Below are 112,788 nucleotides of genomic sequence, written 5' to 3' on the forward strand. Positions count from 1 at the left end.
CGCCAGCTGGAATGCACCCTGGCCGGCGGAGACGATTACGAACTCTGCTTTACCGCGCCCGTGGGTGAGCGCGACCACATTGCCGCCATCGGCGCGCGGCTCGGCCTGGCCCTGACGCGCGTCGGCGCGATCACGTCCGAGGCTGGCCTGCGCCTGGTTGACCGCGACGGTAATCCGAGCGCTTACAACGGCACCAGCTTCGACCACTTCGCTTCCCCCTGACAAGCTTGCGTGCGCCGTGTCATCATGCAGCCATGCGGGGCGCCAGACCCTGCCCGGACACGCCGTCCGGCACAATCCCATCCGAACCAGACGAGCCAATCCCTGATGTCCGCCTACCCGCCCGGGCCTACCGCGCACGATCCCGCCCTGACCCTGGAAGCTGGCCAGGCCGCCAGGGTCACGCGCCCTACGGCGCGTTTCATGCTCTCGCACCCTGCTCACCTGATCGCGCTGGGCTTCGGCTCGGGACTATCGCCAGTCGGGCCTGGCACGGTCGGCACGCTGTACGCATGGCTGTCCTACCTGGTGATCTCGATGTGGGTGCAGCCGGAAACCTGGCTGTGGCTGATCGTCGGCGGCTTCGTGCTGGGGCTCTGGGCCTGCGCGCGCACCGCGCGCGACATGGGCGTGTTTGACCACGGCAGCATGGTCTGGGACGAGATCGTGGCGTTCTGGCTGGTCATGGCCTTCGTCATGCCGACCGGTTTCTGGGGCCAGCTTGCGGCGTTCCTGTGGTTCCGCCTGTTCGATATCGTCAAGCCAGCGCCCATCGGGCATCTCGACCGTACGCTCAAGGGACCCGGCCTGCGCGGCGGCTTCGGCGTGATGTTCGACGACATCATGGCCGCCTTCTACACGCTGCTGGTGTTCGCCCTGTGGCGTTCGCTGTGATCGGCGACTCCCCCCCAACCTATCTACTGAATCCGCCATCATGCCCGTCAGCCGCTTGCTCGACCAACTCGCCGTCCAGGTCGGAATCTCCCTGAACGAGAAGTCGCTGTTGCTCGCCACCGCGGAATCCTGCACGGGCGGCCTGGTGGCCGCCGCCATTACCGATGTATCGGGTTCGTCAGGGTGGTTCGAGCGGGGCTTCGTCACGTACTCGAACGAGGCCAAGTCGACCATGCTGGGCGTGCCAGCCAAGCTGATTCGCGATCATGGCGCGGTCAGCGAGGAAGTGGCGCGCGCCATGGCCGAAGGGGCCCTGCTCAACAGCCGCGCCCAGGTGGCGCTGTCGATCACCGGCGTGGCCGGGCCAACCGGCGGTACGCCGGAAAAGCCCGTGGGCATGGTGTGCTTCGGCTGGAGCAACCGCATCACCACCAAGGTGGAAACGCAGCGCTATCGCGGCGACCGGCAGCAAATCCGCCGCCAGGCTGCGGAATACGCGATTCGCGGCCTGCTCGAGCTGGTCCGCAACGAGGCCTGAGGGCTCAGGCACGCGCGGCGGCCAGCAATCCGCCGGCAATGCGGCGGTTCAGCCCTGGCGGAAGCGATTGATGGTTTCGCGCGTCTGCAACGCGACGTTGCGCGCGGCCGCCGCGAAATCCTTCTCGCGGCTGGCGTAGAGGATGGCGCGCGACGAATTGATCATCATGCCGGCGCCAGCGCCGGTGCGCCCCGCGCGGACGGTGGCCTCGATATCTCCGCCCTGGGCGCCGATGCCGGGGATCAGCAGCGGCATGTCGCCCACGATCTCGCGCACCTTGGCAATCTCCGCGGGGAAGGTCGCCCCCACCACCAGCGCCATCTGTCCATTGGTATTCCAGCGCGTGGCGGCCGCCTCGGCCACCACCTGGTACACCGGCTTGCCATCCACCGGCAGGAATTGCACGTCGGAGCCGCCCGGGTTGGAGGTGCGGCACAGCACGATCACGCCGCGATCCGCATAGGCCAGGTACGGCTCCAGCGAATCCAGGCCCATATAGGGATTGACCGTGACAGCGTCCGCCCGGTAACGCTCGAAGGCTTCGATGGCGTACTGCTGCGCGGTCGAGCCGATGTCGCCGCGCTTGGCGTCCAGGATCACGGGAATCCCGGGGTGGGCGTCATGGATATAGGCGATCAACTGCTCGAGCTGGTCTTCGGCGCGCTGCGCCGCGAAATAGGCGATCTGCGGCTTGAAGGCGCAGACCAGGTCGGCGGTGGCGTCGACGATCTCGCGGCAAAAAGAGAAGATCGCACCGCCCGTGCCCGTCATGGACAGGGGCAGCTTGCCCGGGTCAGGGTCTAGCCCGACGCAGAGGAGGGAATCGTTGCGCTGCCAGGCTGCAGCCAGCTGCTCGGTGAAGGTCATGGGATGCTCGCTAATCTGGGTCGGCCGCGTCGGCTGCGCGCCGGGCTTGTCAAGCCGGGTCGGCGCTCCCCCGCGGCAACAGTCGTTCCTGCGATTTTACCCGCTGCGTGCTCTCTTCTGCCGTTCTTCCTCGATACAAAGAGCGGCGTCGCACACAGCGGCCGGCCGGGGCCTGCGCACGCAAATGATGAAATGCAGCCAGATCGAGATGCCGATCGGCGTGCCGAGCTTCCGGATGCTGGTGGCCACGCTGCCCTTCCTGCTGCTCGTGCCCCTATTGCGGCGCTGGCGCCAAAGCGCGCGGGCGGCATAACAACGCACTGCGCGCCGGCGCCTCCCATTCACCCACATTTCACTTAACAATCCCCCCCTCGTTGGGCTACACTCGCGGCCATCATAATCCCGGAGAAACTACGTGGGCAGTAGCATCGGGTGTTCGTGTTGCCGCAGCCAGATTGCGATCGCACCGAATGCCATGTCACTGCGGGCTGCGTAACGACGACCGCCGGAGCCGGCTTTATCCCGCTCCACCGCCTCGTCGGACTCGCCCGCAGCACATACTGCGGGTGAGTGTTCTTCCGTGTCCCTGACGGCCGCCGCCGCGCGCCGCTTCGTCCCGGACTAATCCCTCCCCCGGCTTGCCAGCCATGAACGGCAAACGCCATCGCCTTGCGCGCCCTTCGAGCGCACAGCGCGATCACGCTTGCCAGCGGCCCTGTGCTTCGCCGTTTTCGCGCGAAGCATGGGCTCGCCCCATGGCCGGCGAGCCAAGCCTGCGCGTTTCTTCGCCAAACGCAACAAGGAAGCCCTGGGATGATCAACCTGTTCGTCCTGCAGAAAGGCCGGCTCGCACAGGAGCAGGTCGACGATCGCAATGAACTTCTGCAGCACAAGCCAATCTGGATCGATGTCATCAGCCCCGATGACGAGGAACTCGCCTGGATCAAGGAAGCCTACGGCGTAGCCTTGCCCGAGCTGGAAGACCTGGGTGACCTGGAAGCCTCGGCCCGCTACTTCGAGGGCGAGGACGAGAACATCCATATCCGCACCGACTTCCTGCTCGACGAGGAAGACATCTCGCGCAACGTGCGCGTGGCGTTCGTGCTCACGCGCGACGTGCTGTTCTCCATTCACGACGAGGACCTGCCGGTGTTCCGGCTGGTGCGGTTGCGCGCCCGCATGCGCCCGGGCTCGGTGCGCAACGCCAAGGACGTGCTGATGGACCTGTACGCCACCGATGCGGAATATTCGGCAGACTCCATCGAGGAAGTCTACGAGCGGCTGGAGGAAGCCAGCAAGCGCGTGCTGGCGGAGAACGTGACCGATGCCGCGGCGGCCGACGTGCTGGAAACCATCGCCCGCGAAGAAGACTTGAACGGCCGCATCCGCCGCAACGTGATGGACACGCGCCGCGCGGTCTCCTTCCTGATGCGCAGCCAGCTGCTGTCGGCCGAGCAGCAGGACGAAGCCCGCCAGATCCTGCGCGACATCGACTCCATCGAGAACCACACCGCGTTCCTGTTCGACAAGATCAACTTCCTGATGGACGCCACGGTCGGTTTCATCAACATCAACCAGAACAAGATCATCAAGCTGTTCTCGGTGGTCTCGGTGGCGCTGATGCCGCCCACGCTGATCGCCAGCATCTACGGCATGAACTTCAAGTTCATGCCGGAGCTGGACTGGGCCGCGGGTTATCCTTGGGCCATCGGGCTGATGGCCGTGTCGGCGGCGATCCCGCTGGTGTACTTCAAGCGCAAGGGCTGGCTAAGCTGAACGGTACCTGATCGGCGCCTGAACTGCGCTGCCCCGGACTCAGTCGGGCAGCGTGGCCGCGCCCATGCGGCGCGCGATGATGTTGGCCTTGACCTTGAAGTTCACGCGCACATTGGCGCAGTACTCCTTCTTGTCGAAGCACTTTGGCGCCGGCAGCGCCGCGGCCAGGCGTGCAGCCTGGCCCACACTCAGCCTGGCGGCGCTGGTCTTGAAATAATGCTGGGCCGCGGCCTCCACGCCGAACACGCCCTCGCCCCACTCCACCGAATTCAAATAGATCTCGTAGATACGCTGCTTGTCGAGCCAGAACTCGAGCATCCAGGTAACGGCCAGCTCCTGGCCTTTGCGCAGGTAGTGCTGCTCGGACGAAAGGAAGAGGTTCTTGGCCAGTTGCTGCGTGATGGTGGAGCCGCCACGCACGATATGCCCGCGCTTCTTGTTGCGCTCCCAGGCATCGAGCATGGAATCGAGTTCGTAGCCGGGATGGTTGACGAAGTCGGCGTCCTCGCTGGCGATCACCGCGCGCTTGAGGTTGCGGGAGATATCGTCATAGCCGACCCAGCGGCGGTCCACCTGGCAGCTCCAGAACCTGAAGCCGCACAGACGCCACTGCTCGGCCCGCATGAACGCCGTGGATGACGGGTTCACGGTTTGCCAGGCAGCGATCTGCAGGAAGAAATACACCTGCATGGCCAGCACGCCGGCGATCAGCGTGCCAAGCAGGTAGGCGAGCCAGCGCAGCGGGTTGAGGCCGCCGCCCCTGCCGCCTTGAGCCGCCCCGGGACGGGCGGTGTGCTTGCGCTCAGCCATGTTCGAGCCAGCCGGCCTGCGCTTTAGCGCGCGGCTTCGGCCTGCAGCGCCGCGCGCAGCGTTGCCAGCACGGGCGCGGTGGCGGGCCGCACACCCCGCCAGTTGTAAAAGGCCTCGGCGGCCTGCTCGACCAGCATGCCCAGCCCGTCACTGGTGCGCGCGCCACATTGGGCGGCGAACTTCAGGAATACGGTGGGCGCCGCGCCGTACATCATGTCGTAGGCGAGCACGTCCTTGCCCAGCAGTTCCGCCGGCACCGGCGGCAACTCGCCCTGCAGGCTGCTGCTGGTGGCGTTGATGACCACGTCGCAGGCGTCTTCATCGGTCAAACCCGCCAGGGCGTCAAAACCACCGCCCCACAGTTCCACGCCGTACTCGTCCGCTTGCTGGGCCACGTTTTCCAGGATATCGCTGGCGCGCTGCGGCGTGCGGTTGGCCACCACGATGCGATCCGGCCGGCAGGCGATCAGCGGCAGCATGGCGCCCATGGCGGCGCCGCCCGCGCCCAGCAACAGGATGCGCTTGCCTTCAAGCAAGGTATCGAGGTTGACCTCGATGTCGCGCGTGAGGCCGACACCGTCGGTGTTGTCGCCGTGGATCACGCCGTCCTCGATCCACATGGTGTTGACCGCGCCCGCGCTCTCGGCGCGCGGCGTCAGGCGCTCGGCGAGGTCGTAGGCTTCGAGCTTGAACGGCACGGTCACGTTCAGGCCGTGGCCGCCGCCGTCGAAGAAGGCGCGCACGGTGGCGACGAACCCATCGAGCGGCGCCAGCAGGCGCTCGTACTCGACGGCCTCGCCGGTCTGCTGCGCAAATGCGGCATGGATGGCGGGAGAGCGGCTGTGCGCGACGGGGTTGCCGATCACGACGTAACGGTCGGCGGGAGTCTGGGATTGCATAGTGTCAGGTGATGGCGTCATCGGGACTGCAGGCGAGTTTCCAGCCCACTGCGCGAAAACTTGAATGTGGAGATCACTTCGAGAATATCCTGGCGCGCCTGCATCTGCGCCGTGAACCCGCCGAACGGCGCCGCCGCCCGCACGATGGCAACCGCCTGGCGGTCCAGCACGGGATCGCCCGAGCTCTTGACCACGTCAATGGCGTCGATGTTGTAGCCATCGCGGTTATAGCCAAGCCGGCCCTGCCGGTTGACGTTGATCACCAGGATCAGTTGCCCGTAGATCGGCTTGCCATTGCGCTGGGGGAAATCGGTGGTGCCGCGCGCTTCGATCTTCTGGCGCAGGCGGTCGTAGTACTGCGCGTATTCCACTTCCTGCGCGCTGGTGGCGGTGAGCTGGTAGCGCTTGGGCCGCTTGGCGTATTGCTCGAGGTTGCGGCCGATCTCGGCTTCGAGCTTGGCCATCTCGTCGAGCGAGGTGCGTTCGTCCTGGCCGCGCAGCGGGTTTTCCACGCGCTGCTGGCCTGGCTTGAGCGGCTGGCTGTGCACGGACGGCGCGGCTTCGCGCGACTGCGTCATCAGGCGCTGCTGCTCCTGCTCCATCCGCTCCACGCGGCGCTGCATCTGGCGCACCAGGTCGCCGTCCTTGGTGACGGTCTGTGCCGGCAGCGGCGTGGTGGCGCGCTGCTGGTCGTGCTCGCCACCGCCGTCGAGGTTGGCCTGGGCCAGCACGGTGGGGTTCTGCGGGCGCTGCGCCGATTTGGAATTGACCAGCACCACATCGAGCGCGGCGTCGGTGCGCTTGATCTCGAACGCCTCCGGCGCCACGACGCGCACGGTCAGCAGCAAGGCATGGGCCAGCAACGAGACGACCAGCGCCTTGGCCATCGTGCTGCTGGCGTTCCACCACTGGCGGGGAGAAAAAGCGGCTTTCACGATGGGCGGGACGTTGGCTGGGAAGCGTCGATCGGGCGAGACTGGGGCCGGGGTCCGTGGGACCCCGGGGTCAGACTGCGATTGTAAGGGAGCGCCTCGTTTTTTCCGAGGAACTCAGCCTGCGCCGCCGGTGCCGGTGTCGCGTGTGTCCGACGCAGCGCCTTCGCTTGTGGCAGCTGCAGCACTCGCGGCTTCGTCATCGCCGGCTTCCCCGGCCGCAGCGTCAACCTCACCTTCGGTTGCCCCTTCAGTTGCCCCTTCGGCCGCACCCTCGGCAGCGGCTTCGGCAGCCTCCTCGGCCGCGGCTTCAGCGGCGGCTTGCGCCGACACTTCACCGGCTTCGTCGTCCCGCTCCATCTCCTCCTGCGGCAGCTCGCCTTCGCCGGCAAACACCTCCAGGACCCGGCATGACACTTCCAGCGAGATCTCGTCGATCGCGCCGATCTCCAGCAGCACCTGGGTGCCGCGCGACGCCTGCATCAACTCCGGCACGCGCGTGACCAGCGGGATCTCGGCAAAGCGCACCGCGCCTTCCTTGAGCACCGAGCCCATCAGGCGCTCGCGCTTTTCCTGCTGCAGCCAGCGCAGGCACCAGTAGCGCTCCATGGTCGACTGGTGGTCGGCATAGGCAGCGTAGGTGCCTTCGAAATCGGCCACCGCGGCCAGCAGGTCCGAATCCTTGGGCTTGAACGGCGCCACCAGCTTGGCCGTGATGCCATGCTGGGCGACTGCCAGGATCTGCCACTGGTTGACCAGGTCGACATAGCGGCGCAGCGGCGAGGTGCTCCACGCGTATTGCGCCACGCCCAGCCCCTCATGGGGCGCCGGGTAGGTCTGCATGCGGGTGCGGTTCATGCCCCAGGCCTTCTGCGTGCGGTAGATGCCCGGCACACCGTTGTCGGCAAGCAGCTTGCCCCAGGTGCTGTTGGCCAGGATCATCAGCTCGGCGACGATCTTGTCGAGCGGGGAGCCGCGGCGGCGCTGCTCGATGCGCACGCGTTCGCCGCCATCTTCCAGCAGGTCGATGTAGAAGCTGTAGTCGGCGCGGTTGTGCGACTCGGGACGCAGCCCGCTGGCCAGACGCGCCTTCTGGCGTTCGTCGTGCAGCCAGCCGGAGAAATGGAACAGCTGGGTCAGCGCGTCGCGGAACAGGTAGTCGCCGGTGCCGGCAGCCAGCGCGGCCTCGGTCACCACATCCTCAAGCAGGTTGTGGCGCAGGTTGGCCGCGATCTTGACCAGCTCGGCGCGGGTCTCGCTGCTGACGATCATCTGCAGGGCCGGGTCGTAGACCACGTACAGCGACAGGGCCGGGCACTCGCGCCCTTCCTGCAGCGTGTAGCGCTCCACCACCGAATCCGGCAGCATGGTGATCTTGTCGCCGGGGAAATAGACTGTCGACAAGCGATGGCGCGCCACGGCGTCGAGCGGCTCGCCACGGCGGATGCCCAGGCCGGGCGCCGCGATATGGATGCCCACGCGGATCTTGCCACCGTCCAGCGGCGTGACCGACAGCGCATCATCGATCTCCGTGGTGGTGACGTCATCGATGGAGAACGCCTCCACATCCGCGCGCGGCAGTTCGCCGGCGGGTTCCGGCACGGCCACGTCGGGAAAGCCGGTGCCCTTGGGGAAGCACTCGGAGAGGAACTTGGCCTCATGCAGCGCGCGCGGGCTGGCAATGCCGCCCACCGCCACCATCAGCCGCATCGGCGACATGCCTAGCGCGGTGCAAGCGGCGTCCATCGCCTTGTATTCGAGGCTGTTCTTGTCGGGCTTGAACAGCAGTTGCAGTGCCTTGCCGCGGAACGCATCGGGCAGAGTCAGGGCCTTGAGCTGGTTTTCGTACTCGGCCTGCACCAGGGCTTGCTGCTTCTTGCGCTCGAGCGCGGCGAGCGCAGCCTTCAACTGGTCTTCCGGCGCACGCTGGTAGCGCCCGCGGCCCTTGCGGCGGAAATAGACCGGATTGCCGTGCAGCGTCTGCGCCAGCGCGGCTTGCTGCACCACGCTCGCACCCGCGCCGTAGTACTCGGCCGCCAGGTCGACAAAGCCGAACTCGTCCTCCGATGCGCATTCCCACAGGAATTCCAGGTCGACCTCGCCGACCAGGTCGGCGGTCTGGCGCAACAGCTCGATCGCCGACGGCTGCGCGAACTGCAGCAATACGTCGCGCGACTTGACCTTGGTGCGCTTGCCCGCGGGCAGCTCCACCTGGTACGACTCGCCCTGCTGGGTCAGCACGGTGCCGGCGCGAATCTCGCCGCCTTCTTCGAACAGCAACTGCATGGATCGGTACTTTCAGAAATGCCGGGAACCGCACTTGGCAAACCAAGCACCCTGGCGCTTTGTCACGCCTGCGGGAACGGCCCGGTGAGAGAAATGGTGCAAGGCCGCCTTCAGGCAAGGCGGCAACCGGACCTGAGATGATACCGCACCGCGCCGGCGGCAAGCCCGGCGCAGGGCGGGCTGTTACAGCGACATGCCGCCGCTGGCCTCGATCGCCACGCCATTGACGTAGCTGGCATCGTCGCTGGCAAGGAAGGTGTAGATGCTGGCGATTTCGGCCGGCTCTGCCAGACGGCGCAGCCAGCAAGACGATTTCATGCCGTCCAGCACCTTCTCCGGCACGGTCCGCAGGATCTCGGTGGCGACGAAACCCGGGCACACCGCGTTGACGCGCACGCCCTTGGGGCCCAGCTCGCGCGCCCACGTCTTGGTGAAGCCGATCACACCGAACTTGCTCGCCGCATAGTTGGTCTGGCCGAAGTTACCGTACAGGCCAACCACGCTGGAGGCATTGAGAATCACACCTTTGCCCTGCTCGGCCATGATGTCGGCCACGGCCTGGGCGCAGTTGAAGACGCCCTTGAGATTGACGTCGATCACCGCGTCGAACTGGACTTCGGTCATCTTGGTCAGGCGTGCATCCTTGGTGATGCCTGCGTTATTGACGAGGATGTCGATGCGGCCGTGCTTGGCCAGCGTGGCCGCCACCATGGCGTCGACCTCGTCGCGGCGCGTCACGTCGACCTTGTGGGCGCTCACGGTGGCGCCAGAAGCGGCGAGCGTCTCGGCGGCAGCGCGCACGCGCTCCTCCTGCACGTCGCAAAGCACCACCAGCGCACCTTCCGCGGCAAAGCGCTGCGCGGTGGCAAAACCGATCCCGGCGGCAGCGCCGGTGATGATGGCAACACGTCCCTGCAATTTCATGGTGGTCGTCTCTTGTTCTTGGTCGCGATTATCGATTTGGGGAAAATTCTTGCTCTGGATGGCTACCTGGCGGCTTCTGCCTGGAGCCGCTCAGTTCCGGCGCGGGCCGCGCCAGCAGGTCGGGCAGGAATACCTCGGTCACCAGCATGACGCCGTCGCCACGCCGGAAGGCCGAACGCCGCGCAGGCAACACCGATGACGCAGCGAGCTCCCGCATGGCCGGCACGGCTAGTTCCAGCCGGCGCCGCAGCGGGTGATGCGCAAGCAGGCGCGCAAAGGCAAACGGCTCGCGCCGCACGCGGGGATCGACGAACAGCGCGCCGCCCAGCGGGCGCTCGCCCAGGCCGCGCAGGAATGGCCAGTCGCGCCGGGCATGGTCGGGCTTCACCACGGTATGGGCAAAGATGGCCGGCACCCCGTCACAGATCAGCAGCACCTCGCGCGCCAGCGCGCGGCGGCGGGCAGGCAGCCCCAGCGCCTGCCATTCATCGGCAAGGGCGAGTTCAATGCGCTGCGCCAGGCGGCGCACCCGGAAAGCGTCCGACGCTGCCACCAGCCGGGCGGTGAGCGAGCCATCACCGGTCACCCAGCGGCGCAGGTTGGCGCTGATGGCGGGATCTTCGGGTAAATGGGCGTGCCAACCACTGCGGCGCAGATGCGCCCCGTTCATGCCGCGCTCATGCCCGTGGCTCCGGATCGATGGGGTCGATGGCGTCGCCCTGGCTGAGCTGGCCATCGGGTCCATAGCCGCAGAAAGCGAGGACTTCGTCGACGTAGTCGGCAAATTCACTGATGCCGTGGTCGCTGCCCTCGATGACGCGCGTGTGCGCGCCGGGGAAGGCCGCCAGCATCTCGCGATAGTCCAGCACCTCGTCGCCGGTCGCAGCCATCAGGAAATAGCGCTGCGGCCGGGTGATGGGCTCGACCCGCAGCGCCAGCAGTTCATCCAGATGGTGGCGCTCCACCCGCACCGAGCCGCCACCGTGCCAGAGCGGCTGGTCGCCCAGGTGGCGCTCCAGGTCGGTCCAGGGATGCACCGCCGGGTTGAGGAGCACAGCGCGGCAGCCGTGGCGCTCGGCCAGCCAGCGCGCATAGAAGCCACCCAGCGAGGAGCCGATGATGGTGAGCGGCTGCGCGCCACCGGCTTGCGAGGCCGCGATGGCCGCTTCGGCCTGGGCGATGGCCTGGGCCGGCGACACATTCAGCACCGGGCAAGCGTAATAGCGTCCCACGCCCCATTCACGCATGCGCTCCTGGACCAGGCGCGCCTTGAAGGACTGTGGAGATGAGCGGAAACCGTGCAGGTATAGCAGCATGCCAGGCCCCGCTCAGGCGCAAGCACCTGCGGCAAAGGCGTCCAGCAGCTTCTGGTGGACGCCGCCGAAGCCGCCGTTGCTCATGACCAGCACATGGTCGCCCGGGCGCGCGGTGGCTCGCACCGCGCGGACAAGCTCGGGAAGGTCGCTGAAGGCGGCCGCGCGCTCGCCCAGCGGCGCCAGCGATTCGGCCAGGTCCCAGCCCAGGGCATCCTTGCCGCTGGCCGCGCCATACCCGAACACCAGGTCTGCCGCCTCGAGGCTGGCCGGGAGTTGCGCCTTCATCACGCCCAGCTTCATGGTGTTGGAGCGCGGCTCCAGCACCGCCAGGATGCGCGCCGCGCCAACCCGCTTGCGCAGGCCGTCGAGCGTGGTCTGGATCGCAGTGGGATGGTGGGCAAAGTCGTCATAGACCGTGATGCCATCGACCACGCCACGCACTTCCATGCGGCGCTTCACATTCGCGAAGCGCGACAAGGAATCGATGGCTTGCGGCGCTGGCACGCCCACATGGCGGGCGGCCGCAATCGCAGCCAGCGCATTCATCCGGTTGTGCGTGCCTTGCAAGGCCCAGCGGAGCCGGCCTTGCAGCACGTTGCCGAACCAGACATCGAAACTGTCCTGGGTCGTGCCGTCGCCGGTGGCATCGCCTTCGGCGGGCTCGCCCGCACGCCAGTCGCCGATGCCAAATTGCTCGGTCTCGCTCCAGCAGCCCCGCTCCAGCACGCGCGCCAGGCTTTCCTCATAGCCGTTGACGATCAGCCGGCCCTGCTCCGGCACGGTGCGCACCAGATGATGGAACTGGGTCTCGATGGCGGCAAGATCAGGGAAGATGTCGGCGTGATCGTATTCCAGGTTGTTCAGGATGGCGGTGCGTGGACGGTAGTGGACAAACTTGCTGCGCTTGTCGAAGAACGCCGTATCGTACTCATCGGCCTCGATCACGAAGAAGTCGGACTCGGTCACCCGCGCCGACACGCCAAAATTCTGCGGCACGCCGCCCACCAGGAAGCCCGGCTGGTAGCCGGCATCTTCCAGGATCCAGGCCAGCATGGAGGTGGTGGTGGTCTTGCCGTGGGTGCCCGCCACCGCCAGCGTCCATTTGCCGCGCAGCACATGCTCGCCGAGCCACTGCGGGCCGGAGACATAAGGCAGGTTGCGGTTGAGGATGGCCTCCATCAGCGGATTGCCGCGCGACACCACATTGCCGATGACGAACAGGTCCGGCTCCAGCGCTAGCTGGCCGGGATCGAAGCCCTCGATCAGTTCAATGCCCTGCGCCTCGAGCTGCGTGCTCATCGGCGGGTAGACATTGGCATCGCATCCGGTGACGCGGTGGCCAGCCTGCTTGGCAAGCACGGCGAGGCCGCCCATGAATGTGCCGCAGATACCAAGGATGTGAATATGCATGGGATTTAGGATTGGGCGGGCCAGGGCGGCCGGGCCGGGTTGCTTCTGGATGGAAAGAATTGTACCTGAGGGGGTGACGGCGACGCCGTGCGGGAAAGGCCCGCGGCCGGGCACGGCAGATTTCCGGGCCGGCGCCTTCTCTCCGAGGAATCTCCCCATCACCAGCCACTCTAAAAAGCAAAACCCGACCCTAGCGCGCAGGCCGCGATCCCTCCGGTATCATCCCCCCATGCCCCGCCGCCCCACCCTCGACCCCATCCGCCTGCGCGAGGAAATCGCCCAGGCCGCCGCCCGCATGATCGCGGAAGATGGCACCGACTACGCCACGGCCAAGCGCAAGGCCGCGCGGCAACTGCTGGGTGACGTGCGCGTGGCGGGCGAGTGGCTCCCCGACAACGAGGCCGTGGAGGCGGAGGTCCGTCTCTATCAGGCACTGTTCCACTCGGAGAGCCAGCCCCGCGTCCTGGCGCTGCTGCGCCGGCTGGCCGTGCTTGCCATGCGCGACCTTGCCGCATTCCGCCCGTACCTGGCCGGGGCCGTGCTCAACGGCACCGCCACCGAGCATTCCGACGTCTATCTGCAGTGCTTCTGCGATAGCCCCAAGGATCTCACCCTGCACCTGCTCAACGCTGGCGTGGACTTCGACACCAGCGAGACCCGGCACTTCGCCGGCCGCGGCGAGGTCGAGACCCTGAGTTTCCTCTGGAAGGGACAATGGCCAGCCATGCGCGACGCGCGCCTGCTGGCTGGAGAGATCCGTGCGGAACTTGGCCAGCCCGTCGGCATTCATATAGCGCTGTATGATGCGGATGACGAACGCGGCGCAGTCCGGGCCGCGGCTGGCGGCCGGGTTGCCCGTGCCGATGTGGATGCGGTACTGGCGCTGCTGGCGGCCGCCGAAGCGGCGGCACCCCAGGTGCCCGACGCGCCCGCAGCGGCCTGAGCGCCAGCCTTGACCCGGAGCGTGAGCGAGGCCAGCCACAGGCCATGTGCACCTTCCCTATCGAGCCATCCGGGTTCTTACCTCTTCCATCAGCCGCTATCTTTCTTGCTGCCATGACCTCTTCCACCAGCACTCCTGTCCGCCGCAGCCGCCTCTGGGCCTGGCTTGCCGTTGCCGTCGTGGCCGCCGCCGCGGGCGCGCTGGCCGGGCACTATGTGTTTTCGCCCAAGCCGGCATCCGACGAGGCAGTCGAGACGTTCCTGCGCACGCAACTGCCAGATCCGGACGGCGCCCAGATCAACTTCGCGCAACTTCGTGGAAAAACGGTGGTTGTGAACTTTTGGGCACCCTGGTGCGGCCCCTGCGTGGAAGAAATGCCCGACCTGAATGCGTTGCATAAGGAATACACGGGACGAAAAGTGGAATTTGTCGGCATCGGCATCGATTCCGCCAACAATATCCAGCAGTTCATCAAGAAGATCCCCGTCTCCTACCCGCTGGCCGTGGCCGGCTTTGCCGGCACGGAGCTCTCGCGCAACTTTGGCAACGCGGCCGGCGGCCTGCCCTATACAGTGATCATTGCGCCAGATGGCACGGTCAGCTACCGCAAAATGGGCAGGGTTTCCCCTGACGAGCTGCGCGCCGCGCTGCCTCGCAGCTAGCCATAAGATTCTTGATTTGGGGCGATTTTCTCCTAATCTTGTTCGATCATCACGCAATTTGATCGAAACGCGATTTCGCGACTCCAAAGTGCGGAATCGAGCCTGAAAACTCGCCTGCTTCGAAGCTGCCTATGTCTACGCTGCTAGACAAATCACTCTAAGCTACGGTAATCTCCGCGCAATTTCGTTGAAATGGTCGAGCCGCCGTGATCGATACACCTCCCGAACGCCGCTCTCCCCGCTACCGCAAGGTGCTGGTCCTGCACGGACCGAACCTGAATTTGCTGGGCACGCGGGAGCCGGAAACTTATGGGTACACGAAACTAGCCGATATCGACCTGGCCCTCGCGCAGCGAGCCCGCCAGACCGGCATCGCCCTGGCTACGTTTCAGTCCAACCATGAGGGCGCGCTGGTGGATCGTATCCATGCCGCGCGCGACGAGGGCGTGGATTTCATCATCATCAACCCGGCCGCCTATACGCATACCAGCGTAGCGCTGCGCGATGCGCTGGCCGGGGTGGCGATTCCGTTTGTGGAAGTCCACTTGTCGAACGTGCATCGGCGCGAGAACTTCCGTCATCACTCTTACTTCTCCGATGTGGCGATCGGAGTGATCTGCGGACTTGGCTGGCAGGGGTATCTGCTGGCGCTGGACTATGCCCTCGGGCAGGAGCTGGAACAGGCGCTGCCCGAGGCCTGATCCGCCCATTGATTTCTTAAACCGTTACCGCGCCCCCGGCGCCTGCCCCACCGCCATGTTCGCGGCGGACCAAGGCAGCCCGCCGGAGGCGTCAGTTTTTCCCGGACGCAGCCACCAGAGCGGTGGCCGCCGGACAACCCGATTCAGGAGGATAGAAGATGGACCTGCGCAAGCTGAAGACGCTGATCGACCTGGTGGCCGAGTCCGGCATCTCCGAGCTGGAAGTCACCGAAGGCGAAGGCAAGGTGCGGATCGTCAAGGCGCCGCCGCAGGTCATCGCCGCGCCGATGGCCATGCAGCCGATGCAGGCACTGCCTCCGGCCGCCGCGCCGGCCGCGATGCCCGCCGTCGGCACCGAGCCGGCCGCGCCGCAACTGCCGGTGGGCCATGTCGTGACCTCGCCGATGGTCGGTACCTTCTATCGCGCACCGTCGCCGGGCGCGGCGTCGTTCGTCAATGTGGGCGATACCGTCAAGGAAGGCCAGACGGTCTGCATCATCGAAGCGATGAAGCTGCTCAACGAGATCGAGTCGGACAAGGCTGGCGTCATCAAGGAAATCCTGGTCGAGAATGGCCAGGCGGTGGAATACGGCCAGCCGCTGTTCATCATCGGCTGAAACTGACCGGCATGCCGCGCCGCCCGCAGCCTGCGCCGGAATTCTCCGGCCAGCTACGGCGGCGACGGCCACCGGGCGTTCCTCGTCCCGGTGCCAGCACCCCCGCCCGCACTCCGGCGGCTGCCCTCGCCGGGGGCGCCACGATCCGCCGCGGTGGGACCGCCTTTCTCCTCGCAGAGAGTGACTATGTTTGAAAAAATTCTGATCGCGAATCGCGGTGAAATCGCCCTTCGCATCCAGCGCGCCTGCCGCGAGCTCGGCATCAAGACTGTGGTGGTGTATTCGGAAGCCGACAAGGAAGCCAAGTACGTCAAGCTGGCAGACGAAGCCGTCTGTATCGGCCCGGCACCCTCGCCGCTGTCGTACCTCAACATGCCGGCCATCATCTCGGCCGCCGAGGTGACCGACGCGCAAGCCATCCACCCGGGCTACGGCTTCTTGTCGGAAAACGCCGACTTCGCCGAGCGCGTGGAAAAGTCCGGTTTCGTCTTCATCGGCCCGACCTCCGAGAGCATTCGCCTGATGGGCGACAAGGTCTCGGCCAAGCAGGCCATGATCAAGTCCGGCGTGCCGTGCGTGCCGGGCTCCGAAGGCGCCCTGCCCGACGACCCCAAGGAAATCCTGGCCACGGCGCGTGCCGTGGGCTATCCGGTCATCATCAAGGCGGCTGGCGGCGGCGGTGGCCGCGGCATGCGCGTGGTGCACACCGAGGCAGCCCTGGTCAATGCGGTCAACATGACGCGCGAGGAAGCCGGCCGTGCCTTTGGCAACCCGGAGGTCTACATGGAGAAATTCCTGGAGAACCCCCGGCACGTCGAGATCCAGATCCTGGCCGACCAGCATCGCCAGGCCATCTGGCTGGGCGAGCGCGACTGCTCGATGCAGCGCCGCCACCAGAAGGTCATCGAAGAAGCACCTGCGCCGCACATCCCGCGCCGCCTGATCGAGCGCATCGGCGACCGCTGCGCCGAGGCCTGCAAGAAGATCGGCTACCGTGGCGCCGGCACCTTCGAATTCCTGTACGAGAACAACGAGTTCTACTTCATCGAGATGAACACGCGCGTGCAGGTTGAGCATCCGGTCACCGAGATGATCACCGGCATCGACATCGTGCAGGAGCAGATCCGCATCGCCTTTGGCGAGAAGCTGCGCTGGCGCCAGAAGGACGTGCAGCTGCGCGGCCACTCGATCGAATGCCGCATCAACGCCGAGGACCCGTTCAAGTTCACGCCGTCGCCCGGGCGCATCACCGCGTGGCACATGCCCGGCGGTCCCGGCGTGCGGGTCGACTCGCACGCGTATGATGGCTACTTCGTGCCGCCCAACTACGATTCGATGATCGGCAAGATCATCACCTATGGCGCCACCCGCGAGCAGGCCATCGCCCGCATGCGGATCGCGCTGTCGGAAATGGTGGTGGACGGCATCCAGACCAACGTACCGCTGCACCGTGAGCTGATGCTCGATGCCAACTTCGTCGAAGGCGGCACCAGCATTCACTATCTCGAGCACCGCCTGGCCCAGAAGAACGTGGCCAAGGGCGGCAAGATCTGAAGCCCCGGCGCGGCCAGTCATAACTGATCGACAAGGATCGCCTGTGGCATTTCAGGAATGTGTGATCGAAATCGCACAAGACCAGGCCGAAGCCTGGTCTGACGCGCTGTTCGACCTCGGCGCGCTGTCGGTCTCGGTGGAAGACGCCGATGCCGATACGCCCGACGAGCAGCCGCTGTTTGGCGAGCCCGGCATGGAGCCGACCCGCCTGGCATGGAACCGCTCACGCGTGGTGGCGCTGTTTGACGACAGCGCCGACCCCGTGCTGGTGGTGGCCGCTGCCGCCAATGCGCTGGGCATCGACCCGGTGCCGGCTTACCAGCTGCGCCCCGTCGAAGACCAGGACTGGGTGCGCCTGACGCAATCCCAGTTCGCGCCGATCCGCATCGGCGAGCGCATCTGGGTGGTGCCGTCGTGGCACGATGCGCCGGAGCCCGACGCGGTGGTGCTGGAGCTGGACCCGGGCCTAGCCTTCGGTACCGGCAGCCATCCCACCACGCGGCTGTGCATGCAGTGGCTGGAACAGAACATCAAGGCCGGCGAAACGGTGCTCGACTACGGCTGTGGCTCGGGCATCCTCGCCATCGTGGCGCGCAAGCTGGGCGCCGGCGACACGCTCGGCATCGATATCGACCCCAACGCGGTGGAAGCCTCGCGCTATAACGCCGAGCGCAATCGCGTGCAGGCCACCTTCGCGCTGCCCGAAACCGTCTCCGAGGCCAGCTACGACCTCGTCGTCGCCAATATCCTGTCCAACCCGCTGAAGCTGATGGCGGCCATGCTGAGCGCGCGGGTTCGCCCCGGCGGCCGGCTGGTGCTGTCGGGCGTGCTGGAGCGGCAGGCTGACGAAGTCGCCGCGGCCTACGCGCCCTGGCTGCCCATGTCGGTCTGGCGCAGCGAGGAAGGCTGGGTCTGCCTGCATGGCACCCGCGGTGAAGGCCCCGGCACCCAGAGCTGAGCCCAGCCCATGGCCGCAGCCAAGCTCGTCACGCGTTGCCCGGCCTGTCGCACTGCCTTTCGGCTGGTGGCGGACCAGCTGCGGCTGCGCCAGGGGTTGGTCCGCTGCGGCCAGTGCGACACCGTCTTCGATGCACGCGAGCACCTGATCGAGTTGCCGGCGCCCGAGCCGGCAGCCGGCCCTGAGACCGTCGCGCAGGCAGGAGAAGGCATTGCCGCCCCTGCCCCCGCCACGCCCCCGGCACAGGAGGCGCCCGCCGAGCACGCGCACGAAGAAACACATGAAGAAGTACACAAGGCTGCCCGCGCACCGCGCGCCCCGCGCAAGCGGGCGCATGCCGTGGCGCACCCGGACACGGAAGCGCACCCAGCCGAAGCCACCGCCGTGCCGCACGAAGCAGCGCACGTCGACACGCCCCTCCAACACGACGCCGACGACAGCCGCCCCGCCGCGGCGCCCTTCGACCCCGGTTACGACCCTGGCTATGACGTGCCGGCGCTCGACGCGCCCACCGTCATGCTGTACCAGACGCAGGCGGAAGCAGACGAGGCAGTGCAGGCCGGCAACCATCGGACGGAGCCAGAAGCTGGCAACGCTGACGAGGACAAGGACAAGGACGAGGACGAGCCTTCCGCGGTGTTCGTGCCCGGCATCGTCGAGAGCGAGGAAGCTAGCCTTACCGCCGCCGCCGAGGCAGAGGCACCGCAGGCAAGCGAAGCACCCGCCTCCGCGGCGGAAGCAGCACCCTGGCCGCAACTCGACCCCAGCACGCTAGGCGACGACGATGCCACGCACACCGCGGACATCGCCGATACGGAAAAGGAAAGTGCTGCCGACATGGCGAAAGCGGCGAACGCAGCATCCGCCACCAGCCATGCCGCCACGAGCGCCGCCGCCAGCACCGAGGCCGACGCAGCGGCCATCCCGAGCGCAAGCGGCTACCTGCGCGCCGAAGCGCAGGACGATCTCCCCGAGATTCCCGAAGCGATCTCACGCGAGCAGGCGGAGCGGCCGTGGATGCGCAGCGACACGCCCGCCACCCCGTCCTTCGCGCCCGACTTCCTGCGCCACGCGCGTGAGCGCGATCCTGGCCCGGCCAGGCGCAAGCGCATGCTGCAAAAGGTGGCGACCGGGTTCCTGGTGATCGCGGGACTGCTGCAAGGCACCTACCTGGCGCGCAGCCAGCTGTCCGGCCGCTTCCCCGTATTGCGGCCCGCCTTCGAGGCGGCCTGCGCGCCGCTGGGCTGCGAGGTGGCGCCGTGGCGCGACATCGACGCCTTGCGCATCGAGAGCTCGCTGCTGCAAAAGCAGGATGACGAATCCGACGCCTACCTGCTTGCCGTGACGCTGCGCAACCAGGGCCGCGCCACCGTGGCGCTGCCGGCTATCGAGCTGGTCATGACGGACCTCCAGGACCAGCTCCTGCTGCGCAAGGTGCTCCAACCCGCCGACTACCTCGAAACCGAGCAGCAGGCCTTTGCCACGCATGGCCTGCGGGCAGGCACGGAGCTGCCGGTTCGGGTACGATTCCGATCGCAGCAAGCGGCGGCAAACTACCGCGTGCTGATCTTCTATCCCTGAATTCCATCTGGGCTCGCCGCCAATCCCGAGCGCCCCCGATTTGCGAGCCCACATTTCACACAGGAGCACATATGAGCAACGTCACCCTCGGCGGCAACGCCATCGAAGTCGGCGGCAAGTTTCCGCAAGCCGGCGACAAGGCCCCCGCATTCACGCTGGTCGGCAAGGACCTGAAGGATGTCACGCTTGCCGACTTCGCCGGCAAGCGCAAGGTGCTCAATATCGTCCCCAGCCTGGACACCCCGGTGTGCCAGGCTTCGGCCCGCAAGTTCAACGAAGCCGCCAGCGGCCTGGCCAACACCGTTGTGCTGACCGTCTCGGCCGACCTGCCGTTCGCCATGGGCCGCTTCTGCACCGCTGAAGGCCTGGCCAACGTGGTGCCGCTGTCGCTGATGCGCGGCGCCGACTTCAAGGGCAATTACGGCGTGGACATCAAGACCGGCCCGCTGGCCGGCGTGACCGCGCGCGCCGTGGTGGTGCTCGATGAGAACGACACCGTGAAGTACAGCGAACTGGTCTCGGAAATCAAGAACGAGCCGAACTACGACGCCGCACTGGCCGCGCTGAAGTAAGCGCGCCACCTGCCAGGCGCGGCCACCCGGCAAAACGGGTGGCCGTTTTTGCATTCAGGGGCACCGGCATGACCCGGTGGCCCCGTCAGCCCGCATTACGAGTACGAGAATTGGAGAGAGCATGTCCAGCCTGATCTGTGGCTCCGTTGCCTACGACACCATCATGACGTTCGAGGGACATTTCCGCGAACATATCCTGCCCGACCAGATCCACATGCTGAACGTGTCCTTCCTGGTCCCGTCCATGCGCCGCGAGTTCGGCGGCTGCGCCGGCAATATCGCCTACACGCTGAAGCTGCTTGGCGGCGACCCGGTGATCATGGCCACCGTCGGCGTCGACGCCGAGCCCTACCTGCAACACCTGCGCGCGCTCGATATCAGCACCGAGCACATCCGCACCCTGCCTGACACATTCACGGCGCAAGCGATGATCACGACCGACCTGGAGAACAACCAGATCACGGCGTTCCACCCCGGCGCGATGAACCAGTCGCAGCTCTCGCAGGTGCAGGACGCGCTCGGCGGCAGCAACGCGCCCGGCCTGGGCATCGTCGCCCCCGACAGCCGCGAAGGCATGCTGCACCACGCGCGCCAGTTCGCCGACGCCGGCGTGCCGTTCATCTTCGACCTGGGCCAGGCCATGCCGCTGTTCAACGGCGACGATCTGCGCCAGTTCGTTGAACTCGCCAGCTACGTGACGGTCAATGACTACGAAGCCCAGGTTCTGCTGTCGCGTACCGGCTGGACCAGCGATGAAGTCGCCGCGCAGGTCAAGGCGTTCATCGTGACCCACGGCGAAAAGGGCGCCACCGTCTTCGCCGACAAGCAGAAGTACAATATCGCCTCCGTGAAAGCGGATCGCGTCGTCGATCCGACCGGCTGCGGCGATGCCTTCCGCGGCGGCCTGCTTTACGGCATCGAACGGGGCTTCGACTGGGAAACAACGGGCCGGCTTGCCAGCCTGATGGGTTCCATCAAGATCGCGCACCAGGGTCCGCAGAACCACAAACCGTCGCGCGACGAAATCGGTGAACGCTTCCAGTCCGCTTTTGGCTACCGCTACGAGTAACACCTTTTCCGGGATTGATCCTATGCACACCCTGATTCGCACCAGCGCCATCGCGCTCGCCGCCGCAGCCACCTTGGTGGCTGGCTGCGCCGCGCAGTCGAATTCCGCCAGCATCTATACGCCGGGCCAGGCGCAGCGCGAGCAGACCTTGCGCTACGGCGTGGTCGAGACGGTTCGCGAGGTGCTGATCCAGGGCGACCAGACCGGCGCCGGCACGATCGCCGGTGGCGCCATCGGCGGCATCGCCGCCGGCAGCACCATCGGCAACGGCGGCGGCTCGGTGGCGGCCGGCGTGCTGGGCGCCGTGCTCGGCGGCATCGCTGGCAGCATGGCGGAGAACAAGATCAGCCAGCGCCGCGGCCTGGAAATCACCGTGCGCCTGGACAACGGCGATATGCGCGCCATCGTCCAGGACGCCGACGAAGCCTTCCGTCCGGGCGAGCGCGTGCGCTTGCTGTCGTCGGGCGGCACGACCCGCGTCACGCACTAAGCGCGGTACGCGGGACGGCATAGGGCGGCCCTGGGTGGCCGCGCAGCGGGGGTGGCAGCCTAGGTTGCCACCCCCGCTGCTCGATAGCTCCTGGCACGTCTGGATCGGTCTCCGGGGCCGCGCTCCACACACCGCAATACGATCCTGGCAAAGCGCTGCCTCCTTCACCGGAGCGGCGCTTTTTCTTTGCAGCGTTCCCGGCCCGGGTTCCCGTGTCCCGCGTTCCGTGCTCCGCTTGCCGTTCTTCGATCGCCCATGAAAAAACCCGCCGGGCTTGCACCATCGGCGGGTTGGCAAGACTAGCGTCTTGCGGACCGGATACGCAGTATCCGGTCAGTGCGGCACGCCCTGCGTGCCTTGGCAATTCCCAGCGGTAGCCGTTGCCGGCACGCTTACGGACGGGTGCCCGTGGGGAAAGGCCATGCCGCAGCCGGGTTCAGCGCGGTCTTGGCAGCTGCAGCGGGTGCAACAGCAGGTGCAGCGGCAGGCTTGGCAGGCGCGGCCTTCTTGGCAGCAGCCTTCTTGGCCGGTGCCTTCTTGGCAGCAGGCGCCTTCTTGGCCGGAGCAGCCTTCTTGGCAGCAGCCGCCTTCTTGGCGGGCGCGGCCTTCTTGGCTGCCGGCGCAGCCTTCTTGGCCGGTGCGGCCTTCTTGGCGGCGACCTTCTTGGCCGGTGCGGCCTTCTTCGCTACGACCTTCTTGGCGGCAGCTTTCTTGGCCGGTGCGGCCTTCTTGGCTACAACCTTCTTGGCGGCGGCCTTCTTTGCCGGTGCAGCTGCTTTCTTGGCCGGCGCTGCCTTCTTCGCTACGACCTTCTTGGCGGCGACCTTCTTCACTGCAGCCTTCTTGGCCGGTGCAGCTTTCTTGGCCGGTGCTGCCTTCTTGGCGGCGACCTTCTTCACAGCGGCTTTCTTGGCCGGGGCGGCTGCCTTCTTGGCGGCCGGCTTGGCGGCGACCTTCTTAGCCGCCGGTTTCTTCTTTGCAGTCGTTGCCATGGATAACTCCTTCACTAGAGAGTGAATATCGAATGACCTAAGTTGGCGACCCGACCGACCCGAGGCGCGATACTGCGGTGCGACCCCAATCGAGCGAGCGATTCATCGGCGCACGGCGCGCGTTGTGGCCGCACGCTAATGAATTCGGTGGCAGGGGCACCGCGGCGCGCGGTGCGAATGTGGCCAAGCGGAGCCCACAGCCGGGCTTCTGACGCTTGCCGCGCCCTGGAATATTCGATCTGCCCGCGCCATCCGCCGGATCGGCGCGCGACATGAAAAGAGAGATATCGGCCGGCATTTCCGTGATGCGGGCCAGGCCACGCACACCACGTACGGCATTTTTTCGGGGGTAGTTCGCCCATCCCGTTACTGGGCCAAAGGAGACTGCACGCGTTTTAGAAAACCAGTACGGCTTGGTCTGCGTCAAAGTTCTAGTGCTCCTGAGCTACCTGTTTCATTGCATCGAAGTGGGTGGCGCTCATCGTTGCGCATCACGTCCAACCTCATCGTTGCATCTTGCTGTCTTGCCTGCCACGCAGCCATGCAATGAAGTGAGACTCTTGTCAAGGCGAATCATAATTCGTTTGTTGGGCGATGTTAAGAAAAAAGTGCAAAAAAACTTGCGCGCGAGCATGACAACTTCATCGTCTTCGTCGTTGCGCTGCGCTGACCTCGTCTTTGCTTGCGCGCGCCGCGCTCTCATCGCGTCTCTCGCACCCTCGCGACGCTGCTCGCGACCATGCTCGATGCAGCTTCGACACAGCATCGCGCGAGCGCGAAGACGTCGCTGGCGTGCTCCGGAATTCCGGCGTGCGCATCGCAGCCGGCGCGTCTTCCATGCCCTTCAGCAATGCCGATTTCCGCTCATTGTGTAAAGCCGGAAACCCGCATGCACAAAGGCTTTTGGGGAAGCAGAAAAATTCTGCGCGACAACCGTCGGCACGCGTTGCGCGAGCGCCGGGACGCGTGATGCCCGGATGCGATCGAGCGCTGCGAGGACATCGGCAACGCTACCGCGAAGACGCGCATCCGCAACGCGGCGCGCAGCGCGGACAGTGCGCGTCGCCTCAACCCGGCACGCACGCTCACGCACAGCGCGCGCAGTGATGCGCCGACGCAACGGTTTGAGAATCGTCACCGCGACACGCGCTCTCCAACGATGCTCGAACGATGTCGACCACCATCTCGCACTCGCATCGCGCAGGCGTCATCGACACGTGAGATGCCCTTCCGAATCTCGCTTCGCTGGTGGTCTCGCCGGTGGTCTCACGGCAGTGTCGGCATGCGTCCGACAGCGGATGACTTCGCGCGTCGACCAGGGCGGCAGATCGCGTGGCGAGGCATCGGCTCGCGCACCATCCGAATGGTCTACTGCCAAAGGAGCAGGTCGCCGGTGCACGCAAGGAACGAGAGCGTGGATGGCCGCACGCGCCGGCGCCCCTGAGGCAGCAAGCACGCCGTGGCGCCCCCACTTGAAACGCATCGCTAGAGGATTGCTTCGAGTGCCGGGCAGCGGACAATTTGCTGCATGACAGAATCCGCCTGCTTCCAGACGCCAGGCCGGTCTGCGGCAGTTGCCAGGGGGGCTTTGGTGCGTACGCAAAGGCGGGCTGGCGATTGCAGCGAGAGCGCATCGCCAGTAGATTGGCGTACGCGCGCCGCCGGGCTGGCCCTGTGCTGGCATCATGGCGCGCACCAACTCGAAGAGGAGATCACGATGCACTTTACTGCCCCCCGCTGCGTCGCACGCGCCGCCGCCATCGCGGCACGCACCGCCGTGCTCGCCGGCGCGCTGCTGGGTAGCGCCGCTGCGCTGGCCCAGGCCACCCCCGCCGGCTCATGGAAGACCATCGACGACGCCACCGGCAAGCCGCGCGGCCTGGTGGAAATCAGCGAACAGAACGGCGTCTACAGCGGCAAGCTGGTCAAGAGCTTCACCGAGAACGACGGCAAGGCCAAGGTGTGCGACAAGTGCACCGACGCGCGCCGCGACCAGCCCATCATGGGGATGACCATCATCACCGGCCTGCGCAAGACCGGCGACAACGAGTGGAGCGGCGGCGAGATCCTCGACCCCGAAAGCGGCAAGCTCTACAAGACCAAGATGTCGCTGGCGGATGATGGCAAGAAGCTCAACGTGCGCGGCTTCATCGGCATCAGCCTGCTGGGCCGCACCCAGACCTGGGAGCGCGAACGCTAGCCTGCCACGACCGGCAATGCCGGTGCCACCGACGGCACCGGCATCATCGCCAGCTTGCCTGCGCGCATCGCCGCCGCGCCACCTCCGCCACACCCTCCCCCGCCCGCCCCACCACCCATGCCGCCCGCGCTCCGTTGCGCGGCATGCGGCCCGTTGCCTGCCATGCGCTGCCCGCATGACGACATGCGCAGAATTCGTTTTCGGCCCGGCGGCGCTGCTCCTACCATCGGACTACCTGCCGTGCGCCGATTGATCCCCGACCGCACCGGGCGGCGCTGCCACGCCGACCCGGCATCGACGCGGTGCGCGCAACGGGCCCGCCAACCCAGGAGGATGTCATGCACGCAAGCGCCCACCCAGAAGCGCCATCGAAGCCACCAAGCGTCAGCGGCGCGCAACGCCGCCGCGCCATCGTCGCCACCGTGATCGGCAACGGTCTCGAGTGGTTCGACTTCACCGTCTACAGTTTCTTCGCCGTCATCATCGCGAAGCTTTTCTTTCCCACCGGCAATGACCTGTCTTCACTGCTGCTCGCGGTTGCCACGTTTGGCGTGGGATTCTTCATGCGGCCGGTCGGCGGCATCATCCTCGGGGTATACGCCGACCGCGTGGGCCGCAAAGCCGCGCTGTCGCTGACCATCCTGCTGATGGCGCTGGGCACCACCATGATCGGCCTGGCGCCCACCTATGATCAGATCGGTGTCTTCGCACCGCTGCTGATCGTGGTGGCACGGCTGCTGCAGGGCTTCTCCGCCGGCGGCGAGATGGGCGGCGCCACCGCCTTCCTGACCGAGTACGCCCCGGTGGAGCGCCGCGCCTACTACTCCAGCTGGATCCAGGCGAGCATCGGCGTGGCCGTGCTGCTGGGCGCTGCGGTCGGCACCTTCGTCACCTCCGCGCTGAGCACCGAGGCGCTCAATAGCTGGGGCTGGCGCCTGCCATTCCTGCTCGGCATCGTGATCGGGCCGGTTGGCTACTACATCCGCCATCACCTCGACGAGACGCCGACCTTCCGCGATGCCACCGACAAGTCGGACTCGCCGCTGACCGAAGTGCTGCGCGACTACCCGCGCCAGACCGCGGCCAGCTTCTCGATGGTGATCTTGTGGACGGTCTGCACCTATGTGCTGCTGTTCTATATGCCGACGTACTCGGTCAAAGTGCTCCATGTGCCGCAGTCGACTGGCTTCATCGCCGGCATGGTGGGCGGACTGGCGATCATGGTGTGTTCGCCGCTGGTCGGGCTGCTGGCCGATCGCATCGGGCGCCGCGTGCTGCTATCGGGTTCCGCGCTGCTGATCCTGGTGCTGGCTTACCCGATGTTCGCCTACATCAACCAGGCCCCGGGGCTGGCTTCGCTGGTGGTCTTCCAGCTGGTGTTCGGTATCTTGATCGCCACCTACACCGGCCCGATCCTGGCGGCGTTCTCCGAGCTCTTCCCGGCCAAGGTGCTGTCGACCGGATTGTCGGTGGCCTACAACCTGGCGGTCACCATCTTCGGCGGCTTCGCGTCGTTCATCATCACCTGGCTGATCGCCAGCACGGGCAGCACCATGGCGCCTGCGTTCTACGTGATGTTCGCCGCCGCCATCAGCCTGGCCGGCACGCGCCTGGTGCGCGAGCCCGCCTACCTGTGCCCGGCGCAGGCTACCCGAGCCGCTCAACCCGTCTAATGACTGTCCCGCGCATGAAACAGATCCTACTCAAGGGCGGCAACGTCCTCGACCCTGCCCATGGCAGCCTCCTGCAACGCCACGATGTGCTGATCGAAGGCGAGCGCATCGCCGACGTTTCGGCCGCGCCGATCCACGCGCCCGGCGCGCAGGTGATCGACCTCCGCGGCAAGACCGTGATGCCCGGGCTGATCGACTGTCACGTGCACGTGCTGGCGTCGCTGGCCAACCTCGGCCTGAATGCGGTGCAGCCTAATGTACTGGTGGCGTTGCGCGCCGTGCCAATCATGAAAGCCATGCTCGAGCGCGGCTTCACCACCGTACGCGATGCGGGCGGCGCCGACTGGGGCCTGTCGCAGGCCATCGAGACCGGCCTGGTACCGGGCCCGCGCATCTTCCCGTCCGGCAAGGCACTGTCGCAAACCGGCGGGCACGGCGACTTCCGCCCGCGCGCCGATGTGCTGGAGCCATGCTCGTGCGCCTTCCGTGCCGGCGCCATCGCACGTGTGGCCGATGGCGTGGATGCGGTGCGTCTGGCGGTGCGCGAAGAGATCCAGAAGGGCGCCACGCAGATCAAGATCATGGCATCCGGCGGCGTGGCGTCGCCCACCGACCCGATCGGCAACACGCAATACAGTGAAGACGAGATCCGCGCCATCGTGGCCGAGGCCGAGGCGGCCCAGACGTATGTGATGGCGCACGCCTATACCGGCCGCGCCATCGCGCGCGCGGTGCGCTGCGGCGTGCGCACCATCGAGCACGGCAACCTTGTCGACCGCGCAGCCGCGCGCGTGATGCGCGAGCATGGCGCGTTCGTGGTGCCTACCCTGGTCACCTACGAAGCGCTCGCGCGCGACGGCGCGCGCCTGGGCTTGCCGGCGGAATCGGTGGCCAAGATCGAATCCGTGCGCCAGGCCGGCCGCGACTCCCTCGCCATCTACGCGGAAGCCGGCGTGCCGATGGGCTTTGGCTCCGACCTGCTGGGCGAGATGCACCAGGACCAGTCGGATGAGTTCCGCATCCGCGCGGAGCTGCTCGGCAACCTGGAGGCGATCCGCAGCGCCACCTCGATCGCCGCCGCGATCCTGCAGCGCGAAGGCGAGCTCGGCACCGTGCGCGCCGGCGCGCTGGCCGACCTGATCGCGGTTGATGGCAACCCGCTGGCGGACATCAGTGTGCTGTGCGGCCAGGGCAAGCACCTGGCGTTGGTAATGCAGGCAGGACGGCTGCATCGGCAGCCCGCCTGAAAGCCAAGACGCCGAACGAAGCCAGCAGGACAGGCCAAAGCCGTCTGCCATTACGACGGCTGTCTCTCCCTCTCCCCTCACGGGGAGAGGGCCGGGGAGAGGGGTGGCTTAGCTAGGAGCCACTTGAAGCGGAGCCGGCTGTTTATTCCAGCATGGCGGCGTAACGAACGCCCGCCCTCTCCCCGCACTATCATGGCGGCTAAACCGTTCCACTCGCCACCATGCGTATCTCCCCCCTTCCGCCGCTGCCCTGCCTGGTCGCCTTCGAGTCGGCCATGCGGCATGGCAGCTTCACCCGCGCCGCCAGCGAACTGCACCTGACGCAGAGCGCCATCAGCCGCCAGGTGGCGCAGCTCGAACACTTCCTTGGCAAGAAACTCTTCATCCGCGAGCCGCGCGCACTGCGCCTGACCGTGAGCGGCCAGGCTTATGCCGAAGAGGTGCAGCGCCTGCTGTCGGCCTGCGCCGAAGCGACCGAGGATGTGATGAAGCGCAAGGGCCATGCCGAGCTGACGGTGGCCTGCTCCTGCGGCGTCGCGGTGCTCTGGCTCACGCCCAGGCTGGCAGCCTTTCGCACCGCGCACCCCGACATCCACCTGCGCCTGCTGGTCAACGACAGCCTGGCCTCGCTCTCGCCCGCCGAGTTCGACGTGGGCATGTATTACCTGCGCGAGGGGCCGCCCGCGGGACTGGCATCGCGCCGGCTTTACGACGAAGACGTGTTTCCCGTCTGCGCGCCGCACTACCTGGCCGGCCGCCGGCTGGAGCCTGCGGACCTCCCCGGCGAGACCTTGCTGATGCTCGAAGACGGACAGCGCCAATGGATGTCGTGGCAGACCTGGCTGGCGCACAACGGCCTTGCGGACGCACGGCCACCGCACAAGCTGGTGGCCAACCAGTATCCGATCCTGCTGCAGCTCGCCATCGAAGGCCAGGGCATCGCCCTGGGGTGGCGCCACATGATCGACCGCTGCCTGCAGGAAGGGCTGCTGGTGCGCGCCTGCGAGGCGAGCGCGAGCCTGGGCGGTGGCTACTACGCGGTGTGGCCGCAAGACCGCGCGGAGGCCGCGGCAGCACGGACGTTCCGCAACTGGCTGGCACAGCAGAGCGCGGAAAGCCAGTAACGGGGGCGCATGCGGATTCAGCGAATTGACAGGTTCGCTGGTTATGATCCGTCGCAGCAGCACCTGAGGACCTAGCACTTAGCACCTAGCACCCGTGCAGCCGTGCACCCAAAACAGCCAATGGAGACAACCATGCGTATTCCCGCCACCAGCCGCGCGCTGGCCCTCGCCGTTCCCGCCCTGTTCGCCGCCGCCGGCTTCGCCACGCCCGCGCAGGCCACCGATGCCTGGCCGACTCACGTGATCAAGTTCGTCGTGCCGTTTACCGCCGGTGGCGCCAATGACCTGGTGGCGCGCGCTGCCGCCGACGCGGTTGGCAAGCGCCTGGGCCAGACCGTGATGATCGAGAACCGCCCGGGCGCTGGCGGCGTGGTGGGTGCGGACTACGTGGCCAAGGCCAAGCCGGATGGCTACACCTTCCTGATCGGCGCCGTAGGCACGGTCACCAACAGCCTGATCCGCACCAAGATGCCCTACGCGGCCGACGACCTGGTGCCGGTCTCGCTGGTCGCGGTGAGCCCATCCGTGATCGTGGTTTCGCCGTCCCTGCCGGTGAACAACCTGAAGGAACTGGTCGAGTATTCCAAGAAGCAGGCTTCGGGCGCCAACTTCGCCACCGCCGGCAGCGGCAGCACGCCGCACTTTGTCGAAGAGATGCTCAAGGAGAAAGGCGCGGTGCTGACCGTGGTGCCTTACAAGAGCGGCTCGGAGAGCATTACCGCAGTGATCGGCAACCAGGTCACGGCTACCTCCGAGGCCAGCGTGGTGGTGCTGCCCAACATCAAGGCCGGCAAGCTCAAGGCGCTGGGCGCGACCTGGGACAAGCGCATGAGCGCGGCGCCGAACATCGCAACCACCGCCGAGCAAGGCATGCCGGACGTGCGTATTGGCCACTGGGCCGGCGTGTTCGCGCCCAAGGGCACCGACCCCGCCATCCTCAAGAAGATGAACGCCGAAATGAGCGCCGCCATGCAAACGCAGGAAACGCGCGACCGGCTGATTCCCAACGGCATCGAACCCGCCGGCGGCACGCAGGAGAGCTTCATTGCCTTCATCAAGTCGGAGCGCGAGCGCCTTGGCCGTCTCGCAAAAAACGCCAACATGACGGCGGAATAAGAAATATTTTCAGCCGCCCCGACGACAAGGGCGGTGAATGTCTGTATCGGGCTCGTTACGTACGGGCCCGTTTCATTTGATAGATGTGCTCGATACAAATCTTTAAACAGCCAACGCACGTAGCATGATCCACAAATGCCAATTAATGTTGCTACATTAGAACATTAGAAGTGCAATCACATTGTCTGTGATAAAAAGACAACGCGAATTGCAACGCAAATCATTCGCATTTATATTCCGGCTCGCCCAACCATGATTGCCTTCCGCCGTTGGCCGAACCGATCCAGGCGCGCACCTTCTTGCCGCTGCCGGCCGGCTCGTGCCCGCGGCCGCACCGGAACCGAGAAACGACATGAATCGCCGCACGCCGATCGCGACTGCCCTGCTCGCGCTGTTCGCCACGCCCGTTGCCACCCTGGCCCAGACGGCCGCCACGGCCCCCGCGACACAGCCCACGACGACGCTGCATGAGGTGGTGGTGCAAGGCAGCAGCGCCAATGACGACTACAGCGCGGTGAAGAGTTCAATCAGCAAGCTGCCCGCGGAACTGCGCGACATTCCGCAATCGGTCACGGTGGTCAACAAAGCGCTGATCGACGCGCAGGGCGGCACCTCGCTGGCCGATGCGCTGCGCAATGTCCCGGGCATCACCATCGGCGGCGCGGAGGGTGGCCAGATCGGCAACAACATCAACCTCAACGGTTTCTCCGCGCGCACCGACATCTACCTGGATGGCTTCCGAGACCGCGGCCAGTACTATCGCGACGTCTTCGCGCTGGATTCGGTGGAAGTGCTGATGGGTCCCTCGTCGATGCTGTTCGGGCGTGGATCAACCGGGGGCGTGATCAACCAGGTCACCAAGAAACCGTCGCTGAAGGCTGCCACCGAAGTCACCGGCTCGGTCACCACCAACGGCCTGGTGCGCGCCACCGCGGACTACAACACGCCCACGGGCGAGACCTCGGCCTTTCGCATCGCGGCGATGGCCCAGGACGGCTCGGCTAGCACGCGCGACCAGACCAAGGTGAAGGACTTCGGCCTGGCGCCGTCGTGGCGCCTGGGCATTGGCACCCCCACCGAGATCACGCTGTCGGCGCTGCTGCAGCATAACGAGGACCAGCCCGACTACGGCCTGCCGGCCATCAACGGGCACCCGGTCAACGTCGACCGAAAGACGGCCTATGGCTTCAACGACGACCGCACCATCCAGGACGTGGCCTCGCTGGGCGCCACCGTGGATCACAAGTTCTCGCCCAACCTGCGCCTGCGCAACCAGACCCAGTTCAACTACGTCAACACCAACGCGCGCGAAACCGCGCCGAACGCCGTCGGCACGGTCAGCGGCGGCATCTTCACCCCGCTGACCACCACTACACTCCCGCTTGGTTCGCTGTTTGTGCGCCAGCAAAGCCATGACCGCCACATCCGCGACTACTCGATCTTCAACCAGACCGAGCTGACCGCCAAGTTCGACACCGGCCCGGTCAAGCACACCGTGCTGGTGGGCGCGGAAATCGGCCACGATGGCTATGACAACCAGAACTACTATCGCAATGGCACCTGCAACGGACAGCCTCTGGTTAGAGGCTCCACAGCCGTCACCACGGGCTACGTAGCCTGCGAACCGGTGATCAATCCTACATATAGCAACTCGCCAACCACTGCACCAAGCGCAGATGGTAATCGGCAGGGCGCGTCAGCCAATACGCTGGCGACGTATGTCAATGACTCGGTGGAGTTCAGCAAGCAATGGAAGCTAGTGGCAGGGCTACGCTATGACCGCTATATCGCCAGCATCTCCAACTCGATCAACTCTACAAATACCGCAAACAACACCGCTCTCGCAAACGCCGATCAGACCGTCAACTTCACCAGCGTGCGCGTGGGCGGCATCTGGCAGCCGACCGAGGCGCAGTCCTACTACCTGTCGTACGGCACGTCGTTCAACCCGTCGCTGGAGCAACTGGTGGGCACCGTGGGCCAGCAGAACCTGGACCCGGAAAAGAACAAGTCCTATGAAGTGGGCGGCAAGTGGGATCTGCTGGGCGGCGACCTGTCGCTGAATTCGGCGCTGTTCCAGATCACCAAGGACAACGCCCGCAGCCAGATCGACGCCACCACGTACTCGCTGGCCGGCAAGATCCGCGTGCGCGGCTTCCGCGCCGGCGCCACCGGCCGCATCACCAGCAAGTGGCAGGTCTTCGCGGGATACACCTATCTGGACGGCGAGATCGTCAACGGCATCGCCGCCGGCACCCAAGGCATGGTCCCCACCAATACGCCCAAGCACACCGCGACGGCGTGGACCAGCTACCGCGTGCTGCAGGACTGGGAAGTGGGCGGCGGCGCCTTCTATATGTCGCAGCGCTACGCCAACAACACCAACACCGTGCAGGTGGGTGGCTACGTGCGCTGGGACGGCATGATTGCCTACCATCAGCCGAAGTACGACGTGCGCCTGAACCTGTTCAACGTGTTCGACAAGAAGTACTACGATGCGCTGATCCAGTCGGACGGCGGACGCTCGGTGCCCGGCACCGGCCGCACCGCGATGCTGTCCTTCATCTACCGTATGTAAGCTGAGGTAAAGTGGCGCGATGCCATGTCACGCCACGCGGCAGGGCCGGAAACCTCCCGCCGCGCGCTGCCGCCGAACCCTGTCGAGATCGTCATGCTTGTCTGCATTCCCAAGGTCCTCAACGCGGAGCAGCTTGCCGTGCTGCGCCAGCATCTCGACCAGGCCGGCACGGCCTGGGTGGATGGCCGCGTATCGGCCGGCTACTCCGGCGCGCCGGTCAAGTTCAACCAGCAGATCGACGAGCGCGCCGAAGTGGCGCAGCAGTGCCAGCACCTGATCCTTGGCATGCTCGAGCGCAATCCGCTGTTCATCAGCGCGGCGCTGCCCAATATCGTCTACCCGCCGATGTTCAACCGCTACAGCGAGGGCATGACCTTCGGCGCCCATGTGGACGGCGGCGTGCGCATTCATCCGCACAATGGCCGCAAGCTGCGCACCGATATCTCGGCCACGCTGTTCCTCAGCGACCCCGCCAGCTATGACGGCGGCGAGCTGCAGGTGGAAGACACCTACGGCACCCACAGCGTCAAGCTGGAAGCCGGCGACATGGTGATCTATCCCGCCACCAGCCTGCACCAGGTCACGCCGATCACGCGCGGCACGCGCGTGGCGAGCTTTTTCTGGATCCAGAGCTTGGTGCGCGACGACGCGCAGCGCGCGCTGCTGTTCGACCTCGACAACGCGATCCAGAAACTCAACCAGACCGGCGCCGACGATGGTGCGCGGCGCTCGCTGGTGGGTTGCTACCACAACCTGCTGCGGCAGTGGACCGAGACCTGAAAAGGGACGAGTCAATCCACTGCGCGGCTATGCAAACTGCTCCGCCAGCGCCGCCCTGACCTTCCCGACCAGCTCTGCCTCCCCGGCCCGTGCCGGCAGCAGGAAAAACTCCGCCGTGGGCAAGGCCGGCAGCTTGAGCCTGGCCAGCGTAGCCGCATCGATCCGCGCCACGCCCGGCCCGATCGCCGACTCGTTCAGGCACGAGACACCAAGCCCGGCAGCCAGCGCCAGATGCAGGCCAGCAACGCCCGAGGCGGAATGGGCAATCGCGTGGTCCAGGCGCCGTCGCCGCAGCGTCTGCACCACGAACTGATGCAGCGAGCAGGTATCGGGCAGCAGCACCAGCGGCAGCGGGCCGCGCACGCGCTCCGCCTCGCCTTGCGCCGCGACCCAGGCCAGCGCCTCGCGGCGCAGCACGGTGCCGCGCGCGCCCTTGGCGCCAGCCTGCTGGCCTCCCCCCTTGCCCGGCAACCGCATCGACAAGCCGATATCGAAATCATCGGTGTGCATTCCCGCATCGATGACGCTGCTTTTCGTCACCTGTACATGCAGCCGCAGGTAGGGATAGCGCTCGCGCAGCCCGCGCAGCATGCCGGCGATCTCGCCTGGCCGGAAGTAGTCCGTCACCGCGAGCCGCAACTCGCCATCCAGCGTGTGGCCGCGCAGGTCTTGCAGCGCCAGCTCGGACAGCGCGAGGATGCGCCGCGCATGCTCGAGCAAACGCGTGCCGGCGGGTGTCGGCGCCGCGCCCTGCTTGCCGCGCGTGAGCAGCGGCACGCCGGCGCGCTCCTCCAGCTTACGCAGTTGCTCGCTGACCGAGGACTGCGACAGGAACAGCCGAGGCGCCGCGGCGGACAGGCTGCCGGCGTCCGCCACGGTCACGAACGTGCGTAGCTGGTCGAGTTCAAGTGCGCGCATGGCGGGCCCCCAATCTTATTTCGGTATTGACGATGGATAGTATCGTAAATTCCCGTTTTTCCGATGGAAGGCAAACACCTAAACTGGCATCACTTACCCGCTGAGCCAAACCCAGCCAACCCAGTGAAACCGCAAGAACAAAGGAGTCCGTCATGCCCCACATCAACCTGCAGATCTCCGGCAAACCCAACGCATCGCTGACCCGCCGCAGCGCCGCCGCCGTAGCCGAGCTGACCCAGCGCGTGCTCGGCAAGAAGCCGGAGGTCACCGTCGTTTCCGTGCAGTACATCGACCACGACGCCTGGATCATTGGCGGCGACCCGCTCTCGGAGCTTGGCCGCAACGCCTTTCACCTCGACATCAGCGTAACGGACGAAACCAACACCAAAGCGGAGAAAGCGCAGTACCTGAAGGCCGTGTTCGAGGCCCTCTCGGAGCTGATCGGCAACGTGCATCCGGTGTCATACATCCACGTAGTGGATGCGCGCGCCGCCACCTACGGCTACGGCGGCCTGTCGCAGGAATACCGCTACCACCACGGCTGAAGCCCTGGCCACGGACGAGGGCAAAGAGGCGAGCCTTTGAGGCAGGACATTGTCGCAGTGCAGCAAGCTGTGGCAAAGTCGGCACCTGATCTGCCGCGCACGGCGCCACGAGCGCCGCGCGCGCGGAAGAACCACAAGGAGAACCGATGTCCTTCCTGATAGTCCTGGCCGCCCTGGCCTTCCTGATGTTTGCGGCCTACCGTGGCTACAGCGTCATCCTGTTCGCCCCGGTGGCCGCGCTCGGCGCCGTCCTGCTGACCGAGCCTGCCGCCGTGGCGCCGGTCTTCTCCGGCATCTTCATGGAGAAAATGGTCGGCTTCGTCAAACTGTATTTCCCGGTGTTCCTGCTGGGCGCCGTGTTCGGCAAGGTGATCGAGCTGTCGGGCTTCTCGGAGTCCATCGTGGCCGCCGCCATCCGCTACATAGGCCGCTCGCGTGCCAATGCGGTGATCGTCGCCGTTTGCGCGCTGCTGACCTATGGCGGCGTCTCGCTGTTCGTGGTGGTGTTCGCCGTCTATCCGTTCGCGGCGGAGCTTTACCGGCAGAGCAATATCCCCAAGCGGCTGATGCCCGGCGCCATTGCGCTGGGCGCGTTCTCGTTCACCATGGATTCGCTGCCGGGCACGCCGCAGATCCAGAACATCATCCCCACCACCTTCTTCAAGACCACGACCTGGGCAGCGCCGGTGCTAGGCCTGCTCGGCTCGCTGTTCATCATCGGGGTGGGCCTGGGCTACCTGGAGTGGCGCCGCCGCGCGGCCATGGCACGCGGCGAGGGCTATGGGACAGCGTTGCGCAATGAGCCGGAGCGCAGCCAGACCGGCCACCTGCCGCATCCGGCACTGGCGCTGCTGCCGCTGGTGGTGGTGGGCGTGGCCAACTTCGTCTTCACGCGCATGATTCCGCAGTGGTACGGCAGCAGCTACAGCGTGTCGCTGCCCGGGCTGGCCAAGCCCGTGGAGACGCAGATCGCCACCGTGACCGCGATCTGGGCGGTGGAGGCGGCGCTGCTGCTGGGCATCGTGGTGGTGGTGGCGACGGCGTTCGGCGCGGTGCGCGAGCGCTTTGCCGAGGGCAGCAAGAGCGCCATCGGCGGCGCGCTGCTGGCCGCCATGAACACGGCCTCGGAGTATGGCTTCGGCGGCGTGATCGCCGCGCTGCCCGGCTTCCTGGTCGTCAGCGATGCGCTCAAGAGCATCCCCAACCCGCTGGTCAATGCCGCCGTGTCTGTCAGCACGCTGGCGGGCATCACCGGCTCGGCGTCGGGCGGCATGAGCATCGCGCTGGCCGCCATGTCGGACACCTTCATCCACGGCGCGCAGGCCGCCGGCATTCCGCTCGAGGTGCTGCACCGCGTGGTGTCCATGGCCAGCGGCGGCATGGATACGCTGCCGCACAACGGCGCCGTGATCACCCTGCTGGCGGTGACGGGCCTGACGCACCGGGAGTCCTACCGCGACATTTTCGCGGTGACCGTCATCAAGACGCTGGCCGTGTTCTTCGTGATCACGGTCTACTACGTGACCGGCCTGGCCTGAACGCGGCGGCGCGCGCCGCGCCTTGTGGATCGCGCCATCCTTACCTAGTGTGAGTGGGTAGCCGGCCGTGCGCGCGTGCTTTGCACGCCACATGTCAGCGGCTCCACCCTGCACTTCCCACCGGAACACCGCATGAAAACCGTGAGTCTGCCCGGCGGCGAAAGCGTTGCCGCGCTCGGCATGGGCACCTGGAACATGGGCGATCAGCCGGCTGCGCGCGCGGAAGAGCTTGCCACGCTGCGTCTCGGGCTGGACCTGGGCCTGACCCTGATCGACACCGCCGAGATGTACGGCGATGGCCGCTCCGAGGAACTGGTCGGCGAAGCCATCGCCGGCCGGCGCGACGAGGTCTTCCTGGTCAGCAAGGTGTACCCGCACAACGCCGGGCGCACCGGCGCGGTGGCCGCCTGCGAGCGCAGCCTGCGCCGCCTGGGCACCGACCGCCTCGACCTGTACCTGCTGCACTGGCGTGGCGGCGTGCCGCTGGCGGAGACCATGGAGGCCTTCATGGCGCTGCGCAAGGCGGGCAAGATCCGTCACTTCGGCGTCAGCAACCTCGACCTGGACGACATGCGCGCGCTGTGGCGCGTGCCCGGCGGCAAGGAGGTCGCGGCCAACCAGTTGCTCTACAACCTCACGCGGCGCGGCATCGAGTGGGACTTGCTGCCCTGGCTGCGCGAGCATGGCGTTGCCCTGATGGCTTACTCGCCGATCGAGCAAGCCACGCTGCTGCGCAACCCGCGGCTTGCGCGCTTTGCCCAGAAGCATGGCATCAGCCCGGTGCAGGCGGCGCTGGGCTGGCTGCTGGCGCAGCAGGGCGTCATCGCGATTCCCAAGACCAGCCATCGCGAGCGCCTGCGCGAGAACCATGGCGCGCTCGCGCTGACACTCTCCACGCAGCAACTGGCCGAGCTGGACGCGGCCTTCCAGCCACCGGACGGCCCGCACCCGCTGGCGATGCTGTGATGTGATGCCCAGGAGCCCCCGCCATGACACTCGACTACGACGCCATCATCATCGGCACCGGCCAGGCCGGCCCCCCGCTGGCGGCGCGCCTGAGCGCAGCCGGCCAGAGGGTGGCCGTGATCGAGCGCCAGTCGTTCGGCGGGACCTGCGTCAACACCGGCTGCATCCCCACCAAGACCATGGTGGCGAGCGCCTACGCGGCTAACCTGGCACGGCGCGGCGCCGAGTACGGCGTGGTGCCCACCGGGCCTGTGACGGTGGATATGGCTCGCGTCAAGGCGCGCAAGGACGGCGTCGTCGGCAAGTCCACGCACGGCGTGGAAACGTGGGTGCGCACGCTGGAGCACGGCACCGTCCATCTCGGCCACGCGCGCTTCGAGGGCCCAGACACCGTGCGCGTAAACGACACCCTGCTGCGGGCCGGCAAGATCTTCATCAACGTCGGTGGGCGCGCCGCCGCGCCGCCGATGCCTGGGCTGGAGCAGGTGGACTACCTGACCAACGCCGGAATGATGCGCGTGGACACCTTGCCGCGGCACCTGCTGGTGGTGGGCGGCAGCTACATCGGTCTGGAGTTCGGCCAGATGTTTCGCCGCTTCGGCAGCGAGGTCACCATCGTGCAGCGCGGCCCGCGCCTGATCGAGCGGGAGGATCCCGACGTGTCCGACGCCGTGCGCGGCATCCTCGCCACCGAGGGCATCGGGCTGCGTCTCGACGCCGAGTGCATCGCGCTGGAGCAGCGCGGCGCCGAGGTCGTGGTGAAGATGGATTGCGCGCACGGCGCGCCCGAGATCGTCGGCTCGCACGTGCTGCTGGCGGTGGGGCGGCGGCCCAATACCGACGACCTTGGCCTGGACCGCGCCGGCGTTGCCGTGGATGCGCGCGGCTACATCCAGGTGGACGAACAGTTGCGCACCAATGTGCCCGGGATCTGGGCCATGGGCGACTGCAACGGGCGCGGCGCCTTTACCCATACCGCCTACAACGACTTCGAGATCGTCGCCGCCAACCTGCTGGACGCGGCATCCGGCGAGCCGCCCCGCACGCTCGGCGACCGCATCCCCGCCTATGCGCTCTACACCGACCCACCGCTGGGGCGCGTCGGCATGAACGAGGCCGAGGCGCGCCAGTCCGGGCGCAAGGTGCTGGTTGGCATGCGGCCGATGACGCGGGTTGGCCGCGCGGTGGAAAAAGGCGAAACGCAAGGCTTCATGAAGATCCTGGTGGATGCCGACAGCCGCGAGATCCTTGGCGCGGCGGTGCTGGGCGTGGGCGGCGACGAGGTGATCCATTGCATCCTCGACGCGATGTATGCGTGCGCGCCGTACACGGTGGTCCAGCGCGCCATGCATATCCACCCCACGGTGTCCGAGCTGATCCCGACCATGCTGGGCGAGCTGCATCCGCTGGAGCCGGTTGGCCCGGCGGCAGCATGACAGGCCCACACAGCAAGCGCTGAACATGCCCACCACGCCGCTGGCCCAGAGCCCGTGCGACGACGCAACGCTGCGGACCGCCCCTGGCGGGCCACCCTGCGCCAGGGCCGACGAACCTTGGGTGCTGGCCGCCACCATCCTGGCGTCCAGCATGGCCTTTATCGATGGCACCGTGGTCAACGTGGCCCTGCCCGCGCTGCAAAAGGATTTCGATGCGAGCCTGAGCGGCATGCAGTGGGCGGTGGAGGCCTATGCGTTGCTGCTGGCAGCCTTGCTGCTGGTGGGCGGCGCCTGCGGTGACCGCTTCGGGCGCCGTCGCGTGTTTGCGCTGGGCGTGGCGATCTTTGCAGCCAGCTCGGCCTGGTGCGGCCTGGCCGGCAACATTGGCCACCTGGTCGCCGCGCGGGCCGCGCAGGGCTTGGGCGCGGCGCTGCTGGTGCCGGGCAGCCTGGCGTTGCTGTCGGCCTCGTTCGACGCGAGCCGGCGCGGCAAGGCCATCGGCACCTGGTCCGGCGCCACCGCGATGACCACCGCGCTCGGGCCCGTGGTGGGCGGCTGGCTGATCGAGCATCTGTCGTGGCGCGCGGCCTTCCTGGTCAACCTGCCGCTGGCGGCGGCGGTGCTGGCCATCGTGTTCTGGCGCGTGCCGGAAAGCCGCGCACCGCAGCATCCCGGTGGACTCGACTGGCCCGGCAGCCTGCTTGCAGCGTTTGGGCTGGGGGGCGTGGTCTACGGCCTGATCGAGTCGCCGGCGCAGGGCTGGGGCCACCCAGCCGTGTGGATGCCGTTTGCGGCCGGCCTCGTTGCGCTCGGGCTGTTCGTGCTGGCGGAGACCCGCGTGGCCAACCCGGTGATGCCACCCGCGCTGTTCCGCTCGCGCGCTTTCCTGGGTGCCAACCTGCTCACCTTGCTGCTTTACGCGGCGCTGGGCGGCGGCCTGTTCTTCTTCCCGCTCAACCTGATCCAGGTGCAGGGCTATTCGTCGACGCAGGCCGGTGCCGCCTTGCTGCCGTTCATCCTGCTGATGTTCCTGCTGTCCGGCTGGGCCGGCGGGCTGGTGGACCGGCATGGCGCGCGCAAGCCGCTGATCGTCGGCCCGCTGGTAGCGGCCGCGGGCTTCGCGCTGTTTGCATTGCCCGATGCCGCCGCCAGCGGCGGCAGCTACTGGCTGGCCTACTTTCCCGCGGTGCTGGTGCTCGGCGCGGGCATGACGATCAGCGTGGCGCCGCTGACCACCACCGTCATGAACGCGGTGCCGCTGGGCTCGGCCGGCACGGCGTCTGGCATCAACAATGCGGCGGCACGCGTGGCCACGCTGCTGGCGATTGCCATGCTGGGGATCGTGATGGTGCGCGTGTTCGACTACCGGCTGGACCGCTCGCTTGGCCAGTCGGTGGCCAGCGGCGCGGTGTCGGCGCAGGTGGCTCGGTCCGTGCAGGCGCAACGCGCGAAGCTCGCCGCCATCACGCTGCCGGCGGCCACGGCCCCGCAGGTAAAGGCGGCCGTTCGGCGTGCGGTGGACGGCGCCTTCGTGGCCGGCTTTCGCTGGGTCATGCTGCTGTCGGCGCTGCTGGCTGCCGGAGGGGCAGCATGCGCCTGGGCGTTCCTGAGCCCGGCGCGCGGCAAGACCGGCACCGGGAAGGCCGGCGGCTAGCGCATCTAACGCCGCGGCGCCGGCGCCGCGCGCTCGCCCAGGTACACCAGCAGCAGCTCCTCGACGGTGAGGCGCCGGAGCCTGGCTTCGCGGCCGATGGCGCGCTCCAGCTCCGAGAGCTGGAAGGCCTCCACGCTCATGCCGACAGCGCGCGCGTGGCGCGGGGTGATGACCTTGAGCAGCGCCACCACTTCGGGGTTGTCGGCGAGAAAACGCTCATGGGCAAGTTGCAAGCGTTCGGGGGAAAGAGTCATCGGGAAGGGACCGCAATAAGGTGGGTGCAAGGTGGGTGGGGCGCGACGGCCTGGCGCCTGGCGAGCAGGTACGAGGCAGGAATGCACGCCGGCGCCCGCGCATTACACCACAGCCGTGCCGGAGCCCCCAACCGCAGTGCAATCCGCAGTGCAATCGGAACGCAAGCGCAGGCCTCGTGCGTTATTGCGCCTTGGCGGTATAGCGCTCCCGCTCGACGTAGCGGACCAGGTAGTTGCGGGTCTTGGCTTCGGTATCCTGGCTCACCCGCTCAGCGGCCTGGCGCGCGCCATCGCGCCCATGCGAGGACACCATCTGCGCATCCAGGTAATCGCGAAACGCCGTGTGCATGGCGTCGAGCCGAGGCCGGCAGGCCTTGAGCGCAGCACTGGCGAGATCCTGCGCGGAGGCGCCGCCGGCCATGCCGGCATCGGCCTGGCCCTTGGCGCACGTGGTGTAAGCGGCACGCAGCGATTGCCATTGCTCGTTGGCTTCGGATGAGGCTTGCGGATTGGCGGGCACTTGCGAAGCGCAAGCCGCTGCCAGCAAGGTGACGGGGATGAGGGCGAGAACGGATTTCATGTGTCATGGACTTATCCAGCCCGGCCGGGTTCCTGTCCAGATGAAACAGGTTGTTGCGAGGCGCCCGTGCTTGTAGGACGCCGCGCGCCAAAATGCAGCCTCCGTCCTACAGCCATTCGCAAGAATGCTTGGTATATTTCTACAGAAACGGTGAGAGTACGCCGGCTTTTCGGAAAAACCCGAGAATCAAGTTTGCGGCGAGATTTCAAGTTTCTACAAGTGCTGATTACGCCTATCCTTTATGTGGGGTGCGCAAAGTGGCTCCGGGGTATCCGGTGCCGTGAGAGGTAAAACAATCAGGAGAGTGAGCATGGAACGCAGATCGTTTCTGACGGTAGGGGCTGGACTAGTGGTGGCAAGTTCGGGCCTGCTGGGCGCGTGTACGACCACGCCCGATGCACCCACCGACAAGGCCGCCAAGCGCCGCGAGATCGATGGCGGCGTGGATGGTACGCTCAACAAGCTGTATGAGACGGCGAAAGGTTCACGCGAACTCGCCAACCGCGCGCGCGGCATCCTGGTCTTCCCCAATGTCCTCTCGGCCGGCTTCGTCGTGGGTGGCGAATATGGCGATGGCGCGCTGCGCGCGGGCGGCGCCAACCGTGGCTATTACCGCATCATCTCGGGCTCGGTCGGCTGGCAGATCGGTGCGCAATCCAAGGCCATCATCCTGATGTTCATGACCCAGGAAGCGCTCGACAAGTTCGTCGCCAGCAGCGGCTGGACTGCCGGCGTGGACGCTACCGTGGCGCTGGCCAAGATTGGCGCCAATGGCACCCTGGACACCAATACCGCCCAGCAGCCCGTCGTTGGCTTCGTGGTCACCAATGCGGGCCTGATGGCCGGCGTGAGCCTGGAAGGCTCGAAGATCAGCAAGCTCGACATCTGAGGCCACGCAGCGTGCCGGCCTGGCGCCGGCCTGTATGCGGGGGGCCGGGTTGCGAAGGCGACCCGGCCCCTGACTTTTTCCGGCCCTGCTGCCACGGCACCGCCACACCAGCCAGACTCCCTCACGCATTGTTACCGCATGCGCCACGCTAACCGGCTAGAATCCGTCCCTTTGGCCGAATTCACATGTGGTTCAAGAATCTCCAGCTGCACCGTCTGTCCGCACCGTGGTCCCTCGCCGCCGAAGAGGTCGAGGAATGCCTGGCGCGCCACGCATTTTTCCCTGGCACCAGCCTGGAGATGCAAACCCAGGGCTGGGCCTCGCCGCGTGACAACGGCGCGCTCGTCCACCAGGTCGGCAAGCAGTTGCTGCTGACCATGCGCACCGAAAAGAAGCTGCTGCCGTCCACCGTGGTCAACCAGGTCACCAAGGCCCGCGCTGTGGAGCTGGAAGAACAGCAAGGCTTCAAGCCGGGCCGCAAGCAGATGCGCGAACTCAAGGAGCAGGTCACCGAAGAGCTGCTGCCGCGCGCGTTCAGCATCCGGCGCGACACCCGCGTGTGGATCGACCCGGTCAACGGCTGGCTCGCCATCGACGCGGCCGCCCCGGCCAAGGCCGATGAAGTGCGCGGCCTGCTGTTCAAGGCCATCGACCCGCTGCCGCTGGACAACCTGCATGTGAACCAGTCGCCGGTCACCGCCATGACCGACTGGCTGGCCACCGACACGGCCCCGGCCGGCTTCACCCTCGACCAGGAAATGGAGCTGCAATCCAGCGCCGAGAGCAAGGCCACGGTGCGCTATGTGCGCCATCCGCTGGATGCCGAGGACCTGCGCCGCCACATTGCCGCCGGCAAGCGCTGCACGCGCCTGGCGATGACCTGGAATGACCGCGTGTCCTTCGTGCTCACCGAGTCGCTGACCATCAAGCGCGTGGCCCCGCTGGACGTGATCAAGGAGCAGGCAGACCCGAGCGCCCGCGACGACGAAGAACGCTTCGACGGCGACTTCACCATGATGGCCGGCGAACTGGCCAACCTGCTGTCGGACCTGACCGCCGCGCTCGGCGGCGAACGCAAGCTGTAAGCCAGCGCGTCAGCGGGCCGGCCAGGCCGGTTCAAGCTGGATTCAGGCGCCGCCGCCCGGCGGCGCCGCGCCGTAGCCCAGCAACCCGCTGGCGACCCGCGCCTCATGGCGCACGGCCACGGCGATGGGTCCGTCCATCGACGCATCGAAGCCGCCGGTGGCACCCAGCGCGGTGAGCACCGCGCAAATGCGGCCCGTGTAGTCGTACAGCGGCGCCGCCACGGCGCTGATGCCCTTCAGGTTGGTATCGCGCACTACCGCGCACCCGGCGGCCAGCACTTCGCGCCGCAGCACGCCGATGGGATCATCGCGATCCAGCTGCGCGCGCAGGTCCGCCGGCGCCGCCGCGAGCTCTTCTTCCGCCATCGCCCGCACACGCGGCTCGTCCAGCAAGCCCAGCAGCGCGCGGCCCGTGGCCGACCACAGCATCGGCATCACCGAGCCCACCCGCACATTGACCGTCACCGGTAGCCCCGGCTCCTCGAAGCGCACGATGGTCGGGCCCTTGTTGCCCATCACCGCCACAAAGCAGGTCACGTCCAGGCTCTCGCGCAGGCGGACCAGCGACGGCTCGGCGATCCGGATCGGATCAACCTGCCGCATCGCTGCCAGGCCGATCAGCATGGCCTCCACGCCCAGGAAATACTGCTGCGATGCCGACGCCTGCGCCACCAGCCCCTCGTCGATCAGGCTGGCCAGGTAGCGGTGCACCTTGGCCGGACTCTCGCCAATATGCGCGGCCAGCGCGGTCAGGCTGGCGCGCCCGCCGAGGTTGGCCAGGCCCTTGAGCACCGTCATGCCGGTCTGCGCCGATTGCACGCGCTGGCGGCGCTCGCGCGCCGGCGGCTCAGCGGGCATGGCGGCTTCGACCGGGTCAGCGGGATCGCCTGAGGTGCTCGATGCGCGTGAGGTGCGTGCGGCGCTTGGGTCGTTTCTTGTCTTCATGGGCGGAGATTCTAGTGCCGTGCATTGCGCGGCGGCATCAAACCCACGTTAACCCGCATCGCCATATTACGCAATGCGTATATCATTTACGCATAACAACGCCGGACCGCGCTACGCCTCAACCGGCACCCAAACGGGAACAGGAGACAAGATGATCACCATCCGCAAATGCATCGCCGCAGGCCTTGGCCTGGCCGCCATCCCCATGCTGGCGGCCACCGCTGCCGCCGAGCCGGCCTACCCCGCCAAGCCGGTGCGCTGGATCGTGCCGTACGCCGCCGGCGGCGGCTCGGACTTCCTGGCGCGCTCCATCGGCCAGGCCCTCTCGACCCGGCTTGGCCAGCCCGTGCTGGTGGACAACAAGCCGGGTGGCAATACCGCGATCGGCGCGGCGGAAACCGCGCGCGCGCCGGCGGACGGCTACACGGTGCTCTCGGCGGACAACGGCACGCTGGTGTTCAACCCGGCGCTGTACAAAACGCTTTCCTACAACCCGGTCAAGGACCTGGCGCCAGTCACCTTGCTGGGCCGCTTCCCGATGATCCTGGTGGTGGGCCCGGGCATGAACGTCAACACGGTGCAGGAGTTCGTCGCCCGCGCCAAATCCAAGCCGGGCGGCATCGACTACGCCTCTGCCGGCGCCGGCAGCCCGCACCATCTCGCCATGGAACTGCTCAAGGTGGAGGCCGGGCTGAACATGGTCCACGCGCCCTATCGCGGCGCCGCGCCCGCGCTGGCCGACGTGGCCGGCGGCCAGGTCCCGGCCATGATGGTCGACCTGGCCGCGGGCGCGGGGTTCATCAAGGGCGGCAAGGTCAAGGCGCTGGCCGTGGCCAACCCGACCCGCCTGCCCCAGTTGCCGGACGTGCCGACCTTTGCCGAGGCAGGTTACAAGAACGTGGAGGCCGCCGCTCTGGTGGGCATGGTGGTTCCCGCCGCCACGCCGCCGGAGATCGTCGCCACGCTGAACAAGCAGGTGGTGGCCGCGATCAAGGACCCGGCCGTCAACAAGCGACTGGTGGACTTCGGCGTGGAACCCGTCGGCAACACGCCGGCGCAGTACGCCGAACTGCTGCGCAGCGAGACCACGCGCTGGCACAAGCTGATCCGCGACCTGAAGATCACGCTGGAGTAACCGCGGCGCACCGCAGCCGCCCCCCGCAAACGAGAACACGGAGCAACAAGCATGGCCAACGCTACCCCCAATCCACACGCCTCGGGATGTCCCGTTGACCATCGCTTGCTGACAGCGCAGCGCTCGCCCACCGGCTGCCCGGTCAGCCCAGGCGCGGCCAGCTTCGATCCCTTCGAGGATGGCTACCAGCAGGACCCGCCCGAGTACGTGCGCTGGGCGCGCGAGCAGGAGCCGGTCTTCTACAGCCCCAAGCTGGGCTACTGGGTGGTGACGCGCTACGACGACATCAAGGCGATCTTCCGCGACAACCTCACCTTCAGCCCCTCCATTGCGCTGGAGAAGATCACGCCGACGGGGCCGCAAGCCAACGCCGTGCTGGCGTCCTACGGCTACGCCATGAACCGCACGCTGGTCAACGAAGACGAGCCAGCGCACATGCCGCGCCGCCGGGTGCTGATGGCGCCGTTTACGCCAGAGGAACTCAAGCATCACGAGCCCATGGTGCGCAAGCTCGCGCGCGAGTATGTCGACCGCTTTGTCAACGACGGCCGCGCCGACCTGGTCGACCAGATGCTGTGGGAAGTGCCGCTGACGGTGGCGCTGCATTTTCTCGGCGTGCCCGAGGAAGACATGGACCTGCTGCGCAAATACTCCATCGCGCATACCGTCAATACCTGGGGCCGGCCCAGGCCGGAGGAACAGGTCGAAGTCGCGCATGCCGTGGGCAACTTCTGGCAGCTGGCAGGCAAGATCCTCGACAAGATGCGGCAGGACCCGTCCGGCCCGGGCTGGATGCGCTATGGCATCCGCAAGCAGGTGGAGTATCCGGAGATCGTCACCGACTCCTACCTGCACTCGATGATGATGGCCGGCATTGTCGCCGCGCATGAAACCACCGCCAACGCCACGGCCAATGCCATGAAGCTGCTGCTGCAGCATCCGCGCGCCTGGCAGGAGATCTGCGAAGACCCGGGCCTGATCCCGAACGCGGTAGAGGAATGCCTGCGGCACAACGGCTCGGTGGCGGCCTGGCGGCGCCTGGCCACGCGCGACGTGCAGGTAGGCGGCGTCGACATTCCCGCCGGCGCCAAGCTGCTGATCGTGACGTCCTCGGCCAACCACGACGAGCGGCACTTCGCCGATGCGGATCTCTTCGACATCCGCCGCGAGAACGCCAGCGACCAGCTCACCTTCGGCTACGGCTCGCACCAGTGCATGGGCAAGAACCTGGCGCGCATGGAGATGCAGGTCTTCCTGGAGGAACTCACGCGGCGCCTGCCCCATATGCGCCTGGCAGAGCAGCGATTCAGCTACGTGCCGAACACCTCGTTCCGCGGGCCCGAGCACGTGTGGGTGGAATGGGACCCGACGCAAAACCCCGAGCGCGCCAACCCCGCGTTGCTGCAGGTACAAGTGCCGGTGCGCATTGGCGAGCCGTTGGGGCATGCAATCAGCCGGCCGGTGGTGGTGGCCAGCGCGACCCGGGCGGCCGAGGGCATTGTGCGGCTGCGGCTGGTATCGCCCGATGGCAAGCCGATGCCGCGCTGGGCGCCGGGCTCGCACATCGACGTGGAATGCGGCGGCACCGGTCTGTCGCGGCAATACTCTCTATGCGGCGACCCGGACGACAGCGGTGCGCTGGAGATCGCCGTGCTGCGCGAAGCGCAAGGCCGTGGCGGATCCGCTTGGGTGCATGACAGCGTCAAGGCCGGCGACCGGCTGAAGATCCGCGGCCCGCGCAACCACTTCCGGCTGGATGAGGCCGCGGGCAAGCTGATCCTGATCGCCGGGGGCATCGGCATCACGCCCGTCAGCGCCATGGCGCGGCGCGCGAAGGCGCTCGGCATGGACTACGCTTTGCACTACAGCGGGCGCTCGCGTGCGTCCATGGCGCTGCTCGGCGAGCTCATCGCGCTGCACGGCGATCGCCTGCATGTCTACGCCAAGGATGAAGGCCAGCGCAACGATCTCACCAGCCTGCTCGGGCAGCCCCAGGCGGATACGCAGATCTACGCCTGCGGCCCCGCGCGCATGCTTGCAGCGTTGCAGGAACAGTGCGCCGGCTGGCCCGGCGATGCGCTGCGCATCGAGCATTTCGAGTCGGCGCTCGCCACGCTGGATCCCGGCCAGGAGCAAGCGTTCGAAGCCGAGCTGAAGGACTCCGGCATCGTCGTCGCGGTCGCCCCGGGCCAGACGCTGCTGGCCGCGCTGCGCGCCGCCAACATCGACATGCAGAGCGATTGCGAGGAAGGCCTGTGCGGCTCCTGCGAGGTGCGCGTGCTGGCCGGCGAAATCGACCACCGCGACGTGGTGCTCACGCGCGCGGAGCGCGAAGCCAACACCAAGATGATGGCCTGCTGCTCGCGCGCGAAATGCCAGCGCATCGTGCTGGAGCTATAAGCGCGGCGCTCGCTCAGCCGCCCTGCTCTGTTGCCAGCTTCGCATCGATGCCACGCGCCCGCGCCACCGCCGGGCGCGCGTTGATGCGGTCGATATAGGCCTGCACCACCGGCGTCGCTTCGACCAGCTTGAACATCGTGGTCCAGGTCAGCGCGGTGCCCCACAGCACGTCGGCCGCGGTGAAGGTGTCGCCCAGCAGGTAGGGGCCCTTTTCCAGCTGGCCCAGCAGCGTGCTGATGGTGGTGTCGTAATCCCCGTAGGGGCACATCGCGCGCGGCGTCTCGCGCTGTTGCGAGCGGTCCACCAGCGCCGGCTCGAAGCAGGAACCGTAGAACGCCATCCAGCGCAGGTAAGGCCCGCGCAGCGGATCGGTCAGCGCGGGCGCCAGCCTGGCCTGCGGGAACAGGTCGGCCAGGAAGATGAACACGGCCACCTGCTCCGTCACCAGCGCATCGCCATAGCGGATGGCCGGCACCTTGCCCATCGGATTGATGGCCAGGTAAGCCGGCTCGCGCTGCTCGCCGGCCTTCATATTGAGCGGGTGGAGACGATACGGCACGCCGAGTTCCTCAAGCAGGGTCAGCGCGCCGGTGGAACGTGTGTTGGGCGAATGGAACAGGGTCAGTTCGGGCTGGAACATGGCATTGGCTCCGGGGGAAAAATCATGCAACTCGGGGCGAGGGGCGCTGTGAAGCGCGCCATCGCGGATCAAGCGCTGGCGCCGTCGACCTTCTTAGGTTGGAGCTGCGCCAGGTCGACGCCATCGAGGCACCGCACATTGATCGCCGCCACGGCCGAGCCATCCGGCATGCTGCCCAGCGCGTAGGCCTCCACGCCGCAGGTTTCGCAAAAGCGATGGTCGATCACATGCTTGTTGAACTTGTAGGTGCGCGTGGCCTGCGCACCTTCGGTCAGCGTGAATCTGTCTGCCGGTGTGAACGACCAGATGAAGCCGCGCTTGCTGCACAGCGAGCAATTGCACTCGATGGCGCCGGCCAGGTCGACATCCACTGCGTAGCGCACGGCGCCGCAATGGCAGCCGCCGGTGTAATGGGTTACGGTCATGGTGGTCTCCGATAGAATTTCGTTCATCTTGCGCATCTTGCGTGCCTGCCGCAGCCCGTAGTTTTACACCGCTATCCCCATGCCCCGATTGGAAAAACGCGACACGCACGCGCCCGTCACCGCTGCGCCCAAAGGCATTGTCGACCCGCTCGGCACGCAACAGCGCATCCGCCTCGGCCGTTATCTGCCGTCGGCGGCGCTGGCACCCTTTGTCGAACATTACTGGATCGTCGAATGGGACCTGGCGGGACACCCACCGCAGGTGCAGCGCGTGCTGCCCTATCCGAACGCCAACCTGGTATTCGACCGCGGCCAGACAGCGCTCTTCGGCGTGGTGCGCGGCGTGTTCGACCGCACGCTGGAAGGCGCCGGCCACGTGCTCGGCGTGCGCTTTCGCGTAGGTGGCCTGCGCCCCTTGCTGGACGAGCCCGTCTGCGCGCTGACCGACACCACGCGTGCGGCGCGCGCGCTGCTGTCATGCGACGCACACCGGGCCGAAATGCTGGTGCTGGATGCCGGCGGCGACGAAGCCATGGTGCGCGCCGCCGAAGCGCTGTTGGGCGGCGCCCTGCCGCCGCCTGACCCCGTCGTGGATCAACTGCAGGCCATCGTCGCGCATGCCGCCAGCGCCGAAGGCCCCGCCAGCGTGGAGTCGCTGGCGCAGCATGCCGGCATGGGCGTGCGCGCTTTGCAACGGCTGTTCCAGGACTACGTGGGCGTATCGCCCAAGTGGGTGCTGCGCCGCTACCGCCTGCAAGAGGCCGCATGGCGGCTCGCGCGCGGCGAGCCGGTCGGGCTGGCGCAGCTCGCCGCCGAGCTCGGCTACTTCGACCAGGCCCACCTGACGCGAGATTTCACCAGGCTGGTGGGCGTATCCCCGGGCGACTACCAGCGCTCGCAGCAGGGGCCGGCCGGCGCACGCTGAGCGGCAAGTCAGCCCGCGCTGCCGATGTGCGCGGCCAGGTAATCGATCAACGCCCGCACCTTGGGCGGCAGGAAGCGGTTGGGCGGATAGAGCAGCCACACCGTCCCCACGTAGGCGCGTGCCTGCAATTCCCAGTCTGGCAACACCCGCACCAGTTCGCCGGCCTGCAAGGCAAGGGCCGCGGTGAACTCGGGCAGGCTGGCGATGCCAAGATCCTGCTGCGCCGCCTCCAGCCGCGCGCCGGCGTGGTTGGCGACATAGCGCCCGCTCACCGTCACGGTCTGCGTCTCGCTGTCGCGACGCAAGCGCCAGCGGTTGTCGTCGGCGGTTTCCCCCAGGTACAGGCAATCGTGCTGCGCGAGATCACGCGGCTGCGCCGGCGTGCCGCGCGCGCGCAGATAGGCGGGCGAGGCGCACAGCACCCAGCGCACCGCGCCCAGGCGGCGCCCGGCCAGGCCGGGCGGCGGGTGCTCGGTCAGCCGGATCACCAGGTCGAGGTCGTCGGCAAGGGGATCGGCCTCGTGGTCGGTAAACAGCAACTGCAGGTCCACTTCCGGATAAGCCTGCAGGAAAGCCGGTACCAGCGGATGGATCACCGTCTTGGCAAATGCGGTCGGCGCGCTGACGCTGACCCTGCCCTGCGGCCGGCCCACCACATGGCCGGCGGCGTCCATCGCCCCCGCCGCGGCGCTCACCACGTCGCGGCAATAGCGGTACACCTCGGCGCCCGATTCCGTCATGCGCACCTTGCGGGTCGAGCGCTCCAGCAAGCGCGTGGCCAATGCCTCCTCCAGACGCTTGATCTGGCGGCTGACAGTGGACGGTGTGCTGCCAAGCTGGCGCGCGGCAACAGAAAAATTGCCCGCGTCGACCACGCGCGCGAACACCGCCATGTCGGGCAGCAAGGCAAAGAGATCAGCTTGGTTCATGAGGCGGCTCGCGGCGGGCAGAGGCGGATTAATGCATATGCGGCATAAAGGCTTTGCATTCCGACCCGATTATCGCCGTGGATGCAAAGCGGCACAATGCAGGACCGAATGCACAAGGTCCACCATGCCCGCGCCAAAAAAACTGTTACTGCTGTCCGACCTGATGCTGCTCGCGGTCGCCGTGGTCTGGGGCAGCAGCTACGGCATCGTCAAGAGCGCACTGGTCTTCTACCCGGTACTCGGCCTGCTGACGCTACGCTTTGGCATCACCTTCGTGGTGCTCTCTCCCACGCTGGCCGGGTTGCGCCGCACCGACGCCGCCACCCTGCGCGGGGTGCTGGGCACCGGTGTGCTGCTGCTCGGCATCTTCCTGTGCGAAACCTTCGGCGTGCTGCTAACGCGCGCCTCCAACGCCGCCTTCCTGATCAGCCTGTGCGTGGTGCTGACGCCGCTGGCGGAGTGGCTGCTGCTCAAGCGCCGTCCAAGCCGCATCGAATGGGTGGCGGTGGCGCTCTCCCTGCTAGGCGCGTGGCTGCTGGCGGGCCACGGCGAACTGGGGTTCAACCTTGGCGACGGGCTGATCCTGGCCGCCGCCGTACTGCGCGCGCTGATGGTCTGCGCGACCAAGCGGCTGGTGCGGGGCCAGTCCATGCCGGCGCTGACGATGACGGCGGTGCAATCCGGCGTGGTCGCCGTCGGCAGCGCGGCCGTGGCACTGGCGCTGGTGCCCGCGCAGTGGCAGCCCCTGCCGTCGTTCTCTGGCCACGCTGCGTTCTGGGGCTGCGTGCTGTGGCTGGTGGCCGCCTGCACGCTGTTCGCCTTCTTCGCCCAGAACTACGCCATCCGGCGCAGCAGCCCCACGCGGGTGGCGCTGCTGATGGGCAGCGAGCCCGCCTTCGGCGCGTTGTTCGCCAGCCTGTGGCTGGCAGAGAGCATCTCCACCACGGCGTGGATCGGCGGCGGGCTGATCGTGGCGGCATCGCTGTTGGCCACAGTGCGCTGGGGCAAGCCTGCAGCCCCCGAGATAGCGCAGGGCTCGCAGGCCTGAAACAGGATCCGTTGCAGCCAGCCGCGGTCATACAATCCGTGCATGCCCATTTGGACAGGCGAGAGGATTCCCATGACGATGACCGATGTGTATGGCCTGCGCGAGCCGGCCCGGGCCGAAATCGACGCCATCAAAGGCCCGGCCGTGATCGAGTTCGGCGCGCCCTGGTGCGGCTACTGCATGCGGGCGCAGCCCCACCTGGCCGGCGCCATGGCCAGCCATCCGGAGGTTGCCCACATCAAGGTCGAGGACGGCAGCGGCAAGCCGCTCGGCCGCTCGTTCCGGGTCAAGCTATGGCCCACGCTGGTGTTCATGCGCGACGGCGTGGAGGTGGCGCGGTTGGTGCGGCCGAGCGAGACACGGGCGATCGAGGAAGCGTTAAGACGGATTGCGGGCTGATGCTGGCCCGCACTGCTGATCGCTGATCGCTTATGCAAGTGCAAAGAAAAAAGCTCCCGAGGGAGCTTTTTTCTTTCTGCGTGGCGGCATTCACCGCTCGGCGGAAACTCAATCCCAGGACAACGCCCCACCGGTCTGATACTCGATGACGCGCGTCTCGAAGAAGTTGCGTTCCTTCTTCAGGTCGATCATCTCGCTCATCCACGGGAACGGGTTTTCCTCGTTCGGGAACAGCTGCTCCAGGCCGATCTGCTGGCAGCGGCGGTTGCAGATAAAGCGCAGGTAGCCCTTGAACATTGGTGCGTTCAGGCCCAGCACGCCGCGCGGCATGGTGTCCTCGGCATAGCGGTATTCGAGGTCCACGGCCTTCTTGAACAGCGCGGTGATCTCTTCCTTGAACTCGGCGGTCCACAGGTGCGGATTCTCGAGCTTGATCTGGTTGATCAGGTCGATGCCGAAATTGCAGTGCAGGGACTCGTCGCGCAGGATGTACTGGTACTGCTCGGCGGCGCCGGTCATCTTGTTCTGGCGGCCCATGGCCAGGATCTGCGTGAAGCCCACGTAGAAGAACAGGCCTTCCATGATGCAGGCGAACACGATCAGCGACTTGAGCAGCTTCTGGTCGTTCTCCGGCGTGCCGGTCTTGAAGGCCGGGTCGGTCAGCGTGTCGATGAACGGGATCAGGAACTCATCCTTGTCGCGGATCGACTGCACTTCGTGGTACGCATTGAAGATCTCGGCTTCATTGAGGCCGAGCGACTCCACGATGTACTGGTAGGCGTGCGTGTGGATCGCTTCTTCGAAAGCCTGGCGCAGCAGGTACTGGCGGCATTCCGGCGCGGTGATCTGGCGGTAGGTGCCCAGCACGATGTTGTTGGCGGCCAGCGAGTCGGCGGTCACGAAGAAGCCGAGGTTGCGCTTGATCACGCGGCGCTCGTCTTCGGTCAGGCCGTTCGGGTCCTTCCACAGCGCGATGTCGCGCGACATGTTGATTTCCTGCGGCATCCAGTGGTTGGCGCAGCCGGCCAGGTATTTTTCCCAGGCCCACTTGTACTTGAACGGCACCAGCTGGTTGACGTCGGTCGAGCCATTGATGACGCGCTTGTCGGCGGCGTTCACGCGGCGGTCCGTCGGCGCGTCGGACGCCGGCAGGTTGCCGAGGATACCCGTGCCTGCCGGCTGCGTGGCGGCCGGCGGCAGCACGCCGTGCTGGTCGACAGAGCGTGCGGCAGCAGGCGTGGCGGTGGGATTCGGCGCGGGCTGCGGGGCAGCCTGCGGGGTGGCTTGAACGTCGTCGTCCCAGCTCAGCATGGTGTGGTTCTCCGTGGAATGCTTTGGTTTGCCGCCGTCCTCGCCGCGCAAGCGGCGCGGCGAGGATCAGGGCAGGTAATGACTTACTGGCAGGCGACTTACTGGCAGGCTTCGCACTCGTCGAAACCGGCGTCGCCCGGGCGCATCGTGCAGACCGCGCCTTCGGCTTCCGGCATGGCCGGCGCGGAGGCGGCGGCCTGGTCGATGCCGGCGGCGCTGATGCCGCCGTCGCTACCCGACGACACGGCGTTGAGCGAGCCGCGCGACACGGTGGACTTCTCCACGTGGGTGGCTGCCATCGTGCGCAGGTAGTACGTGGTCTTCAGGCCGCGCAGCCAGGCCAGCTTGTAGGTGTCGTCCAGCTTCTTGCCCGAGGCGCCGGCCATGTAGATGTTGAGCGACTGGGCCTGGTCGATCCACTTCTGGCGGCGGCTGGCGGCTTCCACCAGCCAGCTCGGCTCGACTTCGAAGGCCGTCGCGTAGATGTCGCGCAGGTCTTGCGGAATGCGGTCGATGCGCGCCAGCTTGCCGTCGAAGTACTTCAGGTCGGCGACCATCACTTCATCCCACAGGCCGCGTGCCTTCAGGTCGCGCACCAGGTAGTCGTTGACCACCGTGAATTCGCCCGACAGGTTGGACTTGACGTACAGGTTCTGGAAGGTCGGTTCGATGCAGGCCGACACGCCGATGATGTTCGAGATCGTTGCCGTCGGCGCGATCGCGATGCAGTTCGAGTTGCGCATGCCGTGCTGCTTGATGCGCGCGCGCAGGCTGTCCCAGTCCATGGTCGAGGAGTGATCCACTTCCAGGTAGCCGCCGCGTTCTTCGGCCAGCAGCTTGAGCGAGTCCTGCGGCAGGATGCCACGATCCCACAGCGAGCCTTCATAGGTGCTGTAGCGCCCGCGTTCTTCCGCCAGCTCGCTCGAGGCGCGGTAGGCGTAGTAGCACACCGCTTCCATCGAGGTATCGGCGAACTGCACCGCGGCGTCGCTGGCGTACGGCAGGCGCAGCATGTGCAGGCAGTCCTGGAAGCCCATGATGCCCATGCCGACCGGGCGATGGCGCAGGTTGGAGTTGCGTGCCTTCTCGACCGCGTAATAGTTGATGTCGATCACGTTGTCGAGCATGCGCATCGCGGTGCGGATGGTCTTCTCGAGCTTGGCGTGATCGAGCACCTGGGTGCCGTCGGCCTGTTGCTTCAGGTGGGCGACCAGGTTCACCGAACCCAGGTTGCAAACGGCGATCTCGCTGTCGTTGGTGTTGAGCGTGATTTCCGTGCACAGGTTGGAGCTGTGCACCACGCCCACGTGCTGCTGCGGGCTGCGGATGTTGCACGGATCCTTGAAGGTGATCCAGGGATGGCCGGTCTCGAACAGCATGCCCAGCATCTTGCGCCACAGCTGCATGGCGGGGATCTTCTTGAACAGCTTGAGCTCGCCGCGGGCGGCCTTGGCTTCGTAGCCCAGGTAGGCTTCTTCGAATGCCTTGCCGACCAGGTCATGCAGGTCCGGGCAGGTGGCGGGCGAGAACAGGGTCCATTCGCCGGCTTCCATCACACGCTTCATGAACAGGTCGGGAATCCAGTTCGCCGTGTTCATGTCGTGGGTGCGGCGGCGATCGTCGCCGGTATTCTTGCGCAGCTCGAGGAATTCCTCGATGTCCAGGTGCCAGGTTTCCAGGTAGGCGCAGACCGCGCCCTTGCGCTTGCCGCCCTGGTTGACCGCCACGGCGGTGTCGTTCACCACCTTCAGGAACGGCACCACGCCTTGCGACTTGCCGTTGGTGCCCTTGATGTGCGAGCCGAGGGCGCGCACATTGGTCCAGTCGTTGCCGAGACCGCCGGCGAACTTCGACAGCAGCGCGTTTTCCTTCAGCGCCTCGTAGATGCCTTCCAGGTCGTCCGACACGGTGGTCAGGTAGCACGACGACAGCTGCGAGCGGCGGGTGCCCGAGTTGAACAGGGTCGGCGTGGACGACATGAAGTCGAACGACGACAGCAGCTGGTAGAACTCGATGGCACGGGCTTCGCGGTCCTTCTCGCCCAGCGCCAGGCCCATCGCCACGCGCATGAAGAATGCCTGCGGCATTTCAATGCGGGTCTCGTCGATGTGCAGGAAGTAGCGGTCGTACAGGGTCTGCAGGCCCAGGTAGTTGAACTGGAAGTCGCGCTGGGCGTCCAGCGCCGCGCCCAGGCGGGCCAGGTCATAGGTGGCCAGCTTCTCGTCCAGCAGCTCGGCTTCGATGCCGCGCGCGATGAACTTGGGGAAGTAGTCGGCGTAGCGCGACACCATCTCGGTCTGGGTCACTTCGGCGCCCAGGATTTCCTTGCGGATGGTGTGCAGCAGGATACGCGCGGTGACCTGGCTGTAGGCCGGGTCCTTCTCGATCAGGGTACGCGCGGCCAGGATGGCGGAGTCGTAGACCTGGGTCATCGGCACGCCGTCGTACAGGTTCTTCAGCGTTTCCTTGAGGATCGGCTCGGCGCTGACGGCATCGCCAAGGCCCGAGCAGGCGTTGTCGATCAGGCCATGCAGCGCGCCCAGGTCCAGCACGCGGGCCACGCCCGCATCGGTCACGTTGAACGTGGCGCCGCCTTCCTGCACGCGGGCCACCGCCTGGGCGTTTGCCTGGGCGCGTTCCTGGGTGCGCTTTTCGCGGTACAGCACGTAGGCGCGGGCCACTTCATGCTCGCCCGAGCGCATCAGCGCAAGCTCGACGTGATCCTGCACGTCTTCGATATGGAAGGTGCCGCCGTTAGGGCGGCTGCGCAGCAGCGCGCGGACCACGTTCTGGGTCACTTGCTCGACCACTTCGCGCACGCGCGCCGAAGCGGCGCCCTGCCCGCCGTTGACGGCGAGAAAGGCCTTGGTCACCGCTACCGAGATCTTGCTCGGCTCGAACGCCACGACGGCGCCGTTACGTCGGATGATCTTGTAGTCCTGGTAGCTGCCAGCGGCGGCAGTAGCGGGGCTCGACTGCGCGTTCGCTGCTGCACCGGCGGCGGCGGCGCCGGTGGAAAGTTCGTTCTGGGCTGTCTGCATGAGGAACTCCTGTTCTGACCCGTGTTTTATGAGTGACAAAGAGTCCCGGGCAAAATGCGCAAAAAGGCTCTGACACGCCGGCCGGTCTTACCCGGGAGGGCGCGCTGCTATTGCTGGATTCTGCTGGAACTCTTGTGATGCGCCGGCCCTTCGGTGGACCGCAGTCATTGCTGCGGCGGTAACTGCACACCTAGGCCGGCTCCCCGAAAGCACCACTAGATCTAGTGGTCGATGCGAAAAACTGGACTAAGTATAGTGAAACGGGGCGGATTCACCAGTCTTGACAAGCGCCTTTTTGGCGCGAATTCCAGTGCCGGCATGGCATGCGGCGCTGCGCCATACCCGCTAGCCCAAGAGACGCAAGGGAATCCGCCCGACGGTTCGTTACCGCACCGTGACGCGAAATTTTTTTGATTGACCTGACCTCTTCGATAGGCGCGGACTTTATCAGGGTTTTCCCCAGATTGCGGCTATCCCCTAGACCTCGCTTGCAGCCCTTGCCTCAGGGCTGTTCTTTGCGGTAAGGCAGTTGTGCGGGCGCCACGCCGGCTGCGGCGGCAAAACCCGCCCAGTCGAAATGTGGTCCCGGATCCGTCTTGCGCCCTGGCGCGATATCGCTATGCCCCGCCACGGCCCGCACCGGATAAGCGCCTAGCAGGGCACGCACCAGCGCTGCGGTGGTGTGGTATTGGGCCAACGTGAACGGCTGGTCGTCGCTGCCTTCGACCTCGATGCCGATGGAGAAGTCGTTGCAACGGGGCCGGCCGAAGAATTCGGACTGGCCTGCGTGCCAGGCGCGGTCCAGGCAAGACACGAACTGGACCAGCTCGCCCCCTCGCGTCACCAAAAAATGCGCCGACACCCGCACTTGATGGATCGTCTCGAAAAACGGATGGCGGGACGGGTCGAGACGGTTCAGGAAAAAGGCTTCGATATCGCCGCTGCCGAACTGCCCGGGCGGCAGGCTGATGTTGTGGATCACCACCAGGTCCACCGGCGTGTGCGCGGGCCGGGCGTCGAAATTGGGGGACGGCACGTGGCGCGCGGCGGGCACCCAGCCCGCCGGGTCGGGGACGAATGGCGAGTTGGGCGCGAACTTGGCGGCCGGGTCGTGGTCAGGCATCGCGATCTCCATCCGCCGCCAACAGCCCGTCGCGCAGCGCTTCTCTGGTTTCGGCGGCACCGTCGGCCGGGTCGTCGCGGCCCTCGCGGATGCCAAGCTGCTGGATGCGGTAGCGCAGCTGGCGAAAGCTCAGGCCCAGCAGCGGCGCGGCGGCTGTCCGGTTGAAGCCGGTCTGCTGCAGCGCCTGTAGGATCAGGTCGCGCTCGAGCGCTTCGAGCCGGCCGGGCAGGTCGATCGGGAAGGTGGCACGGCAAGCGTCTGCGGCCGCCTCCGCGGCGCGAGACGCCGCAGGTTGCGCAAACAGATCGGGCTGCGCGCCGCCCCGGGAGTCGGCCCGCGCATCGTACGCAAGCTCCTGCATGGTGTCGGGCCGCAAGCCGGACGCCGCCGGCGCGCCAGCCGGCGCAGCCGCCGAAGCCAGGTAGGCGTGCGGCGCGGGCGGGCGTGGCATGGCCGTATGGCCCATGCCCGCGTCCAACTGGCCCAGGTCGTCCACCTCGATGGTATTGCCCTCGGCGAAGGCATAGGCGCGCTCGAGCAGGTTCTCCAGCTCGCGTACATTGCCCGGGAACGCATAGTCGGACAGCCGCTGCAGCGCGGCCACCGCCAGCCGCTTGGGATGGGGATCGCCATAGCGCACCGCCAGGTGTTCCAGGATGGCGCTGGCCAGCACCGGGATATCCTCGCGCCGCTCGCGCAGCGTGGGCATGCGCAGCGCCAGCACGTTGAGGCGGTAGAACAGGTCCTGGCGGAACTGGCCGGAGGCGACCATCGCGGAAAGATCCTTGTGGCTGGCACACAGCACCCGCACGTCCACGCTCTCCTCGCGGCTCGCGCCGATCTTGCGCACGCGCCGTTCCTGCAGCACGCGTAGCAGCTTGACCTGCATCGCCAGCGGCAGGTCCGCCACCTCGTCGAGCAGCAGCGTGCCGCCATTGGCAGCCTGGAAAAAGCCGCCGCGCTCGGCGTCGGCCCCGGTGAAGGCGCCTTTCACATGGCCAAAGAACTCCGACTCCATCAGGGTCTCGGGGATGGCGCCGCAATTGACCGCGATAAAGGGATGCGCCGCGCGCGCGCTGACTGCGTGGATGGCACGCGCCGCGCGCTCCTTGCCACTGCCGGACTCGCCGCTGATGACGATCGGCGCCATGCTGCGCGCCAGCCGCGAGAGCGAGCGCCGCACCTCATGCATGGCCGGAGAATGGCCGGGCAGCAGGTTGACGGCGCGGTCCACGGTTTCGTGCGCCCCGCTGCCGCCGTCACCGCCCTCCACACCCTCGGCGCCATCACGCTGCTGGCGCCCCAGCGCATTCAGGATCAAGCTGCGCAGCTGGTCCAGCGAGACCGGCTTGGCGATGTAGTCGAAGGCGCCCGCCTTGAGCGCCTCCACGGCGTTGTCCGCGCTGCCGTAGGCGGTGATCACGGCCACCGGCACCCGCTCCGGCGCGCTCGATAGCTGGCGCACGATATCGATGCCCAGCCCGTCGCCCAGCCGCATGTCGGTCAGCACCAGGCTATAGCGGCGCGCGGCGAGCTGCTGGCGCGCCTCGGCCAGCGAGCCGGCCAGCACGACATCGTGGCCCATGCGGCGGATCGAGATATCGAGCAGTTCTCGCAGGTCGGCCTCGTCGTCGATGACGAGAATCGGGTCGGGGCCTGGCGTCTTGATTGGCATGGGTCTGCGTCTGGCGATCTGGCGAAGTGAAATCGGGGCGGCTAAACGAGAGACTGGCCGCGTGGCCGGTCAAACCAGCGCGGCTCAGCCACCCGCGCTGTCCGGCGCTTCGATGCGCAAGGTCAGGACAAAAGCCTTGGCCGGCAGTGTATCGCGTGCGGCGGGCGCCAGCATGCCGGTCTGCGCCAGCAGCGCATCGATCGAAATCGTGCCATAGCGCACCTGGGCGTCGTTGGCGCCGCAAAGCTCGCGTGCCATGAACAATCCGAGGCCGGTGCCCTGGGCGTTGCTGGTAAAGAAGGGCTCGAACAAGGTGCGCTGGTGCTCGCGCGACACCTCGACGCCATCGTTCCAGACGATCAGCTCGGCATGGTGCTGGTCCAGCGCATGGGCCAGCAGGCGGATCGCCCCGGGCAGGCGGCTGCAATAGCGCCAGGCATTGTCGAGCAGGTTGCCAAGCACCTGTTGCAACTGGGAGGCATCGAAGATGACCGGGCGCGCCACGTCCACCGTGAGTCGGATGGCATTGGCGTTGATCTCGGCCGGACGCGGCACGCGCCGCGCGCCGACCGGGTCGTGGTCGGCGGAGCGGGCGCGCATCTCCAGCCGCCAGCGGCCGACGATCTCCGGCAGCGCCTGGTTCAGGTCCACCGTGGTGCGCTCGGTGCGCGGGCGGCGCGACATCTGCAGCACGTCCGACACCACCTGGTCGAGCCGGCGCACATTATCGTGAATGATGCGCAGCAGCCGCGCATCCACGTCGCCCTCCGCGCGGCCCGCCTCGCCCGGGCGCGCGGCCCGGCGACTGGTTTCGGCCAGCAGCTCGCTGGCCTGGCTGATGGCCGCCAGCGGATTGCGGATCTGGTGTGCCACGCTGGCCACCAGGCGCCCCATGGCTGCCAGCTTCTCCTGTTGTACCTGCTCGGCGATGCGCTCCCAGCTTTCGATATGGACCAGCACCGTGTCGCGCATCTCGCTGCGCAGCAACGCCTCGTCCTCCGGGCGCCACGCCATGGCCTCGCTCTGGGCGATGGCCAGGCGCAGCCGCGCCGCCGCCTCGGGCGACAGCTCGTTCCAGGTGCCGGTGTTCATGGCGTTCTGCGCACTGAGCGAGACCGACATCGAGGACGCGAAGGTGGAGCGCAGGCTGGCCAGCCCCGGCAGCAAGAAACGCAGCCGCAGCCGCGTATGCAGGATGGGGCCGCGCCCCGAGGATGGCCGCGACGGCAGCGGCAGCAATTGCAGGATGCGGGGCGCATCGTCCTTGCTGCGCACCCAGTCGCGCAGCATTTCCATCAACGGCTGCAGGCGGGGGATCTGGCGCAGGTCGAACAGCGCATCGCGCCCATTGGCGGGCGTGTCCGTGGGCTTGCCCCGTTCGGCAGGCTGCACGCCCAGCAGCACCACCGCGGCCGGGTTGGCCGCCACCACCGCGCCGTTGGCGCGCAGCAGCATCACGCCGTCCTGCATGTCGTTGACCATCAGGCGGTTGACCAGTTGCTGCAGGCGCAGCTCCTGCTCGCGCGCCAGCGCCAGCCGCTCCTGTGCAAGCTGGCGGTTGGCCAGCAGGTACATCAGCGAGGCCGCGATCATGAAGACCAGCCCGTACAGCCCCGAGCCCAGCAAACCCGTGTCGGCCTGGCGCAACAGCAAGGTCTGCGCGAAGGGGGTACTCATCACCAGCAGCGCCGAAGCTGCCGCGGTGAACAGCGCGAACAGCAGGCTGGTAAGCGCGCCGGCCTGCAGCGCGGGCAACAAGAAGATCATGGCGAGCCCCTCGCCGCGATGGCCCTGCGCGTGAAAGATCAGGCCCAGCAGGGCGAGGTCGGCCAGCACCTGGAAGCGCACCCGCAGGTGAAAGCCGCGGCGCCACCAGAGCGTGGCGACCACCATCCCCAGCGCCACCACGGCATAGGGCACGGCCAGCGGCAGCGCGGCCAGGCCGCTGCCGAACCCGCCGCCCAGTCCGCTGCCCAGCGCCTGCGCGGCCCGCTCGGCCTCGGCGCGCTGGGCCGGCAGCCAGGCGTAGCCCAGCAGCAGCGCGGCTACGGCAAGCCGGGTCCAGCAGAAATAGCGCAGCAAGCGCCAGTGGAATTCAGGAGGTTCGGGCTGGCGCCACATCGCCGCGAGGGCGCGCCAGGCATTCAGGCGGGACCAGAACGAGGCCGGCCCGTTCATGCGGCAGGGCTGTCCGGATCGCTATCGGCCGGCAGGTGGGCGCGCCGGCAGTAGTGCAAGCCACGGTAGACGATAGCTTCGCCCTGCGGCAGATGCACCCCGCAGCGCGCGCATTGCACCATGGCTTCCTGCGGGGGGGCAGGCTGGTTGCGCACCGGCGAGCCTTGCGCGGGACCGTGCCGGGCGGCGCGGTCCTCCCGCAGGCGCGCCTGGGCGCGCTGGCGAAGCCACCAGAAACAACCCAGCACGACAGCCAGGACAAGGAAGATGCGTGCCATGCCGGCCTCAGATTCGGTGCAGTATGACTTCGATGACGAAGCGGCTGCCGACATAAGCCAGCAGCAGGATGCCGAAGGACGCAATCACCCAGCGCAGCGCGGTGCGCCCGCGCCAGCCGTAGAAGGTGCGCCCGGCCAGGATGCCCGCGAACATCGCCCACGACAGCAGCGCGAACACGGTCTTGTGGTCGAGCCGGAAGGCCCGGCCGAACAGTTGCTCGGAGAACAGCAGGCCCGACAGGATCGTCAGCGTCAGCAGCACGAAGCCGGCGCCGATCAGGCGGAACAGCAGCTTCTCCAGTGTCAGCAGCGGCGGCAGCAGGTCGAGCCAGCGGCCCACCCACTGGGCCGGCTCGCTCGCCTTGCCCACCTGGGGCGAACGGTTGAAGCCATGCAGGCGGCGCTCGGCCAGCAGCATCAGAAAGGCATGGAAGGCTGCCAGCGTGAACAGGCCATAGGCCACGTTGGCAATGATGAAGTGCAGCTTGAACAACGGCCGCGCCGCGTAGCCCAGGATCTGCGCGCCGGGAAACGCCAGCGGCATCAGGCTCGCGAGCATCGCCACCGGGACCACGATCAGCCCAAGGCCGGCCAGCGAGAAGAAGAAGCTCTCGATCCAGTAGATGCCCACGCCCAGCCAAAGCATGGCCGACAGCGCAAAGGCAAAGCCGAACACCATGCGGTCGGCCGGGAAGATGGTCTCGTGCAGCAGCAGGCCGTGGCTGGCCACCGCTGCCAGCATCAGCGCGTGCCACCAGGCCGGGCGGCCCTCGCCGCGCCCGCCGGCCCCGCCGCCGCCGTGCAGCAGCGCGGTCGCCGCCGCGCCCCCAATGGCACCGCCGTTGCCGGCAGCCGATAGCTGCGGGTTGCGCGTCGCCCAGCCGTGATAGGCCAGGCCGCAATAGAGAAGTGCCGTCAAGGCATACAGTACAATGGCCATTTGCACAGTTTACCTTAGCGCCCCGTCCCGGTGGCGCCCCGCTTGAGCCGGGCCAAGAGCCAGCCTCAAGCCTCGATCAAGCTCTATCCCCCGGACTTCTGCCATGCTGGACAATCTCACTCAACGCCTGGCGCGGGTCGTCAAGACCATGCGCGGCGAGGCTCGCCTGACCGAAGCCAATACCGCCGAAATGCTGCGCGAAGTGCGCCTGGCCATGCTGGAGGCCGATGTCGCCTTGCCGGTGGTGCGGGAATTCATCGCCCGCGTGAAGGAAAAGGCACTGGGCGAGGACGTGGTGTCCAGCCTGACGCCGGGCCAGGCGCTGGTGGGCGTGGTGCAGCGCGAGCTGACCGCCGTCATCGGCGGCGAGGAAAGCCTGTCCGCCGACAACAAGAGCGGCGAGCTGAACCTGGCGGTGCAGCCGCCCGCGATCATCCTGATGGCCGGCCTGCAGGGCGCCGGCAAGACCACCACCGTCGGCAAGCTGGCCAAGTGGCTGAAAGAAAACAAGAAGAAGAAGGTGCTGACGGTCTCGTGCGACGTCTACCGCCCCGCCGCGATCGCCCAGCTCAGGACCGTATCCGAGCAGGTCGGCGCCGATTTCTTCCCCTCCGAGCCCAACCAGAAGCCGGTGGACATCGCGCGCGCGGCAGTGGACTGGGCCCGCAAGCACTATCACGACGTGCTGATCGTCGATACGGCAGGCCGCCTGGGTATCGACGAAGCCATGATGCAGGAAATCAAAGCGCTGCACGCCGAGATCAAGCCGGTCGAAACCCTGTTCGTAGTCGACGCCATGCTGGGCCAGGACGCGGTCAACACCGCGCGCGCCTTCAATGACGCCCTGCCCCTGACCGGCGTGGTGCTGACCAAGCTGGACGGCGATGCGCGCGGCGGTGCCGCGCTGTCGGTGCGCCACATCACCGGCCGCCCGATCAAGTTCGTCGGCGTTGGCGAAAAGCTGGACGGCCTTGAGCCCTTCTACCCCGATCGCATGGCCCAGCGGATCCTGGGCATGGGCGACATCCTCGCGCTGGTCGAGGAAGCCCAGCGCGGCGTGGACATGGAAGCCGCCGAGAAGCTGGCCAAGAAGATCAAGAAGACCGGCGACTTCGACCTGGAAGACTTCAAGGCGCAGATCGGCCAGATGAAGAAGATGGGCGGCCTGGGCAGCCTGGTCGACAAGCTGCCGGCGCAGTTCGCCCAGCAGGCGCAGGGCGCCAATATGGACGTGGCCGAGAAGCAGGTGCGCCGCATGGAGGGCATCATCAACAGCATGACGGCCGCCGAGCGCGCCAAGCCCGACCTGATCAAGGCCAGCCGCAAGCGCCGCATCGCCACCGGCGCCGGCGTGCCGGTGCAGGAAGTCAACCGCCTGCTCAACCAGTTCGACCAGATGCAGAGCATGATGAAGAAGCTCAAGGGCGGCGGCATGATGAAGATGATGCGCTCGATGGGCGCGATGAAGGGCGGCATGAAGGGACTCTTCAACCGCTAAGCCGTCTGGCACGGCGGCGCCCGCTCCCCGGGCGCCGCGTCACCCGCAAAAGACAAAGACTGAGACAGGATCCACATCATGATGACCGCCGAACAGGCCCGCGAACTGTGGGCCAACTCCGAGGAAATCGTCAGCGCCGAGGCCGTCCAGGCTTCGCTGGACCGCATGGCTGGCGAGATCACGGAAAAGATGGGCGATACCTTCCCGCTGGTGCTGTCGGTGATGGGCGGCGCAGTCGTCTTCACCGGCATGCTGCTGCCCAAGCTGGCGTTCCCGCTGGAGTTCGACTACATCCACCTCTCGCGCTACAACAACAAGACGGTGGGCGGCGAGATGCAATGGCGCGTGGCGCCGCGCGAATCGGTCAAGGGCCGCACGGTGCTGGTGCTGGACGACATCCTGGACGAAGGCGAGACCATGGCGGCCATCCGCCAGCGCATCATGGACATGGGCGCGACCAATGTCTACGCCGCCGTGCTGTGCGAAAAAGTGCTGCAAAAGGCAAAGCCCATGCACCCGGACTTCTGTGGCTTCACCGTGCCTGAGCGCTATGTCTTCGGCTGCGGCATGGACGCCCACGGCTACTGGCGCAACCTGCCCGCCATCCGGGCCTTGCGCTGAGGCCTTGCGCTGAGTCCTTGCGCCCAGGCCTCGCGCTCAGTCTGCGCGTTACGGCCTGGCGCTGACGATCGGCCACAGCGAGACCAGCAGCAACAGCGCCATCGCCACGTTGAACAGGCGCAGCGCCCGGGGCTGCGCCAGCCAGCGCCGCATGGCCGAGCCGAACACGGCCCACATTGCCACGCTGGGCAGGTTGATCACGGCGAACAGGCCGGACAGCAGCAACACATTGAGCCAGACATTGCCGTGCAGCACGTAGGTACTGCACGCGCCCACCGCCATCACCCAAGCCTTGGGATTGACCCACTGGAACGCGGCCGCCGCAAGGAAGCCCATGGGCTTGCCCACCTCCTGGTCCTGGACGCCGCCCGCGGTCGCCAGCTTCCACGCCAGCCAGGTGAGATAGACCACCGCCACCACGCGCAGCACCTGCCAGGTCCACGGAAACGCGGCGAACAGCGATCCGAGCCCGAGGCCGACCACCGCCACCATCAGGCCGAAGCCGATACTGATACCCAGCACATGGGGCACTGTGCGGGCAAAGCCGAAATTCACGCCCGAAGCCAGCACCATGGTGTTGTTGGGGCCCGGGGTAATCGACGACACGAGGGCAAACGCGCAGAACGCGGCGAACACGCCGGATCCGGCAACAAGCTGGGGCACTGCCATGACTGGCTCCATCGAATACGAAAAGGAATGGAGCTAGTCTAGCCATGCAAAACTGTACAGTACCGGTACAGTTAACCAGAAAACTGGCGATACGGCTTGGCGCGTAGCCACCGCATCATGCCGCGTCATGTCGCGTTGAGCGCGTTCGCCGCCACCACCAGCGCAATCCCCCACAGCACCACGCCGGTCGCCCGCTCCACGCCCCGAACCGAGCGGGCAAAACGCGTGCGCACCAGCGGATGGCGCACGCCCCAGGCCACCAGCATGTCCCAGGCGAAGACCATGGCGAACATCCAGGCGCCGTAGCCCAGCTGTGCTGCCAGCGGCGTGCGGGTGCCGGCCAGCACCGAGAACAGGCTGGCGTAGAACAACGCATTCTTGGGATTGAGCACGGCGGACAGGAAGCCCGTCACGAGTTGCGCCGCGTACGCCGCGGGGCCAGTGCCCTGCGCTTGCTGGCTATCTTTGCCATTTTCGCCATCTGCGCCGGGCAGCGTCGTCTCGCCGCTGGCACGCAGCAGCCGCCAGCCCAGCCAGGCCAGGTACAGGCAACCCGCCCACTGCAGCAGCATGAACACGCCTTGGCTGGCGCGGGTAGCGGCCAGCCCGGTGATGGCCAGCCCGATAAACACGCCGTTTCCCAGCGCGATGCCCAGGCAGACGGCGCTGGCGCGGCCCACGCCATGCACCAGCGCGCTGCGCACTACCAGGAAAAAGTCGGGGCCCGGGCTGAGCAGTGCAAGAAAATGCGCGCCCGCCACCATGGCAAATTGGCCGAGGCCGGAATCAACAGGGAAATCCACGCCAGTCCTTTCGTGTCTTCGAATGAGCACGAAGTCTGGGCCGCGAGGGGCGGCAAGTATTGGAGAAAATTGCGCGCGGCGGCTCAGCCGCTGCGGCGCTGATAGCTGCGCGGCGTCAGCGCCACGCGCTGCTTGAAGGCGCGCTGGAAGTGGCTTTGGTCGGAAAAGCCCAGCGCCTGGGCGATCTCCGCCGGCGCCCCACCCGCGCGCAGCAGCTGGCGCGCGTGGTTGATGCGCAGATCCAGCTGGTAGGCATGCGGGGTCATGCCGAGGTCGGCCCGGAAGGCGCGGATCAACTGATAGCGGCTCATGCCGGCGCCGCGCGCCAGTTCCGCCAGCGGCAGCGGCTCCGCGTGATGCGCATGCAGGAGCGCGACCAGGCCGGCTAGCCGGGCCTCTGGCGTGACTGGCTGGCGCGGCGCGCGCACCGCCTGGCGCTGGTCGGCACCGCCGAGCAGTGCGGCCACGAAGCCGCCTAGCGCCGCTTCCTTGGTGGCCTGCGGGGCTGCGGAGAACAGCACATCGTTAAGCCGGCACAGGCCGGCATAGGTATCTGGCGCGCTGGTGACACGCACCCGCGCCAGCGCCGCGGGCAACACCGCCACGCCGCGCGCCTCCAGCACCGTGCCCACCCATGCCGGGTCCAGGTGCAGCATCTGGTAGCTCCAGCGCGCATCGGGCTCCGGATTACAGGAATGCACCTGCCCGGCCGGGATCACGACCACGTCGCCGGGCGCCAGCCGTACCGACTCGGTCCCTGTGCCAAACAGGCTATGGCCGCCATCGACGGCGCCAATCGACAAGGTGGGATGGGTATGCGGCAGGTATGCCGCGCCGCTGTCGCTGGCGCAGCGGCTCTCGACGTACGGCATGGCGGGATCGAACCAGTAGCGCGCCTGCCCTGCGGTGCTGCCGGTGCGCATCAGTCGGTCCGGTACGGGCGTTCGCGCAGCCACTTGGTGGCGATCCATTTCTCGCCCGCTTCAACGGGCAAGCCGGCATGCAGGGTACGCTCGTCCAGCGCGCCGTCGGACTTGCGATAGCTGAAATAGACCGCATTGCCCTTGACCGGCGCCACCTCCAGGCCAAGCTTGGGGAAGGCCGTGGCGCCACCCGCCGGCGGGCTGTTCAGGTAGATCACCAGGGTGGCGACGCGTTGCCCGCCGACCTTGAGCTGGCGCGCCTCGCCGGGGCGCTGCGGGTTAAAGAAATCGTAGTGCGGCTGGTACTCGCCGCCGGGCTTGTAGTTGAGGATCTGCAAGCCTTCGCCGCGGTCCGCGGCAATCCCGGTCACGGCGGCGATGCAGTCCTCGATGCGCTCGATCAGCGCATGCTCGCCGACCTGGAACATCGCGCCCAGGCTGGTGCGCGCCTCGATCAGGTTCTCGTCGCCGGTGTCGGGGTTGATCACGGGTGAGCGCGTCAGGCGGCCGCGCGCCAGCGCCACCAGGGCGTCGCATTCGGCATCGGTCAGGAGTTGCTGGTACAGGGTCACGCGCGGTGCCGCGAGCGTGAACAAGATGGGAATCTCGCGGCCGGCGAAATGCGCCGCGTTGCGGCTGCCTTGCGCGCCAGTTTGGTCACGGCCACCACCCTGGCCCCCTGCGCGCTCGGCCGGCTTGCCGATGCCCAGCTCCGCGGCCATCTCCGCGGCGTTGTCCGGCGGCGTCCCCCGCACCTCTGCCCGTGCCGCGGCGGACAGCGCCGCGGCCACCGTGGCTTGCGCGAAGGCCTGCTCGTAGCCGGACTGGCACATCGACTGCACCAGCGCCTCGGCGCCAAAGCCCTGCCCGATATGGCGCCGCAGCCAGCGCTGCAGGTCCGCCGAGGAACTGGTGTAGCCCGCCTTGCCGGCGGTGTCGCCAGTGGCACCGGTGGCGCGAGTGTTGCTCATGAGGGATTAGCCAGCCGCTGCGGCGAAAACGGGTTGCGCGCCGGCGCTTCGGGCGGCACCACGCGGCTGCGGGTGCCCGTGCCGGTTTCGGGGTCGCCGGCGACGGTGACCGTGGCTTCGGAATACTGCCAGCGCTTCCACGCTGCCAGCACCGCATTGGGATAATCGGGGCGGCCGCGGCTGCCGTTGTACCGGCCCAGCGCCAGGAACAGGTCGCCCTGCTCGCGGTCCAGGTAGTAGCGCAGGATGGTGCAGCCGTAGCGCAGGTTGCTCTGCAGGTGGAACAGCTTGCGGCTGTCGCTGTCGCCGATGCTGCGCACCCAGAAGGGCATCACCTGCATCAGCCCGCGGGCACCGGCCGAGCTGATCGCGTATTTGCGGAAATTGCTCTCGACCTGCACCAGCCCTAGCACCAGCGCCGGTTCCAGCCCGGCGCGCTTGGCCTCGTAGTAAGCGGTCTCGATCAGTTCGATGCGCACCTGCGGCTCGGGGATGCGCCCCGCGAGCCGGTGCGACATTTCTTCCAGCCACTTTAGGTAGGCCAGTTGCTCACCGCCGGTGGCAAAGGCCGGGCGCAGCGGGCGGCTGTCGGCAATGGCCGCGGCCAGCGCGCCGCGCACCGAGTCGGCCAGGTCCTCTTCCTTCTGGGCCCCGGCGTGGGCGGCGGCGCTGAGCACCAGCAGCAAGCCGGCACTGACCCGTGCCACGCCCAGGCGGCCCGGGATCAGGCCCGGCAGACGCAGCGGGTCCAGGAGGCGCATGGCGCTCAGGCGGACAACAGCCCGCGCACGTGAGCAACCACGTCCGCGACCGGCAACTGGGTGGCCTCGGCGTCGCGCCGCCCCTGGTACTCCACGCGGCCTTCCTTCAGGCCACGGTCGCCCACCACTACGCGGTGCGGCACGCCAATCAGTTCCCAGTCGGCAAACATGGCGCCGGGGCGCTCGCCGCGGTTGTCCAGGATCACATCGACGCCGGCTGCCAGCAGCTCAGCATGGATACGGTCGGCCTCGGCCTTGACGGCCTCGGAACGATCGTAGCCAACCGGGCAGACCACCACCGCGAACGGGGCGATCGAAGCGGGCCAGATGATGCCGCGCTCGTCGAAGTTCTGCTCGATGGCGGCCCCCAGGATACGGGTCACGCCAATGCCGTAGCAGCCCATCTGCATGGGCTGGGTTTTGCCGTTCTCGTCCAGGAAGGTGGCGCCCATCGATTCCGAATAGCGCGTGCCGAGCATGAACACGTGGCCGACTTCGATGCCGCGGCAGATGGCGAGCGTGCCCTTGCCGTCCGGCGAAACGTCGCCTTCCACCACATTGCGCAGGTCAGCCACCACAGGCTCGGGCAGGTCGCGGCCCCAGTTCACGCCGGTCAGGTGGTAGTCGCGCTCGTTGGCCCCGCAGACGAAGTCGCTCATGTTGGCGACCGTGCGGTCCGCCACCACGTTGACAGGCTTCTTGGCGCCGATGGGGCCCAGGTAGCCCGGGGGCGTGCCGAACGTCTCGACGATCTCGGACTCGGTCGCGAAGCGGAACTCGGCCAGGCCGGCCACCTTGGACGCCTTGATCTCGTTGAGCTCATGGTCGCCACGCAGCAGCAGCAGCCAGATCTGCACGCCGGCCTCGCCCTCGGTGGCCAGCACGATCGACTTGACCGTGCGCGCCAGCGGGATGCCAAGCAGCTCAGCCACGTGCTCGCACTTGGCCTTGCCCGGGGTGGGCGTGTTGACCATGGCTTGCGCCGGCGCGGCGCGCTGGGCCAGCAGCGGCAGGGCCTCGGCCGCTTCCATGTTGGCGGCGTAGTCCGAGTCGGGGCAGTAGACGATGGCATCTTCGCCGGTCTCGGCGATCACGTGGAACTCATGCGAGCCGGAGCCGCCGATGGCGCCGTTGTCGGCCGCGACGGCACGGAATTCCAGGCCGAAACGCTGGAAGATGCGCACGTAGGCGTCGAACATCTTGTCGTAGGACACCTTCAGGCCTGCGGCGTCACGATCGAAGGAGTAAGCGTCCTTCATGGTGAACTCGCGCCCGCGCATGATGCCAAAGCGCGGCCGGCGCTCGTCGCGGAACTTGGTCTGGATCTGGTAGAAATTGATCGGCAGTTGCTTGTAGCTGCGGATTTCGCTGCGGGCGATGTCCGTCACCACCTCTTCGGAGGTGGGCTGCACGGCAAAGTCGCGCTCGTGGCGGTCCTTCAGGCGCAGCAGCTCGGGACCCATCTTGTCCCAGCGGCCGGTTTCCTGCCACAGCTCGGCAGGCTGAATCACCGGCATCGACAGCTCGACCGCGCCGGCGCGGTTCATTTCCTCGCGCACGATGGCTTCCACCTTGCGGATCACCCGCAGGCCGACCGGCATGTAGTTATAGATGCCGGCGCCAAGCTTCTTGATCATGCCGGCTCGCATCATCAACTTGTGCGACACGATTTCCGCGTCGGAAGGGGCTTCCTTTTGGGTGGAAATGAAGAATTGCGAGGCTTTCATCCGTTGCTTTCTCGTGAGGCCATGCACGCCCTGGCAGGTGCCGGGGGCGAGATGGCGCGAATCCGTGGCGCGCGTGCATTATGCGGCGCTTTTTGCTCGGGGAAAACCAGCACCCCGTTGCACAAAGCCCCATTACGCGCTTCCTTTATAATCAACCTAATTCTAAAGGATTCGAGGTGCAGTCATGCTCGATCGTGAAGGCTTTCGCCCGAACGTCGGCATCATCCTCATCAACGCACGGAACGAGGTGTTCTGGGGCAAGCGCATCGGCGAACATTCGTGGCAGTTTCCTCAAGGCGGCATCAAATACGGCGAGACGCCGGAACAGGCGATGTACCGCGAGCTACATGAAGAAGTCGGTCTGCTGCCCGAGCATGTCAGGATTGTCGGTCGCACGCGCGACTGGCTGCGTTATGAGGTGCCGGACAAGTTCATCCGCCGCGAAATCCGCGGCCATTACAGGGGACAGAAGCAGATTTGGTTCCTGTTGCGCATGGCGGGCCGCGATTGCGACATCCGCCTGCGCGCCACCGACCATCCGGAGTTCGATGCCTGGCGCTGGAGCCATTACTGGGTCCCGCTAGACGCTGTCATCGAGTTCAAGCGCGATGTCTACCAACTCGCGCTGACCGAGTTGTCTCGCTTCCTGCAGCGCAATACCCGCGCGCCGCTGAGCCCCTACGGCACCCATGGCCGGCACGGTTCGGTGCGCGCAGGTTATGCTCGCGCGGGGCTGGACGAGCATCCCGACAGCGTTCCGGACCTGGTGCATCAGGACCTGGCCCACGATCCGGGCCCAATTTCGCCGGCCCAGCCGGCGTCCACAGAACGGAGTACCGATGATTGATTTTGCCGGCCGCGGCTTGCGCCCGAGCCTGCCCGCCGCCTGCTTGCTGGCTGCAACCCTTTGCCTTGGCCTGGCCGGCTGCGGCAGCACGTCCAAGCCGCAGCATGTGCCCATGCCGGACGAGTCCGAGGATTACACGCCGAAGAAGGAGTTCAGCATCCTCGACCCGTTCGCCGCGAAGGAATTCAGGGAAGTGGAGACGGCGCTGCCTGCGCCGCCGCAGGATGCGGACCTGATCCCGTTCGAAGTCAGCCCCGCCGGCAACTTTACCTTCGCCGTCGATGGCAAGTCCGTGGTCGTGGGCGCGGATGGCGCCGTGCGTTATACGGTGGTCATCACCGGTGCCAGCGGCATGCGCAATGTGAGCTTCGAGGCCGTGCGCTGCGACACCTTCGAGCGCAAGATGTACGCCACCTTGCCCAGGGGCGCGACCGAGTGGGTCCGCAACCGCTCCGACGACCGCGATGGCTGGGTCCAGCTGGCAGGCATCGCGCGCAATAACTATGGTGCGGCGCTGGCCAAGGATTTCCTGTGCGAGGGCCGCTCAGCGGCAGGCAGGGCGCAGGACATCGTCAAGGAATTGCGTGGCGAAGCGCCGCGCAAGAGCGCGATCACACGTTGATGGCGGCAACGGCGCGGTAGTACGGCGCCTGACGATGCAAAAAAGCCCGCGATCGCTCGCGGGCTTTTTTGCATCGTACCTCGGAACAATCTGTCCGTTCAGACCAGTACCAGGTTGTCCCGGTGGATCAGCTCGTGCTCGTTCTGGTGGCCAAGCACCCGCTCGATCTCGGACGAGGGCTTGCGTGCGATCAGCTTGGCTTCCGAGCTGGCGTAGTTGGTGATGCCGCGCGCCACCTCATGGCCCGCCGCGTCGATGCAGGCAATGACCTCGCCACGCGCGAACTCACCCTGCACTTCCACCACGCCGATCGGCAGCAGCGACTTGCCGCCGCTGGTGAGCTTGTCCACCGCGCCGGCATCGATCATCACCCGCCCGCGCAGCTGCAGGTGGTCGGCCATCCATTGCTTGCGCGCCGTCAGGCGCCCAGTGGGGGCCAGCAGTTGCGTGCCGATGCCTTCGCCCCCGGCCAGCCGCTCCAGCACATTGGCTTCGCGCCCGGAAGCGATCACGGTATGCGCGCCCGACTTGGCGGCGCGCTTGGCGGCCAGGATCTTGGTCAGCATGCCGCCGCGGCCAATCGACGTGCCGGCGCCGCCGGCCATGGCTTCGAGCTCCACTGCACCAGCCAGCGCCTCGTCGACGAACTCGGCCTGCGGGTTGCTGCGGGGGTCGGCGGTATAGAGGCCCCGCTGGTCGGTCAGGATCACCAGCGCGTCGCCTTCAATCAGGTTGGTGACAAGCGCACCCAGGGTATCGTTGTCGCCGAACTTGATTTCGTCGGTGACCACGGTGTCGTTCTCGTTGATGATGGGCACGACACCCAGCGACAGCAGCGTCAGCAGGGTCGAGCGCGCATTGAGGTAGCGCTCGCGGTCAGCCAGGTCGGCGTGGGTCAGCAACACCTGGGCGGTGCGGATGCCGTAGCGGCCGAACTGGCTTTCGTAGACCTGGGCCAGGCCCATCTGGCCCACTGCCGCGGCGGCCTGCAGTTCGTGGATTTCCTTTGGGCGGCGCACCCAGCCGAGGCGCTGCATGCCTTCGGCGATGGCGCCGGAGCTGACCAGCACGACTTCCTTGCCGGCCATGCGCAGCTTGGCGATCTGTGCTGCCCAACGGGCGATTGCCTCGTGATCGAGGCCCTTGCCGTCGTTGGTCACCAGGCTGGACCCAACCTTCACGACGATACGTTTTGCCTGGGCGATGACCGATTGCATGGCGGGAATCCTGTCTGCTGGGTGCTGCTGTTTTTGTCGTTAGTTCTGCTCGCCGCCGGACTGGTCGACGTTGTGCAGGCGGTCATCCAGGCGGATGTCCGGCTCTGCCAGCGCGGCGACTTCCTCGGCCTTGATCGCGGCCAGGTGATCCTTGATCGCGTAGATCAGTTCACGGCAGCCTTCGCCGGTCAGGGCGGAGATGCGGAACACCGGGCCCTTCCACTTGTAGCGCTTGACGAAGTCCTTGACGCGCGCATCGCGCTCTTCCTCGGGCACCACGTCCAACTTGTTCAGTACCAGCCAGCGCGGCTTTTCGTACAGGCTTTCGTCGTACTTCTTCAGCTCGTTGACGATGGCGCGGGCTTCGGCCACCGGGTCCACGGCTTCATCGAACGGCGCCAGGTCGACGATATGCAGCAACAGCCCTGTGCGCTGCAAGTGGCGCAGGAACTGATGGCCCAGCCCGGCGCCTTCCGCAGCGCCTTCAATCAGGCCGGGGATGTCGGCCACCACAAAGGACTGCTCGTGATCGACCCGCACCACGCCCAGGTTGGGATGCAGGGTGGTGAAGGGGTAATCGGCCACCTTCGGGCGCGCATTGGAAATGTGCGAGATAAAGGTCGACTTGCCGGCATTCGGCATGCCCAGCAGGCCCACGTCGGCCAGCACCTTGAGCTCCAGCTTGATCATGCGGCGCTCGCCCGGCTTGCCGTCCACCTGCTGGCGGGGCGCGCGGTTGGTACTGGACTTGAAGTGCAGGTTACCCCAGCCGCCCAGGCCACCCTCGGCCAGGCAAACGGTCTGGCCATGCTCGGTCAGGTCGGCGATCAGCTCGCCGGAATCCATGTCGAGGATCTGCGTGCCGACCGGCATGCGCAGGTTCACATCTTCGCCGCCCGCGCCATAGCAATCGGCGCCCCGGCCATTCTCGCCGTTGCGCGCCACGTGCTTCTTGGCGTAGCGGAAGTCGATGAGCGTGTTGATGTTGCGGTCGGCCACCGCGTAGACGCTGCCGCCGCTGCCGCCGTCGCCACCGTCGGGGCCACCGAAGGGCACAAATTTCTCGCGCCGCATCGATGCGCTGCCATTGCCGCCGTTGCCGGCGATGACTTCAATTCTGGCTTCGTCGATGAACTTCATGATGACCTTCCGTGGTGTAGCGACCGCAAAGCGCGCGCCCGGCCGGGATGGCAAGGCCGCGGGCGCGGCGAATGGCAACAATGACATTGTCGCCAGAAAAGAAAAAGCCCCGCAAGTACTGCGGGGCCTTCATGCTGCAAAGGCTGTGATCAGACTGCCGGAACGACGCTGACCTGCTGCTTCTTGGCAGCGCCCTTGACGGCGAACTGCACGTGGCCGTCGACGAGAGCAAAGAGGGTGTGATCCTTGCCAATGCCAACGTTATCGCCCGGGTGCACGCGGGTACCGCGCTGACGCACGATGATGCTGCCGGCGTTGATGGCCTGACCACCAAACACCTTGACGCCCAGACGCTTCGATTCGGAATCGCGGCCGTTCCGTGTGGAACCGCCGCCCTTTTTCTGTGCCATGACTAACTCCTGTCGCTTTACTTTACCTAGTTACGCTTGAATTCGATTTCGATAAGGACTGAGCGCTGGCTCAGCCAATGATCTCTTCGATGCGCAGCTCGGTGTAATTTTGACGATGGCCTTGACGCTTTTGATAGTGCTTGCGACGGCGCATCTTGAAGATCTTCACCTTATCGTGACGACCTTGGGAGATAACGGTAGCCTTGACGGAAGCCCCGCTAACCAGCGGCGTACCAAACTTGAGTTGGTCGCCTGCGCCCACTGCGAGCACCTGGTCGAGCGTGATTTCTGCGCCAATGTCTGCCGGTATCTGTTCTACTTTAAGTTTTTCGCCAGCAGCAACCTTATATTGCTTGCCGCCGGTTTTTACGACCGCGTACATTGTCGAACCTCTCGATGTGAAATAAAACGCCGAAAGCCAACGCCGGCGCGCCCTTGCGTCCGTTTCATCCCGATCCAAGCAACTACCAGGACAGGGAAAACAGACAAGCCGGACGGCCCAATTGGCCCGGTTATCTCCCACCAGCGCATCTGCAGACAACACAAAGCGGCCGGAGGAAACCCACGATTCTATACCAAAGCCGGGAAAAGTACAAAGAAAACAGACACATAGCCTGCCCGGCGCCGCGTGGCGCCGCCTGAAGCACTTCTCCGCCCACCCAGGTCAGATCAGATCCGCGAGCAGGAAACCCGCCAGGGCGGCGAAAGCTGCCCACAGTGCGGTGCGCCGGAGCTGGCGGCGCGAGGAGGAAGGTGGCTGGGTCATGGCGGCATTATAGGTGCACGGGACTGCCACGCCCGCTTTGCGCGCGCAGCGCCCGCGCGCCTTGTCGCACCCCCCGTTCAGGGGACATACATACACCCGCATCGCTTATAATCGGCGGGTTTTGCGTAACGGTGAACATCTTGTCCCAGTCTTCCGCCACTGCCTTGCTTGCCCCGGTCGCTGCCGACATGCGCGCCGTTGATTCGGTTATCCGCCAGCGCCTCGCTTCGGAAGTGCCCCTGATCGAACAGATCGGCGAGTACATCATCAGTGCGGGCGGCAAGCGCCTGCGCCCGGTGATCCTGCTGCTGTCCGCACGGGCCTTCGGTTACGACGGCAACCGGCACCACGAACTGGCCGCGGTGGTCGAGTTCATCCATACCGCCACGCTGCTGCACGACGACGTCGTCGACGAGTCGGAGCTGCGCCGCGGCCGCCAGACCGCCAACGCGGTCTTCGGCAACGCCGCGAGCGTGCTGGTAGGCGACTTCCTCTATTCCCGCGCCTTCCAGATGATGGTGGACGCCGGCAGCATGCGCATTATGGAGATCCTCTCCAATGCCACCAATGTGATCGCCGAAGGCGAAGTGCTGCAGTTGCTGAACATGCACGATCCCGAGGTCACGGTGGAGCGCTACCTGCAAGTGATCCGCTACAAGACCGCCAAGCTGTTCGAAGCCTCGGCCCAGCTCGGCGCTGTGCTGGCCGGTGCGGACGCGGCCACCGAAGAAGCTGCCGCGGAATACGGACGGCGCATCGGCACCGCGTTCCAGTTGATCGACGACATGCTGGACTACACCGCCAGCGCCGAGCAGATGGGCAAGAATGCCGGCGACGACCTGCGTGAAGGCAAGCCCACCCTGCCGCTGCTGCACCTGCTCGAGCACGGCACCGCGGAGCAACGCACGCTGGCTCGCGAAGCCATCGTGCAAGGCGGCACCGAGCATTTCGATGCGGTGTTCACCGCGATCCACGCCAGCGGCGCGCTCGATGTCACCTTCCAGGCAGCCCAGCGCGAAGCCGAAGCTGCGGAGAAGGCCGCCCAGCAGTTCCCCGACTCGCCACTGAAGCAAACGCTGATCGACCTGTGCGCATTCTCGCTGCAACGGCAGTCCTGATGCCAAGGCGCCCCGCGCCGGCGCCCTCTTCCATTCCGGAAAAAAGGCTGCTACACTTGTGTGCTTTCGCGCTGCAGCAGTAATTAAGCAGGCAACGCAGAGAAAAACAAACGGGGTGTAGCTTAGCCTGGTAGAGCGCTACGTTCGGGACGTAGAGGCCGGAGGTTCGAATCCTCTCACCCCGACCAAAATTAAAGAGCCGAATCAACGAGTTAGTTGATTCGGCTCTTTGTCTTTATGCATGGCAGTTTAGAGTAAATTCCGCCTTTCACTGTCCCAAGAGTGTCCCACGTGGTCAACCGCTGTCCCTTGGGGATTGACGGGTGGCGTAGTCTGCTCTATCTTACTGTTCATGATCACATTGTGTGGCTGGCGTGGTGATGTGGATTAGTGGCCCTCACCCGGTGAAATAGGAATTGGCCCAGCAAGTCCCTCGCGCGACAAAGCGATAGCGCGATACTCACACAAGATTGCCCGGCGTAACCGCCCGAGGTCGTGTAGTCCCTTGCGATGATCGTGGTGCCCAGGACCACCAAGGGAACCTGAAACGGGCGCCGTGTGCCATTCCTCCCGTAGGTTTCAGTCCCTAAGTTAAAGCACTCATTCCAAAGATAGATCGCTGCAAGGGCCTCATCGGTCCACCTGCATCTATGGATGAGCCATGCCCATTCCCGCGTTGCCGGAGTCACTGTCCGGCCAGCATGTTACTGCTACCCCAATTGTCCGAATCCTGTTCATCGAGCAGCTCTCCGAACTTATCGGCAAGAGCGCGACATCGATCCGAACGTTTGCCACGAACGAAAAGTACCAGCACTTGATCCCTCGGCCCTTCAAGATGCCTCATAGCAGGCGTCTTTGTTGGTACGAGCGCGAAGTGATTGCATGGATCGACTCGTACAGACCTGCGGAGCCGCCGCCCCCAAAACGTCCTCGCGGGTGCCCTACCAAGGCGGAGCAGCTTACCCGGCAGCGCTGGGCTGCAACCCAATCCCCAGCGCGGTAAGTCATGGAGGCGCTGTCCACGGCGATCAGCCGTATACATGAGCTCGCCAGCCAAGCGGAGGCGCGACTCGAAGCCAAGCAAGCTGAAGCTCCGAGGCAGTGGTTCTTGCCAGGCATGGAAGAGCCAAGGCGGGCAATTCCCAACCATATAGCCCGCTCTTGCCTCTTTGCACCGATCAGGCGTGGGAGGCGCGCCATGCATAACAAGACCACCCTGGCTAGCCGTAAGGATGTATGCATCATGTACAGCGGCCAGCAACTTGACGAAGCCGACTGCGACGTTTTCCTTCAACTACTGTTCGAGGCCCGTGGCTTCCCGCTTGGCCATCGGGTCTATATCAAGCGCGCGAAGTTTCTCCAATCAATGGGCAGGAAGACTGGCAAACACGACTATGAATGGCTGCACGGTGCCTTTGGCCGCCTGTTCACTGGTGCGCTGTTCATCGAATCGAAGCGCTATAGGGTGGGCATCGATTCCAGGCGGGTGCAGGATTGGATGCACCTGGTCGACCGCGTGCGCTTCGATGAGGAGGAAGACTCCTACTACTTTGAGATCGACCCGCGCATCTTCACGCTGTTCAGTAACCGCGAATACGCCCTAATAGACTGGGAGAAACGGCTCCAGTTAGGCAGCATGGCAAAGTGGCTGCAATGCCTGGTTGCTGCGTCTGCGGACCCAGTACAAAGATACCGCATCACCGAGTTAAAGGAATGGATGGCCTACACTGGCCGCTTGTATGACTTCCGCATGAAGAGCCTGCCAGCCGCACTTGAGGAGCTGAAACGACTGGAAATCATCGCTGCACCACGCATCGAGAAAGGCAGCAAGGGCTTGCTGCTGGCCGTGTGGACAAAGGTACCGGGGCATCGGGATAAGATCGCTCGCCCTTCGGGACAAGATCGCGCTCCATCGGGACAACATCGCTACTTGTCGGGATAAGATCGCGCGGCGTGGCTGTAACGGCCTGATTCCAAAAGGAAAAAAGTCCATCCCCCCCTCTACCTTCTTTCTACCTTCTTTCTACCAGCGCTCGGCTGTGAACAAGAAGCGTAAGACCTGCAGTCGCCCCACCGCCCTCTGCCTCATGCGTCGACATCGGATGCACAACCTCTTCGCGCGTGTCGGCGTGGCGACCAGAGCGAGACAGGGAGGGATGTTCGGACACGATGTCGCCCGAGGGCTCGATTTCACTCTCGAGGTTGCCGGCGGCGGCCGGATCGCCTGTCGAAACGTGATGGCACCAGGCTAAATCAGCTCTGCCGCCTCTCGTAGCCTCTGGGCCGTTGCGGGTAGGCCGCTGCGCTCCAGCGCCTGTGCGAAATCCTCGGGTGTGGCCTGAGGCTTTTTCCAGCGGGCGCGCATATGCTTGAATGCCGCGATGGCGGCAATAGGCTCCAGATCCCACTGGTGGATGATGAACAGGTCTGGATCGACCACTTCGATACCGTATGCCCCCACGACCTCCTTCGGGAAATCACGGCGGTTGCGGGTGACAATGCAATCCGCGTGCCCCGCAATAGCGGCCGCAAGAACGTGCCTATCGTCTGGATCGGGTAGTTTGTAGTTCCCAACGAGCGGCGCCCAAGCAGCCTCGGGCACTTCCCAGTCAGGCACGGCCTCACGCATGAAGTCGCGCCGGACATCGAGCCGGCCCTTCAGTTCGGGCCTCTGTTCCTCCAGCGCGGCGATCCATTCCTGTTCGATTCGCTGGGTCCATTTGGCAGCGAAGAGCCCCGCCGTAGCCAAGCTCATCAATGAGTCGGTAACGGCGATCGGATAGAGGACACACGCGTCCAGCAGCGCCGTGTAGCGTGCGTATCCCGCCATCAGTAATCCAGACCCAACTCGCGAGCGTTGTCAGCCATACGCTCCAGGGCGGTAGCCTGTTTTTCCCGCATCTTGTTGGCGTACCCGACCAGATCTTCAAAGGCAATCCGTCGATGCGTGCCCACCATGCGGTGAGGCAACTTGCCCTCCTCAATTTCCTTGATAACGAACGGTCGAGACACGTTAAGAAAATGCGCAGCCTCAACAGTGGTGAATTCCCGCTTTGCCGGCATGAGTGTGATCGGCCGACCCTCGCTCATTGCGCCGAGCAGTTGACCAATGAGTTTCAGAGCCGCCGGGGGAACGTCAACAGAGGGGTGCTCGCCCGTATCCGTAGTTAATATGATTGATGCGGCACGCGAATGGTCCAGCGCCTCCATGATGCAGCGCTGCGCGACACGAGCCATCTCCAGCTCGCGCTCCGTCATCGGCGGAGGGGTCACCCCACGAAGTCGATCTACGGTACGCATATGAATTCCTATTTAGGCCTAATGAGTTACTTGCTTGAGGCTACGCTAGCTTTCGGCTTGCGAAAGCTAGCGTAGCTGTTAAACGCAGTAAATGCAATATATGAAACAAAGGAAGCGGCGCAGCAGCAACACCTTGTGAGGCTTTATGGTCTCATATGTATGATAATGTCCTTTATCACATATAAAGGGAGAACCCATGACCACCCGTCGCCCTGCGGCTGCGCAACCGCTTGCCCAGAAACTGCAATTGGACCCAGCGGCGATCAAGCGCGGTATCGCTAGGCTCGGGGAACGCATCGATGAGTTGCGGGCGTTCAATGTCGCCTCGGTGCCCAAAGGGAGCTCACCGGAGCTCACAGCGTTGTCGGCGGCCATACAAGATACGTTGGTGCGGTGCTTTGGTGAAAACACCTCGGCATACAAACGCTTCGAGAATGCAACCGCTCTCAATTTTCGTCCAGGTTTTTTTGGCGGTAACTATCCCCTCCTGGAGCACTATCAGGAGGGCGCACAAAAGAACATTGCTCAAGCCGTTCTGATGTTGCAAGAGGCGCAGCGAGCGCTGAATGAGGATCTGGCGGATGCTACGCAGGAGGTCGCGATGGAGCCGGCGTTTTCGTCACCTGAACCGCTGTCACGGCGTGTATTCGTGGTCCACGGCCACGATGGCGAGGCGCGCGAGATAGTTGCCAGCTTTCTGAGAAAGCTCGATTTCGAACCGATCATCCTGCACGAACAGGCCAATCAGGGGCGCACCGTCATTGAGAAGGTGGAAGCGCACGGCGACGTCGGGTTCGCCGTAGTGCTGCTCACGCCGGACGATGAGGGCTGTGCCAAGGGCGGCGAGCCCGAGCCACGGGCTCGCCAGAACGTGCTGCTCGAACTGGGGTTCTTCATCGGGCGCCTCGGCCGGGACAAGGTGTGCGCGCTCAAGCGGGGCACGCTCGAGATCCCGAGCGACTTCGCCGGGGTGGTGTGGGAAAAGATGGATGACGGAAATGGCTGGAAACTCTCGTTGGCCCGCGAACTCAAGGCAGCTGGTCACGCAGTCGATCTGAACAAGGCTTTCTAGCCGTGAACCAGCTTGTCGCGTTCAACGCCATCCCAACGCCAGCGCTGGTGATCGCGGCTGGCGAGCGCGCCTGGGTCCGGTTTCTCGAGTTTTTCGCCTCGGCAATCCGCAATCCACACACGCGGCGCGCCTACGCGCGCGCGGCCGGTGAGTTCCTGACCTGGTGTGAGGAGGCCGGCGTACCGTCGCTCACCGCGGTCCAGCCACTACACGTCGCCGCCTGGATCGAACGGCAAACGCAAACGCGATCGGCACCGACTGTCAAGCAACAGCTCGCGGCGATCCGCCACCTGTTCGACTGGCTGGTCACCGGCCAAGTGGTGCCGGTCAATCCTGCCGCGTCGGTGCGCGGACCCAGCCACACTGCACGGCAGGGCAAGACGCCGGTGCTCGATGTGGCCGAGGCGCGGCAGTTGCTCGACCGTATCGACGTCAGCACGCCGGTCGGTCTGCGCGACCGCGCGCTGATCGGGCTGATGGTGTTTTCTTTCGCGCGGATTGGCGCCGCGCTAGCAATGCGGGTCGGCGATGTGTATGTCCAAAATCGGCGCCTGTGGGTTCGGTTGCGCGAGAAAGGCGGCAAGCACCACGCCATGCCTTGCCATCATACGTTGGAAGCACATCTGCACGCGTACTTGGAAGGTACCGGCATCGGCGACGACTGGAAAGGCCCCCTGTTCCGCACGATCCAGCGCGGCACCGGCCAACTCAGCGACACCCCGCTGCCACAGGCCAACGCCCATGCGATGGTGCGACGCCGCGCGCTTGCCGCCGGCATCGCGACCCGGATTGGCAACCATACCTTCCGCGCCACCGGGATCACCGCCTATCTGAAGAACGGCGGCACGCTGGAGAACGCCGCCGCGATGGCGAACCACGCCTCGACCCGCACCACGCAACTGTATGACCGGCGCCACGACAGCATCAGCCTAGACGAGGTCGAGCGGATCCGCCTGTAGCCATCATGCGACGGGCGGATGGCCTAAAGCCCCATGCTGAAAATGGCTTTATCAAGAATTGTGGAACGCACTGGCATACGCTCTGCGAACCGCCGACTAACAATGCCGTGGCCTGAAACCCGCGCAATGCGGCGCAGATGGCGATGAGGTTTCCACATAGAAACCTCATTTCGTCGGCACAAATAGATCACTACCAGTAGATCTCCTTGTTGAGATTTATCGCCACCACCTGCAGGCTGATGCTCCTGAAGAACCCATGCCAGTTCGACGGAGCGATAAAGCTCATCCTTCCACCGCCAGAATCCCATACGGGAACCACTGCCCCAGCCAGGCCAGCCGACGTTGCATGTCCCTGTAACTCGGCAATGATGTCCTGCTGGTCAGACGAACTCTTCCGACCGAATGCGCTATCCAGCGGAATGATAATCAGATCCACCCCCTGCTCACGCAGATGCGCAACCTTGAATCTCGGCATATCACCCCCCGTCAGTTCTTCTGTTGCGCAAACACGAGCAGCTGCCACTCGATCTTGCCGAGCCCGGGCGCATGTTGATGGTGATTCTGCGGCGGCAGCGTATGGCCCTTGGCAATCCCGATCTCATCACCACAGACAGCGCACCGATAGATACCCGCGTTTGCCGCTTCACTGCCAGGCGAGTACGTCTTGTCGTACTCGGCACTTTCACCTTTGTTCAAGTACTGACCATGTTTATATTGCGCCACTTAAATTCTCCTCACCGTCTAAAACCGGAAGGACGTCAGATATTGCGCATGCAACTCTGACGAGGCTCCCGAGCTTACGAAGCGCCTGCTTGGACCACGACGCACATCAAAAAAATGCCCTTGAATCACATAATTTGATGTGTCCACATGCGGCCTTCTCTTGCTTACGACGCTGTATCGCGTTATAGATATGAGGCACCAAACAGTAGTTTGCTGCTCGGTGCCCCCCCCACAGGGCGCCTACCACGACCCTTGGCCAGTCCAGCCGTCGAAATCTAGGCTGGTCGAGGGTCTTCTCAAGTCGGCACCCATCGGGCAGGCAAACAATGGATGCCGGCGACTAATAATTTCTGCATTTATCCTCCTTGCTTGGTGGCTGAAAAGATGCTTATGTAGCCCCTGCACTCGTTGTGGCGCCCGCTTGATCGGCGGTGGCCGATTGAGCCACTGCGCCCCTAGTTGCCTCCTGTTGCACGGCTGCTTGATTCGCGGCGGCCCGGGCCTCGCTCTCGGCGATCATTTTGCGAAACGTTTCGACCTCCCCAAACGCTCCAATGTCCGCCATCCGCGCTAGAAATTGACTGTAGAGGCCATCCTGGACTTCGCCCCGCGTTCGCATTATCTCCATCGCTAGATTGGGGTTGAGAAGCAAGACGTAGTGGAAATCTCCGGACGGTCCAGGCTTCGTAAGGATGAACACAAGCTGCTGGAGCCTTCTCATCCGCCGCCGCCACGTATCCACCGCTCGCTCCCCTGCAAAGCCGGCCTCGCTCGCAAAAGTGGCTGGGTTTTCGATAACGATCAAGGGGTGATCAGGAGACCGAGCCCACAAACAGAAGAGCGTATGCCCTGCGGGCTGTCCCTTCGACTGCATGTCGATCGCTTGCATTACGAGCGGAAGTGTTCGCGGGACCGTGGTGTACCCATCATTCCGCTTGCGGCTCCAGGTCCATTGCGCAGGCGTATTCGGGAAATGCAGATCCATCTGCTGTTGAGCCCGCTCAGCCATGTTCAGCCGCTTAGATGCCGCTTGCTTTCCGTTTGCCACCAAGAACTCCTAGCCCGTGTTGATAACTGCATGGTTACATCTTCCGTTGCACCCGGCAACGATTCGAAACGCACATCGTTCCGCTGTACTTAAGCACACAAAAAGTCTTTTTGCTACCATGAAATGGCGATATATTGAGCAATCTCATGGATTCGAAATGCGCGATTACGCACGTTTTTTCATAAAAAGACTTTTACAATCAATTATTTACATTGAAATTGCGGTGCTACAGTGCTCCAATTTTCCCGTGCTCCCATGTGCTCTACGTGCTCTTGGGATATACAAGGGTGCCGAAGAGCCCTCACGGAGCATGAATATTTGAGCAAAGGCGTAAGCTTGGGGCACCTTGCTCCAGGCCTGGATGGTCCGACCCTGGGCAATTGCTTGACGATGGCCCCAGCCGCGTAGCCAGGGCCCTTCTTCACCACCCGATAGCGACAGAACGCGGCATCGCAAATTCTTCCAGTTCTTCGCCGAGCGGAAAAGCGACCACGTAAAGCACAGTTGTGTCGAAGGGTTTCACGTCTGCGTCGCCGTTGAACCTTATCCATTGAAAGCACTGCGGCTGTCGGCGCTCGCCATTGCCTATCCGACGTCCGCGGCTGCCGTTGTCGCGAATGGTGGAGACACCTACGGTGTAGAGCGGGAGAAGTGGCCATGGGGCTTAGCGCTGGGCTTCGATTTTCCGGGAAAGCGCCTTTTGGTTCTGAAGAACACGCGTTTCCTCGAATACAACCCGCTGCGGCTTCCCGATCCGGAAACGGATCTCGCCAATGCACAGACATGCTGGACGCTGATGAAATAGCTGCCCATGCTGTCGTGCCCTTTACGCGCCAAACAATAGGGCCAGCATCGACCGCATCGTGCCAGCCAAGGGTTATACGCAGGGCAACGTTGCCTACATCTGCGCAGACTGCAATTTGCTGAAGGGGACCCGAACAGCGATGCAACTCAGCGCCGCAGCCGACCGCAGCCTCGCTACCGGGGTTGGCAAAGGGGTCCCTGAACGGTACTGGAGCCTAGCGATGTACACCAAGTACCACGCCCATGCAGTATCCGCCGATGACTAAGGAATTATCAAAAGGGACTGCGACAACGTGGGACGCCCTCCCGTCGCACAGGGATCATCCGGACGTCCCCGTACCCCCAGCCACCAAATCGCACTCGTGGGACCACAAGGACGGCGAAGAGTCTACGGGAGCCACGGAGGACGAGGGACCGATCACGCGAAAGGCGCAGGATGCCGCAGCCAAGCTGCTACGGCTGACGGCGGAGGCACGGGACGCGTGGCAACAGCTAGGGGAGGCAATCGGGGAGACGCGCAGTGCCGCCCCACGGGACGCTGTACTGCGGCGGCGATGGTTGGATAATGTCGGATTGGAGGCATATGCGCGGGCACCCCAAATCTCCGCAATGACGTGGTGGGCGAAGAATCGACAGGAAGCCGAGCGAGAGGGCGCTGTCGGTCCCTTCGCCTTTGCGCCCACGTCGATCCGGACAGCCTTCGACAAGAGGAAGTCAAAGCCCATCAAGCGAGACACGTCCGAAGTGGATAGGATCATCGACGCCCTACGCCCCGAAGACATCCTGGCGACGCAATTCACGGCGGAAGACTTCCTACAGGCAGAGGGGGTTGACCTGGAGCGGGAGGTCGCAGCAATGACCCGGAAGGCCCGAAATTGAGGCCGCCCAAGCCGCCCTCCAACGTGTCCGGGCAATGATGAGCTTGGCTGAGAAAGCGGTCGAGATGGCCCATGTCAGAGCGGAACTAGGGAACCCGGACCCGGACAGTGACCCCTGATCCCAAGGGACGAATTGGAGGGTTTTCTTTTTTCCACCTACCCAGTAATAGCGCAGCGATAGACTGCGCCCCCGCAGAGCGCACTCCGACGCCTTGTCAAGTGACGCGCATTCCTCTTCGCTTCCCCTCCCCTTCCGGCCATTTGTCAGGCCTCATGCTATCCTCTGAGGCGAGTTGTGCACTGCGCGAACTACCGAAGAATAATTACGATGAAGATAGACGCGAATTTTCTCTCACAGTTCTGGCCAGGGTTTTATGGCGGCCTCGCGAGTACGGTCCTAGGGGGCATCCTTCTTACTATTATATTTTTCCTTTTTAAGGAGAAATTATTTTCCCTTCCAACAATAGCCGGCGTGTGGGAATGCGAGACCACCGTACAGCACACCGAATACAATCCATACAAGGGTATGAAGGTCTGGTACAGAATAACCCTCCTTCAAACCGGCCCAACCATATCTGGAATGGGTGAAAAGGAACGAGAGATATCCAGAGATGGTTCGCGTCAATATGAAGGCAAGCATCGACGAACGACCGACATCAGTGGAGCAATCACCAAGCGATTTTTTGGCTCAGATGAAGTTGTTATTTTCTGGCGGGAAGATGGAGAACGACGGGAAGTTGCATCCTTTTTTAGGTTGCGAGTATCAGGCTGCAAAAGAAAAGGCGATCTTTGGGGATCTTTTTATACAACTGCGGCTAAGAGCGGTGGAACGGCGTCTTGGAAGCGCATCGCATAAGTGGTGCACATATTTGTACCGATACGGCGCGTGGCTGCTCTGGCTAATCTGCTTCTCGCTATCAAAGACACTCCACCGCAGTGCTACGAAACGCCTGCACAGTAAGGTTCTTTCGATCTACCCATCCATTGAACTGGAAGCCATTGACGAAAGTATGCTGGCGGCCGTCGTGGTAGCCGAAGACCATAGATTCTGGATGCATAAGGGCGTCGATCATGTTGCTTTTTTCCGAGCCACATCTTCTTGCCTCAAGGGACGACGCCAGGGTGGAAGTACTATCGAACAACAGCTCGTTCGCGTGATCAGTGGCGACTATCGGCTGACAATAGGGCGAAAGATAAGGGAGATGGCGCTTGCGGTTCGCGTTTGCGACATTTTGAGCAAGAATGATCTACTGCGTTTGTATCTGCACATTGCCTACCTTGGCAGTGACGCAGAAGGAGTGATTGCTTTGGCTAGAAGATTGGGAATTGATGTCAATGGCGTTTCACTTGAGCAGGCAGCACGTATTGCCGCCTGCCTAAAATATCCCCTCGGAGCAAGTGAAGCACCTCACGCTGCAACGCGCCGAGCAAGGCGAGCCACGTACATCCTCGCAAGATTTAATGCCCTCGGCATCACACGCGAAACACTTCCTAAAGTAGACGGCTCAGCGGCATTCCAGGCGCTGACGCCCTGTGATAGCGTACGCGACACTGTGTCAACCAATACAGCGAAAGCCGCCGACACATCGCCCGCCGGGCCTTGATTTACTGTGGATCACGGGAGGTTCGAATCCTCTCACCCCGACCAGTTTCACGGTCCCCGAGACCGTACAAGAAAGGCCGCACAGCAATGTGCGGCCTTTTTTCATTGGTGCGCCCGGCTCGCCAATCCTGATTCCCGTCCCTTCCCCATCCCCCCGCGCAAGTAGGGTTGCGCCCGTGTCGTGCAAACGGCAACACCCTGTCCGGTGCGCCTTTACAAAAAGTGACCCCGGCGGCAAACTGCCCCGATTCGGGGTCCTAGGCCGCTTGCGGCCAATCGTTTTTTGCCATGACACTTGGTCTAGCTCTTGCACAGAGCCGGCGTATCGCGCCGGCCCTGCTCGCCCAGCTTGAACAGTCGGCACGAGAAAAAAAGTCGCAGCTGATCGACGAGATCATCGCCAGCGGCACCATGACTGCACATGATGTGGCGATCTTCGCGGCTGATAAGTATCAGCTGCCGCTGATCGATCTGAATCAGTACAACCTCAACAAGGTGCCGCCGGCGCTGGCGGGCAATCGCGAGTTCCACGCGCACCGCCTGCTGCCACTGGGCCGGCGCGAGAACCGCCTGGTGCTGGCGTTGTCCGACCCGGGCAACCAGGCCGGGCTGGACGCCATCAAGCAGAAATACAACCTGCCGGTGGAACCCGTCGTGGTCGAGCACGACAAGCTGATGCAATACGTGCGCTCGGCTGCCGACGACAGCGGCGGCACGATCAAGTCGATCGGCCCGGGCCATGTCGAGCGCAAGATGATCGACTATGACCCGGTGGCGTCCGCTGGAGCGCTGCGCAACAAGACCGCGGCCGACATCGACGACGCGCCCGTGGTTCGCTTCCTGCACAAGCTGCTGACCGAAGCCTTCCATCGCGGCGCCTCCGATCTTCACTTCGAGCCGTTCGAGACCTTCTATCGCATCCGCTTCCGGGTGGATGGCGTGCTGCAGGAAGTGGCACGGCCGCCGGTGGACATCCGCGACAAGATCTCCACCCGGATCAAGGTGCTGTCGCGCCTGGACATCTCGGAAAAGCGCGTGCCGCAAGACGGCCGCATGAAGCTGCTGATCGCGCTGCCCAAGGAAAAGGGCGGCGACAAAGACGGCAAGGACGGCAAGGAGCCCAAGGAAACCGTGGAGAAGGCGATCGACTTCCGCGTCTCCACGCTGCCGACGCTGTTCGGCGAGAAGATCGTGATCCGGATCCTGGAGTCGTCGTCCGACAAGCTCGACATCGACCAGCTCGGCTACGAGCCGGCGCAAAAGGCGCTGTTGCTGGACGTGATCAAGCGCCCCTACGGCATGGTGCTGGTGACCGGCCCCACCGGCAGCGGCAAGACGGTGTCGCTGTACACCTTCCTGAACCGGCTGAACCAGGGCGACATCAATATTTCGACCGCCGAGGATCCGGCGGAAATCCAATTGCCGGGCATCAACCAGGTCAACGTCAACGAAAAAGCCGGTCTGACCTTCTCCGCCGCGCTGCGTTCCTTCCTGCGCCAGGATCCCGACATCATCATGGTCGGCGAAATCCGCGACCTGGAAACCGCCGATATCTCGATCAAGGCGGCACAGACTGGTCACCTGGTGTTCTCGACGCTGCATACCAACGACGCGCCGACCACGCTCACGCGCCTGATGAACATGGGTGTCGCGCCCTTCAATATCGCGTCGAGCGTGCTGATGATCACCGCGCAGCGGCTTGCGCGGCGGCTGTGCACCTGCAAGCGCCCCGGAGAGCTGGCGCGCGAGGTGCTGGCCGACGCCGGCTTCCAGGACGAGGACCTCGACGGCAGCTGGCAGCCTTACCACCCGGTCGGGTGCGAGCGCTGCAACGGCAGCGGCTACAAGGGCCGCTGCGGCATCTACCAGGTGATGCCGATCACCGAGCCGATGCAGCAGATCATCCTCGCGCATGGCACGGCACTGGAGATCGCCGAACAAGCGCGTAAAGATGGCGTGCTATCGTTGCGCGAAGCTGGCCTGGCCAAGGTGAAGCAGGGTCTCACCTCGCTCGAAGAAGTGCTGGCCACAACAAATATGTAAAACAACAAAAGATGTCATTAGGGGTCAATCATGGCGACACGCGCACCAGCCGCAGCCGCTCGCAAGGCGGCCGCGCCCAAGGGGAAACCAGGGCGTAAAGCGCCCACGCAGTACCTGTTCGAGTGGGAAGGCAAGGACCGCAAGGGCAAGGCGTTCTCGGGAGAGCTGCGCGCGCAGAGCCAGGCCGAGGTCAATGCCACGCTGCGAAAGCAGGGGCTGACGGTCGTCAAGCTGAAAAAGCGGCGGGCCGCGCGCGGGAAGAAGATTACCCAGAAGGACATCGCATACTTCACGCGCCAGCTCTCCACCATGCTCAAGGCGGGCATCCCGCTGCTGCAATCGATCGACATCATTGCGCGCGGGCATGCCAACCCCAACTTCACCCAGTTGCTGTCCGAGATCCGCTTTGACATCGAATCCGGCAGCAGCATGGCGCAGGCCTTCCGCCGCCATCCGCGCTACTTCGACACGCTCTACTGCAACCTGATCGATGCCGGCGAGCAGGGCGGTATCCTGGATGCCCTGCTGGAGCGCTTGTCGCTCTATATGGAAAAGACCATCGCGCTGAAGAGCCAGATCAAGTCGGCCATGATCTACCCGATCGCCGTGCTGACCGTGGCCTTCGCGGTGACGGTCATCCTGATGATCTTCGTGATCCCGGCGTTCAAGGGCGTGTTCTCCAGCTTCGGCGCCAACCTGCCGGCGCCGACCCTGGTCGTGATCGCCATGTCGGACTTCTTCGTCGACAATTGGTACCTGATCATCGGCGCGCCGATCATCGGCATCACGATGTATATACGCGGGCTAAAACGCTCGGAGAAGGTCCAGCGCGCCAGCGACCGCCTGCTGCTCAAGCTGCCGATCTTCGGCTCGCTGTTCCGCAAGGCGGTGATCGCCCGCTGGACCCGCACGCTTGCCACCATGTTCGCCGCCGGCACGCCGCTGGTAGAGTCGATGGAATCGGTCGCCGGCGCCGCCGGCAACTGGGTCTACTACGACGCCACCAAGGAAATCGAGCAATCGGTGCGCATCGGTACCAGCCTCACCAACGCCATGCAAGCCACCCATGTCTTCGACAGCATGGTGCTGCAGATGACGCAGATCGGCGAGGAGTCCGGCGCGCTGGACAATATGCTGCTGAAGGTGGCGGAGTTCTACGAGCGCGAGGTCGATGACGCTGTGGCCGCCATCTCCAGCCTGATCGAGCCGCTGATCATCGTGATCCTGGGCGTGCTGATTGGCGGCATGGTAGTGGCAATGTATCTTCCGATCTTCAAACTGGGACAGGTGGTGTAAGGCATGTGGCTGTTTTCCGCGGATGGCGCCAGTGGCGCGATTTCTTCACTGGCTGCCCCCGCGCAGACCATTGCAGAGCTGGCGGCGCTGCCGCCCTGGTTCCTGGTCGCCGCCGCCGCGCTGATCGGCTTGCTGGTCGGCAGCTTCCTCAACGTGGTGGTGCACCGCCTGCCGCGCATGATGGAGCATGACGAAGCCAATTACATCGCGTCGCTGCGCGACGACCCGATCCCCCACCCCGAGCCCTACAACCTGATGGTGCCGCGCTCGGCGTGCCCGCACTGCGGACACGCCATCGGCGCGCTAGAGAACATCCCGGTACTGAGCTACCTGTTCCTGCGCGGGCGCTGCTCATCGTGCGCCGCGCCCATCGGTGCGCGCTATCCGCTGGTGGAAGCGGGCACCGCGCTGCTCACCGCGCTGGCCGCCGCGCACTTTGGCCCGACCTGGCAGGCTCTCGCGGCCATCGCCCTGATCTGGGCCCTGATCGCCCTCACCCTGATCGACGCCGACACGCAGCTACTGCCCGACCAGATCACGCTGCCGCTGGTATGGCTGGGCCTGCTGCTCAATCTCGGCGGGCTGTTCGCGCCGCTGGCGGATGCCGTGATCGGCGCGGCCGCCGGCTACCTGCTGCTGTGGACGGTGTACTGGATCTTCAAGCTGGTGCGGGGCAAGGAAGGCATGGGCTATGGCGACTTCAAGCTGATGGGCGCGCTGGGCGCCTGGTTCGGCTGGCAGGCCCTGCCGGCGCTGGTGCTGCTCTCCTCCGTGGTGGGGCTGGTTTTCGCGCTTGCCAATATCGCGCTGCGCCGTCAGGATCGCGATACGCACTTCGCCTTCGGCCCTTATATCGCCGGAGCCGGGCTGCTTGTGCTGTTCTTTGGGCCCAATGTGCTGCCGCTGGGCATTGCGGGCTGAACGGGCGCCGGCCGCCGGCCGCCCTAAGGCTGCCTTTATCACACCCACAGCAAGCTTCGAGACCTACATGCTGCAAATCGGACTGACCGGAGGCATCGGTTCTGGCAAGACCCGCGTGGCGGACCTGTTCGCCGCGCGCGGTGCCGCTCTGATCGACACCGACCTGCTCGCGCACGAGATCACCGCGCCGGGCGGGCTGGCCATCCCTGCCCTGCTGGAAGCCTTTGGCCCCGCCTGCCTGCGCGCCGACGGCGCCATGGACCGCAATGCCATGCGCGAGCTGGTGTTCTCGGACCCCGCGGCCAAGGCCCGGCTGGAGGGCATCACCCACCCCCTGATCCGCCAGTTGACCGAGGCGCGCGCCGCCGCGATCCGCGCCTCCGGACTGCATCCCTACCTGATCTACGTGGTCCCGCTGCTGGTCGAGTCGGGCTCATGGCGCGCGCGGGTGGACCGGGTGCTGGTGGTGGATTGCAGCGAGGCCACGCAGGTTGCGCGGGTCATGGCACGCAACGGCTTTTCCCAGGGCCAGGTCGAGGCCATCATGGCCAGGCAGGCCAGGCGCAGCGAACGCCTGGCCGCCGCCGATGACGTGGTCGACAACGAGGGTCCGCCGCAAGCCCTGCCCGCCCAGGTGGATCGCCTGGACCAGTTGTACCGCACCCTGGCTGGCGCCTGGGCAGCCACGGGCTGAATGACTGGCCGCATCCGGCACCATCTTTGTGCAGTGCTGCATGCGGCACCCTAAGTCGGCTGTTTCATTGTCCTGTTTGGCGGTCTCGCATAGAATGCGCTGGAATCACGCGGGAAATGGCCGCATACTGCCAATATTGCGGGCCCAGGCCGATTCAAATCGCGCAGGCCCGGATACACCGGAAGCCTCGCCGCTCCGGCAATGCCGCCCGGGTCAGATTGCCCACCCGCCAACCCGCCCTGTTGCACGGATACACCCATTGATTCTGTACGAATATCCTTTTAACGAACGCATCAGGACTCTCCTGCGCCTGGAAGACCTGTTCGATCGGCTGGATTATTTTCTCGGTCAGGATCACGCCCTGCAGCATCACGTGGCGTTGACGACGCTGTTCGAGATTATCGACGTCGCCGGCCGCGCAGACCTGAAGACCGACCTGCTCAAGGAACTGGAACGCCAGCGCCAGGCGCTTGCCGCGCTGCGCGCCAATCCGCAGATCGACCAGGGCGCGCTGGATGGCGTCATCAGCGAGATCGAGCAGGCGATGACCCAGCTCAACCAGACGGTTGGCAAGGCCGGCCAGTTGCTGACCGATAACGAGTGGCTGACCAGCATCCGCAGCCGCGCCATCATCCCTGGCGGCACCTGCGAGTTCGACCTGCCGGCGTATTACGCCTGGCAGCACCGTCCGGCCGAAGAACGCCGCTCGGACATCCTCAAGTGGGCGCGCCCGCTGGTGGCGCTGCGCTTAGGCACCAACACCGTGTTGCGCCTGCTGCGCGAGTCCGGCCAGAGCGGCAAGGTCATCGCCACCGGCGGCAGCTACCAGCAGATGCTGTCCGGTCGCAGCTACCAGCTGATGCAGGTGCTGCTGGATGAATCGCTGCTGGCCTTCATCCCCGAGATGAGCGCCAACAAGTACATGCTGTGGGTCCGTTTCACGCAGCAGGATGGCGACTTGCGTCCCCGTTCGGTCGACGCCGACATCCCCTTCCTGCTCAAGCTCTGCAATTTCTGAAGCAATGACAACCGTAGTCAAATGCCCCACCTGCGGCACGGACGTGGCCTGGGTACCCGAGAGTAAATTCCGTCCCTTCTGCTCGAACCGCTGCAAGCAGATCGACCTGGGCGCGTGGGCGTCCGAGAAATACGTGATTGGCGGCAAACCCGGCGAGGAGCCCTCGCCGGACGAGCAAGACGAGGACTAAGCACCGCGCCACCGTTGCGGCCTCGACGGCCCTGACGACGGCCCCGACGGTTCAGGCGGTGCCGCTCTCGGCAGCCAGCCAGTCCACCACGGGGATCGTAGCGGGCAGCAAGGGGCCCACGTCCACCGGCGCCGATTGCCACGAGAAGGCCTGGCCCTCGCGGCCGACCAGTTCGCCCGTCCACACAGTGACCTTGCAGAAATGCAGGCGCACATAGGCATGCGGGTAATCATGCTCCAGCACGTGCCAGCGCACGCTGGCGCCGACCTCGATGCCGAGCTCCTCATGCAGCTCGCGCGCCAGTGCGTCTTCGACTGATTCGCCCGGTTCCAGCTTGCCGCCCGGGAACTCCCAGTAGCCTTCATAGGGCTTGCCCGCCGGCCGCTGGGCCAGCAGGAAGCGCCCGTCGGGCTGCACCAGCACGCCAACGGCAACCTCGGTCACCTTGCGCGCCGGCGCCGCTGCATCGGTCACCTGCGATGCCTCGCTCATGCCTTGCCGTCCTGCGCCGAGGCCATATAAGGCTTGCCATGCTTGCCGCCCCAGTCGCGGGCGAACTGCCAGGCCACCCGGCCCGAGCGCGAGCCGCGTTCCAGCGCCCACACCAGCGCATCGCCACGTGCAGCGGAGATGTCTTCGGCACTGCAGCCAAAGTGCCCGAGCCAGTGGCCGACGATGGCCAGGTACTCGTCCTGCTTGGGCGGGTAGAACGACAGCCACAGCCCGAAGCGCTCGGACAGCGAGATCTTTTCCTCCACCACCTCGCCGGGATGGATCTCGCCATCGTCGGTGTGCCGGTAGGTCTCGTTGTCCTTCATGTACTCGGGCAGCAGATGGCGGCGGTTGGAGGTGGCGTAGATCAGCACATTGTCCGACTGCGCGGCCACCGAGCCGTCCAGCGCCGACTTCAGCGACTTGTAGCCCGACTCGCCCTCTTCGAATGACAGGTCGTCGCAAAAGATGGCAAAACGCTCGGGACGCCCCGACAACTGCTCGACGATATCGCCGAGGTCGCCCAGGTCATCCTTGTCCACTTCCACCAGGCGCAGGCCATCCTTGACGAAGGCATTGAGGCAGGCCTTGATCAGCGAGGACTTGCCGGTGCCGCGCGCGCCCGTCAGCAACACGTTGTTGGCCGGCAGGCGCTGCACGAACTGGCGCGTATTGGCCACGATGGCATCCTTCTGCCGCTCGATGTTCTTCAGGTCGTCGAGATGGATCGGCGGCAGCTGGCGGATCGCCTGCAGGTAGCCGATGTTGCCGAACAGGCTCTGCCGCTTGCGCCAGCGGAAGGCGACGGCCTGCTCCCAGTCAGCGTCGGTCAGCTGGGGCGGCAGCCATTGTTCAAGGCGGGCGAGGAAACTATCGAGGCGGGCAGCAAGGTCTGACATGGCGGCTTGGTGGAAATGCGGATCGTTGGCAGGAGGGCGAGCGGCTGGCGTGCCGTGCCCGCGCTGGCGGGAGCGGCACGCACGCAACGCGTGCCTGGCTGGTGCTTACGAACGATAGTCCGCATTGATCGAAACGTAGTCGTGCGACAGGTCGCAGGTCCAGACCGTGGCGGAGGCGTCGCCTCGGCCCAGCGCGATGCGCACGGTGATTTCGGCCTGCTTCATCACACGCTGGCCGTCTTCCTCACGATACTCGGGGTTGCGGCCACCGTCGCGCGCGACCAGGACGTCGTCCAGCCACAGATTGACGCGCTCCACGTCGAGATCGTCCACGCCGGCATAGCCCACCGCGGCCAGGATGCGGCCCAGGTTGGGGTCCGAGGCGTAGAAGGCGGTCTTGACCAGCGGCGAATGCGCCACCGCGTAGGCGATCAGGCGGCATTCGGCCACGTCCTTGCCGCCCTCGACCTGGATGGTCATCAGCTTGGTGGCGCCTTCGCCATCGCGCACGATCATCTGCGCCAGTTCCTGCGACAGGTCGGTCAGCGCGGCACGCAGCGCCTCGAAGTCCGCACCCTCGGCACGCTCGATGGCCGGCGCGCCGGCCTTGCCGCTGGCGATCAGCACGAAGGAGTCATTGGTCGACGTGTCGCCGTCGATGGTGATGCTGTTGAAGGAGTGATCCGCCGCGTACGACACCAGCGCCTGCAGCACATCCTGCGACACGGTGGCATCGGTGGCGACGAAGCCGAGCATGGTGGCCATATTGGGGCGGATCATGCCCGCGCCCTTGCTGATGCCGGACAGCGTCACAGTCTTGCCGCCGATCTGCACGGTGCGCGAGGCGGCCTTGGGCTGGGTGTCGGTGGTCATGATCGATTCCGCCGCGGCCAGCCAGTTGTCGGGCTTGGCATTGGCGATGGCAGCGGGCAGCGCGGCGGTGATGCGGTCCACCGGCAGCGGCTCGAGAATCACGCCGGTCGAGAACGGCAGCACTTGCTCGGGTGCAATGCCGAGCTGCGCGGCCAGCGCGTCACAGGTGGCGCGCGCATTGGCCAGGCCCGGCTCGCCCGTGCCGGCATTGGCGTTGCCGGTGTTGACCACGATCGCGCGGATGCCCTTGCCGGCGGCCAGGTGCTCGCGGCAGACCTGCACCGGCGCGGCGCAGAAGCGGTTGCGGGTGAACACGCCCGCCACGGTGCTGCCTTGGGCAACGCGCACCACCAGCACGTCCTTGCGGTTGGCCTTGCGGACACCCGCTTCGGCCCAGCCGAGCTCGACGCCGGCGACAGGTTTCAGGTTTTCTGCCAGCGGCAGGGGCAGGTTGACGGCCATGTGCGTTCCTCTATGCGTTCGACGTTGCTGGTTTTGCTCGTGCCAGGCGGCGGCGCTTTCTACTGAATGCACCGCCCCTGACGAACATGCCCGCTTGCGCGGGCATGTTTGCTGACTTCACGGTGCGCGGCTTAGCTGAGCTTGCCGTGGCACTGCTTGAACTTCTTGCCGGAGCCGCATGGGCAGGGATCGTTGCGCCCCACCTTGGCCATGCCCGCGGCTTCCGCCGCGGCGGCGTAGGCAATGCCAGCACGCTCGGGCGCGCTGCTGCCCACGCTCTCCGCGCCCTGCGTGGCCTCGTCGAACTCCTCGTGCTTGTACTGCACGTTGGCGAGGTGCGACAGGCCTTCTTCGATCTGCTCCGAGGCTTGCTCGAGCTCTTCCGGCGACTGGATCTGCACGTTGAAGATCACGCGGGTGACTTCCACCTTGATCACGTCCAGCAGGCGGGCGAACAGCTCGAACGACTCGCGCTTGTACTCCTGCTTGGGATCCTTCTGCGCATAGCCGCGCAGGTGGATGCCCTGGCGCAGGTGATCCAGCGCGGCCAGGTGCTCACGCCAGTGCGTGTCGATGCTTTGCAGCATCACCGAGCGCTCGAAGCCAGCAAACGATTCGCGGCCAACCTGCTTGACCTTGGCGTCGTAGCGCTCGTCGGCCGCGTGCATGATCTTGTCCAGCAGCACTTCGTCCTCGATGCTCTGGGCGGCCTCGATGGTCGCGGCCAGCGGCACGTCCAGGGACCATTCCTCGCGCAGCTTGGTCTCCAGGCCCTTGATGTCCCACTGCTCTTCCATGGTGTCGGCCGGCACGTGGTCGCGGAACATCTCGACCAGCACGCTCTGGCGCAGGTTCTTCACCATCTCGCCCACGTCTTGCGACTCGAGCACTTCGTTGCGCAGCTTGTAGATTTCCTTGCGCTGGTCGTTGGCCACGTCGTCGTACTGCAGCAGTTGCTTGCGGATATCGAAGTTGCGGCCTTCCACCTTGCGCTGGGCGGATTCGATCGAGCGCGTGACGATGCCCGCTTCGATCGGCTCGCCTTCCGGCATCTTCAGGCGTTCCATGATGGCGCGCACGCGGTCGCCGGCGAAGATGCGCAGCAACTGGTCGTCCAGCGACAGGTAAAAGCGGGACGAGCCCGGATCGCCCTGGCGGCCGGCACGGCCGCGCAGCTGGTTGTCGATACGGCGCGACTCATGGCGCTCGGTGCCCACGATATGCAGGCCGCCAGCGGCCTTGACCTGCTCGTGCAGCGACTGCCACTCGCCTTCCAGATGGGCGATGCGCGCGGCCTTGTCGGCGTCGGCGAGGCTTTCGTCGGCTTCGATGAAGCCAGCCTGCTTCTCCACGTTGCCGCCCAGCACGATGTCGGTACCACGGCCCGCCATGTTGGTGGCGATGGTGATCATCTTGGGGCGGCCCGCCTGCGCCACGATCTCGGCCTCGCGCTCGTGCTGCTTGGCGTTAAGCACCTGGTGCGGCAGCTTGGCCTTGTCGAGCAGGCCAGACAGGTATTCCGAGGTCTCGATCGAGGTGGTGCCCACCAGCACGGGCTGGCCGCGCTCGTAGCAGTCGCGGATATCGCGCACCACGGCGTCGTAGCGTTCGTTCGAGGTCTTGTAGATCTGGTCCTGGAAGTCCTTGCGCTGGGCGCCACGGTTGGTGGGGATGACCACCACTTCCAGGCCGTAGATCTCCTGGAATTCGTAGGCTTCCGTATCGGCCGTGCCGGTCATGCCGGACAGCTTCTCGTACATGCGGAAGTAGTTCTGGAAGGTGATCGTCGCCAGCGTCTGGTTTTCCTGCTGGATCGTCACGCCTTCCTTGGCTTCCACAGCCTGGTGCAGGCCGTCGGACCAGCGTCGCCCGGTCATCAGGCGGCCGGTGAACTCGTCGACGATGACGACTTCGTCGTTCTGCACCACATAGTGCTGGTCGCGATGGAACAAGCTCTGCGCGCGCAGCGCGGCGTAGAGGTGATGCATCAGCGTGATGTTCTGCGGCGCGTAGAGCGATTCGCCCTCGCCGATCAGGCCTTGCTGCATCAGTATCTCTTCGGCCTTCTCGTGGCCCGCCTCGGTCAGGTAGACCTGGTGGCCCTTTTCGTCGACGAAGTAGTCGCCCGGCTTCTCGACGCCGGTGCCGTCGGCCTTTTCCTCGCCGATCTGGCGCACCAGCAGCTTGGGCACGCCGTTCATGCGCTGGTACAGGTCGGTCTGGTTCTCCGCCTGGCCCGAGATGATCAGCGGCGTGCGCGCTTCGTCGATCAGGATCGAGTCCACCTCGTCGACGATGGCGTAGTTCAGCGGACGTTGCACGCGCTGGCCAGGGTCGTAGACCATGTTGTCGCGCAGGTAGTCGAAGCCGAACTCGTTGTTGGTGCCGTACGTGATGTCGGACGCATAGGCAGCGGCCTTCTGGTCGTGCGGCATCTGCGACAGGTTCACGCCGACCGACAGGCCGAGGAAGTTGTACAGGCGCCCCATCCACTCGGCGTCACGCTGGGCCAGGTAGTCGTTGACCGTGACAACGTGCACACCGCGGCCGGTAATGGCATTGAGATACACCGGCAGCGTCGCGGTAAGGGTCTTGCCCTCGCCGGTGCGCATTTCAGCGATCTTGTTGTCATTGAGCACCATGCCGCCGATCAGCTGGACGTCAAAGTGGCGCATCTTCATGATCCGCTTGCTGGCCTCGCGGCACACCGCGAAGGCCTCGGGCAGCAACGCCTCGAGCGACTCTCCGGCGGCGTGGCGCTGCCGGAAAATCTCGGTCATGCCACGCAGGTCGTCATCCGAAAGTGCCTCGAACTTCGGTTCCAGCGCATTGATCTGCGCGACGGTCCTGCCATATTGTTTGATCAGCCGTTCATTACGGCTGCCGAAGACTTTCTTGAGAAGGCCCGTGATCATCGATTGCTTTCACCTACGCGAGTGGTACGCCGCCGTGGTACGCACTAGGGCGGCCTAGCCGCCGGCTTGGCCGGCTGCCCAGGGCGGACCGCGCGAGGAAATAGGAAGATTGGCGCAAAACGCCGAGTTTATCATGCGCGCGGGTCACGACCGGAACCAAGCGGCAGGTGAAACGCTGTGCAAACCACACCGCGCGTCCCCCGCCACTTGACGGCCCGGACACAACCCGCGCATCCAATCCTTCCGACATCGGGGCGACGCCCCGGTTCTTCAACGGATGAGATTGCGATCCGTGGGGTCCGGCGCCTGGGCGACCTGGGCTGGCGCAGGCTTGGCGACGGCCAGGAAGCGATTCGGGTTTTGCGGCACACCGTCCACGTGCACCTCGAAATGCAGGTGCGCGCCGGTGGAGCGCCCGGTGGAGCCCACCAGGGCGATCTGCTGGCCAGGCTTGACGAGGTCGCCGGCCTTCACCTGCAGCCTGGACGCGTGCGCATAGCGGGTCTTGAGGCCGTTGCCGTGGTCGATGTCGATCAGGTTGCCATATTCTGGATGCCATTCCGCCGCGACCACCACGCCGCCGGCCGCCGCCACGATCGGGGTACCCGTGGGTGCCGAAAAATCCACGCCATCGTGTGGGGTGCGGCGCCCGGTGAAGGGGTCGAAGCGCCAGCCAAAGCCGGATGCATCGTAGCCGCTCGCCACCGGCAGCACGCGCGGGACACGGCGGCTCTCGCTCTGGCGGTCCAGCAGGGTGCTCGCCACCGCGTCAAAATAGTCCGCGTGCTGCTCAGCCTGGTCCGACAGGCGTGCCAGCGCAAGCTGCAGCTCCGGCAGGCTCGAGGTGCGCGACTGCGCGGATGCGGCCAGGCCGCCACGCCCGGGCGGCCGCTGGAAGTTGAATTCCTTGGGTGCGATGCCGGCAAGCCCCGAGACCCGCTCGCCAAGCGCGTCCAGCCGCACCATCCGGGCCTGGATCTCGCCCACGCGGGTCGCGAGCACATTGAGGTTGGCCCGCAGGTAAGCGTCGTCGCCCGGTGCCCGGGCCGGCGCCGCGATGCCCGAGCGGGCCACAACCCAGGTCAGGGCCGACGACACCAGCGCAACGACGAGGCACAGCAACGCGATGCCGGCAAAGACCTTGCCCCGCGACAGGGTGAAATGGCGAACACGCGGTAGGCGTGGGTGAAGCACGATGATCTGCATGGCGCAACTCCTTCTCATGCCTGGCCGGCGCAGCCCGGGCAGCCGCGACGCATAAGCCGCCGCACTGACGCGAACGGCACGCTAGAATGCGCGCATGCGCATGTTTACCCATTACGCCCTCCAGACGCCCGCCGCCAAGCCGCTTAACGACTGGCTGGACAAGGCTGGCCCGGTCTCGGCCCTGATGCAGACGGCACGGGAACTGGCGGTACTGGAGTCTGAGGTGCTATCGCTCCTGCCACGCGGACTGCAGGATGGCATCGCTGTAGCCGGCGTCAAGCAAGACGCCCGCGGCGTCGGGCAAGGCCAGTCGGAGCGAACTTTGCTGTTGCTTGCCGCCCATGGGGCCGCAGCGGCACGAGTCCGACAAGTGGTTCCTACACTACTTTCCAGGCTACAACAGCGGGGATCGCAGATTACCGCAATCCGGGTGAGGGTACAACCGGAGGTCGGGCGGCAGAGCGATTGGGACACCGGGCCGGTGGTGAAGCCCAAGGTGGCGCGGATGTCGGCGACCGGCTTGTCCAGCCTGACCCAGCTGGCCCAGGAACTGCCCGAGTCGCCGTTGCGCGACGCGCTGAATACGCTGTTGTCCCACCATCGGTGAAGGTGAAGGCGTCGGCAGGCGCTGATACCGGAAGCGCAAGCCTGTTGGACGCCCAAACGTAAAAAAAGCCGGCCTGGTGGCCGGCTTTCACATAGGACCGTGCAGCGGCCCTGGATTCCCTTCCCGCGCTACGCGAACGCCGGCGCCAACTGCGGCAGGAAAGCTGGCGGCGCATCCTCGACGCGCTCGAACGTCACCATCTCGTAGGCTTCCTGATCGGCCAGCAACGCGCGCAACAGCTGGTTGTTCAGGCCGTGCCCGGACTTGTTGGCGATATACGCGCCAATCAGCGGATGTCCGACCACGTACAGGTCGCCAATCGCATCCAGGATCTTGTGGCGCACGAACTCGTCGCCGTAGCGCAGCTCTTCGTTGTTCAGCATGCGGTGCTCGTCGAGCACGATCGCGTTGTCCAGGCTGCCGCCGCGCGCCAGGCCCATCTCGCGCAGGGCTTCCACTTCATGGGCAAAGCCGAAGGTGCGGGCGCGGGCGATTTCGCGCACATAGCTGGTGTCGGCGAAATCGATGGCGAAGGTCTGGCCGGTCTTGTCCACCGCGGGATGGCGGAAATCGATGGTGAACGCCAGCTTGAAGCCAAAGAAGGGCTCCAGCCGCGCCAGCTTGTCGCCTTCACGCACTTCCACGGCTTTCTTCACGCGGATGAAACGCTTGGGCGCCGATTGCTGCTCGATCTCGGCCGACTGCAGCAGGAAGACGAACGACGCAGCGCTGCCGTCCATGATGGGGATTTCTTCGGCGTCGACATCCACATACAGGTTGTCGATGCCAAGACCCGCGCAGGCGGACATCAAATGCTCCACGGTCGACACGCGCGCGCCGTCCTTCTGCAGGACCGACGCCAGGCGCGTGTCGCCAATGGCTGACGCGCTCGCGACGATTTCGACCGCTTCGGGCAGGTCGACGCGGGTGAATACGATGCCGGTATCCACCGGGGCCGGGCGCAGCGTCAGCGTCACTTTACGGCCCGAGTGCAAGCCAATGCCAACGGTCTTGACCAGGGATTTGATGGTGCGCTGTTTTAGCATGACAGTCTCAGCTATTATTAAAATCTATCAAGTACACTTTCCAATATAGCGATTTTACCATTGCTTCGTTTGCTGCGCTGCGTCACTTTGTTTCGGTGTGTTAGCAAGAGGAAATAAATCATCATAAGTGCGCAAAACGTCATTTTAGTGACGTGTGCTGACACACTCTCGTATTACGCGCGCAACGCAGCCAGCACGGCTTCGGCGCTGCTGACCTTGAACTCGCCGGGCGCTTCAAGCCACAGATGGGACACCACGCCATCGTCAAGCACCATGGCATAGCGCTTGGAGCGCACGCCCATGCCGCGCGCGGTCAGGTCTTGCTCCAGGCCCAGCCGGCGGGTCCATTCGGCACTGCCGTCGGCCATCATGCGCACACGGCCGCCGGTCTGCTGCTCGCGGCCCCAGGCGCCCATGACAAAGGCGTCGTTGACCGATACACACCAGATCTCGTCCACGCCGGCTGCGCGCAGCGCGTCTGCCTGCGCGACAAAGCCCGGCACATGCTTGGCGGAGCAGGTCGGCGTAAAGGCACCGGGCAGGCCGAACACCACGATCTTGCGGCCACGCGCGAGTTCCAACGCCGAGAAGGAATTGGGCCCAAGGGCGCAGCCGCCGGTTTCGACCTCGAAGAACTCATTCAGCGTGGCGTCTGGCACACGCGCTCCAATAGCGATCATGTTGTGTCTTCCTGTCTCGGTAAAAACCCTGTCTAGCATCATAGTGCGCCCGCCGCGGGCGCCCAAGGCGGTTCACCGCCCGTTACTTCGTCGGAATCATCTGACAAGGCGGTACCCGGGCTCTTGCACAGGGAGCATCGGGCGGCTCGTGCCATGCGGCGCACGATGCTTACATCACTTCAAGGCGGCTTTTCATGCTGCGGGCCACACTGTTCTTGAAATAAATCCGCGCGCCGATCTTGCGATCGACGCGCGGACGACGGCACATCCCGGCCGGGAGGGGCGGGAGACCAGTCCGGGGAGGCGGCCGGAGGCACGCCTGTCCCGGCGACGGGATGCAGCCTGAGCGTCAGCGAAAGGGCAGCCGGGCTGGTTGCCGCTCAGTCCGAAACCACCGGGCGGAACACGAGCGTAGGGAGCGCTTGCGTGCTTCGCTGGTCCGGGGTCGCGGCCTGATGGCAACCGGCCCCGCCGGCACCTTGCCGAGCCAACTCAGTCCGCCTGCTTGCGCAGGAAGGCCGGGATGTCGTACGTATCCACACCCTTTTCCTGCAGCGCAGCCACGTGGGCAGACGCAGACTCGCGCGAGCTGCGCCATACCGCCGGCGTGTCCAGATTGCTGTAGTCCGGCGCGCTGCTGTGGCTTACGCCCACATTGCTGGTCATGTTGCCCATCATCTGCACCGGCATGTTGTCGGTACCGGTCTTGAGCAGGGTCATCGGCTGTTGCTTCTTGGCCGAACGGCCCAGGCCCGTCGCCACCACCGTCACGCGCAGTGCATCGCCCATGGCGTCGTCGTACACCGTGCCGAAGATCACGGTGGCATCTTCCGCGGCGTAGCTGCGGATGGTGTTCATGACTTCCTTGGTTTCCGACAGCTTGAGCGAGCGGCTGGCCGTGATGTTGACCAGCACGCCGCGTGCGCCCGACAGGTCGACGCCTTCCAGCAGCGGGCTGGCGACAGCCTGCTCGGCAGCCAGGCGGGCGCGGTCAACGCCCGACACGGTGGCCGTGCCCATCATGGCTTTGCCCTGCTCGCCCATGACCGTCTTCACGTCTTCGAAGTCGACGTTCACCAGGCCATCGACATTGATGATCTCGGCAATGCCGGCAACCGCGTTGTGCAGCACGTCGTCGGCGCACTGGAAGCACTTGTCCATCTCGGCGTCATCGCCCATCACTTCGAACAGCTTTTCGTTGAGCACAACGATCAGCGAATCGACGCAGGACTCCAGTTCGCCCGAGCCAGCTTCCGCCACCTTGGCGCGGCGCGCGCCTTCGAACTCGAAGGGCTTGCTGACCACGCCCACGGTCAGGATGCCCATTTCCTTTGCAACCTGGGCCACGACCGGGGCAGCGCCGGTACCGGTCCCGCCGCCCATGCCGGCAGTGATGAAGACCATGTGCGCACCACGCAGCGAGTCGGCAATCTGCTCGCGCGCCTGATCTGCGCAGTTGCGGCCGACCTCCGGCTTGGCACCGGCCCCCAGGCCGGTGTTGCCGAGCTGCAGCACGCGCGACGCGCTGGAGCGCTTGAGCGCCTGCGCATCGGTGTTCATGCAGATAAATTCGACGCCTTGCACGCCACGGCTGATCATGTGCTGCACAGCGTTACCGCCCGCGCCGCCCACGCCGATCACCTTGATGATGGTGCCGTCCTGCAATTCCGTTTCGATCATGTCAAAGTCCATCACTGCCTCCAAGAAGAATCAGCCGCCAAACGCTGCAGCCTCCCCGCCGCAACCCTTGGTTACTGAACAAGAAACCATCAAAAAACTGCGTGTTCAACGGCCTGCCCGCCATTCGGTGGACAGGCCAGCCATTCAAACCAGTGCAATCCAGTCGCCTGCAACGTTCAGAAGTTGCCGACGAACCATTCCTTCATGCGGGTCCACACCTGCTTGACCGAGCCGCTCTGCACCGCTACCTTGCGCCCGCGCATGCGCTGCACGCGGCCTTCGAGCAGTAGTCCCATTACGGTCGAATAGCGCGGACTCTTTACTACTTCGTGCAAATTTCCGCGATATTCCGGCACGCCGACCCGAACCGGCTTGAGGAAGATGTCCTCGCCCAGTTCCACCATGCCCGGCATCATCGCGGTGCCGCCGGTGATCACGACCCCCGACGACAGCAATTCCTCATAGCCCGACTCGCGCACCACCTGGTGCACCAGCGAGTACAACTCCTCGATACGCGGCTCGATCACGGCCGCCAGCGCCTGGCGCGAAAGCGAACGCGTGCCACGGTCGCCAACGCCAGGGACCTCGATCATGTCTTCCGGGTCGGCGATGGCCTGCTTGGCGATGCCGTACTGGATCTTGACGTCCTCGGCATCGGGCGTGGGCGTGCGCAGCGCCATGGCGATGTCGTTGGTGATCTGGTCGCCGGCGATGGGGATCACGGCCGTATGCCGGATCGCGCCTTCGCTGAAGATGGCGATATCGGTGGTGCCGCCACCGATGTCGACCAGCACCACGCCGAGTTCCTTCTCGTCCTCGGTCAGCACCGCCAGGCTGGAAGCCAGCGGCTGCAGGATCAGGTCGTGCACCTCCAGGCCGCAGCGGCGCACGCACTTGACGATGTTCTGCGCCGCGCTGACCGCGCCGGTGACGATATGCACCTTCACTTCCAGGCGGATGCCGCTCATGCCAATCGGCTCGCGCACGTCTTCCTGGCCGTCGATGATGAATTCCTGCGTGAGGATGTGCAGGATCTGCTGGTCGGTCGGGATATTGACCGCCTTGGCGGTCTCGATCACCCGGGCCACATCGGTCTGGGTGACCTCCTTGTCCTTGATCGCCACCATGCCGCTGGAATTGAAGCTGCGGATATGGCTGCCGGCGATGCCGGTAAACACCTCGGAGATCTTGCAGTCGGCCATCAGCTCAGCCTCCTCCAGCGCACGCTGGATGGACTGCACGGTGGCCTCGATATTGACCACGACCCCTTTCTTCAGACCCTTGGACTCTGACTGGCCCATCCCGATCACTTCGTAGCTGCCGTCGGGGCGCAACTCCGCCACCACCGCAGCCACTTTGGAAGTGCCGATATCGAGACCGACCAGTAGGTCCTTGTATTCCTTGCTCATCGGTTTTTCTCCGCGTTCTTACTCTTGAGTCGCGTCGGATTGTTGTTCGGATTGGTGCTTGCGTTCGTGTTCGCGCTGGTGCTCGTGCTGGAACCGGCTGCTCTCGCCTTGGCCGCCGCCGCTGCCTGGGCATCGGTCAGGAAGCGCACGTTAGCCGCGCGAATCGCGAACCCGTTGGGGTATCGCAGGTCCGCATACTCGATCTGCTTGCCCCACTGCTCCGTGACCTGGGGCCAGGCCACCACGAAGCGCTTGACGCGCTGGTCCATGGCGTCGCGCTCCTCGTCGTTCTGTTCACGGCCAAGCTCCACCACCATGCCGTTGGAGAGCTTGGCGCGCCAGGCGTAGCGGGACGACAGCGTGACCGCCAGCGGCTCCACCTTCAGCGGCTTGAACCACTCGCGCATGACTTCGAGCTTGTCCACCACGTCGCCCTCGCTGTCCGGCGGGCCATCGAGTGCGAGCAACTGGGCATCTTCCTCGGCTTCGGCCGGATTGGCGACGAAAACTTCACCATAAGTGTTGATCAGGCGGCCACTGTCGGCATTGCCCCACGTACCGAGCGCTTCGTGCTCCTCGACCTCGACCGCCAGCCCGTTGGGCCATTCGCGCCGCACGCTGGCACGGCGCACCCAGGGCACCGACTCGAAGATCTGGCGCGCCTCGTTCAGGTCGAGCGTGAAAAAGCTCCCCGACAGCTTGCCCAGCGCGTTGGCGCGCACGCTCGGCGCATTGACATGGCGCAGGGTGCCGCCTTCCATCGACAGCAGCTCGACGTGGGTAATGGCAAACACCGGCCGCTGCGCCAGCCATAGCAAGCCGGCCGCGAACGCCATCATCGCCACCAGCGCGTAGAGCGTGGAGGCGATCAGGTTAAGCAGGCGAGTGTTGTGCCACATGGCGTTGGGTTGTCCCGGTTCCGGTCAGTCAGGGTTCAGTGTTGGCTCGGTCTATGCTCAATCGGGCTTCCAGGCCGCGCTGGGATGCAGGTCCAGCGTGGCCGCGGCAATCACCTGCATGACGAAGTCCTCGTAGCTGATGCCCACCGCGCGCGCGGCCATCGGCACCAGCGAATGGCCGGTCATGCCGGGCGAGGTATTCATCTCGAGCAGGTAAGGCTTGTCGTCGGCGCTGAGCATCACGTCGGCGCGCGCCCAGCCGCGGCAACCCAGCACGCGGAAGGATTGCACCGCCAGGCGCCGGACTTCGGCTTCCACGTCGGCCGGCAGGCCCGACGGGCACAGATACTGGGTATCGTCAGTAAAGTACTTGTTTTGATAGTCGTAGTTCGCGCCGGGGGCAACGATGCGGATCACCGGCAGCGCTTCGGCGGTGGCGCCCTCCCCCACGATCGGGCAGGTCAGCTCCGCGCCATCGATAAAGGTTTCGGCGATCACGTCGTTGTCCAGCGCCGCGGCCTTCTCGAAGGCGGCGCGCATCTGGCCGGCTTCGGTCACCTTGCTCAGGCCGATGGACGAGCCCTCGCGCGCCGGCTTGACGATCAGGGGCAGGCCCAGGTCGGCCACCACGGCATCGAAATCGGTATCGGCGTGCAGCATGGCGAAGCGCGGCGTGGGCAGGCCGTGCGTGGTCCACAAGCGCTTGGTGGCCTGCTTGTCCATGGCCAGCGCCGAGGCCAGCACGCCGCTGCCGGTATAGGGCACGCCGAGTTGCTCGAGCAGGCCCTGGATGGTGCCGTCCTCGCCATAGCGGCCATGCAGGGCAATAAAGACGCGGTCAAAGCCAGCCGTGGCCAGCTCAGCCACCGACTGCAGGCCGGGATCGAAGGCATGGGCATCGACGCCGCGCGAGCGCAGCGCGGCCAGCACGCCGTTGCCCGACAGCAGCGAGATCTCGCGCTCGGCCGAGCGGCCGCCAAGCAGCACGCCGACCTTGCCCAGCGCCTTGGGATCGATATTGGGATGGGCGACGAAGCTCATGCCTGCCCCCCGGCTTGCTGAGAAACCAGTTGTCCAGGCACGGTACCGATCGTGCCCGCACCCATCGTCACCACCACATCGCCGGGACGCACGGCGTTCAGGATAGCCTGCGGCATTTCGTCGATCTGCTCCACAAAAACGGGTTCAACCTTGCCTGCCACGCGCAGCGCGCGCGTCAGCGCGCGGCCATCGGCGGCCACAATCGGGGCTTCGCCGGCGGCATAGACCTCCGCCAGCAGCAGCGCGTCCACGGTGCCCAACACCTTGACGAAATCCTCGAAGCAGTCGCGCGTGCGGGTATAGCGGTGCGGCTGGAACGCCAGCACCAGCCGGCGCCCCGGGAACGCACCGCGCGCGGCGGCCAGCGTCGCGGCCATCTCGACCGGATGGTGGCCGTAGTCGTCCACCAGCGTGAAGGTGCCCGCGCTCTTGGCCTCGCCCGGCTCGATAGTGCCGACGCAGGCCACTTCGCCATAGCGCTGGAAGCGGCGTCCCACCCCGTGGAACTCGCGCAGCGCCTTGACGATGGCGGCGTCCGGCACCTCCAGCTCGGTCGCGATGGCAATCGCCGCCAGCGCGTTCTGGATGTTGTGCATGCCCGGCAGGTTCAGCACCACCTCCAGCGGCGCCTCGGCGTGTCCGTTCAACTGGCGCAGCACGGTGAAATGCATCTGGCCGTCGACGGCGCGGGCATTGACCGCACGCACCTGCGCATCTTCGGCAAAGCCGTAGCGCACGATTGGCTTGGACACGAACGGCATGATCTCGCGCACGTTGGGGTCGTCCACGCACAGCACGGCGATGCCATAGAACGGCAGGCGCTGGGTGAACTCCACGAACGCCTGCTTGAGCCGGGCAAAGTCATGCCCGTAGGTGTCCATGTGGTCGGCGTCGATGTTGGTGATGACCTCGATCACCGGGAACAGGTTCAGGAACGAGGCATCCGACTCGTCGGCCTCGGCCACGATGAAGTCGCCCGTGCCCAGGCGCGCGTTGGCGCCCGCCGAGTTGAGCCGGCCGCCGATCACGAAGGTGGGATCGAGTCCGCCTTCAGCCAGCACCGACGCCACCAGGCTGGTGGTGGTGGTCTTGCCATGCGTGCCGGCGATGGCCACGCCCTGCTTCAGCCGCATCAACTCGGCCAGCATCACCGCGCGCGGCACCACCGGGATGCGCTTGGCGCGCGCGGCCAGCACCTCGGGGTTGTCGTTGGTCACGGCGGTGGACACCACCACCGCATTGGCGCCGTTGACGTTGGCGGCGTCATGCCCGTGCATCACGGTCGCGCCGAGCGACGCGAGGCGCCGCGTGGCGGCATTGCTGCCCACGTCGGACCCTGAGACCTTGTAGCCCAGGTTCAATAGGACCTCGGCGATGCCGCTCATGCCGGCGCCGCCGATGCCTACGAAATGGATGTTCTTGACGATGTGCTTCATGAATCCGTTGGTTCAATCCCTGGCCATCTGGCTGCAGATCTCCGCCACGCGCCGGGTCGCTTCGGGCTTGGCAAGACCGCGCGCCTGATGCGCCATCTCTCTGAGTCGGGGCCGCGACAGCGAGGCCAGCGTCTGCGCCAGCCCGCTCGCGGTCAGTTCGTTCTGTTGGACCAGCAAGGCGGCATCCTGGGTCGAGAGGAACTCCGCATTGGTGGTCTGGTGGTCATCGACCGCATGCGGGAACGGCACGAACAGTGCCGCCACGCCTGCCGCCGCCACCTCCGACACGGTCATTGCGCCCGCGCGGCAGATCACCAGATCCGCCTCTGCGTATGCCGCCGCCATGTCGTCGATAAAGGGCAACGCTTCCGCCGCCACGCCGGCGGCCTGGTAGTTGGCGCGCAGCGTGTCGATCTGCTTCGCGCCGGCCTGGTGCTTGACCAGCGGGCGCTCGCCTTGCGGCAGCAGCGCCAGCGCCTTGGGCACGACCTCGTTGAGCGCCGCCGCGCCCAGGCTGCCGCCCACCACCAGCAGCCGCAGCGGGCCGGTGCGGCCGTCGTAGCGCGCCTCGGGCGCCGGCATGTGCGCCACTTCGTCGCGCACCGGGTTGCCGGTCCACTCGCTGTCCGGCAGGGCATTCGGGAAGGCGCACAGCACCCGGTCCGCGACCTTGGCCAGCACCTTGTTGGCCAGCCCGGCAATCGAGTTCTGCTCGTGCAGCACCAGCGGCCGCCCCAGCAGCGAGGCCATCATGCCGGCGGGGAACGTAATATAGCCGCCCATGCCCAGCACCACGTTGGGCCGCACCCGGCGCAGCGCCTGCAGGCTTTGCCAGAAGGCGCGCAACAGGTTCAGCGGCAGCATCAGCTTGGTCAGCGGGCCCTTGCCGCGCAGGCCACCAAACTGGATGAACTCCATCGGGATGTCGTACTTGGGCACCAGCGTGGCTTCCATGCCGGTGCGGTTGCCCAGCCATACCACCCGCCAGCCCTGCTCACGCAGCGCGCGCGCGACCGCCAGCCCGGGGAAGACGTGCCCCCCGGTGCCACCAGCCATCACGAGCAAGGTGCGCGGTGCGCTCATACCTTCCCTCCGCGCATCATTGAATGGTTCTGGCTACGGCCGCTGCGCTTAACTTCCTGCTTACGCAGGAAGTTAGCCTCCGCCGGAACCAAGTGATGCTGCGCTACGGTCATACCTTCCCTCCGCGCATCATCACCCGGTTCTCATAGTCGATACGCAGCAGGATCGCCAGCGCCACGCAGTTCATCAGGATGCCCGAGCCGCCGTAGCTCACCAGCGGCAAGGTCAGCCCCTTGGTGGGCAGCAGGCCCAGGTTCACGCCCATATTGATAAAGGTCTGCCAGCCAACCCAGATGCCGATGCCCTTGGCCACCAGGCCGGCAAAGGTGCGGTCGAGCTGCAGGGCGGTGCGGCCGATCTCGAAGGCGCGGCGCACCATCCAGTAGAACAGCACGATCACCACCAGCACGCCCACAAAGCCGAACTCCTCGCCAATCACGGCGAGGATGAAGTCGGTATGCGCCTCGGGCAGGTAGTGCAGCTTCTCGATGCTGCCGCCCAGCCCCACCCCGGTCCACTCGCCGCGGCCGAAGGCGATCAGCGAATGGGTGAGCTGGTAAGCCTTGCCCAGCGCGTTGGCTTCTTCCCACGGGTTCAGATAGGCGAAGATCCGCTCGCGCCGCCAGGGCGACGCCGTGATCAGCAGCGCGAACGCGCCCACCGCCACGCCAACCAGGCCGGCGAACAGCTTGCCGTTGATGCCACCGAGGAAGAGGATGCCCATGGCGACGGTGGCCACCACCAGGAAGGCGCCCATGTCGGGCTCCAGCAGCAGCAGCATGCCGACCACCACCACGGCCACGCCCATCGGCAGGAAGCCCTTGCCCACGTTCTGCATCCACTCCTGCTTGCGCACGGTGTAGTTGGCGGTGTACAGCACCACCGCCAGTTTCATGAACTCGGAGGGCTGGAAGTTCATGATGCCCAGCGGAATCCAGCGCCGCGCGCCATTCACGCCCTTGCCCACGAACGGCACCAGCACGACGATCAGCATCACCAGCGCGATCACGAACAGCTTGGGCGCGTACTTATCCCAGAACTTGACCGGGATCTGGAAGGCCAGCAGGCCCATGGACAGCCCGATGAACAGCGCAAACGCGTGGCGCGCGAGGAAGTGGCTCTCGCGGTAGTTTGCATAGCGCGGCGAGTCAGGCAGCGCGATCGAGGCCGAATAGACCATCACCAGGCCAAGCGCGAGCAGCACGATCGCCACCCACAGCAGTGGCTGGTCGTATTCCATCATGCGCGAGCGCGTCGGCTTGACGCCGGACACCGCATCGCGCAAGCCGCCCCAGGCGTTGCCGATGGTGGCCCCGATAAAGCCGCTACGCTTGACCTGTGCGTCGCTCATGGCACGATCCCCCTGGACATCGCCAGTTCTTCCACCGCGGCGCGAAAGACTTCGGCACGGTGCACATAATTACGGAACATGTCGAGGCTGGCGCACGCCGGCGACAGCAGCACGGCGTCACCGCCCTGCGCCGCACTGGCGGCCAGCGTGACCGCCTGCTCCAGCGTGGCGGCATCGGCCAGCGTGACGCCAGTGTCCTGGAGCGCGCGGCGCAGATCGCCGGCATCCTTGCCGATCAGCACCACGGCGCGCGCGTACTGCGCCACCGGCGCGGCCAGCGGCGAGAAATCCTGCCCCTTGCCTTCCCCGCCGGCAATCAGCACCACCCGCTTGTCCAGGCCGGACAACGCGGCGACGGTGGCGCCCACATTGGTGCCCTTGCTGTCATCGAAGAACTCGACATCATCCACCGTGGCGACCCACTCCACGCGGTGCGGCTCGCCGCGGTACTCGCGCAGGCCATGCAGCAACGCGTTCATCGGCAGGTCGATGGCGCGGCACAGCGCCAGCGCGGCCATGGCGTTGGTAGCGTTGTGCATGCCACGGATATGCAGCGCGTCGGCAGGCATCAGGCGCTTGTGGCGCACCGGCACGGCTTGCTCGCTCTCGGCGGCCGCGGCCTTGCGGCGGCGCGGCTTGTTCTCGCCTTCGGCTTCGCTATCGGGCTCGGCCACCACCAGCCAGGGCATGCCGCCCTCGCGCTGGACGCCGAAGCAACCCGGGAATTCGGGCAGATCAGTGCCGAAGGTCACCAGTGCGCTGGCCGGGCGGGCCATATCCAGGCTGAGCCGGTCATTGCGGTTCAGGATCTGCAGGCAGCCGGCTTCGCCGGGCGCCGGCACCGGGCCGAAGATCCGGGCCTTGGCGGCGGCATAGGCTTCCATGCTGCCGTGCCAGTCAAGATGGTCCTGGGTGATGTTGAGCACCGTGGCCGCGTGCGGCGCCAGCGTATGCGTGGTCTCCAGCTGGAAGCTCGACAGTTCCAGCACCCAGACCTCGGGCAGCGTGGCCGAGGCGATGCAGGCGGCCAGCTTGTCCAGCGCCGACGGACTGATATTTCCCGCCACCGCCACGCTCTTGCCAGCGCGCTCCACCAGGCGGCCGGTCAGCGCGGTAGTGGTGGTCTTGCCGTTGGTGCCGGTGATGGCCAGCAGCTTCGGCGCGTAGCCCGACTCTGCCCGCAGATGCGCGAGCGCGCGCGCGAACAGCTCGATTTCGCCCCATACTGGAATGCCACGCTCGCGCGCCACTGCCAGCAGCGCGGCGGTATCGCTCTCCAGCGGCGACAGGCCAGGGCTGAT

Annotated in this window: 104 protein-coding genes and 1 tRNA gene (2 of these 105 running past the window's edge); 52 read left to right on the forward strand and 53 right to left on the reverse strand. The window is 65.6% G+C overall.

Annotated features, from left to right (window positions below; all coding sequences use genetic code 11):
* From thiL to AC1RQC_RS08570, 3 genes are all read left to right on the forward strand, one after another.
* Window positions 1-222, forward strand: the 3' portion of a protein-coding gene (gene thiL, locus AC1RQC_RS08560) for a thiamine-phosphate kinase (RefSeq protein ID WP_492829133.1). It extends 759 nt beyond the left edge of the window; the window shows 222 of its 981 coding nt (coding positions 760-981); its start codon lies beyond the left edge, outside the window; the stop codon is at window positions 220-222.
* Between the two features lie 105 nt (window positions 223-327).
* Window positions 328-894: a phosphatidylglycerophosphatase A family protein gene (locus AC1RQC_RS08565; RefSeq protein WP_492882951.1), complete on the forward strand. Its 567-nt coding sequence runs from the start codon at window positions 328-330 to the stop codon at window positions 892-894.
* 40 nt (window positions 895-934) lie between these two features.
* Window positions 935-1,432, forward strand: a complete 498-nt coding sequence (locus tag AC1RQC_RS08570) for a CinA family protein (protein ID WP_416049684.1) — start codon at window positions 935-937, stop codon at window positions 1,430-1,432.
* Between the two features lie 48 nt (window positions 1,433-1,480).
* Here AC1RQC_RS08570 and pyrF read toward each other — a convergent pair whose 3' ends face one another.
* Complete coding sequence (pyrF, locus tag AC1RQC_RS08575) at window positions 1,481-2,299, reverse strand: orotidine-5'-phosphate decarboxylase (protein ID WP_492372932.1); 819 nt, start codon at window positions 2,297-2,299, stop codon at window positions 1,481-1,483.
* Window positions 2,300-2,483: 184 nt separating this feature from the next.
* On the opposite strand from pyrF, the gene AC1RQC_RS08580 reads away from it, so the two are divergent.
* Both AC1RQC_RS08580 and corA read left to right on the forward strand, forming a co-directional pair.
* Window positions 2,484-2,612 carry a hypothetical protein gene (locus AC1RQC_RS08580; protein ID WP_492372931.1) on the forward strand — a complete coding sequence of 43 codons (129 nt, stop codon included), beginning with the start codon at window positions 2,484-2,486 and terminating at the stop codon, window positions 2,610-2,612.
* 500 nt (window positions 2,613-3,112) lie between these two features.
* Window positions 3,113-4,075 carry a magnesium/cobalt transporter CorA gene (gene corA, locus AC1RQC_RS08585; RefSeq protein ID WP_043349592.1) on the forward strand — a complete coding sequence of 321 codons (963 nt, stop codon included), beginning with the start codon at window positions 3,113-3,115 and terminating at the stop codon, window positions 4,073-4,075.
* 39 nt (window positions 4,076-4,114) lie between these two features.
* On the opposite strand, the gene mtgA is transcribed toward corA, so the two are convergent.
* The 8 genes from mtgA to mpl form a co-directional block, all read right to left on the reverse strand.
* A complete protein-coding gene (mtgA, locus tag AC1RQC_RS08590; RefSeq protein ID WP_492883014.1) occupies window positions 4,115-4,816 on the reverse strand; it encodes a monofunctional biosynthetic peptidoglycan transglycosylase in 702 nt (233 codons plus the stop codon).
* 92 nt (window positions 4,817-4,908) lie between these two features.
* Window positions 4,909-5,784, reverse strand: coding sequence for a shikimate dehydrogenase (gene aroE / locus AC1RQC_RS08595; RefSeq protein WP_492882953.1), 876 nt, complete (start codon window positions 5,782-5,784; stop codon window positions 4,909-4,911).
* Window positions 5,785-5,801: 17 nt separating this feature from the next.
* The gene (locus AC1RQC_RS08600; RefSeq protein ID WP_492883016.1) at window positions 5,802-6,671 is read right to left on the reverse strand and encodes an energy transducer TonB; all 870 of its coding nucleotides are present in this window, start codon (window positions 6,669-6,671) and stop codon (window positions 5,802-5,804) included.
* A 162-nt stretch (window positions 6,672-6,833) separates the two neighbouring features.
* Complete coding sequence (locus tag AC1RQC_RS08605) at window positions 6,834-9,002, reverse strand: ribonuclease catalytic domain-containing protein (protein WP_492882955.1); 2,169 nt, start codon at window positions 9,000-9,002, stop codon at window positions 6,834-6,836.
* Between the two features lie 183 nt (window positions 9,003-9,185).
* On the reverse strand, window positions 9,186-9,926 hold the full coding sequence (gene fabG / locus AC1RQC_RS08610; RefSeq protein WP_492372928.1) for a 3-oxoacyl-ACP reductase FabG: 741 nt from the start codon (window positions 9,924-9,926) through the stop codon (window positions 9,186-9,188).
* A 28-nt stretch (window positions 9,927-9,954) separates the two neighbouring features.
* Window positions 9,955-10,596: a chorismate--pyruvate lyase family protein gene (locus AC1RQC_RS08615; protein WP_492808005.1), complete on the reverse strand. Its 642-nt coding sequence runs from the start codon at window positions 10,594-10,596 to the stop codon at window positions 9,955-9,957.
* 7 nt (window positions 10,597-10,603) lie between these two features.
* Window positions 10,604-11,242, reverse strand: a complete 639-nt coding sequence (locus AC1RQC_RS08620; RefSeq protein WP_492372926.1) for a YqiA/YcfP family alpha/beta fold hydrolase — start codon at window positions 11,240-11,242, stop codon at window positions 10,604-10,606.
* 12 nt (window positions 11,243-11,254) lie between these two features.
* Window positions 11,255-12,652 (reverse strand): UDP-N-acetylmuramate:L-alanyl-gamma-D-glutamyl-meso-diaminopimelate ligase, encoded by a 1,398-nt coding sequence (gene mpl / locus AC1RQC_RS08625; RefSeq protein WP_492882957.1) that lies wholly within the window; start codon window positions 12,650-12,652, stop codon window positions 11,255-11,257.
* Between the two features lie 229 nt (window positions 12,653-12,881).
* Here mpl and AC1RQC_RS08630 point away from each other — a divergent pair, with 229 nt between their 5' ends.
* The 10 genes from AC1RQC_RS08630 to AC1RQC_RS08675 all read left to right on the forward strand — a co-directional run bounded on the left by AC1RQC_RS08630 (window position 12,882) and on the right by AC1RQC_RS08675 (window position 21,799).
* Window positions 12,882-13,595 (forward strand): hypothetical protein, encoded by a 714-nt coding sequence (locus tag AC1RQC_RS08630; RefSeq protein WP_043349604.1) that lies wholly within the window; start codon window positions 12,882-12,884, stop codon window positions 13,593-13,595.
* Between the two features lie 113 nt (window positions 13,596-13,708).
* Window positions 13,709-14,257, forward strand: coding sequence for a TlpA family protein disulfide reductase (locus tag AC1RQC_RS08635; RefSeq protein WP_441634026.1), 549 nt, complete (start codon window positions 13,709-13,711; stop codon window positions 14,255-14,257).
* Window positions 14,258-14,463: 206 nt separating this feature from the next.
* The gene (gene aroQ, locus AC1RQC_RS08640; RefSeq protein WP_458762140.1) at window positions 14,464-14,958 is read left to right on the forward strand and encodes a type II 3-dehydroquinate dehydratase; all 495 of its coding nucleotides are present in this window, start codon (window positions 14,464-14,466) and stop codon (window positions 14,956-14,958) included.
* Between the two features lie 158 nt (window positions 14,959-15,116).
* Window positions 15,117-15,575, forward strand: coding sequence for an acetyl-CoA carboxylase biotin carboxyl carrier protein (gene accB / locus AC1RQC_RS08645; RefSeq protein WP_492376604.1), 459 nt, complete (start codon window positions 15,117-15,119; stop codon window positions 15,573-15,575).
* Between the two features lie 186 nt (window positions 15,576-15,761).
* Complete coding sequence (accC, locus tag AC1RQC_RS08650) at window positions 15,762-17,129, forward strand: acetyl-CoA carboxylase biotin carboxylase subunit (protein ID WP_043349611.1); 1,368 nt, start codon at window positions 15,762-15,764, stop codon at window positions 17,127-17,129.
* Between the two features lie 43 nt (window positions 17,130-17,172).
* On the forward strand, window positions 17,173-18,087 hold the full coding sequence (prmA, locus tag AC1RQC_RS08655) for a 50S ribosomal protein L11 methyltransferase (RefSeq protein ID WP_492882959.1): 915 nt from the start codon (window positions 17,173-17,175) through the stop codon (window positions 18,085-18,087).
* 9 nt (window positions 18,088-18,096) lie between these two features.
* Complete coding sequence (locus AC1RQC_RS08660; RefSeq protein ID WP_492882961.1) at window positions 18,097-19,668, forward strand: DUF3426 domain-containing protein; 1,572 nt, start codon at window positions 18,097-18,099, stop codon at window positions 19,666-19,668.
* Between the two features lie 71 nt (window positions 19,669-19,739).
* Window positions 19,740-20,240, forward strand: coding sequence for a thiol peroxidase (tpx, locus tag AC1RQC_RS08665; protein ID WP_492376607.1), 501 nt, complete (start codon window positions 19,740-19,742; stop codon window positions 20,238-20,240).
* A 121-nt stretch (window positions 20,241-20,361) separates the two neighbouring features.
* On the forward strand, window positions 20,362-21,309 hold the full coding sequence (locus AC1RQC_RS08670; protein ID WP_492376608.1) for a carbohydrate kinase family protein: 948 nt from the start codon (window positions 20,362-20,364) through the stop codon (window positions 21,307-21,309).
* 22 nt (window positions 21,310-21,331) lie between these two features.
* The gene (locus tag AC1RQC_RS08675) at window positions 21,332-21,799 is read left to right on the forward strand and encodes an outer membrane lipoprotein (RefSeq protein ID WP_492376609.1); all 468 of its coding nucleotides are present in this window, start codon (window positions 21,332-21,334) and stop codon (window positions 21,797-21,799) included.
* Window positions 21,800-22,191: 392 nt separating this feature from the next.
* Here AC1RQC_RS08675 and AC1RQC_RS08680 read toward each other — a convergent pair whose 3' ends face one another.
* Window positions 22,192-22,791: a histone H1-like DNA-binding protein gene (locus AC1RQC_RS08680; protein ID WP_183032596.1), complete on the reverse strand. Its 600-nt coding sequence runs from the start codon at window positions 22,789-22,791 to the stop codon at window positions 22,192-22,194.
* A gap of 1,717 nt (window positions 22,792-24,508) precedes the next feature.
* Here AC1RQC_RS08680 and AC1RQC_RS08685 point away from each other — a divergent pair.
* From AC1RQC_RS08685 to AC1RQC_RS08715, 7 genes are all read left to right on the forward strand, one after another.
* Window positions 24,509-24,991 carry a DUF2147 domain-containing protein gene (locus AC1RQC_RS08685; protein WP_492376610.1) on the forward strand — a complete coding sequence of 161 codons (483 nt, stop codon included), beginning with the start codon at window positions 24,509-24,511 and terminating at the stop codon, window positions 24,989-24,991.
* A gap of 338 nt (window positions 24,992-25,329) precedes the next feature.
* Window positions 25,330-26,664, forward strand: coding sequence for an MFS transporter (locus tag AC1RQC_RS08690; RefSeq protein ID WP_492374653.1), 1,335 nt, complete (start codon window positions 25,330-25,332; stop codon window positions 26,662-26,664).
* Between the two features lie 14 nt (window positions 26,665-26,678).
* On the forward strand, window positions 26,679-27,911 hold the full coding sequence (locus AC1RQC_RS08695; protein ID WP_492882963.1) for a metal-dependent hydrolase family protein: 1,233 nt from the start codon (window positions 26,679-26,681) through the stop codon (window positions 27,909-27,911).
* Between the two features lie 221 nt (window positions 27,912-28,132).
* A complete protein-coding gene (locus AC1RQC_RS08700; RefSeq protein WP_492808020.1) occupies window positions 28,133-29,035 on the forward strand; it encodes a LysR substrate-binding domain-containing protein in 903 nt (300 codons plus the stop codon).
* A gap of 132 nt (window positions 29,036-29,167) precedes the next feature.
* On the forward strand, window positions 29,168-30,151 hold the full coding sequence (locus AC1RQC_RS08705) for a Bug family tripartite tricarboxylate transporter substrate binding protein (RefSeq protein ID WP_492374656.1): 984 nt from the start codon (window positions 29,168-29,170) through the stop codon (window positions 30,149-30,151).
* Between the two features lie 352 nt (window positions 30,152-30,503).
* Window positions 30,504-32,729, forward strand: coding sequence for a TonB-dependent receptor (locus AC1RQC_RS08710; protein WP_492882965.1), 2,226 nt, complete (start codon window positions 30,504-30,506; stop codon window positions 32,727-32,729).
* Window positions 32,730-32,822: 93 nt separating this feature from the next.
* Window positions 32,823-33,509: a Fe2+-dependent dioxygenase gene (locus tag AC1RQC_RS08715; RefSeq protein ID WP_150986891.1), complete on the forward strand. Its 687-nt coding sequence runs from the start codon at window positions 32,823-32,825 to the stop codon at window positions 33,507-33,509.
* 27 nt (window positions 33,510-33,536) lie between these two features.
* On the opposite strand, the gene AC1RQC_RS08720 is transcribed toward AC1RQC_RS08715, so the two are convergent.
* On the reverse strand, window positions 33,537-34,427 hold the full coding sequence (locus AC1RQC_RS08720) for a LysR family transcriptional regulator (protein WP_492829116.1): 891 nt from the start codon (window positions 34,425-34,427) through the stop codon (window positions 33,537-33,539).
* 152 nt (window positions 34,428-34,579) lie between these two features.
* On the opposite strand from AC1RQC_RS08720, the gene AC1RQC_RS08725 reads away from it, so the two are divergent.
* From AC1RQC_RS08725 to AC1RQC_RS08745, 5 genes are all read left to right on the forward strand, one after another.
* Window positions 34,580-34,972: a tautomerase family protein gene (locus AC1RQC_RS08725; protein ID WP_492882967.1), complete on the forward strand. Its 393-nt coding sequence runs from the start codon at window positions 34,580-34,582 to the stop codon at window positions 34,970-34,972.
* Window positions 34,973-35,118: 146 nt separating this feature from the next.
* Window positions 35,119-36,510 (forward strand): GntP family permease, encoded by a 1,392-nt coding sequence (locus AC1RQC_RS08730; RefSeq protein WP_492374660.1) that lies wholly within the window; start codon window positions 35,119-35,121, stop codon window positions 36,508-36,510.
* A 132-nt stretch (window positions 36,511-36,642) separates the two neighbouring features.
* Complete coding sequence (locus AC1RQC_RS08735; RefSeq protein ID WP_492374661.1) at window positions 36,643-37,476, forward strand: aldo/keto reductase; 834 nt, start codon at window positions 36,643-36,645, stop codon at window positions 37,474-37,476.
* Window positions 37,477-37,499: 23 nt separating this feature from the next.
* Window positions 37,500-38,912, forward strand: coding sequence for an FAD-containing oxidoreductase (locus tag AC1RQC_RS08740; protein WP_492882969.1), 1,413 nt, complete (start codon window positions 37,500-37,502; stop codon window positions 38,910-38,912).
* 25 nt (window positions 38,913-38,937) lie between these two features.
* Window positions 38,938-40,566, forward strand: coding sequence for an MFS transporter (locus tag AC1RQC_RS08745; protein WP_492374663.1), 1,629 nt, complete (start codon window positions 38,938-38,940; stop codon window positions 40,564-40,566).
* A gap of 5 nt (window positions 40,567-40,571) precedes the next feature.
* Here AC1RQC_RS08745 and AC1RQC_RS08750 read toward each other — a convergent pair whose 3' ends face one another.
* Together AC1RQC_RS08750 and AC1RQC_RS08755 are read right to left on the reverse strand one after the other, a co-directional pair.
* Window positions 40,572-40,820 (reverse strand): DUF6388 family protein, encoded by a 249-nt coding sequence (locus AC1RQC_RS08750; protein WP_144409844.1) that lies wholly within the window; start codon window positions 40,818-40,820, stop codon window positions 40,572-40,574.
* 181 nt (window positions 40,821-41,001) lie between these two features.
* Window positions 41,002-41,400: a hypothetical protein gene (locus tag AC1RQC_RS08755; RefSeq protein ID WP_492374664.1), complete on the reverse strand. Its 399-nt coding sequence runs from the start codon at window positions 41,398-41,400 to the stop codon at window positions 41,002-41,004.
* 310 nt (window positions 41,401-41,710) lie between these two features.
* On the opposite strand from AC1RQC_RS08755, the gene AC1RQC_RS08760 reads away from it, so the two are divergent.
* Both AC1RQC_RS08760 and AC1RQC_RS08765 read left to right on the forward strand, forming a co-directional pair.
* Window positions 41,711-42,289: a BPSL1445 family SYLF domain-containing lipoprotein gene (locus tag AC1RQC_RS08760; protein WP_441633879.1), complete on the forward strand. Its 579-nt coding sequence runs from the start codon at window positions 41,711-41,713 to the stop codon at window positions 42,287-42,289.
* Between the two features lie 185 nt (window positions 42,290-42,474).
* Window positions 42,475-43,374: a recombination-associated protein RdgC gene (locus tag AC1RQC_RS08765; protein ID WP_043349676.1), complete on the forward strand. Its 900-nt coding sequence runs from the start codon at window positions 42,475-42,477 to the stop codon at window positions 43,372-43,374.
* Between the two features lie 42 nt (window positions 43,375-43,416).
* Here the strand turns inward: AC1RQC_RS08765 and AC1RQC_RS08770 are convergent, their stop codons facing one another.
* Window positions 43,417-44,172, reverse strand: coding sequence for an IclR family transcriptional regulator (locus tag AC1RQC_RS08770; protein WP_492374686.1), 756 nt, complete (start codon window positions 44,170-44,172; stop codon window positions 43,417-43,419).
* A 298-nt stretch (window positions 44,173-44,470) separates the two neighbouring features.
* Between AC1RQC_RS08770 and AC1RQC_RS08775 the strand changes: the two genes are divergently transcribed.
* Window positions 44,471-45,454 carry a Bug family tripartite tricarboxylate transporter substrate binding protein gene (locus tag AC1RQC_RS08775; RefSeq protein WP_174423017.1) on the forward strand — a complete coding sequence of 328 codons (984 nt, stop codon included), beginning with the start codon at window positions 44,471-44,473 and terminating at the stop codon, window positions 45,452-45,454.
* Window positions 45,455-45,505: 51 nt separating this feature from the next.
* A complete protein-coding gene (locus AC1RQC_RS08780) occupies window positions 45,506-47,854 on the forward strand; it encodes a cytochrome P450/oxidoreductase (protein WP_492882971.1) in 2,349 nt (782 codons plus the stop codon).
* 13 nt (window positions 47,855-47,867) lie between these two features.
* Here the strand turns inward: AC1RQC_RS08780 and AC1RQC_RS08785 are convergent, their stop codons facing one another.
* Window positions 47,868-48,494, reverse strand: coding sequence for a glutathione S-transferase family protein (locus AC1RQC_RS08785; protein WP_492374666.1), 627 nt, complete (start codon window positions 48,492-48,494; stop codon window positions 47,868-47,870).
* Window positions 48,495-48,562: 68 nt separating this feature from the next.
* The gene (locus AC1RQC_RS08790) at window positions 48,563-48,919 is read right to left on the reverse strand and encodes a GFA family protein (RefSeq protein WP_492808031.1); all 357 of its coding nucleotides are present in this window, start codon (window positions 48,917-48,919) and stop codon (window positions 48,563-48,565) included.
* A 79-nt stretch (window positions 48,920-48,998) separates the two neighbouring features.
* On the opposite strand from AC1RQC_RS08790, the gene AC1RQC_RS08795 reads away from it, so the two are divergent.
* Complete coding sequence (locus tag AC1RQC_RS08795; protein ID WP_492374668.1) at window positions 48,999-49,844, forward strand: DUF6597 domain-containing transcriptional factor; 846 nt, start codon at window positions 48,999-49,001, stop codon at window positions 49,842-49,844.
* 8 nt (window positions 49,845-49,852) lie between these two features.
* Here AC1RQC_RS08795 and AC1RQC_RS08800 read toward each other — a convergent pair whose 3' ends face one another.
* On the reverse strand, window positions 49,853-50,773 hold the full coding sequence (locus tag AC1RQC_RS08800; RefSeq protein WP_492374669.1) for a LysR family transcriptional regulator: 921 nt from the start codon (window positions 50,771-50,773) through the stop codon (window positions 49,853-49,855).
* A gap of 124 nt (window positions 50,774-50,897) precedes the next feature.
* On the opposite strand from AC1RQC_RS08800, the gene AC1RQC_RS08805 reads away from it, so the two are divergent.
* The gene (locus AC1RQC_RS08805; protein ID WP_492374670.1) at window positions 50,898-51,821 is read left to right on the forward strand and encodes a DMT family transporter; all 924 of its coding nucleotides are present in this window, start codon (window positions 50,898-50,900) and stop codon (window positions 51,819-51,821) included.
* Window positions 51,822-51,893: 72 nt separating this feature from the next.
* Window positions 51,894-52,220 (forward strand): thioredoxin family protein, encoded by a 327-nt coding sequence (locus AC1RQC_RS08810; protein ID WP_492374671.1) that lies wholly within the window; start codon window positions 51,894-51,896, stop codon window positions 52,218-52,220.
* A gap of 108 nt (window positions 52,221-52,328) precedes the next feature.
* Here the strand turns inward: AC1RQC_RS08810 and AC1RQC_RS08815 are convergent, their stop codons facing one another.
* The 7 genes from AC1RQC_RS08815 to AC1RQC_RS08845 all read right to left on the reverse strand — a co-directional run bounded on the left by AC1RQC_RS08815 (window position 52,329) and on the right by AC1RQC_RS08845 (window position 62,766).
* Complete coding sequence (locus AC1RQC_RS08815) at window positions 52,329-53,531, reverse strand: ribonucleotide-diphosphate reductase subunit beta (RefSeq protein ID WP_150986839.1); 1,203 nt, start codon at window positions 53,529-53,531, stop codon at window positions 52,329-52,331.
* Window positions 53,532-53,629: 98 nt separating this feature from the next.
* The gene (locus tag AC1RQC_RS08820) at window positions 53,630-56,572 is read right to left on the reverse strand and encodes a ribonucleoside-diphosphate reductase subunit alpha (RefSeq protein WP_492374672.1); all 2,943 of its coding nucleotides are present in this window, start codon (window positions 56,570-56,572) and stop codon (window positions 53,630-53,632) included.
* Between the two features lie 502 nt (window positions 56,573-57,074).
* Complete coding sequence (gene ampD, locus AC1RQC_RS08825) at window positions 57,075-57,695, reverse strand: 1,6-anhydro-N-acetylmuramyl-L-alanine amidase AmpD (RefSeq protein ID WP_492374673.1); 621 nt, start codon at window positions 57,693-57,695, stop codon at window positions 57,075-57,077.
* On the reverse strand, window positions 57,688-59,370 hold the full coding sequence (locus AC1RQC_RS08830; RefSeq protein ID WP_492374674.1) for a sigma-54-dependent transcriptional regulator: 1,683 nt from the start codon (window positions 59,368-59,370) through the stop codon (window positions 57,688-57,690). The genes ampD and AC1RQC_RS08830 overlap by 8 nt, the downstream gene beginning before the upstream one ends.
* A gap of 84 nt (window positions 59,371-59,454) precedes the next feature.
* Entirely contained in the window at window positions 59,455-61,548 is a 2,094-nt protein-coding gene (locus tag AC1RQC_RS08835) for a sensor histidine kinase (protein ID WP_492374675.1), read from the reverse strand.
* Window positions 61,545-61,826 carry a PP0621 family protein gene (locus AC1RQC_RS08840; RefSeq protein ID WP_492882973.1) on the reverse strand — a complete coding sequence of 94 codons (282 nt, stop codon included), beginning with the start codon at window positions 61,824-61,826 and terminating at the stop codon, window positions 61,545-61,547. Before AC1RQC_RS08840 ends, AC1RQC_RS08835 begins: the two co-directional genes overlap by 4 nt.
* Before the next feature lie 7 nt (window positions 61,827-61,833).
* Window positions 61,834-62,766 (reverse strand): cytochrome C assembly family protein, encoded by a 933-nt coding sequence (locus tag AC1RQC_RS08845; RefSeq protein WP_416049726.1) that lies wholly within the window; start codon window positions 62,764-62,766, stop codon window positions 61,834-61,836.
* Between the two features lie 103 nt (window positions 62,767-62,869).
* Here AC1RQC_RS08845 and ffh point away from each other — a divergent pair, with 103 nt between their 5' ends.
* A complete protein-coding gene (gene ffh, locus AC1RQC_RS08850; RefSeq protein ID WP_492374677.1) occupies window positions 62,870-64,264 on the forward strand; it encodes a signal recognition particle protein in 1,395 nt (464 codons plus the stop codon).
* 78 nt (window positions 64,265-64,342) lie between these two features.
* Entirely contained in the window at window positions 64,343-64,885 is a 543-nt protein-coding gene (locus tag AC1RQC_RS08855; RefSeq protein WP_017224402.1) for a hypoxanthine-guanine phosphoribosyltransferase, read from the forward strand.
* Between the two features lie 48 nt (window positions 64,886-64,933).
* Here the strand turns inward: AC1RQC_RS08855 and AC1RQC_RS08860 are convergent, their stop codons facing one another.
* The 6 genes from AC1RQC_RS08860 to AC1RQC_RS08885 form a co-directional block, all read right to left on the reverse strand.
* Window positions 64,934-65,554: a LysE family translocator gene (locus tag AC1RQC_RS08860; RefSeq protein ID WP_492374678.1), complete on the reverse strand. Its 621-nt coding sequence runs from the start codon at window positions 65,552-65,554 to the stop codon at window positions 64,934-64,936.
* A 125-nt stretch (window positions 65,555-65,679) separates the two neighbouring features.
* Window positions 65,680-66,357, reverse strand: coding sequence for a LysE family translocator (locus tag AC1RQC_RS08865; RefSeq protein ID WP_492374679.1), 678 nt, complete (start codon window positions 66,355-66,357; stop codon window positions 65,680-65,682).
* Between the two features lie 83 nt (window positions 66,358-66,440).
* Window positions 66,441-67,280, reverse strand: coding sequence for a helix-turn-helix domain-containing protein (locus AC1RQC_RS08870; RefSeq protein ID WP_492808042.1), 840 nt, complete (start codon window positions 67,278-67,280; stop codon window positions 66,441-66,443).
* Window positions 67,280-68,251: a 2OG-Fe(II) oxygenase gene (locus AC1RQC_RS08875; protein ID WP_492387143.1), complete on the reverse strand. Its 972-nt coding sequence runs from the start codon at window positions 68,249-68,251 to the stop codon at window positions 67,280-67,282. The genes AC1RQC_RS08870 and AC1RQC_RS08875 overlap by 1 nt, the downstream gene beginning before the upstream one ends.
* Complete coding sequence (locus AC1RQC_RS08880) at window positions 68,248-69,012, reverse strand: lytic transglycosylase domain-containing protein (protein ID WP_492374682.1); 765 nt, start codon at window positions 69,010-69,012, stop codon at window positions 68,248-68,250. Before AC1RQC_RS08880 ends, AC1RQC_RS08875 begins: the two co-directional genes overlap by 4 nt.
* A gap of 5 nt (window positions 69,013-69,017) precedes the next feature.
* Window positions 69,018-70,739, reverse strand: coding sequence for a proline--tRNA ligase (locus AC1RQC_RS08885; RefSeq protein WP_492374683.1), 1,722 nt, complete (start codon window positions 70,737-70,739; stop codon window positions 69,018-69,020).
* A gap of 184 nt (window positions 70,740-70,923) precedes the next feature.
* On the opposite strand from AC1RQC_RS08885, the gene AC1RQC_RS08890 reads away from it, so the two are divergent.
* Both AC1RQC_RS08890 and AC1RQC_RS08895 read left to right on the forward strand, forming a co-directional pair.
* On the forward strand, window positions 70,924-71,586 hold the full coding sequence (locus tag AC1RQC_RS08890) for an RNA pyrophosphohydrolase (protein WP_043349734.1): 663 nt from the start codon (window positions 70,924-70,926) through the stop codon (window positions 71,584-71,586).
* Complete coding sequence (locus AC1RQC_RS08895; RefSeq protein ID WP_492374684.1) at window positions 71,579-72,208, forward strand: CNP1-like family protein; 630 nt, start codon at window positions 71,579-71,581, stop codon at window positions 72,206-72,208. The genes AC1RQC_RS08890 and AC1RQC_RS08895 overlap by 8 nt, the downstream gene beginning before the upstream one ends.
* Window positions 72,209-72,306: 98 nt before the next feature.
* On the opposite strand, the gene proB is transcribed toward AC1RQC_RS08895, so the two are convergent.
* The 4 genes from proB to rplU all read right to left on the reverse strand — a co-directional run bounded on the left by proB (window position 72,307) and on the right by rplU (window position 75,357).
* Window positions 72,307-73,425: a glutamate 5-kinase gene (gene proB, locus AC1RQC_RS08900; protein ID WP_309403639.1), complete on the reverse strand. Its 1,119-nt coding sequence runs from the start codon at window positions 73,423-73,425 to the stop codon at window positions 72,307-72,309.
* Window positions 73,426-73,464: 39 nt separating this feature from the next.
* On the reverse strand, window positions 73,465-74,565 hold the full coding sequence (gene obgE / locus AC1RQC_RS08905) for a GTPase ObgE (RefSeq protein ID WP_441633931.1): 1,101 nt from the start codon (window positions 74,563-74,565) through the stop codon (window positions 73,465-73,467).
* A gap of 149 nt (window positions 74,566-74,714) precedes the next feature.
* Window positions 74,715-74,975: a 50S ribosomal protein L27 gene (rpmA, locus tag AC1RQC_RS08910; RefSeq protein WP_006162509.1), complete on the reverse strand. Its 261-nt coding sequence runs from the start codon at window positions 74,973-74,975 to the stop codon at window positions 74,715-74,717.
* A 70-nt stretch (window positions 74,976-75,045) separates the two neighbouring features.
* Window positions 75,046-75,357: a 50S ribosomal protein L21 gene (rplU, locus tag AC1RQC_RS08915; RefSeq protein ID WP_006162510.1), complete on the reverse strand. Its 312-nt coding sequence runs from the start codon at window positions 75,355-75,357 to the stop codon at window positions 75,046-75,048.
* A 572-nt stretch (window positions 75,358-75,929) separates the two neighbouring features.
* Between rplU and ispB the strand changes: the two genes are divergently transcribed.
* The 3 genes from ispB to trfA all read left to right on the forward strand — a co-directional run bounded on the left by ispB (window position 75,930) and on the right by trfA (window position 78,801).
* Window positions 75,930-76,859 carry an octaprenyl diphosphate synthase gene (gene ispB / locus AC1RQC_RS08920; RefSeq protein WP_492374687.1) on the forward strand — a complete coding sequence of 310 codons (930 nt, stop codon included), beginning with the start codon at window positions 75,930-75,932 and terminating at the stop codon, window positions 76,857-76,859.
* A gap of 111 nt (window positions 76,860-76,970) precedes the next feature.
* A tRNA-Pro gene (locus AC1RQC_RS08925) sits at window positions 76,971-77,047 on the forward strand.
* A gap of 929 nt (window positions 77,048-77,976) precedes the next feature.
* Window positions 77,977-78,801, forward strand: coding sequence for a plasmid replication initiator TrfA (trfA, locus tag AC1RQC_RS08930; protein WP_492883018.1), 825 nt, complete (start codon window positions 77,977-77,979; stop codon window positions 78,799-78,801).
* Window positions 78,802-79,107: 306 nt separating this feature from the next.
* Here the strand turns inward: trfA and AC1RQC_RS08935 are convergent, their stop codons facing one another.
* Window positions 79,108-79,689: a VapC50 family PIN domain-containing toxin gene (locus AC1RQC_RS08935; protein WP_492882975.1), complete on the reverse strand. Its 582-nt coding sequence runs from the start codon at window positions 79,687-79,689 to the stop codon at window positions 79,108-79,110.
* On the reverse strand, window positions 79,689-80,159 hold the full coding sequence (locus AC1RQC_RS08940) for an excisionase family DNA-binding protein (RefSeq protein WP_492882977.1): 471 nt from the start codon (window positions 80,157-80,159) through the stop codon (window positions 79,689-79,691). Before AC1RQC_RS08940 ends, AC1RQC_RS08935 begins: the two co-directional genes overlap by 1 nt.
* Before the next feature lie 196 nt (window positions 80,160-80,355).
* On the opposite strand from AC1RQC_RS08940, the gene AC1RQC_RS08945 reads away from it, so the two are divergent.
* On the forward strand, window positions 80,356-81,231 hold the full coding sequence (locus AC1RQC_RS08945; RefSeq protein ID WP_492882979.1) for a TIR domain-containing protein: 876 nt from the start codon (window positions 80,356-80,358) through the stop codon (window positions 81,229-81,231).
* Window positions 81,232-81,233: 2 nt separating this feature from the next.
* Window positions 81,234-82,190, forward strand: coding sequence for a tyrosine-type recombinase/integrase (locus tag AC1RQC_RS08950; RefSeq protein WP_492882981.1), 957 nt, complete (start codon window positions 81,234-81,236; stop codon window positions 82,188-82,190).
* Window positions 82,191-82,380: 190 nt separating this feature from the next.
* On the opposite strand, the gene AC1RQC_RS08955 is transcribed toward AC1RQC_RS08950, so the two are convergent.
* Both AC1RQC_RS08955 and AC1RQC_RS08960 read right to left on the reverse strand, forming a co-directional pair.
* A complete protein-coding gene (locus AC1RQC_RS08955) occupies window positions 82,381-82,665 on the reverse strand; it encodes a hypothetical protein (RefSeq protein WP_492882983.1) in 285 nt (94 codons plus the stop codon).
* An 11-nt stretch (window positions 82,666-82,676) separates the two neighbouring features.
* Window positions 82,677-82,913, reverse strand: a complete 237-nt coding sequence (locus tag AC1RQC_RS08960) for a hypothetical protein (RefSeq protein ID WP_492882985.1) — start codon at window positions 82,911-82,913, stop codon at window positions 82,677-82,679.
* 1,598 nt (window positions 82,914-84,511) lie between these two features.
* Here AC1RQC_RS08960 and AC1RQC_RS08965 point away from each other — a divergent pair.
* The 8 genes from AC1RQC_RS08965 (at window position 84,512) to AC1RQC_RS09000 (ending at window position 93,408) form a co-directional block, all read left to right on the forward strand.
* Entirely contained in the window at window positions 84,512-84,766 is a 255-nt protein-coding gene (locus AC1RQC_RS08965; protein ID WP_492882987.1) for a hypothetical protein, read from the forward strand.
* A 1,488-nt stretch (window positions 84,767-86,254) separates the two neighbouring features.
* Complete coding sequence (locus tag AC1RQC_RS08970; protein WP_492882989.1) at window positions 86,255-87,247, forward strand: biosynthetic peptidoglycan transglycosylase; 993 nt, start codon at window positions 86,255-86,257, stop codon at window positions 87,245-87,247.
* 287 nt (window positions 87,248-87,534) lie between these two features.
* Window positions 87,535-89,289 carry a type IV-A pilus assembly ATPase PilB gene (gene pilB / locus AC1RQC_RS08975; protein ID WP_492829102.1) on the forward strand — a complete coding sequence of 585 codons (1,755 nt, stop codon included), beginning with the start codon at window positions 87,535-87,537 and terminating at the stop codon, window positions 89,287-89,289.
* Between the two features lie 30 nt (window positions 89,290-89,319).
* A complete protein-coding gene (locus AC1RQC_RS08980; RefSeq protein WP_492376805.1) occupies window positions 89,320-90,585 on the forward strand; it encodes a type II secretion system F family protein in 1,266 nt (421 codons plus the stop codon).
* Between the two features lie 3 nt (window positions 90,586-90,588).
* Window positions 90,589-91,506, forward strand: a complete 918-nt coding sequence (locus tag AC1RQC_RS08985) for a prepilin peptidase (RefSeq protein WP_492376804.1) — start codon at window positions 90,589-90,591, stop codon at window positions 91,504-91,506.
* Window positions 91,507-91,573: 67 nt separating this feature from the next.
* Window positions 91,574-92,200 (forward strand): dephospho-CoA kinase, encoded by a 627-nt coding sequence (gene coaE, locus AC1RQC_RS08990; RefSeq protein ID WP_492376803.1) that lies wholly within the window; start codon window positions 91,574-91,576, stop codon window positions 92,198-92,200.
* 259 nt (window positions 92,201-92,459) lie between these two features.
* On the forward strand, window positions 92,460-93,218 hold the full coding sequence (gene zapD, locus AC1RQC_RS08995; protein WP_492374434.1) for a cell division protein ZapD: 759 nt from the start codon (window positions 92,460-92,462) through the stop codon (window positions 93,216-93,218).
* A gap of 4 nt (window positions 93,219-93,222) precedes the next feature.
* A complete protein-coding gene (locus AC1RQC_RS09000) occupies window positions 93,223-93,408 on the forward strand; it encodes a DNA gyrase inhibitor YacG (RefSeq protein WP_043349767.1) in 186 nt (61 codons plus the stop codon).
* A gap of 51 nt (window positions 93,409-93,459) precedes the next feature.
* On the opposite strand, the gene AC1RQC_RS09005 is transcribed toward AC1RQC_RS09000, so the two are convergent.
* The 5 genes from AC1RQC_RS09005 to AC1RQC_RS09025 form a co-directional block, all read right to left on the reverse strand.
* On the reverse strand, window positions 93,460-93,900 hold the full coding sequence (locus tag AC1RQC_RS09005) for an NUDIX domain-containing protein (RefSeq protein WP_492808076.1): 441 nt from the start codon (window positions 93,898-93,900) through the stop codon (window positions 93,460-93,462).
* Window positions 93,897-94,799 (reverse strand): ATP-binding protein, encoded by a 903-nt coding sequence (locus AC1RQC_RS09010; protein WP_492374436.1) that lies wholly within the window; start codon window positions 94,797-94,799, stop codon window positions 93,897-93,899. The genes AC1RQC_RS09005 and AC1RQC_RS09010 overlap by 4 nt, the downstream gene beginning before the upstream one ends.
* A 105-nt stretch (window positions 94,800-94,904) precedes the next feature.
* Window positions 94,905-96,134 (reverse strand): bifunctional glutamate N-acetyltransferase/amino-acid acetyltransferase ArgJ, encoded by a 1,230-nt coding sequence (argJ, locus tag AC1RQC_RS09015; RefSeq protein ID WP_492374437.1) that lies wholly within the window; start codon window positions 96,132-96,134, stop codon window positions 94,905-94,907.
* Window positions 96,135-96,265: 131 nt separating this feature from the next.
* A complete protein-coding gene (secA, locus tag AC1RQC_RS09020; RefSeq protein ID WP_492374438.1) occupies window positions 96,266-99,049 on the reverse strand; it encodes a preprotein translocase subunit SecA in 2,784 nt (927 codons plus the stop codon).
* A 270-nt stretch (window positions 99,050-99,319) separates the two neighbouring features.
* Window positions 99,320-100,255 (reverse strand): M23 family metallopeptidase, encoded by a 936-nt coding sequence (locus AC1RQC_RS09025; RefSeq protein WP_492374439.1) that lies wholly within the window; start codon window positions 100,253-100,255, stop codon window positions 99,320-99,322.
* 94 nt (window positions 100,256-100,349) lie between these two features.
* Between AC1RQC_RS09025 and AC1RQC_RS09030 the strand changes: the two genes are divergently transcribed.
* Window positions 100,350-100,862 carry a hypothetical protein gene (locus AC1RQC_RS09030; RefSeq protein ID WP_492882991.1) on the forward strand — a complete coding sequence of 171 codons (513 nt, stop codon included), beginning with the start codon at window positions 100,350-100,352 and terminating at the stop codon, window positions 100,860-100,862.
* A 128-nt stretch (window positions 100,863-100,990) separates the two neighbouring features.
* Here AC1RQC_RS09030 and lpxC read toward each other — a convergent pair whose 3' ends face one another.
* From lpxC to murD, 10 genes are all read right to left on the reverse strand, one after another.
* Window positions 100,991-101,908 (reverse strand): UDP-3-O-acyl-N-acetylglucosamine deacetylase, encoded by a 918-nt coding sequence (gene lpxC, locus AC1RQC_RS09035; protein WP_150986813.1) that lies wholly within the window; start codon window positions 101,906-101,908, stop codon window positions 100,991-100,993.
* 173 nt (window positions 101,909-102,081) lie between these two features.
* Window positions 102,082-102,588, reverse strand: coding sequence for a peroxiredoxin (locus AC1RQC_RS09040; protein WP_492374441.1), 507 nt, complete (start codon window positions 102,586-102,588; stop codon window positions 102,082-102,084).
* Window positions 102,589-103,080: 492 nt separating this feature from the next.
* The gene (ftsZ, locus tag AC1RQC_RS09045; RefSeq protein WP_006162527.1) at window positions 103,081-104,280 is read right to left on the reverse strand and encodes a cell division protein FtsZ; all 1,200 of its coding nucleotides are present in this window, start codon (window positions 104,278-104,280) and stop codon (window positions 103,081-103,083) included.
* A 164-nt stretch (window positions 104,281-104,444) separates the two neighbouring features.
* Window positions 104,445-105,677 (reverse strand): cell division protein FtsA, encoded by a 1,233-nt coding sequence (gene ftsA / locus AC1RQC_RS09050; RefSeq protein ID WP_035875601.1) that lies wholly within the window; start codon window positions 105,675-105,677, stop codon window positions 104,445-104,447.
* A complete protein-coding gene (locus AC1RQC_RS09055; protein WP_492374442.1) occupies window positions 105,674-106,576 on the reverse strand; it encodes a cell division protein FtsQ/DivIB in 903 nt (300 codons plus the stop codon). Before AC1RQC_RS09055 ends, ftsA begins: the two co-directional genes overlap by 4 nt.
* 57 nt (window positions 106,577-106,633) lie before the next feature.
* The gene (locus AC1RQC_RS09060) at window positions 106,634-107,617 is read right to left on the reverse strand and encodes a D-alanine--D-alanine ligase (protein ID WP_492374443.1); all 984 of its coding nucleotides are present in this window, start codon (window positions 107,615-107,617) and stop codon (window positions 106,634-106,636) included.
* Window positions 107,614-109,053, reverse strand: coding sequence for a UDP-N-acetylmuramate--L-alanine ligase (gene murC / locus AC1RQC_RS09065; protein WP_416049745.1), 1,440 nt, complete (start codon window positions 109,051-109,053; stop codon window positions 107,614-107,616). The genes AC1RQC_RS09060 and murC overlap by 4 nt, the downstream gene beginning before the upstream one ends.
* A 12-nt stretch (window positions 109,054-109,065) precedes the next feature.
* Window positions 109,066-110,136 (reverse strand): undecaprenyldiphospho-muramoylpentapeptide beta-N-acetylglucosaminyltransferase, encoded by a 1,071-nt coding sequence (gene murG, locus AC1RQC_RS09070; protein ID WP_441633969.1) that lies wholly within the window; start codon window positions 110,134-110,136, stop codon window positions 109,066-109,068.
* 109 nt (window positions 110,137-110,245) lie between these two features.
* A complete protein-coding gene (gene ftsW, locus AC1RQC_RS09075; protein ID WP_006162532.1) occupies window positions 110,246-111,487 on the reverse strand; it encodes a putative lipid II flippase FtsW in 1,242 nt (413 codons plus the stop codon).
* Window positions 111,484-112,788, reverse strand: partial view of a UDP-N-acetylmuramoyl-L-alanine--D-glutamate ligase gene (gene murD, locus AC1RQC_RS09080; RefSeq protein ID WP_492374444.1) — the 3' portion only. It continues 222 nt past the right edge of the window; the window shows 1,305 of its 1,527 coding nt (coding positions 223-1,527); its start codon lies off the right edge, out of view — the gene reads right to left on this strand; the stop codon is at window positions 111,484-111,486. Before murD ends, ftsW begins: the two co-directional genes overlap by 4 nt.

The sequence above is a fragment of the Cupriavidus sp. GW822-FHT03E04 genome, assembly GCF_058801495.1.

Bases quoted from the DNA above. Each gene is read 5' to 3' on its own strand.
- AC1RQC_RS08565 (WP_492882951.1), top strand. From the start codon at position 328: ATGTCCGCCTACCCGCCCGGGCCTACCGCGCACGATCCCGCCCTGACC.
- AC1RQC_RS08570 (WP_416049684.1), top strand. From the start codon at position 935: ATGCCCGTCAGCCGCTTGCTCGACCAACTCGCCGTCCAGGTCGGAATC.
- pyrF (WP_492372932.1), bottom strand. From the start codon at position 2,299: ATGACCTTCACCGAGCAGCTGGCTGCAGCCTGGCAGCGCAACGATTCC.
- AC1RQC_RS08580 (WP_492372931.1), top strand. From the start codon at position 2,484: ATGATGAAATGCAGCCAGATCGAGATGCCGATCGGCGTGCCGAGCTTC.
- corA (WP_043349592.1), top strand. From the start codon at position 3,113: ATGATCAACCTGTTCGTCCTGCAGAAAGGCCGGCTCGCACAGGAGCAG.
- aroE (WP_492882953.1), bottom strand. From the start codon at position 5,784: ATGCAATCCCAGACTCCCGCCGACCGTTACGTCGTGATCGGCAACCCC.
- AC1RQC_RS08600 (WP_492883016.1), bottom strand. From the start codon at position 6,671: ATGGCCAAGGCGCTGGTCGTCTCGTTGCTGGCCCATGCCTTGCTGCTG.
- AC1RQC_RS08605 (WP_492882955.1), bottom strand. From the start codon at position 9,002: ATGCAGTTGCTGTTCGAAGAAGGCGGCGAGATTCGCGCCGGCACCGTG.
- fabG (WP_492372928.1), bottom strand. From the start codon at position 9,926: ATGAAATTGCAGGGACGTGTTGCCATCATCACCGGCGCTGCCGCCGGG.
- AC1RQC_RS08615 (WP_492808005.1), bottom strand. From the start codon at position 10,596: ATGAACGGGGCGCATCTGCGCCGCAGTGGTTGGCACGCCCATTTACCC.
- AC1RQC_RS08620 (WP_492372926.1), bottom strand. From the start codon at position 11,242: ATGCTGCTATACCTGCACGGTTTCCGCTCATCTCCACAGTCCTTCAAG.
- mpl (WP_492882957.1), bottom strand. From the start codon at position 12,652: ATGCATATTCACATCCTTGGTATCTGCGGCACATTCATGGGCGGCCTC.
- AC1RQC_RS08630 (WP_043349604.1), top strand. From the start codon at position 12,882: ATGCCCCGCCGCCCCACCCTCGACCCCATCCGCCTGCGCGAGGAAATC.
- AC1RQC_RS08635 (WP_441634026.1), top strand. From the start codon at position 13,709: ATGACCTCTTCCACCAGCACTCCTGTCCGCCGCAGCCGCCTCTGGGCC.
- accB (WP_492376604.1), top strand. From the start codon at position 15,117: ATGGACCTGCGCAAGCTGAAGACGCTGATCGACCTGGTGGCCGAGTCC.
- accC (WP_043349611.1), top strand. From the start codon at position 15,762: ATGTTTGAAAAAATTCTGATCGCGAATCGCGGTGAAATCGCCCTTCGC.
- AC1RQC_RS08660 (WP_492882961.1), top strand. From the start codon at position 18,097: ATGGCCGCAGCCAAGCTCGTCACGCGTTGCCCGGCCTGTCGCACTGCC.
- tpx (WP_492376607.1), top strand. From the start codon at position 19,740: ATGAGCAACGTCACCCTCGGCGGCAACGCCATCGAAGTCGGCGGCAAG.
- AC1RQC_RS08670 (WP_492376608.1), top strand. From the start codon at position 20,362: ATGTCCAGCCTGATCTGTGGCTCCGTTGCCTACGACACCATCATGACG.
- AC1RQC_RS08675 (WP_492376609.1), top strand. From the start codon at position 21,332: ATGCACACCCTGATTCGCACCAGCGCCATCGCGCTCGCCGCCGCAGCC.
- AC1RQC_RS08680 (WP_183032596.1), bottom strand. From the start codon at position 22,791: ATGGCAACGACTGCAAAGAAGAAACCGGCGGCTAAGAAGGTCGCCGCC.
- AC1RQC_RS08685 (WP_492376610.1), top strand. From the start codon at position 24,509: ATGCACTTTACTGCCCCCCGCTGCGTCGCACGCGCCGCCGCCATCGCG.
- AC1RQC_RS08690 (WP_492374653.1), top strand. From the start codon at position 25,330: ATGCACGCAAGCGCCCACCCAGAAGCGCCATCGAAGCCACCAAGCGTC.
- AC1RQC_RS08695 (WP_492882963.1), top strand. From the start codon at position 26,679: ATGAAACAGATCCTACTCAAGGGCGGCAACGTCCTCGACCCTGCCCAT.
- AC1RQC_RS08700 (WP_492808020.1), top strand. From the start codon at position 28,133: ATGCGTATCTCCCCCCTTCCGCCGCTGCCCTGCCTGGTCGCCTTCGAG.
- AC1RQC_RS08705 (WP_492374656.1), top strand. From the start codon at position 29,168: ATGCGTATTCCCGCCACCAGCCGCGCGCTGGCCCTCGCCGTTCCCGCC.
- AC1RQC_RS08710 (WP_492882965.1), top strand. From the start codon at position 30,504: ATGAATCGCCGCACGCCGATCGCGACTGCCCTGCTCGCGCTGTTCGCC.
- AC1RQC_RS08715 (WP_150986891.1), top strand. From the start codon at position 32,823: ATGCTTGTCTGCATTCCCAAGGTCCTCAACGCGGAGCAGCTTGCCGTG.
- AC1RQC_RS08720 (WP_492829116.1), bottom strand. From the start codon at position 34,427: ATGCGCGCACTTGAACTCGACCAGCTACGCACGTTCGTGACCGTGGCG.
- AC1RQC_RS08725 (WP_492882967.1), top strand. From the start codon at position 34,580: ATGCCCCACATCAACCTGCAGATCTCCGGCAAACCCAACGCATCGCTG.
- AC1RQC_RS08730 (WP_492374660.1), top strand. From the start codon at position 35,119: ATGTCCTTCCTGATAGTCCTGGCCGCCCTGGCCTTCCTGATGTTTGCG.
- AC1RQC_RS08735 (WP_492374661.1), top strand. From the start codon at position 36,643: ATGAAAACCGTGAGTCTGCCCGGCGGCGAAAGCGTTGCCGCGCTCGGC.
- AC1RQC_RS08740 (WP_492882969.1), top strand. From the start codon at position 37,500: ATGACACTCGACTACGACGCCATCATCATCGGCACCGGCCAGGCCGGC.
- AC1RQC_RS08745 (WP_492374663.1), top strand. From the start codon at position 38,938: ATGCCCACCACGCCGCTGGCCCAGAGCCCGTGCGACGACGCAACGCTG.
- AC1RQC_RS08750 (WP_144409844.1), bottom strand. From the start codon at position 40,820: ATGACTCTTTCCCCCGAACGCTTGCAACTTGCCCATGAGCGTTTTCTC.
- AC1RQC_RS08755 (WP_492374664.1), bottom strand. From the start codon at position 41,400: ATGAAATCCGTTCTCGCCCTCATCCCCGTCACCTTGCTGGCAGCGGCT.
- AC1RQC_RS08760 (WP_441633879.1), top strand. From the start codon at position 41,711: ATGGAACGCAGATCGTTTCTGACGGTAGGGGCTGGACTAGTGGTGGCA.
- AC1RQC_RS08765 (WP_043349676.1), top strand. From the start codon at position 42,475: ATGTGGTTCAAGAATCTCCAGCTGCACCGTCTGTCCGCACCGTGGTCC.
- AC1RQC_RS08770 (WP_492374686.1), bottom strand. From the start codon at position 44,172: ATGACGGTGCTCAAGGGCCTGGCCAACCTCGGCGGGCGCGCCAGCCTG.
- AC1RQC_RS08775 (WP_174423017.1), top strand. From the start codon at position 44,471: ATGATCACCATCCGCAAATGCATCGCCGCAGGCCTTGGCCTGGCCGCC.
- AC1RQC_RS08780 (WP_492882971.1), top strand. From the start codon at position 45,506: ATGGCCAACGCTACCCCCAATCCACACGCCTCGGGATGTCCCGTTGAC.
- AC1RQC_RS08785 (WP_492374666.1), bottom strand. From the start codon at position 48,494: ATGTTCCAGCCCGAACTGACCCTGTTCCATTCGCCCAACACACGTTCC.
- AC1RQC_RS08790 (WP_492808031.1), bottom strand. From the start codon at position 48,919: ATGACCGTAACCCATTACACCGGCGGCTGCCATTGCGGCGCCGTGCGC.
- AC1RQC_RS08795 (WP_492374668.1), top strand. From the start codon at position 48,999: ATGCCCCGATTGGAAAAACGCGACACGCACGCGCCCGTCACCGCTGCG.
- AC1RQC_RS08800 (WP_492374669.1), bottom strand. From the start codon at position 50,773: ATGAACCAAGCTGATCTCTTTGCCTTGCTGCCCGACATGGCGGTGTTC.
- AC1RQC_RS08805 (WP_492374670.1), top strand. From the start codon at position 50,898: ATGCCCGCGCCAAAAAAACTGTTACTGCTGTCCGACCTGATGCTGCTC.
- AC1RQC_RS08810 (WP_492374671.1), top strand. From the start codon at position 51,894: ATGACGATGACCGATGTGTATGGCCTGCGCGAGCCGGCCCGGGCCGAA.
- AC1RQC_RS08815 (WP_150986839.1), bottom strand. From the start codon at position 53,531: ATGCTGAGCTGGGACGACGACGTTCAAGCCACCCCGCAGGCTGCCCCG.
- AC1RQC_RS08820 (WP_492374672.1), bottom strand. From the start codon at position 56,572: ATGCAGACAGCCCAGAACGAACTTTCCACCGGCGCCGCCGCCGCCGGT.
- ampD (WP_492374673.1), bottom strand. From the start codon at position 57,695: ATGCCTGACCACGACCCGGCCGCCAAGTTCGCGCCCAACTCGCCATTC.
- AC1RQC_RS08830 (WP_492374674.1), bottom strand. From the start codon at position 59,370: ATGCCAATCAAGACGCCAGGCCCCGACCCGATTCTCGTCATCGACGAC.
- AC1RQC_RS08835 (WP_492374675.1), bottom strand. From the start codon at position 61,548: ATGAACGGGCCGGCCTCGTTCTGGTCCCGCCTGAATGCCTGGCGCGCC.
- AC1RQC_RS08840 (WP_492882973.1), bottom strand. From the start codon at position 61,826: ATGGCACGCATCTTCCTTGTCCTGGCTGTCGTGCTGGGTTGTTTCTGG.
- AC1RQC_RS08845 (WP_416049726.1), bottom strand. From the start codon at position 62,766: ATGGCCATTGTACTGTATGCCTTGACGGCACTTCTCTATTGCGGCCTG.
- ffh (WP_492374677.1), top strand. From the start codon at position 62,870: ATGCTGGACAATCTCACTCAACGCCTGGCGCGGGTCGTCAAGACCATG.
- AC1RQC_RS08855 (WP_017224402.1), top strand. From the start codon at position 64,343: ATGATGACCGCCGAACAGGCCCGCGAACTGTGGGCCAACTCCGAGGAA.
- AC1RQC_RS08860 (WP_492374678.1), bottom strand. From the start codon at position 65,554: ATGGCAGTGCCCCAGCTTGTTGCCGGATCCGGCGTGTTCGCCGCGTTC.
- AC1RQC_RS08870 (WP_492808042.1), bottom strand. From the start codon at position 67,280: ATGCGCACCGGCAGCACCGCAGGGCAGGCGCGCTACTGGTTCGATCCC.
- AC1RQC_RS08875 (WP_492387143.1), bottom strand. From the start codon at position 68,251: ATGAGCAACACTCGCGCCACCGGTGCCACTGGCGACACCGCCGGCAAG.
- AC1RQC_RS08880 (WP_492374682.1), bottom strand. From the start codon at position 69,012: ATGCGCCTCCTGGACCCGCTGCGTCTGCCGGGCCTGATCCCGGGCCGC.
- AC1RQC_RS08885 (WP_492374683.1), bottom strand. From the start codon at position 70,739: ATGAAAGCCTCGCAATTCTTCATTTCCACCCAAAAGGAAGCCCCTTCC.
- AC1RQC_RS08890 (WP_043349734.1), top strand. From the start codon at position 70,924: ATGCTCGATCGTGAAGGCTTTCGCCCGAACGTCGGCATCATCCTCATC.
- AC1RQC_RS08895 (WP_492374684.1), top strand. From the start codon at position 71,579: ATGATTGATTTTGCCGGCCGCGGCTTGCGCCCGAGCCTGCCCGCCGCC.
- proB (WP_309403639.1), bottom strand. From the start codon at position 73,425: ATGCAATCGGTCATCGCCCAGGCAAAACGTATCGTCGTGAAGGTTGGG.
- obgE (WP_441633931.1), bottom strand. From the start codon at position 74,565: ATGAAGTTCATCGACGAAGCCAGAATTGAAGTCATCGCCGGCAACGGC.
- rpmA (WP_006162509.1), bottom strand. From the start codon at position 74,975: ATGGCACAGAAAAAGGGCGGCGGTTCCACACGGAACGGCCGCGATTCC.
- rplU (WP_006162510.1), bottom strand. From the start codon at position 75,357: ATGTACGCGGTCGTAAAAACCGGCGGCAAGCAATATAAGGTTGCTGCT.
- ispB (WP_492374687.1), top strand. From the start codon at position 75,930: ATGCGCGCCGTTGATTCGGTTATCCGCCAGCGCCTCGCTTCGGAAGTG.
- trfA (WP_492883018.1), top strand. From the start codon at position 77,977: ATGGAAGAGCCAAGGCGGGCAATTCCCAACCATATAGCCCGCTCTTGC.
- AC1RQC_RS08935 (WP_492882975.1), bottom strand. From the start codon at position 79,689: ATGGCGGGATACGCACGCTACACGGCGCTGCTGGACGCGTGTGTCCTC.
- AC1RQC_RS08940 (WP_492882977.1), bottom strand. From the start codon at position 80,159: ATGCGTACCGTAGATCGACTTCGTGGGGTGACCCCTCCGCCGATGACG.
- AC1RQC_RS08945 (WP_492882979.1), top strand. From the start codon at position 80,356: ATGACCACCCGTCGCCCTGCGGCTGCGCAACCGCTTGCCCAGAAACTG.
- AC1RQC_RS08955 (WP_492882983.1), bottom strand. From the start codon at position 82,665: ATGCCGAGATTCAAGGTTGCGCATCTGCGTGAGCAGGGGGTGGATCTG.
- AC1RQC_RS08970 (WP_492882989.1), top strand. From the start codon at position 86,255: ATGGTTCGCGTCAATATGAAGGCAAGCATCGACGAACGACCGACATCA.
- pilB (WP_492829102.1), top strand. From the start codon at position 87,535: ATGACACTTGGTCTAGCTCTTGCACAGAGCCGGCGTATCGCGCCGGCC.
- AC1RQC_RS08980 (WP_492376805.1), top strand. From the start codon at position 89,320: ATGGCGACACGCGCACCAGCCGCAGCCGCTCGCAAGGCGGCCGCGCCC.
- AC1RQC_RS08985 (WP_492376804.1), top strand. From the start codon at position 90,589: ATGTGGCTGTTTTCCGCGGATGGCGCCAGTGGCGCGATTTCTTCACTG.
- coaE (WP_492376803.1), top strand. From the start codon at position 91,574: ATGCTGCAAATCGGACTGACCGGAGGCATCGGTTCTGGCAAGACCCGC.
- AC1RQC_RS09000 (WP_043349767.1), top strand. From the start codon at position 93,223: ATGACAACCGTAGTCAAATGCCCCACCTGCGGCACGGACGTGGCCTGG.
- AC1RQC_RS09005 (WP_492808076.1), bottom strand. From the start codon at position 93,900: ATGAGCGAGGCATCGCAGGTGACCGATGCAGCGGCGCCGGCGCGCAAG.
- AC1RQC_RS09010 (WP_492374436.1), bottom strand. From the start codon at position 94,799: ATGTCAGACCTTGCTGCCCGCCTCGATAGTTTCCTCGCCCGCCTTGAA.
- argJ (WP_492374437.1), bottom strand. From the start codon at position 96,134: ATGGCCGTCAACCTGCCCCTGCCGCTGGCAGAAAACCTGAAACCTGTC.
- secA (WP_492374438.1), bottom strand. From the start codon at position 99,049: ATGATCACGGGCCTTCTCAAGAAAGTCTTCGGCAGCCGTAATGAACGG.
- AC1RQC_RS09025 (WP_492374439.1), bottom strand. From the start codon at position 100,255: ATGCAGATCATCGTGCTTCACCCACGCCTACCGCGTGTTCGCCATTTC.
- AC1RQC_RS09030 (WP_492882991.1), top strand. From the start codon at position 100,350: ATGCGCATGTTTACCCATTACGCCCTCCAGACGCCCGCCGCCAAGCCG.
- lpxC (WP_150986813.1), bottom strand. From the start codon at position 101,908: ATGCTAAAACAGCGCACCATCAAATCCCTGGTCAAGACCGTTGGCATT.
- AC1RQC_RS09040 (WP_492374441.1), bottom strand. From the start codon at position 102,588: ATGATCGCTATTGGAGCGCGTGTGCCAGACGCCACGCTGAATGAGTTC.
- ftsZ (WP_006162527.1), bottom strand. From the start codon at position 104,280: ATGGACTTTGACATGATCGAAACGGAATTGCAGGACGGCACCATCATC.
- ftsA (WP_035875601.1), bottom strand. From the start codon at position 105,677: ATGAGCAAGGAATACAAGGACCTACTGGTCGGTCTCGATATCGGCACT.
- AC1RQC_RS09055 (WP_492374442.1), bottom strand. From the start codon at position 106,576: ATGTGGCACAACACTCGCCTGCTTAACCTGATCGCCTCCACGCTCTAC.
- AC1RQC_RS09060 (WP_492374443.1), bottom strand. From the start codon at position 107,617: ATGAGCTTCGTCGCCCATCCCAATATCGATCCCAAGGCGCTGGGCAAG.
- murC (WP_416049745.1), bottom strand. From the start codon at position 109,053: ATGAAGCACATCGTCAAGAACATCCATTTCGTAGGCATCGGCGGCGCC.
- murG (WP_441633969.1), bottom strand. From the start codon at position 110,136: ATGAGCGCACCGCGCACCTTGCTCGTGATGGCTGGTGGCACCGGGGGG.
- ftsW (WP_006162532.1), bottom strand. From the start codon at position 111,487: ATGAGCGACGCACAGGTCAAGCGTAGCGGCTTTATCGGGGCCACCATC.